The sequence below is a fragment of the Streptococcus sp. 343_SSPC genome (assembly GCF_001072385.1).
Classification (GTDB): Bacteria; Bacillota; Bacilli; order Lactobacillales; family Streptococcaceae; genus Streptococcus.
Window position 1 is genome coordinate 1 of the sequence record NZ_JVKU01000022.1, and the last position, 115343, is coordinate 115343.

At 40.0% G+C, this 115343-nt stretch carries 117 protein-coding genes, 1 riboswitch and 1 other annotated feature (1 of these 119 running past the window's edge); of the genes, 100 read left to right on the top strand and 17 right to left on the bottom strand.

The features are described 5' to 3' along the window. Positions 1-76: 76 nt before the first annotated feature. The 3 genes from ADH27_RS06670 to coaA all read right to left on the bottom strand — a co-directional run bounded on the left by ADH27_RS06670 (position 77) and on the right by coaA (position 1948). Complete coding sequence (locus ADH27_RS06670; protein ID WP_048716828.1) at positions 77-607, bottom strand: DNA topology modulation protein; 531 nt, start codon at positions 605-607, stop codon at positions 77-79. A gap of 65 nt (positions 608-672) precedes the next feature. Then, positions 673-921, bottom strand: a complete 249-nt coding sequence (gene rpsT / locus ADH27_RS06675; RefSeq protein ID WP_023023719.1) for a 30S ribosomal protein S20 — start codon at positions 919-921, stop codon at positions 673-675. Positions 922-1027: 106 nt separating this feature from the next. Next, positions 1028-1948, bottom strand: a complete 921-nt coding sequence (gene coaA, locus ADH27_RS06680) for a type I pantothenate kinase (protein WP_048716833.1) — start codon at positions 1946-1948, stop codon at positions 1028-1030. Between the two features lie 95 nt (positions 1949-2043). Here coaA and ADH27_RS06685 point away from each other — a divergent pair, with 95 nt between their 5' ends. The 8 genes from ADH27_RS06685 to ADH27_RS06720 all read left to right on the top strand — a co-directional run bounded on the left by ADH27_RS06685 (position 2044) and on the right by ADH27_RS06720 (position 9783). Further along, positions 2044-2637, top strand: coding sequence for a class I SAM-dependent methyltransferase (locus tag ADH27_RS06685; protein WP_082160986.1), 594 nt, complete (start codon positions 2044-2046; stop codon positions 2635-2637). Beyond that, entirely contained in the window at positions 2634-3911 is a 1278-nt protein-coding gene (locus tag ADH27_RS06690) for a pyrimidine-nucleoside phosphorylase (protein WP_048716836.1), read from the top strand. Before ADH27_RS06685 ends, ADH27_RS06690 begins: the two co-directional genes overlap by 4 nt. 22 nt (positions 3912-3933) lie before the next feature. After that, on the top strand, positions 3934-4596 hold the full coding sequence (gene deoC, locus ADH27_RS06695) for a deoxyribose-phosphate aldolase (RefSeq protein ID WP_048716839.1): 663 nt from the start codon (positions 3934-3936) through the stop codon (positions 4594-4596). Next, entirely contained in the window at positions 4583-4972 is a 390-nt protein-coding gene (locus ADH27_RS06700; RefSeq protein ID WP_048687941.1) for a cytidine deaminase, read from the top strand. Before deoC ends, ADH27_RS06700 begins: the two co-directional genes overlap by 14 nt. Before the next feature lie 78 nt (positions 4973-5050). Beyond that, entirely contained in the window at positions 5051-6106 is a 1056-nt protein-coding gene (locus ADH27_RS06705; RefSeq protein WP_048687944.1) for a BMP family lipoprotein, read from the top strand. Between the two features lie 137 nt (positions 6107-6243). Then, the gene (locus ADH27_RS06710) at positions 6244-7776 is read left to right on the top strand and encodes an ABC transporter ATP-binding protein (protein WP_006596012.1); all 1533 of its coding nucleotides are present in this window, start codon (positions 6244-6246) and stop codon (positions 7774-7776) included. Continuing rightward, complete coding sequence (locus tag ADH27_RS06715; RefSeq protein ID WP_048716841.1) at positions 7769-8824, top strand: ABC transporter permease; 1056 nt, start codon at positions 7769-7771, stop codon at positions 8822-8824. The genes ADH27_RS06710 and ADH27_RS06715 overlap by 8 nt, the downstream gene beginning before the upstream one ends. A gap of 2 nt (positions 8825-8826) precedes the next feature. Further along, positions 8827-9783: an ABC transporter permease gene (locus tag ADH27_RS06720; RefSeq protein ID WP_048687951.1), complete on the top strand. Its 957-nt coding sequence runs from the start codon at positions 8827-8829 to the stop codon at positions 9781-9783. Between the two features lie 57 nt (positions 9784-9840). On the opposite strand, the gene ADH27_RS06725 is transcribed toward ADH27_RS06720, so the two are convergent. Next, positions 9841-10764: a polysaccharide deacetylase family protein gene (locus ADH27_RS06725; protein WP_048716846.1), complete on the bottom strand. Its 924-nt coding sequence runs from the start codon at positions 10762-10764 to the stop codon at positions 9841-9843. A gap of 247 nt (positions 10765-11011) precedes the next feature. Here ADH27_RS06725 and ADH27_RS06730 point away from each other — a divergent pair, with 247 nt between their 5' ends. The 25 genes from ADH27_RS06730 to ADH27_RS06850 all read left to right on the top strand — a co-directional run bounded on the left by ADH27_RS06730 (position 11012) and on the right by ADH27_RS06850 (position 40757). After that, a complete protein-coding gene (locus ADH27_RS06730) occupies positions 11012-12298 on the top strand; it encodes a homoserine dehydrogenase (protein WP_048716849.1) in 1287 nt (428 codons plus the stop codon). Position 12299: 1 nt separating this feature from the next. Further along, positions 12300-13175 (top strand): homoserine kinase, encoded by an 876-nt coding sequence (thrB, locus tag ADH27_RS06735; protein WP_048716852.1) that lies wholly within the window; start codon positions 12300-12302, stop codon positions 13173-13175. Positions 13176-13332: 157 nt separating this feature from the next. Next, positions 13333-14259 carry a hypothetical protein gene (locus tag ADH27_RS06740; RefSeq protein WP_048716854.1) on the top strand — a complete coding sequence of 309 codons (927 nt, stop codon included), beginning with the start codon at positions 13333-13335 and terminating at the stop codon, positions 14257-14259. Positions 14260-14393: 134 nt separating this feature from the next. Further along, on the top strand, positions 14394-15296 hold the full coding sequence (gene murB, locus ADH27_RS06745; protein WP_048716856.1) for a UDP-N-acetylmuramate dehydrogenase: 903 nt from the start codon (positions 14394-14396) through the stop codon (positions 15294-15296). Between the two features lie 206 nt (positions 15297-15502). Further along, entirely contained in the window at positions 15503-16660 is a 1158-nt protein-coding gene (locus ADH27_RS06750) for an ABC transporter ATP-binding protein (protein ID WP_048716858.1), read from the top strand. Then, positions 16641-17447 (top strand): ABC transporter permease, encoded by an 807-nt coding sequence (locus ADH27_RS06755; protein WP_048687974.1) that lies wholly within the window; start codon positions 16641-16643, stop codon positions 17445-17447. The genes ADH27_RS06750 and ADH27_RS06755 overlap by 20 nt, the downstream gene beginning before the upstream one ends. Further along, entirely contained in the window at positions 17444-18217 is a 774-nt protein-coding gene (locus ADH27_RS06760) for an ABC transporter permease (RefSeq protein WP_048716861.1), read from the top strand. Before ADH27_RS06755 ends, ADH27_RS06760 begins: the two co-directional genes overlap by 4 nt. Beyond that, positions 18214-19284 (top strand): ABC transporter substrate-binding protein, encoded by a 1071-nt coding sequence (locus ADH27_RS06765; protein WP_048716864.1) that lies wholly within the window; start codon positions 18214-18216, stop codon positions 19282-19284. The genes ADH27_RS06760 and ADH27_RS06765 overlap by 4 nt, the downstream gene beginning before the upstream one ends. 273 nt (positions 19285-19557) lie before the next feature. Further along, positions 19558-22545 (top strand): CocE/NonD family hydrolase, encoded by a 2988-nt coding sequence (locus tag ADH27_RS06770; RefSeq protein WP_048716866.1) that lies wholly within the window; start codon positions 19558-19560, stop codon positions 22543-22545. Positions 22546-22693: 148 nt separating this feature from the next. After that, positions 22694-23404 carry a glycosyltransferase family 2 protein gene (locus ADH27_RS06775; RefSeq protein ID WP_048716869.1) on the top strand — a complete coding sequence of 237 codons (711 nt, stop codon included), beginning with the start codon at positions 22694-22696 and terminating at the stop codon, positions 23402-23404. 1 nt (position 23405) lies between these two features. Further along, a complete protein-coding gene (locus ADH27_RS06780) occupies positions 23406-23741 on the top strand; it encodes a DUF2304 domain-containing protein (RefSeq protein ID WP_040803007.1) in 336 nt (111 codons plus the stop codon). Then, positions 23725-25008, top strand: coding sequence for a lipopolysaccharide biosynthesis protein (locus tag ADH27_RS06785; RefSeq protein ID WP_048716871.1), 1284 nt, complete (start codon positions 23725-23727; stop codon positions 25006-25008). Before ADH27_RS06780 ends, ADH27_RS06785 begins: the two co-directional genes overlap by 17 nt. After that, on the top strand, positions 24992-25774 hold the full coding sequence (locus tag ADH27_RS06790) for a glycosyltransferase family 2 protein (protein ID WP_048716874.1): 783 nt from the start codon (positions 24992-24994) through the stop codon (positions 25772-25774). Before ADH27_RS06785 ends, ADH27_RS06790 begins: the two co-directional genes overlap by 17 nt. Before the next feature lie 99 nt (positions 25775-25873). Further along, a complete protein-coding gene (locus ADH27_RS06795; RefSeq protein ID WP_239681778.1) occupies positions 25874-26848 on the top strand; it encodes a glycosyltransferase family 2 protein in 975 nt (324 codons plus the stop codon). A 55-nt stretch (positions 26849-26903) separates the two neighbouring features. Next, positions 26904-27830, top strand: coding sequence for a glycosyltransferase family 2 protein (locus tag ADH27_RS06800; RefSeq protein WP_048716876.1), 927 nt, complete (start codon positions 26904-26906; stop codon positions 27828-27830). 64 nt (positions 27831-27894) lie between these two features. Beyond that, complete coding sequence (rfbD, locus tag ADH27_RS06805; RefSeq protein ID WP_048716879.1) at positions 27895-28746, top strand: dTDP-4-dehydrorhamnose reductase; 852 nt, start codon at positions 27895-27897, stop codon at positions 28744-28746. 107 nt (positions 28747-28853) lie between these two features. Then, the gene (gene cps2T / locus ADH27_RS06810; protein WP_048716881.1) at positions 28854-30002 is read left to right on the top strand and encodes a beta 1-4 rhamnosyltransferase Cps2T; all 1149 of its coding nucleotides are present in this window, start codon (positions 28854-28856) and stop codon (positions 30000-30002) included. Further along, positions 29999-30940 carry a glycosyltransferase family 2 protein gene (locus tag ADH27_RS06815; protein WP_048716885.1) on the top strand — a complete coding sequence of 314 codons (942 nt, stop codon included), beginning with the start codon at positions 29999-30001 and terminating at the stop codon, positions 30938-30940. Before cps2T ends, ADH27_RS06815 begins: the two co-directional genes overlap by 4 nt. After that, complete coding sequence (locus tag ADH27_RS06820) at positions 30940-31746, top strand: ABC transporter permease (RefSeq protein WP_048716888.1); 807 nt, start codon at positions 30940-30942, stop codon at positions 31744-31746. Before ADH27_RS06815 ends, ADH27_RS06820 begins: the two co-directional genes overlap by 1 nt. Beyond that, positions 31746-32969, top strand: a complete 1224-nt coding sequence (locus ADH27_RS06825; protein WP_048716890.1) for an ABC transporter ATP-binding protein — start codon at positions 31746-31748, stop codon at positions 32967-32969. The genes ADH27_RS06820 and ADH27_RS06825 overlap by 1 nt, the downstream gene beginning before the upstream one ends. A 12-nt stretch (positions 32970-32981) precedes the next feature. After that, positions 32982-34331, top strand: a complete 1350-nt coding sequence (locus ADH27_RS06830; RefSeq protein WP_048716893.1) for a glycosyltransferase — start codon at positions 32982-32984, stop codon at positions 34329-34331. A 1-nt stretch (position 34332) separates the two neighbouring features. Beyond that, a complete protein-coding gene (locus tag ADH27_RS06835; RefSeq protein ID WP_048716896.1) occupies positions 34333-36078 on the top strand; it encodes a rhamnan synthesis F family protein in 1746 nt (581 codons plus the stop codon). A gap of 10 nt (positions 36079-36088) precedes the next feature. After that, positions 36089-37573, top strand: a complete 1485-nt coding sequence (locus tag ADH27_RS06840) for a DUF2142 domain-containing protein (protein ID WP_048716899.1) — start codon at positions 36089-36091, stop codon at positions 37571-37573. A gap of 37 nt (positions 37574-37610) precedes the next feature. Further along, entirely contained in the window at positions 37611-40139 is a 2529-nt protein-coding gene (locus ADH27_RS06845; protein WP_048716906.1) for an LTA synthase family protein, read from the top strand. A 129-nt stretch (positions 40140-40268) separates the two neighbouring features. Beyond that, positions 40269-40757 (top strand): EbsA family protein, encoded by a 489-nt coding sequence (locus ADH27_RS06850; protein ID WP_006596041.1) that lies wholly within the window; start codon positions 40269-40271, stop codon positions 40755-40757. Here ADH27_RS06850 and ADH27_RS09905 read toward each other — a convergent pair. Beyond that, the gene (locus ADH27_RS09905; protein WP_082160987.1) at positions 40754-40951 is read right to left on the bottom strand and encodes a ferredoxin; all 198 of its coding nucleotides are present in this window, start codon (positions 40949-40951) and stop codon (positions 40754-40756) included. The genes ADH27_RS06850 and ADH27_RS09905 overlap by 4 nt on opposite strands. Positions 40952-40996: 45 nt before the next feature. Here ADH27_RS09905 and ADH27_RS06855 point away from each other — a divergent pair, with 45 nt between their 5' ends. The 7 genes from ADH27_RS06855 (at position 40997) to ADH27_RS06885 (ending at position 45657) form a co-directional block, all read left to right on the top strand. Continuing rightward, positions 40997-41437 carry an SAG1386/EF1546 family surface-associated protein gene (locus ADH27_RS06855; RefSeq protein WP_006597409.1) on the top strand — a complete coding sequence of 147 codons (441 nt, stop codon included), beginning with the start codon at positions 40997-40999 and terminating at the stop codon, positions 41435-41437. A 10-nt stretch (positions 41438-41447) separates the two neighbouring features. Next, a complete protein-coding gene (gene cmk / locus ADH27_RS06860; protein ID WP_048716909.1) occupies positions 41448-42131 on the top strand; it encodes a (d)CMP kinase in 684 nt (227 codons plus the stop codon). Positions 42132-42151: 20 nt separating this feature from the next. Next, positions 42152-42282, top strand: a sequence feature (ribosomal protein L20 leader region). 15 nt (positions 42283-42297) lie between these two features. After that, positions 42298-42828, top strand: coding sequence for a translation initiation factor IF-3 (gene infC / locus ADH27_RS06865; RefSeq protein ID WP_006597373.1), 531 nt, complete (start codon positions 42298-42300; stop codon positions 42826-42828). 33 nt (positions 42829-42861) lie between these two features. Continuing rightward, complete coding sequence (rpmI, locus tag ADH27_RS06870; RefSeq protein WP_001125942.1) at positions 42862-43062, top strand: 50S ribosomal protein L35; 201 nt, start codon at positions 42862-42864, stop codon at positions 43060-43062. Positions 43063-43111: 49 nt separating this feature from the next. Then, complete coding sequence (gene rplT, locus ADH27_RS06875) at positions 43112-43471, top strand: 50S ribosomal protein L20 (RefSeq protein WP_000124834.1); 360 nt, start codon at positions 43112-43114, stop codon at positions 43469-43471. Between the two features lie 133 nt (positions 43472-43604). Further along, a complete protein-coding gene (locus ADH27_RS06880) occupies positions 43605-44072 on the top strand; it encodes a deoxycytidylate deaminase (protein WP_006597396.1) in 468 nt (155 codons plus the stop codon). Between the two features lie 91 nt (positions 44073-44163). Then, positions 44164-45657, top strand: coding sequence for a hypothetical protein (locus tag ADH27_RS06885; RefSeq protein ID WP_048716912.1), 1494 nt, complete (start codon positions 44164-44166; stop codon positions 45655-45657). A gap of 41 nt (positions 45658-45698) precedes the next feature. Here the strand turns inward: ADH27_RS06885 and ADH27_RS06890 are convergent, their stop codons facing one another. From ADH27_RS06890 to ADH27_RS06905, 4 genes are read right to left on the bottom strand one after another with little or no spacing between them, the layout of a single operon-like run. Further along, positions 45699-46556: a cysteine ABC transporter substrate-binding protein gene (locus ADH27_RS06890; protein WP_048716914.1), complete on the bottom strand. Its 858-nt coding sequence runs from the start codon at positions 46554-46556 to the stop codon at positions 45699-45701. A gap of 11 nt (positions 46557-46567) precedes the next feature. Continuing rightward, positions 46568-47326 carry an amino acid ABC transporter ATP-binding protein gene (locus ADH27_RS06895; RefSeq protein ID WP_048716917.1) on the bottom strand — a complete coding sequence of 253 codons (759 nt, stop codon included), beginning with the start codon at positions 47324-47326 and terminating at the stop codon, positions 46568-46570. A 1-nt stretch (position 47327) separates the two neighbouring features. After that, the gene (locus tag ADH27_RS06900; protein WP_048716919.1) at positions 47328-48005 is read right to left on the bottom strand and encodes an amino acid ABC transporter permease; all 678 of its coding nucleotides are present in this window, start codon (positions 48003-48005) and stop codon (positions 47328-47330) included. Continuing rightward, the gene (locus ADH27_RS06905) at positions 47965-48645 is read right to left on the bottom strand and encodes an amino acid ABC transporter permease (RefSeq protein WP_048716920.1); all 681 of its coding nucleotides are present in this window, start codon (positions 48643-48645) and stop codon (positions 47965-47967) included. Before ADH27_RS06905 ends, ADH27_RS06900 begins: the two co-directional genes overlap by 41 nt. A gap of 235 nt (positions 48646-48880) precedes the next feature. Here ADH27_RS06905 and ADH27_RS06910 point away from each other — a divergent pair, with 235 nt between their 5' ends. From ADH27_RS06910 to ADH27_RS06975, 14 genes are all read left to right on the top strand, one after another. Next, the gene (locus tag ADH27_RS06910; protein ID WP_048716922.1) at positions 48881-49375 is read left to right on the top strand and encodes a hypothetical protein; all 495 of its coding nucleotides are present in this window, start codon (positions 48881-48883) and stop codon (positions 49373-49375) included. Between the two features lie 422 nt (positions 49376-49797). After that, positions 49798-50247, top strand: a complete 450-nt coding sequence (locus ADH27_RS06915; protein ID WP_048716924.1) for a hypothetical protein — start codon at positions 49798-49800, stop codon at positions 50245-50247. Between the two features lie 192 nt (positions 50248-50439). Beyond that, positions 50440-51093 (top strand): hypothetical protein, encoded by a 654-nt coding sequence (locus ADH27_RS06920; protein WP_048716927.1) that lies wholly within the window; start codon positions 50440-50442, stop codon positions 51091-51093. A gap of 193 nt (positions 51094-51286) precedes the next feature. Continuing rightward, positions 51287-52477, top strand: a complete 1191-nt coding sequence (gene metK / locus ADH27_RS06925; RefSeq protein ID WP_048716930.1) for a methionine adenosyltransferase — start codon at positions 51287-51289, stop codon at positions 52475-52477. Positions 52478-52782: 305 nt separating this feature from the next. After that, positions 52783-53217: a CopY/TcrY family copper transport repressor gene (locus ADH27_RS06930; RefSeq protein ID WP_048716931.1), complete on the top strand. Its 435-nt coding sequence runs from the start codon at positions 52783-52785 to the stop codon at positions 53215-53217. After that, on the top strand, positions 53214-55442 hold the full coding sequence (locus ADH27_RS06935) for a heavy metal translocating P-type ATPase (RefSeq protein ID WP_048716934.1): 2229 nt from the start codon (positions 53214-53216) through the stop codon (positions 55440-55442). Before ADH27_RS06930 ends, ADH27_RS06935 begins: the two co-directional genes overlap by 4 nt. 48 nt (positions 55443-55490) lie before the next feature. Further along, positions 55491-55697 carry a copper chaperone CopZ gene (gene copZ / locus ADH27_RS06940; protein WP_006596060.1) on the top strand — a complete coding sequence of 69 codons (207 nt, stop codon included), beginning with the start codon at positions 55491-55493 and terminating at the stop codon, positions 55695-55697. Between the two features lie 238 nt (positions 55698-55935). Next, complete coding sequence (locus ADH27_RS06945; protein WP_048716936.1) at positions 55936-57198, top strand: UDP-N-acetylglucosamine 1-carboxyvinyltransferase; 1263 nt, start codon at positions 55936-55938, stop codon at positions 57196-57198. A gap of 12 nt (positions 57199-57210) precedes the next feature. Next, positions 57211-57762 carry a GNAT family N-acetyltransferase gene (locus ADH27_RS06950; RefSeq protein WP_048716938.1) on the top strand — a complete coding sequence of 184 codons (552 nt, stop codon included), beginning with the start codon at positions 57211-57213 and terminating at the stop codon, positions 57760-57762. Beyond that, on the top strand, positions 57755-59032 hold the full coding sequence (spxR, locus tag ADH27_RS06955) for a CBS-HotDog domain-containing transcription factor SpxR (protein ID WP_006596063.1): 1278 nt from the start codon (positions 57755-57757) through the stop codon (positions 59030-59032). The genes ADH27_RS06950 and spxR overlap by 8 nt, the downstream gene beginning before the upstream one ends. 18 nt (positions 59033-59050) lie before the next feature. Then, positions 59051-59911, top strand: a complete 861-nt coding sequence (locus tag ADH27_RS06960) for a methionyl aminopeptidase (RefSeq protein ID WP_006596064.1) — start codon at positions 59051-59053, stop codon at positions 59909-59911. A gap of 88 nt (positions 59912-59999) precedes the next feature. Beyond that, on the top strand, positions 60000-60968 hold the full coding sequence (locus ADH27_RS06965) for a YihY/virulence factor BrkB family protein (RefSeq protein ID WP_006596065.1): 969 nt from the start codon (positions 60000-60002) through the stop codon (positions 60966-60968). Between the two features lie 116 nt (positions 60969-61084). After that, positions 61085-61549: a MarR family winged helix-turn-helix transcriptional regulator gene (locus ADH27_RS06970; protein ID WP_048716941.1), complete on the top strand. Its 465-nt coding sequence runs from the start codon at positions 61085-61087 to the stop codon at positions 61547-61549. Continuing rightward, entirely contained in the window at positions 61546-62253 is a 708-nt protein-coding gene (locus ADH27_RS06975) for a B3/B4 domain-containing protein (protein WP_048716945.1), read from the top strand. Before ADH27_RS06970 ends, ADH27_RS06975 begins: the two co-directional genes overlap by 4 nt. Positions 62254-62308: 55 nt before the next feature. Here ADH27_RS06975 and ADH27_RS06980 read toward each other — a convergent pair whose 3' ends face one another. Beyond that, positions 62309-62746 carry a GtrA family protein gene (locus ADH27_RS06980; RefSeq protein WP_048716947.1) on the bottom strand — a complete coding sequence of 146 codons (438 nt, stop codon included), beginning with the start codon at positions 62744-62746 and terminating at the stop codon, positions 62309-62311. Positions 62747-62774: 28 nt separating this feature from the next. Next, a riboswitch (PreQ1 riboswitch) is annotated at positions 62775-62911 on the top strand. On the opposite strand from ADH27_RS06980, the gene ADH27_RS06985 reads away from it, so the two are divergent. From ADH27_RS06985 to pulA, 4 genes are all read left to right on the top strand, one after another. Next, positions 62909-63418, top strand: a complete 510-nt coding sequence (locus ADH27_RS06985; protein WP_048716949.1) for a QueT transporter family protein — start codon at positions 62909-62911, stop codon at positions 63416-63418. It overlaps the preceding riboswitch by 3 nt. Positions 63419-63696: 278 nt before the next feature. Further along, positions 63697-65655, top strand: a complete 1959-nt coding sequence (ligA, locus tag ADH27_RS06990) for an NAD-dependent DNA ligase LigA (RefSeq protein ID WP_048716952.1) — start codon at positions 63697-63699, stop codon at positions 65653-65655. An 8-nt stretch (positions 65656-65663) separates the two neighbouring features. Beyond that, on the top strand, positions 65664-66632 hold the full coding sequence (locus ADH27_RS06995) for a diacylglycerol kinase family lipid kinase (protein WP_048716954.1): 969 nt from the start codon (positions 65664-65666) through the stop codon (positions 66630-66632). A gap of 75 nt (positions 66633-66707) precedes the next feature. Continuing rightward, positions 66708-69005: a type I pullulanase gene (gene pulA, locus ADH27_RS07000; protein WP_048716957.1), complete on the top strand. Its 2298-nt coding sequence runs from the start codon at positions 66708-66710 to the stop codon at positions 69003-69005. Between the two features lie 183 nt (positions 69006-69188). Here the strand turns inward: pulA and ADH27_RS07005 are convergent, their stop codons facing one another. Continuing rightward, entirely contained in the window at positions 69189-71375 is a 2187-nt protein-coding gene (locus ADH27_RS07005; protein WP_048716960.1) for an LTA synthase family protein, read from the bottom strand. Positions 71376-71618: 243 nt separating this feature from the next. Between ADH27_RS07005 and ADH27_RS07010 the strand changes: the two genes are divergently transcribed. The 15 genes from ADH27_RS07010 (at position 71619) to msr(D) (ending at position 87447) form a co-directional block, all read left to right on the top strand. Further along, a complete protein-coding gene (locus ADH27_RS07010; RefSeq protein ID WP_048716961.1) occupies positions 71619-72782 on the top strand; it encodes a class I SAM-dependent rRNA methyltransferase in 1164 nt (387 codons plus the stop codon). Further along, positions 72779-73456 (top strand): type I 3-dehydroquinate dehydratase, encoded by a 678-nt coding sequence (gene aroD, locus ADH27_RS07015; protein WP_048716962.1) that lies wholly within the window; start codon positions 72779-72781, stop codon positions 73454-73456. Before ADH27_RS07010 ends, aroD begins: the two co-directional genes overlap by 4 nt. After that, positions 73446-74321, top strand: a complete 876-nt coding sequence (aroE, locus tag ADH27_RS07020) for a shikimate dehydrogenase (protein WP_048716964.1) — start codon at positions 73446-73448, stop codon at positions 74319-74321. Before aroD ends, aroE begins: the two co-directional genes overlap by 11 nt. A gap of 101 nt (positions 74322-74422) precedes the next feature. Continuing rightward, positions 74423-75487, top strand: a complete 1065-nt coding sequence (aroB, locus tag ADH27_RS07025) for a 3-dehydroquinate synthase (RefSeq protein WP_048716966.1) — start codon at positions 74423-74425, stop codon at positions 75485-75487. A gap of 20 nt (positions 75488-75507) precedes the next feature. Then, positions 75508-76674 carry a chorismate synthase gene (gene aroC / locus ADH27_RS07030; protein WP_048716967.1) on the top strand — a complete coding sequence of 389 codons (1167 nt, stop codon included), beginning with the start codon at positions 75508-75510 and terminating at the stop codon, positions 76672-76674. A 12-nt stretch (positions 76675-76686) separates the two neighbouring features. Beyond that, a complete protein-coding gene (locus ADH27_RS07035) occupies positions 76687-77793 on the top strand; it encodes a prephenate dehydrogenase (RefSeq protein WP_048716969.1) in 1107 nt (368 codons plus the stop codon). A gap of 102 nt (positions 77794-77895) precedes the next feature. Further along, positions 77896-78234, top strand: a complete 339-nt coding sequence (locus ADH27_RS07040) for a YlbF/YmcA family competence regulator (protein ID WP_048716970.1) — start codon at positions 77896-77898, stop codon at positions 78232-78234. A gap of 117 nt (positions 78235-78351) precedes the next feature. Then, entirely contained in the window at positions 78352-79635 is a 1284-nt protein-coding gene (gene aroA / locus ADH27_RS07045) for a 3-phosphoshikimate 1-carboxyvinyltransferase (RefSeq protein ID WP_048716971.1), read from the top strand. After that, positions 79628-80113: a shikimate kinase gene (locus ADH27_RS07050; RefSeq protein WP_048716972.1), complete on the top strand. Its 486-nt coding sequence runs from the start codon at positions 79628-79630 to the stop codon at positions 80111-80113. Before aroA ends, ADH27_RS07050 begins: the two co-directional genes overlap by 8 nt. Next, on the top strand, positions 80104-80958 hold the full coding sequence (gene pheA, locus ADH27_RS07055) for a prephenate dehydratase (RefSeq protein WP_048716974.1): 855 nt from the start codon (positions 80104-80106) through the stop codon (positions 80956-80958). The genes ADH27_RS07050 and pheA overlap by 10 nt, the downstream gene beginning before the upstream one ends. Beyond that, on the top strand, positions 80955-82280 hold the full coding sequence (locus ADH27_RS07060; RefSeq protein WP_048716975.1) for an LCP family protein: 1326 nt from the start codon (positions 80955-80957) through the stop codon (positions 82278-82280). Before pheA ends, ADH27_RS07060 begins: the two co-directional genes overlap by 4 nt. A 62-nt stretch (positions 82281-82342) precedes the next feature. Continuing rightward, entirely contained in the window at positions 82343-83698 is a 1356-nt protein-coding gene (rlmD, locus tag ADH27_RS07065) for a 23S rRNA (uracil(1939)-C(5))-methyltransferase RlmD (RefSeq protein WP_048716976.1), read from the top strand. Positions 83699-84090: 392 nt separating this feature from the next. Continuing rightward, positions 84091-84261 (top strand): hypothetical protein, encoded by a 171-nt coding sequence (locus tag ADH27_RS07070; RefSeq protein ID WP_002941306.1) that lies wholly within the window; start codon positions 84091-84093, stop codon positions 84259-84261. Between the two features lie 385 nt (positions 84262-84646). Beyond that, positions 84647-85864, top strand: a complete 1218-nt coding sequence (mef(A), locus tag ADH27_RS07075; protein WP_024052921.1) for a macrolide efflux MFS transporter Mef(A) — start codon at positions 84647-84649, stop codon at positions 85862-85864. 119 nt (positions 85865-85983) lie between these two features. Further along, a complete protein-coding gene (gene msr(D), locus ADH27_RS07080; RefSeq protein WP_000420313.1) occupies positions 85984-87447 on the top strand; it encodes an ABC-F type ribosomal protection protein Msr(D) in 1464 nt (487 codons plus the stop codon). Between the two features lie 117 nt (positions 87448-87564). Here msr(D) and ADH27_RS07085 read toward each other — a convergent pair whose 3' ends face one another. Both ADH27_RS07085 and ADH27_RS07090 read right to left on the bottom strand, forming a co-directional pair. Continuing rightward, on the bottom strand, positions 87565-87864 hold the full coding sequence (locus tag ADH27_RS07085) for a DUF5960 family protein (protein ID WP_048716980.1): 300 nt from the start codon (positions 87862-87864) through the stop codon (positions 87565-87567). Next, positions 87851-88117 carry a hypothetical protein gene (locus ADH27_RS07090; protein WP_048716982.1) on the bottom strand — a complete coding sequence of 89 codons (267 nt, stop codon included), beginning with the start codon at positions 88115-88117 and terminating at the stop codon, positions 87851-87853. The genes ADH27_RS07085 and ADH27_RS07090 overlap by 14 nt, the downstream gene beginning before the upstream one ends. Before the next feature lie 414 nt (positions 88118-88531). On the opposite strand from ADH27_RS07090, the gene ADH27_RS07095 reads away from it, so the two are divergent. The 12 genes from ADH27_RS07095 (at position 88532) to ADH27_RS07150 (ending at position 99842) form a co-directional block, all read left to right on the top strand. Continuing rightward, complete coding sequence (locus ADH27_RS07095; RefSeq protein WP_002890498.1) at positions 88532-89161, top strand: TetR/AcrR family transcriptional regulator; 630 nt, start codon at positions 88532-88534, stop codon at positions 89159-89161. A 278-nt stretch (positions 89162-89439) separates the two neighbouring features. Beyond that, a complete protein-coding gene (locus ADH27_RS07100) occupies positions 89440-90180 on the top strand; it encodes an ABC transporter permease (protein ID WP_000949747.1) in 741 nt (246 codons plus the stop codon). A 135-nt stretch (positions 90181-90315) separates the two neighbouring features. Beyond that, positions 90316-91053 carry an ABC transporter ATP-binding protein gene (locus tag ADH27_RS07105; protein ID WP_001244586.1) on the top strand — a complete coding sequence of 246 codons (738 nt, stop codon included), beginning with the start codon at positions 90316-90318 and terminating at the stop codon, positions 91051-91053. Positions 91054-91055: 2 nt separating this feature from the next. Then, a complete protein-coding gene (locus tag ADH27_RS07110) occupies positions 91056-92738 on the top strand; it encodes an ABC transporter ATP-binding protein (RefSeq protein ID WP_021153048.1) in 1683 nt (560 codons plus the stop codon). Positions 92739-92998: 260 nt separating this feature from the next. Next, on the top strand, positions 92999-93751 hold the full coding sequence (locus ADH27_RS07115) for a CPBP family intramembrane glutamic endopeptidase (RefSeq protein WP_021153049.1): 753 nt from the start codon (positions 92999-93001) through the stop codon (positions 93749-93751). A gap of 88 nt (positions 93752-93839) precedes the next feature. Continuing rightward, positions 93840-94331: a phosphoribosylanthranilate isomerase gene (locus ADH27_RS07120; RefSeq protein ID WP_042766118.1), complete on the top strand. Its 492-nt coding sequence runs from the start codon at positions 93840-93842 to the stop codon at positions 94329-94331. Positions 94332-94611: 280 nt separating this feature from the next. Then, positions 94612-94932, top strand: coding sequence for a TfoX/Sxy family protein (locus ADH27_RS07125; RefSeq protein ID WP_009730799.1), 321 nt, complete (start codon positions 94612-94614; stop codon positions 94930-94932). Positions 94933-95237: 305 nt separating this feature from the next. Continuing rightward, positions 95238-96281: a DMT family transporter gene (locus ADH27_RS07130; RefSeq protein WP_048716987.1), complete on the top strand. Its 1044-nt coding sequence runs from the start codon at positions 95238-95240 to the stop codon at positions 96279-96281. A 176-nt stretch (positions 96282-96457) separates the two neighbouring features. After that, the gene (locus tag ADH27_RS07135) at positions 96458-97066 is read left to right on the top strand and encodes a Type 1 glutamine amidotransferase-like domain-containing protein (RefSeq protein WP_048717038.1); all 609 of its coding nucleotides are present in this window, start codon (positions 96458-96460) and stop codon (positions 97064-97066) included. 106 nt (positions 97067-97172) lie between these two features. Next, the gene (locus tag ADH27_RS07140) at positions 97173-98051 is read left to right on the top strand and encodes an aminoglycoside phosphotransferase family protein (protein ID WP_048716988.1); all 879 of its coding nucleotides are present in this window, start codon (positions 97173-97175) and stop codon (positions 98049-98051) included. Between the two features lie 129 nt (positions 98052-98180). After that, positions 98181-98966, top strand: a complete 786-nt coding sequence (locus ADH27_RS07145; RefSeq protein WP_048716990.1) for an alpha/beta fold hydrolase — start codon at positions 98181-98183, stop codon at positions 98964-98966. A 21-nt stretch (positions 98967-98987) separates the two neighbouring features. Continuing rightward, positions 98988-99842, top strand: a complete 855-nt coding sequence (locus ADH27_RS07150) for an ADP-ribosylglycohydrolase family protein (protein ID WP_048716993.1) — start codon at positions 98988-98990, stop codon at positions 99840-99842. A gap of 104 nt (positions 99843-99946) precedes the next feature. Here the strand turns inward: ADH27_RS07150 and ADH27_RS07155 are convergent, their stop codons facing one another. The 3 genes from ADH27_RS07155 to ADH27_RS07165 are packed head-to-tail and all read right to left on the bottom strand — an operon-like array spanning position 99947 to position 102290. Beyond that, on the bottom strand, positions 99947-100663 hold the full coding sequence (locus ADH27_RS07155) for an ABC transporter permease (RefSeq protein ID WP_048716995.1): 717 nt from the start codon (positions 100661-100663) through the stop codon (positions 99947-99949). After that, on the bottom strand, positions 100660-101475 hold the full coding sequence (locus ADH27_RS07160) for an ABC transporter ATP-binding protein (protein ID WP_048716997.1): 816 nt from the start codon (positions 101473-101475) through the stop codon (positions 100660-100662). Before ADH27_RS07160 ends, ADH27_RS07155 begins: the two co-directional genes overlap by 4 nt. Beyond that, entirely contained in the window at positions 101472-102290 is an 819-nt protein-coding gene (locus ADH27_RS07165) for a MerR family transcriptional regulator (RefSeq protein WP_048716999.1), read from the bottom strand. The genes ADH27_RS07160 and ADH27_RS07165 overlap by 4 nt, the downstream gene beginning before the upstream one ends. Positions 102291-102631: 341 nt before the next feature. On the opposite strand from ADH27_RS07165, the gene ADH27_RS07170 reads away from it, so the two are divergent. From ADH27_RS07170 to ADH27_RS07180, 3 genes are all read left to right on the top strand, one after another. Next, entirely contained in the window at positions 102632-103198 is a 567-nt protein-coding gene (locus ADH27_RS07170) for a hypothetical protein (RefSeq protein WP_048717001.1), read from the top strand. A gap of 169 nt (positions 103199-103367) precedes the next feature. Then, a complete protein-coding gene (locus ADH27_RS10435) occupies positions 103368-103562 on the top strand; it encodes a hypothetical protein (RefSeq protein ID WP_006596106.1) in 195 nt (64 codons plus the stop codon). A gap of 48 nt (positions 103563-103610) precedes the next feature. Continuing rightward, a complete protein-coding gene (locus tag ADH27_RS07180) occupies positions 103611-104417 on the top strand; it encodes a hypothetical protein (RefSeq protein WP_048717003.1) in 807 nt (268 codons plus the stop codon). Positions 104418-104447: 30 nt separating this feature from the next. On the opposite strand, the gene ADH27_RS07185 is transcribed toward ADH27_RS07180, so the two are convergent. Further along, positions 104448-105467, bottom strand: coding sequence for a hypothetical protein (locus tag ADH27_RS07185; protein ID WP_048717005.1), 1020 nt, complete (start codon positions 105465-105467; stop codon positions 104448-104450). Between the two features lie 119 nt (positions 105468-105586). On the opposite strand from ADH27_RS07185, the gene ADH27_RS07190 reads away from it, so the two are divergent. The 12 genes from ADH27_RS07190 to ADH27_RS07245 all read left to right on the top strand — a co-directional run. Further along, positions 105587-106093, top strand: a complete 507-nt coding sequence (locus ADH27_RS07190) for a YfbM family protein (RefSeq protein WP_048717006.1) — start codon at positions 105587-105589, stop codon at positions 106091-106093. A 48-nt stretch (positions 106094-106141) separates the two neighbouring features. Then, a complete protein-coding gene (locus ADH27_RS07195; protein ID WP_048717008.1) occupies positions 106142-106546 on the top strand; it encodes a hypothetical protein in 405 nt (134 codons plus the stop codon). A gap of 131 nt (positions 106547-106677) precedes the next feature. Then, on the top strand, positions 106678-107529 hold the full coding sequence (locus ADH27_RS07200; protein ID WP_048717010.1) for a CbrC family protein: 852 nt from the start codon (positions 106678-106680) through the stop codon (positions 107527-107529). A 38-nt stretch (positions 107530-107567) separates the two neighbouring features. Beyond that, positions 107568-108029: a hypothetical protein gene (locus tag ADH27_RS07205; RefSeq protein ID WP_048717012.1), complete on the top strand. Its 462-nt coding sequence runs from the start codon at positions 107568-107570 to the stop codon at positions 108027-108029. 17 nt (positions 108030-108046) lie between these two features. Then, positions 108047-108601 carry a hypothetical protein gene (locus ADH27_RS07210; RefSeq protein WP_048717014.1) on the top strand — a complete coding sequence of 185 codons (555 nt, stop codon included), beginning with the start codon at positions 108047-108049 and terminating at the stop codon, positions 108599-108601. Positions 108602-108611: 10 nt separating this feature from the next. After that, positions 108612-109109 (top strand): hypothetical protein, encoded by a 498-nt coding sequence (locus ADH27_RS07215; RefSeq protein ID WP_048717016.1) that lies wholly within the window; start codon positions 108612-108614, stop codon positions 109107-109109. A 47-nt stretch (positions 109110-109156) separates the two neighbouring features. Then, the gene (locus tag ADH27_RS07220) at positions 109157-109951 is read left to right on the top strand and encodes a DUF4261 domain-containing protein (protein WP_048717017.1); all 795 of its coding nucleotides are present in this window, start codon (positions 109157-109159) and stop codon (positions 109949-109951) included. 43 nt (positions 109952-109994) lie between these two features. After that, the gene (locus ADH27_RS07225; RefSeq protein WP_048717019.1) at positions 109995-110462 is read left to right on the top strand and encodes a hypothetical protein; all 468 of its coding nucleotides are present in this window, start codon (positions 109995-109997) and stop codon (positions 110460-110462) included. Beyond that, positions 110455-111471 (top strand): hypothetical protein, encoded by a 1017-nt coding sequence (locus tag ADH27_RS07230; RefSeq protein ID WP_048717020.1) that lies wholly within the window; start codon positions 110455-110457, stop codon positions 111469-111471. The genes ADH27_RS07225 and ADH27_RS07230 overlap by 8 nt, the downstream gene beginning before the upstream one ends. Positions 111472-112069: 598 nt before the next feature. Beyond that, a complete protein-coding gene (locus ADH27_RS07235; RefSeq protein WP_009730806.1) occupies positions 112070-113524 on the top strand; it encodes an aminotransferase class I/II-fold pyridoxal phosphate-dependent enzyme in 1455 nt (484 codons plus the stop codon). Then, positions 113525-114385: a polyamine aminopropyltransferase gene (gene speE, locus ADH27_RS07240; protein ID WP_006596119.1), complete on the top strand. Its 861-nt coding sequence runs from the start codon at positions 113525-113527 to the stop codon at positions 114383-114385. Further along, positions 114382-115343, top strand: partial view of a saccharopine dehydrogenase family protein gene (locus ADH27_RS07245; RefSeq protein WP_048717022.1) — the 5' portion only. The gene runs 298 nt beyond the window's last position; the window shows 962 of its 1260 coding nt (coding positions 1-962); its start codon is at positions 114382-114384; its stop codon lies beyond the right edge, outside the window. The genes speE and ADH27_RS07245 overlap by 4 nt, the downstream gene beginning before the upstream one ends.

Genomic DNA, 115343 nt, shown 5'->3' on the forward strand with positions numbered 1-115343 from the left:
CTACGCTGATTTCATCAGCTTTTACAGCCCTACTCAACTGTGCGGAGGTGGGACAACGAAATCGAATTCTAACGAATTACCGATTTCTGTCCCACTCTCTTTTTACTTTATCTAGGAAACGGTCCAGTTCCTTTTGGTTCTTGAGAGAGATGAATTTTTCGGGATAGGTGGAGTGGATGTTTTGATACCTTTCTCTGGCAGTTTTTGTTCGTCCATCCCAGAGAATCCAACGGATGAATTCCCAGTCAAAGCGTTCCGGGCAGCCTTCTGCCATACTCTCACGGACTCGTCCTTTATAACGGCGGTATCGTTTCCACCCTCTATAGAGGCAGTTCCAACGAGAGAAGTTGAGAAAGATGATCTGGTCGGCTTGCTCCATTCTCTCCTCATAGCAGCACCAAGAGTAATTGCCATCAATAACCCAGTCTCTATGATCGCTGAGAAACTGTTTCATTTCTTGCTCCATCCAATCTCGGTCACTGTCTATCCAACCCGGTTGAAATTGAAGAGTATCCATGTGGAGCTTTGGAATGGAGTAGTAGCGGGCTAGGTTTTCAGCCAAAGTTGACTTGCCGGATCCTGAATAGCCGATAATCATAATTTTCATGTCTTCTCCTCATTTGGAAGCAACAAAAAAAGCTCCGGAGAGCTCATTTTGTATGCAATGCTTGATTAGCCAAGTTTTGCTGCAAGACGTGCTTTATCACGGCTAGCTTTGTTTTTGTGGATCAAACCTTTAGTTTCTGCTTTATCGATAGCTGAGCTAGCAGCGCGGTAAAGTTCTTCAGATGGGTTTGCTTCAAAAGCTTTGATTGCAGTACGCATAGCTGATTTTTGAGCTGAGTTTTTTTCGTTTTGTTTAACGTTCAATTCAGCGCGTTTGATAGCTGATTTAATGTTTGCCAATTTTTTCACCTCCAATGATAATCTAACTCTCTTATTATATCTGAAAACTTTTCTTTTGACAAGCCCAAACTAATTTTTCTTCGAATCGCTATTTTTTAAAGATCATTTTGTCTTAAAACTCTTATCTCTTGAGATAGATTTCGTCGATCTCATGGTTGGCAGATTTGTGCAGGATCAGTTCGGCTCGGTTCCGGGTAGGCTCGATATAGTCTTTTAGATTTAAGAGATTGATCGACTCCCATACCTGATGAGCGAAGGCGAGGACTTCTTCTTCAGGTTGCTTGGTAAAGCGGTGGTAGTAGTTGCTTGGGTCATCTTTCGCACGGTCTAACAACTTTTTAAAGCGATCAATATACCAGGACTCAATATTGGCAACCTCAGCATCCACATAGATGGAAAAGTCAAAGAAGTCTGTCATATAGAGCCGATCGTTTTGGGGATTCTGAAAGACATTGATCCCTTCCACGATAATGAAGTCCGCAGCTTGGATGGTTTGCTTCTGGTCAGGGACGATATCATAAATCTCGTGAGAATAGACGGGGATTTGATAGCTTTGACCATTTTTGAGTTGATTGAGGAAATCCAAAAGGAGCTCCATATCATAACTTTCAGGGAAGCCCTTGCGATTGAGAATGTTTTGTTCAATCAAGGTGGCGTTGGGATACAAGAAACCATCGGTGGTCACCAATTCAACAGTAGAATCTGAAAAGGTCCGAGAAAGAAGGATTTGAAGGAGACGACTCGTCGTTGATTTGCCGACAGCCACGCTCCCTGAAATTCCAATCATAAAAGGCTGTTTTTTACTTTCCTGTTGGAGAAAAATGCCTTTTGAGAATGCTAAATCCTCTTTCGCTTTTTTGTAGATTTGAATCAGATGTGTCAAGGGTAAGTAGATATCTGTTACATCTTGCAAGCTAATGAGGTCGTTAAAACTCTTGATTGAATTCAATTCCTCTTCAGATAGAGGAGGGGTTGATTTCCGGTGGAGATTTTGCCAAGTTTGTCGATTGATCTTTTCGAAGTGTAGAAATTCTTTTTCCATTGCAAGCCTTTCCTCCATAGTGACCTTTAGTATATCAGTTTTGAGATCTTCTGTAAACGATTTAAAAATAGGTTAAATTATGCTATAATGCTAATATGAGTAAAATGTACTATGACGAACATCCAGATGCCCAACATGATATCCATGAGTTACAGGTGGTTCTTTTAGGGGAGCGGATGAAATTTCTGACGGATGCCGGTGTTTTTAGTAAGAAAATGATCGACTTTGGTAGCCAGGTCCTTTTATCTTGTTTGTCCTTCCAGCAAGGAGAGACGGTTTTGGATGTTGGTTGCGGGTATGGTCCACTTGGTCTCTCTTTGGTTAAGGCCCAAGGGATCCATGCTACTATGGTAGACGTCAATACACGGGCTTTAGATCTAGCTAAGAAAAATGCGGCTTTAAATAAGGTCGAAGCTACTATCTTTCAATCAAATGTTTATGATCAGGTTGAGGGAAGTTTTGATCATATTATCAGTAACCCTCCCATTCGGGCTGGAAAAAAGGTAGTCCATGAAGTGCTTTCTGGAAGTTTTGACCATTTGAATCCTGGTGGAGACTTAACCATTGTCATCCAGAAAAAACAGGGAGCTCCAAGTGCGAAGGCCAAAATGGAGGAAGTCTTTGGGAATTGTGAAATCCTCAAAAAAGACAAAGGTTATTATATTTTAAGGAGTGAAAAAGTCACATGAGAGCTGTAGATATCATTCAGAAAAAACGTGATGGCATTGAGTTGAGTAAAGATGAGATTCATTGGTTGATCGAAGGCTATGTGGCTGGAACAGTACCTGATTATCAAATGGCTGCCTTTGCCATGGCGGTTTATTTCAAGGGGATGACGACCCGAGAAATTTCAGATTTGACCATGAAGATGGTGGAGACAGGGGAGCAATTCGACCTTTCCGCTATTAAAGGCATCAAGGTGGACAAACACTCAACAGGTGGTGTAGGGGACAAAGTAACAATTGTACTGGCACCTCTAGTGGCTAGTTTTGGCGTCCCAGTTGCCAAGATGAGCGGTCGTGGTCTTGGACATACAGGGGGGACCATCGATAAGCTAGAATCCATTAAAGGATTCCAAATTGAGCGGACCCAGGAAGAGTTCATTAAACAAGTACAAGAGATTGGCCTTTCTGTCATTGGACAGTCGGACCAATTGGTCATGGCGGATAAGCTTCTCTATGCACTTCGGGATGTAACAGCGACGGTTGATACAATTCCATTGATTGCCAGCTCGGTCATGAGTAAGAAGATTGCAGCTGGAGCGGATACCATCCTTCTCGATGTCACCGTTGGAGAAGGAGCCTTTATGAAGACCATTGAAGAGGCGCGTGAACTGGCTCGTACCATGGTGGATCTTGGTAATGCTGTTGGTCGTAAGACCATTGCTGTCTTGACAGATATGAGCCAGCCTTTAGGAACCAGCATCGGGAACCGTCTCGAAATTCTTGAAGCCCTAGATATTCTTCAAGGCAAAGGCAGAGAAGATGTGACTCACTTCATTTGTGAATTGGCTCAAATTATGCTTGAACTCGGCGGGGTGACGGCCAGCTTGGAAGAAATCAAGCAGCATCTGACAGCCGGCAAAGCACTGAAGAAGTTTGAAGAAATGGTCCTTGCTCAAGGTGGAGATTTAGACAATCTCTATCGTCCAGTTCAGGTAAAAGAACAAGTGCCTGTCTATGCAGAAGAGGATGGCTATATTGCAGCCTTGCCTGCGATGGAACACGGACTCTTCGCTATGCGTCTTGGGGCTGGCAGAGCAGTCAAATCAGATGATTTAGATTATGAAACAGGGATTGTTTTTGCTAAGAAAGTTGGGGATCCTGTTCAAAAAGGCGACCTTGTTGCAACTATTTATACAAATTTAGAAATTAGTCAAAAAACCATTGCAGAATTCCAAAAAAATGTTAAAATACTAGACAAGGTTGTAAGCGTTTCAGAAATTATTGAAATTGTTTCGTAATTCATTTGGGGGAGATTTATTAATGAAATTAAACAAATATATTGACCACACATTATTAAAACCTGATGCACAACAAGAACAAATCGAGGCTTTGATCGAAGAAGCGAAAGAATATGATTTTGCAAGTGTTTGTGTCCAACCGACCTGGGTCAACTTCGCTGTAGAAGGACTTCGGGATTCAGATGTAAAAGTGTGTACAGTGATTGGTTTCCCTCTTGGCGCAAATACACCAGCTGTTAAAGCATTTGAAACTCAAAATGCCATCCAAAATGGAGCCGATGAGATCGATATGGTCATCAATATCGGTGCCTTGAAATCAAAAAATCTGACATTAGTAGAAGAGGACATTCAGGCTGTTGTAGATGCAAGTGGTGATCGCTTGGTAAAAGTGATAATCGAAACCTGCTTGTTAACTGAAACTGAAAAAGTAGTGGCTTGCCAGATTGCCAAATTGGCAGGAGCAGACTTTGTCAAAACTTCAACTGGTTTCTCTACTGGAGGAGCAACTGTTGAGGATGTTGCCCTTATGCGCCAGGTTGTTGGACCGGATATGGGAGTGAAAGCATCTGGAGGTACTCGTAGCTTTGAGGATGCACAAGCCATGATCCAAGCGGGTGCTAACCGAATCGGCACTTCCTCTGGAGTAGCCATCATGAAGGGAGAAGTAGCCCATGGCGACTACTGAGTTGATTGACCTAGCTGTAAAAACAAGTGAGAATGCTTATGTACCTTATTCTCATTTTCCAATTGGAGCTGTTCTTGTGACAGATGAGGGGAAGATTTATACAGGCGTCAATATTGAAAATGCGAGCTTCGGCTTGACCAATTGTGGCGAGCGGACAGCCATCTTTAAGGCTGTTTCAGAAGGAGAGCGTTCATTTAAGGAATTAATTATTTATGGTCAGACGGAAAAACCAGTTTCACCCTGTGGTGCTTGTCGCCAGGTGATGGCTGAATTTTTCGAGCCAGACCTACCGGTTACTCTGGTAGCCAAAGATAAATCGACGGTCGTGATGACGGTCAAGGAATTGCTTCCATATTCCTTTACAGATCTTACCTAGTAACATCTGTAAAGGCGGTCTATTGACCCTTTCATTAATCCGCAACTTAGTTGCATATCTTATTTAGGAGGTTCAGAAATGAACAAGAAACAATGGTTAGGCCTAGGTCTAGTAACTGTCGCTGCAATCGGACTTGCTGCATGTGGAAATCGTGCGTCTCGCAAAGATTCTTCAGATGCAAAAACTGATTTAAAAGCTGCTATCGTTACTGACACAGGTGGTGTTGATGATAAATCATTCAACCAATCTGCATGGGAAGGTCTACAAGCTTGGGGTAAAGAAAACGGTCTTTCTAAAGATAACGGATTCACTTATTTCCAATCTACAAGTGAAGCAGATTTTGCGAATAACTTTAGCCAAGCTGCTACAAACGGCTACAAATTAGTTTACGGTGTTGGTTACAAACTTGCTCCAGCTGTTACAGCTGCTGCAGATGAAAATGCTGATATCAACTATGTTATCATTGACTCTGTTGTAGGAGATAAAAAGAACGTAGCATCTGCTGTTTTTGCAGATAATGAAGCTGCTTATCTTGCAGGGGTTGCTGCTGCCAAAACAACTAAGACTAACAAAGTTGGTTTCATCGGTGGAGCACGTGGTGAAGTTATCACTCGTTTCGAAAAAGGATTTGAAGCAGGCGTGAAGTCTGTAAACAAAGACATTTCAGTAGACGTACAATATGCTGAAGACTTCAACAACCCTGAAAAAGGTAGAACCATTGCAGCGACACAATACGCTGCAGGAGCTGACGTTATTTACCAAGCTGCTGGTGGTACAGGAGCTGGTGTCTTCAAGGAAGCAAAAGACTTGAACGAGAAGAAAAACGAAGACGAAAAAGTTTGGGTTATTGGTGTAGACCGTGACCAAGTTGATGAAGGTAAATACACTTCAAAAGATGGTAAAGAATCTAACTTCGTATTGGCTTCTACTTTGAAACAAGTTGGTAAAACTGTTCAAGAAATCGCAACTCAAACTGCTGATGGCAAATTCCCAGGTGGAAAAGTGATCACATTTGGTTTGAAAGATGGTGGTGTTGATTTGACAACTTCTAATCTTTCTGAAGATGCTAAAAAAGCAGTAGAAGATGCTAAAAAACAAATTATCGATGGTAGTGTAAAAGCACCTGAGAAATAAAACCTTCCAGAAGCGATCCATCCTTCTTGGGTCGCTTTTTTATGAGGTGTTGAGACATTTTGTCTCAATAGAACTTACTAACTCGTTTAGCAGGTCCTACTGAAATAAAATATAGTTTTCTAGAAAGGAATATTCGAATGGCACACGAAAACGTCATTGAGATGCGTGAAATTACCAAAATCTTTGGTGAATTTGTCGCAAACGACAAAATCAACCTCGAATTGCGTAAAGGTGAAATTCATGCACTTCTTGGTGAAAATGGAGCTGGGAAATCAACCCTGATGAATATGTTGGCTGGTCTTTTGGAACCAACGAGCGGAGAAATTGTGGTCAATGGGAAGTCTGAAAAACTAGATTCTCCTTCAAAGGCTGCTTCTCTAGGGATCGGGATGGTTCACCAGCACTTCATGTTGGTGGAAGCTTTCACTGTTGCAGAAAATATCATTCTTGGTAGCGAAGTTACTAATAAAGGTGTATTAGATTTGAAAAAAGCTAATGCAGATATCCTTGAGTTGTCAGAACGCTACGGCTTGGCTGTGGATCCTACCGCAAAAGTTGAAGATATTTCTGTCGGTGCTCAACAACGTGTAGAAATCCTGAAGACACTCTATCGCGGAGCTGATATTCTGATTTTCGACGAGCCTACTGCAGTGTTAACTCCTGCTGAAATTTTGGAGTTGATGGAAATCATGAAAACCCTTGTTAAAGAAGGGAAATCTATCATCCTTATCACTCACAAACTAGATGAAATTCGTGCCGTTGCAGACCGTGTCACAGTTATTCGTCGTGGTAAATCTATTCAAACTGTTGGTATCGAAGGTGCTACCAATAAAGATTTGGCAGAAATGATGGTTGGGCGCTCAGTTTCTTTCGTAACAGAAAAAGAAGAAGCACAGCCTAAAGAAGTGGTTCTTGCAATTTCTGACTTGGTCGTGAATGAAAACCGTGGTGTTCCTGCGGTCAAAGAGCTATCTCTTGATGTTCGCGCAGGCGAAATTGTCGGGATTGCAGGGATTGATGGGAACGGTCAGAGTGAATTGATTCAGGCGATTACCGGACTCCGTAAAGTCAAATCAGGTAGTATCAAAATTAAGGGACAAGAAGTTGTTGGCCTTTCCCCACGTAAGATTACTGAAATGAATGTCAGCCACGTGCCTGAAGATCGTCATCGTGATGGTCTTGTGCTCGAAATGATGCTTTCTGAAAACATCGCACTTCAAACTTACTACAAAGAACCACTTAGCAAAAATGGTGTTTTGAATTACAATCAAATTAATTCCTATGCCCGCAAGTTGATGGAAGAATTTGACGTTCGTGCAGCAAACGAGATTGTTCCAGCAAGTGCTCTATCAGGAGGAAATCAACAAAAGGCCATTATTGCTCGTGAAGTTGATCGGAATCCAGATTTGTTGATCGTTAGCCAACCGACACGTGGATTGGACGTTGGTGCGATTGAGTACATCCATAAACGTTTGATTGGTGAACGTGATAAAGGGAAAGCCGTCCTCGTTGTCAGCTTCGAATTAGATGAAATTCTAAATCTATCCGACCGGATTGCTGTTATTCATGATGGAAAAATCCAAGGTATTGTGAAGCCATCTGAGACCAACAAACAAGAGCTTGGTATTCTTATGGCTGGTGGAGAAATCAAGGAGGCTTCAAATGAATAAAAATACAAGACAAATTGCTATTCCTTTTATTTCTGTAATCCTAGGAATCGTCCTCGGAGCCATTATCATGTGGATCTTTGGTTATGATGCTCTTTGGGGTTATGAAGAACTCTTCAAGACAGCTTTTGGTTCCATTAAAAATGTGGGTGAAATTTTCCGTACTATGGGGCCGCTGATTTTGATCGCTCTCGGATTTGCGGTAGCCAGTCGAGCTGGATTTTTTAATGTCGGCTTACCAGGACAAGCCTTGGCTGGTTGGATTGCGGCAGTATGGTTTGCTTTGTCCTTCCCAGATATTCCGCGTATCCTAATGATTCCTTTGACGGTCCTTGTAGCTGCAATTGCCGGTGGTCTCATTGGTTTGATTCCAGGACTTCTGCGAGCATTTTTAGGGACGAGTGAAGTCATCGTTACCATTATGATGAACTACATCGTACTGTTTGCTGGAAATGAAATTATCCGGAACTTCCCTAAAAAGTTCATGGTCGATTCTGAATCCAGTATTACAGTTGGGGCAAATGCAAGTTATCGCTTAGGCTTTCTGACGGAATTGACTAAGTCACGGATGAATATCGGTATCTTTATCGCCTTGATTGCTGTTGCAGTTATTTGGTTCATTATTAAGAAAACAACACTTGGTTTTGAGATCCGATCCGTTGGTCTTAACCCGAATGCTTCAGACTATGCAGGGATGTCAGCTAAACGTACCATCATTCTTTCTATGGTAATTTCAGGTGCCCTCTGTGGAATCGGTGGAGCTGTAGAAGGGATTGGTACCTTCCAGAATGTTTATGTTCAAGCTGGTTCCTTGGCTGTTGGATTTAATGGGATGGCAGTGGCTCTGCTTGCTAGCAATTCCCCTATTGGGATTGTCTTTGCTGCTTTCTTGCTTGGAACCTTGCAAACAGGTGCGCCAGGTATGACCACAGCGACTATTCCACCAGAACTTGTTAATATTGTGACAGCTTCGATCATCTTCTTTGTAAGTGCTCACTATATTATCGAAAAATACATCAAGCCTAAAAAACAAATGAAAGGAGTAGAGTAAGGATGAATATTGTTGCTATACTAACGATTCTTGTATCGAATATGCTGGTCTATGCTGCTCCCCTCATTTTCACTAGTATCGGAGGTGCCTACTCCGAACATGCTGGTGTCGTTAATGTCGGTTTGGAAGGGATCATGGTTATGGGAGCTTTCACAGGAGTCGTGTTTAACTTGACTTTTGCTGGCTCTCTTGGAGGCATGACAATCTGGTTATCTCTCCTTGCAGGTGGTTTGGTTGGTCTTATTTTCTCTGCCATCCATGCGGTAGCGACTATTAACTTCCGTGCTGACCACGTGGTGAGTGGTACGGTATTGAACTTGTTGGCTCCTGCCCTAGCTGTCTTTTTGGTAAAAGCCATTTACGGAAAAGGCCAAACCAACAACATTGATTTGTCATTTGGTAAATTTGATTTTCCTTTCTTGTCTGATATCCCTGTCATTGGCGATATCTTCTTCAAGAATACTAGCTTAATGGGATATGTAGCGATTGCATTTTCATTTGTAGCATGGTTTATCATGTTTAAAACGAAATTCGGTCTTCGCCTTCGCTCAGTTGGTGAACACCCACAAGCTGCGGATACCCTCGGTATCAATGTTTACCTCATGCGTTACTATGGTGTGCTCATCTCTGGATTCTTAGGAGGAGTTGGGGGTGCCTTGTATGCACAATCTGCTTCTGTCAATTTCTCTGCCACTACCATTGTGGGACCAGGATTTATCGCCCTAGCGGCAATGATCTTTGGTAAATGGAGCCCAATCGGTGCCATGCTATCCAGTCTATTCTTTGGACTTTCACAAGCCTTGGCAGTTGTATCTACGCAGATTCCTTTCCTTGCCCATATTCCAGGAGTTTACCTCCGTATTGCTCCGTATGTATTGACCATCATCGTCTTAGCAGCCTTCTTTGGTAAGTCGGTTGCACCGAAAGCAGATGGTGTGAACTACATCAAATCGAAATAAAAGCCTCCCTTATGGAGAAAGAAAGCACGAGTCATTCGGACTCGTGCTTTTTTGTGCTTATGGATTGGTTTGCATTTCTGCAAGTAGGTTTTCAGCTGTCGTAGTCGGTAAGATCCGCAGCCGTTTTAGTGAGTAGAGACCATCGTCTAGACTAGCTAGTCCATTATTGGTCGTTAAGCCCATTTTGTAGCCATTGTTTCTTGCTAGTTCCATGGTGACGTCAGAGTAGCGACCGGCTGGGTAGACAATGGTAGTAGTGGTCTGGTTGAGTTTCTTGTCTAGTACTTGTTTGGAATTTGAGAGTTCAGATTCCTGACGAGAGCTATCTGATTGGGCTAAGTCTGGGTGAGATACCGTATGACTCTCAAAGGTCATACCTTGCGCTTTCATTTCTTTGATCTGATCGAAGGTTAAAACACTGGGTCTTTCTTCGTCAGAAAAAGAAGTAATGATATTGTTGGTTGCGGTCATTTGATATTTCTTTAGGAGAGGATAGACAATGGTATAAAAGTCGGCAACTCCATCATCAAAGGTTAACCAAACGACTTTTTTCCCTTCAGGTAGTTCATTTTTAGTAAGCGCCCGATAAGCTTCTTCAGGCGTCAAGGTATAGTAGCCGGCTTCTTTAAGAGCTTTGAGATGACTTTCAAAGGTTTCTGGTGCCACGATGAGATTGGCATTGGCTTCTTCAGAGGGAGCCATCGTGTGAACAGCGTGGTACATGAGAATAGGGATTTTTACAGGTTGATCTTGTTTTACCCATTTAGTAGTAGAGCCTTGCTGCTTCGTAGACTGGCTTTTATTTGTTTCTGCCTGCCTCATAGTCTGACTTGTATTTGTAACTTGCTTGTCAGCAACGGGAGTGCTAGGACCCCGTTTCAATAGGAGAAAGCCTAAAATGAAGATGCAAGATAGGAGAAAAGCATTTAAAATAAGTAGTAAGCGTATTTTCTTTGGGACACGTCTTTTTCGGTGATTCATAGAGACCCCTTTCTAATTCATTATCATTATATCATAGGGGCAGGAAATCTCTTCAAGACAAAGTTACAAATGGAGTAAAATTTTGGGGAACCTCGTCGGTTTTTGAAGGAATGGCTTGCTAGTAGGTTTAGTGAGAAGATTTAAATCTGAGAAAGTGGAGTTCTTTAGAGGAAGAAGGCGATAGAACTAGTCAGAAGGGGTTTGTTTTTGATATAATAGACTATATTAGATTTTTAAGGAGACCAACATGTCTGTTAAAATTGCCTTACTAGGATTTGGTACTGTTGCCAGTGGCGTACCATTTTTATTAAAAGAAAACCATGAGAAGATCAGCCAAGCTGCTCAAGATGAGATTGAGATTGCCAAGGTCTTGGTTCGCGATGATGCGGAAAAGGAAAGCTTGCAAGCTGCTGGTCATGACTATAACTTTGTGACCAATGTTGATGAGATCATTGAAGACAATGACATTGCCATCGTGGTCGAGTTGATGGGCCGTATCGAGCCAGCGAAAACCTTTATCACCAGTGCTCTTGAAGCTGGTAAGCATGTGGTTTCTGCTAACAAAGACCTTCTTGCCGTTCATGGAAGTGAATTGCTAGAGATTGCTAAAAAACACCAAGTAGCCCTCTATTATGAAGCTGCTGTGGCTGGTGGAATCCCAATCCTTCGCACCTTGGTGAATTCTTTGGCCTCAGACAAGGTGACCAAAGTGCTTGGTGTGGTCAATGGAACATCCAACTTCATGATGACAAAAATGGTCGAAGAAGGCTGGACTTATGAAGATGCTTTAGCAGAAGCGCAACGCCTAGGTTACGCTGAAAGTGATCCAACCAATGACGTCGAAGGGATCGATGCTGCCTACAAGATGGTGATCTTGAGCCAATTCGCCTTTGGGATGAACATCCAATTTGATCAAGTGGGTCATAAAGGGATCAGCCAAATCACTCCTCAAGATGTCTCAGTCGCTCAAAGTCTTGGTTATGTCATCAAGCTTGTCGGATCCATTGTTGAAACAGAGTCAGGGATTGCAGCAGAAGTGACCCCAACCTTCCTTCCAAAACAACATCCACTTGCTGGCGTGAACGACGTCATGAATGCAGTCTATGTGGAATCGATCGGGATTGGTGAGTCTATGTACTACGGACCAGGTGCTGGTCAAAAACCGACAGCGACAAGTGTCGTAGCTGACATTGTGCGTATTGTCCGTCGTCTAAAAGAAGGAACGATCGGTAAAGCCTTCAATGAATACAGCCGCCCTCTTCAATTGGCTAAACCAGAAGATGTGAAAAATAACTACTATTTCTCAATCATGGCACCAGATGCGACTGGTCAAATCTTGCGTCTCGCGGAGATCTTTAATGCAGAAGGAGCTTCCTTCAAGCAAATCCTCCAAGAAGACTCAGATGGCAACTATGCAAGCGTCGTGATCATTACTCACCAAGTGAACCAGACACAATTCAAGAACTTGGTTGAAAAACTGGATTCAGAGCCGAATTTCGAACTCTTGAATACCTTTAAAGTATTGGGAGAATAAGATGAGAATTACAGTACCAGCGACCAGTGCCAATGTCGGTCCAGGATTTGATTCTGTAGGGATTGCTGTTTCTAAGTATTTGACCATTGATGTGCTAGAAGCGCAAGAAAACTGGTGGATTGAACATGACTTGGGTGAAGAGATTCCAAGCAATGAAGAGAATCTCTTGCTTCAAACTGCTCTCCAAGTTGCATCTGATTTGCCTCCTCATCATCTCAAGATGACCAGTGAAGTGCCTTTGGCGCGTGGTTTGGGATCATCCAGCTCTGTTATCGTAGCGGGGATTGAGTTGGCCAATCAACTGGGCAAGCTAACCCTAAGTGATGAAGATAAACTAGAAATTGCGACAAAAATCGAAGGGCATCCGGATAACGTAGCGCCAGCCATTTTTGGAAATCTGGTCGTAGCGAGCTATGTGGATCAGCAGACCAATCATTTGGTCCTTCCCTTCCCTGAATGTGCTTTGGTAGCCTTTGTTCCCAATTACGAACTCAAGACCAGCGATAGTCGAAATGTCCTTCCAAGTGAGTGGACTTATAAGGAGGCTGTTGCAGCTAGTGCAATCGCAAACGTGGCTATTGCCGCCCTTGCTAAGGGAGACTTGAGAGTCGCAGGGAAAGCTATCGAAGCGGATCGCTTCCATGAACGCTACCGCCAACAGTTGGTTGTAGAGTTCCCTCAGGTGAAAGAAGTTGCACATCAACACGATGCTTATGCCACTTACCTTTCTGGTGCAGGTCCAACTATTATGACCTTACTCCCTGTTGAACATGCAGAAGCCTTTGCTAAAGACTTGGAATCTAAGGACTTAAATGGTCAGGTCTTCTCTTTAAAAATTGACACAACTGGTGTGAAGATTGAGGGCAGCGAATCCTGATTTGTTGAAAAAATGATTAGATAGGCTAAATTAGTCTATCTAATTTTATTTATCTATGATAAAATAGTTCTATAAATTATTTGTCTATCAAATTATTTTAGGATAATAAACAATTATTCGTAAGATAGATAGAATTGTAAAGGAGATTGTAATTCTAATGAAAGACTTTGAACGTAATCAACTTGCTACGGAACTTGGATTCCAGTATGATCCTGAAACTTCATCTATTTATGGGGAGAACTCTGGCTATTTCTTCTTAATGAGTGAAACAGACACAAAAAATGTCTTCAGCATTGCGCTTTCTGTTTCACGTGATGATGCAGAAGAAGCAGCGGCCCAATTGCATCAAATGGTGAAAGACTCTTCTGTTTTGAAGAGCATTAGCCTCAACCAATATGTCACAACTTTCACTGTAAAAGCTGGAATGACTAAAGCAAAAACAATTGAAAACATTCGTCAAGCCTTAACAGAAATCCTGCAATTTTTGCAAACCAATGGCTTCTACACTGTTTGTGGCTACTCTGGTGAAAAAGGCCCAGTTGGTCTCTATCAGATTGGAGATTCCCTCTTCTTGATGAACGAAGATAGCTTCCAAGAGCTCAGTACTCAACTGAAGATTGAAACGGATTCGTATAATAGTCAGAAAGAAAATGTCCTTCTTGGAACAGTCGGTGCCTTTATTGGTGCCATTATCGGAGGAGCTGTTACTCTTTTCATTGCCCGCCTCGGCTACGTAGCTTTTTATGCTGGTTTTATCCTTGGTATCTGTGTTGTCAAAGGCTATGAAATCTTAGGGAAGAAATTTAGTAAACTTGGAGCAGTTATTTCTAGCATTCTCTTGTTGGTGACGATTGTTCTCGTGCACCAATTTGACTACGCTTTAGAAGCAGTTAAGCAACTTGGAGTCGACTTTAGTGATGGATTTGATTTGATCAATACCCTTGTTCTAAATGGTGAAGCACCTGAAAAATACTTCTTTAACTTCTTTATGTTGGCAGTCTTCACTATTATTGGGGGTGGGGTTGCCATTAGTTCAGCCTTGTCCACTCATAAGACACGTGGCATTGCACGTAAGATTGGCTAATTCAATTAACCCTTGTTTAAAAATATTAAAACAGAATCGGTCCTTTGGCTGCTTCTGTTTTTTTACTTCTGAGTCGAAAAGTGGGCTGGTTTTTGTTATAATGGATAAGATAACGTATAGAAGAGAGTTGTGAGATGGAAATCCTAAAGCAAATCAAAGAGGAGTTGGCTGGTATTGAGATTTTGTTCAATGAGCCACTCAAACAATACACCTATACCAAGGTTGGAGGAGTGGCAGATTATTTAGCCTTTCCACGAAATCAATATGAATTAAAACGAATTGTCACTTTTGCTAATGCTCAGGAAATTCCTTGGATGGTCTTGGGGAATTCTTCCAATATTATCGTCCGTGACAGTGGGATTGAAGGCTTTGTGATCATGTTTGATCATTTCCATGACGTCCGAGTCAATGGCTATGTGATTGAAGCGGAGGCGGGAGCTAAGCTAATTGATGTGACTCATGTAGCCCGCTACCATAGCTTGACAGGCTTTGAATTTGCTTGTGGGATTCCAGGTAGCATCGGTGGAGCAGTCTATATGAATGCTGGTGCCTATGGCGGTGAGATTGCCCATATTCTTCAATCATGTAAGGTCTTGACGCCAGAAGGAGAAATTAAAACCTTAACAGCAGAAGAATTAGCTTTTGGCTATCGCCATTCCAAGATTCAAGAAACTGGTGACGTAGTGATTTCTGCCAAGTTTGCCTTAGCACCTGGTAATTATGATCAGATCGATCAAGAAATGGCTCGCTTGACTCATTTGCGTGAGCTTAAGCAACCACTTGAGTATCCGTCTTGTGGTTCGGTCTTTAAACGACCAGTCGGGCACTTTGCGGGTCAATTGATCAGTGAAGCAGGATTGAAAGGGCATCGAATTGGTGGTGTGGAGGTTTCTGAAAAGCATGCCGGCTTTATGATCAATGTCGATCATGGTACTGCCAAAGATTATGAAGACTTGATTGCCCATGTCATTGCGACAGTTGAAAAATCATCTGGGGTGACCTTGGAGCGCGAAGTCCGTATTATTGGAAAAGATTAACGGTTCGAGATGGAATAGGGGCTACTCTAGGGTAGACCCGTTCTACTTTAGAAGGGGGGGTGAGTGCCTATCGATACCGAAAATAGGTGGGGCAGTCTTATAAGTCCCCGAGAGGTGTTGGTGGCCTGACGAGTCTGCTCGTCAGCCTATGAGACTAATGGTTGGTCTCAGAAGGAAACGCATGAAAAAGAAGGAATTTATGTGAATTGAAAAAACCAATTATTGAGTTTAGAAATGTCTCAAAAGTATTTGAAGACAGTGATACAGTGGTTCTCAAAGACATCAACTTTGAGTTGGAAGAAGGGAAATTCTATACCCTCCTCGGTGCTTCAGGATCTGGTAAATCAACGATTCTGAACATCATTGCTGGTTTGTTAGACGCTTCGACAGGAGATGTCCTCTTGGATGGTATTCGGATCAATGATGTACCGACCAATAAACGGGACGTCCATACCGTCTTCCAATCCTATGCCCTTTTCCCACATATGAATGTGTTTGAGAATGTTGCTTTCCCTCTCCGTTTGAAGAAAGTTGACAAGTCTGAAATCGAGAGACGAGTAACAGAAGTCCTCAAGATGGTGCAATTGGGAGGTTTTGAGAAACGGTCCATCCAGAAACTTTCTGGTGGTCAACGCCAGCGGGTAGCCATTGCACGGGCGATTATCAATGAACCGCGAGTAGTCCTCTTGGATGAGCCCTTGTCTGCCCTTGACTTGAAGTTACGGACTGACATGCAGTATGAGCTCCGTGAATTGCAACAACGCTTGGGTATTACCTTTGTTTTTGTAACCCACGACCAGGAAGAAGCGCTTGCGATGAGTGACTGGATCTTTGTCATGAACGAAGGAGAAATCGTCCAATCAGGAACGCCAGTTGATATCTACGATGAGCCCATTAACCATTTTGTTGCGACCTTTATCGGTGAGTCCAATATCCTTCCAGGGATCATGATTGAAGACTACTTAGTAGAATTCAACGGTAAACGCTTTGAGTCAGTCGATGGAGGGATGAGACCAAACGAACCGGTCGAAGTCGTCATTCGTCCCGAAGACTTGCGAATCACCCTGCCCGAAGAAGGTAAGCTCCAGGTAAAAGTGGATACCCAACTGTTCCGTGGGGTACACTATGAGATCATCGCCTATGATGAATTGGGCAATGAGTGGATGATCCACTCAACCCGTAAGGCTATCGTGGGTGAGGAAATCGGTCTGGACTTTGAGCCAGAAGATATCCACGTCATGCGTCTCAATGAAACGGAAGAAGAGTTTGATGCTCGGATCGAAGAATACGTAGAAGTGGAAGAGCAAGAAGCCGGATTGATCAATGCCATCGAGGAGGAAAGAGATGAAGAAAACAACCTCTAACCTCTTTGTGGTTCCCTACTTTCTCTGGATCCTCCTCTTTGTCTTGGCTCCCGTAGTTTTGATTATTTGGCAATCCTTTGTCAATGTCCAAGGACAAGGTTCCTTAGAGAACTACCAAACCTTTTTTACAGCGCAGAATTGGACCTACCTCAAGATGAGCTTCAACTCCATTCTCTATGCTGGGATCGTTACCTTTGTGACGCTTTTGATTTCTTACCCGACAGCTTATTTTTTGACCCAGCTTAAGCACCGCCAACTCTGGCTCATGCTGATTGTCCTTCCAACCTGGGTCAACCTCTTGCTCAAGGCTTATGCCTTTATCGGGATTTTTGGTCAAGGGGGATCTATTAACCAATTCTTGAGCTTCATCGGAATCGGTCCGCAACAGATCCTTTTTACGGACTTTTCGTTCATCTTTGTTGCTAGTTACATTGAGTTGCCTTTTATGATCCTTCCTATCTTCAATGTCTTGGATGATTTGGATCCAAACCTCATCAATGCTAGCTATGACCTAGGAGCTAACAAGTGGGATACCTTCCGTCGAGTTGTCTTCCCACTGTCGATGAACGGGGTTCGCTCCGGTGTCCAATCAGTCTTTATTCCAAGTTTGAGTCTCTTCATGTTGACGCGTTTGATCGGAGGAAACCGGGTCATTACTCTGGGGACTGCCATCGAGCAACACTTCCTTACGACGCAAAACTGGGGAATGGGATCCACCATTGGGGTCGTCTTGATCCTTGCTATGCTCTTAGTCATGTGGGTAACGAGAGAAAGGAGTGAACGATGAAAAAGATTTCACGTATCTATTTAGGATTGATTTTCTTGCTCCTTTATCTACCAATCTTTTACTTAATTGCCTATGCCTTTAATGCTGGCGGGGATATGAATGCTTTTACAGGCTTTACCTTGGAGCATTTCCAAAGTCTCTTTGAGGATACGCGTCTCATGTTGATCCTCTCACAGACCTTCCTCTTGGCCTTCTTGTCAGCCTTGATTGCGACTATTATTGGGACCTTTGGGGCGATCTACATTTACCAGTCTAAGAAGAAGTTTGAAGGACCATTTTTGTCCGTCAATAATATCCTTATGGTGGCACCTGACGTTATGATTGGGGCTAGCTTCCTGATCCTCTTTACGACCATCAAGTTCCAGCTGGGCTTTGCTTCTGTCTTGATGAGTCACGTGGCCTTTTCTATTCCAATCGTGGTCTTGATGGTCTTGCCGCGCTTGAAGGAAATGAACCGTGATATGGTCAATGCGGCCTATGACCTAGGAGCTACTCAGGTACAGATGTTGAAGGAAATCATGCTTCCTTATTTGACACCTGCCATCATTGCTGGTTACTTTATGGCCTTTACCTATTCCTTGGATGACTTTGCGGTGACCTTCTTTGTCACAGGAAATGGCTTTACGACCTTGTCTGTTGAGATCTACTCACGGGCTCGTCAAGGGATTTCGTTGAATATCAATGCCCTTTCTGCCTTGGTCTTCCTCTTCAGTATCTTACTGGTGGTCGGCTATTACTTCATCACTAGAGAGAAGGAGGAGACAGTATGAAAAAACTCTATTCATTCTTGCTAGGGATTGTCGTGGTCATCCTCGTGTTAGCGGGACTAAGTGCCCGTCTTGAAGCCAAGACCAATCCAAAAGACAGTGACAAGCTGGTCATCTACAACTGGGGAGACTATATCGATCCAGAATTGCTCAAGGAATTTACCAAGGAGACAGGCATTCAAGTCCAATACAATACCTTTGATTCCAATGAAGCCATGTACACCAAGATCAAGCAAGGGGGGACGGCTTACGATATAGCGATTCCAAGTGAATACATGATCGCCAAGATGATGGACGAGAACCTGCTTGAAAAGTTGGATAAGTCTAAATTGAAAGGCTTAGACAATATCGACCCACGTTTCTTGAACTTGGATTTTGATCCAGACAATCAGTATTCAGTTCCTTACTTCTGGGGGACCCTTGGTATCATATACAACACCAAGATGGTCGACAAGGCTCCAGAACACTGGGCTGATCTATGGAGACCAGAGTACAAGAATGACATTATGATGTACGATGGGGCGCGTGAGGTCATGGGGATTGGACTCAATAGCTTAGGCTACAGCCTCAACTCCAAGGATCCTCAGCAATTACAAGAGTCTGTTGATAAGCTCTATACCTTGATGCCCAATATCAAGGCTCTTGTAGCCGACGAAATGAAAGGCTACATGATCCAAAACAATGCGGCTATTGGGGTGACCTTCTCCGGTGAAGCCAGTCAAATGCTAGAGGCTAATGAGGACCTCCGCTATGTCGTCCCATCAGAAGCTAGCAACCTTTGGTTTGATAATATTGTCATTCCAAAGACCGTGAAGAATAAAGAAGCAGCTTATGCCTTTATCAACTTCATGCTTCGCCCAGAAAATGCATATAAGAATGCTCTCTATGTCGGTTATTCTACACCGAATAAAGAAGCTAAGAAGATGCTACCAAAAGAGGTCCAAGAGGACCAGGCCTTCTACCCAAGTGATGACACGCTAAAGAACTTAGAAGTCTATGAACAACTTGGTAAGAAGTGGTTGGGCATCTATAACGACCTCTACCTACAAGTGAAGATGTATCGGAAGTAGGATATAATTCTATAAAAGCTAAAGCAAGTTTCTACCGGTAAAAACCGGATTGAAACTTGCTTTTTTGTGTGAAAAGAAGAATTGAAAACGAAAATACCTTTCTCATGGGTTCTTTCAATTATTTCAACTTTCAGAAAGATTATATTTTGATAATGCCTTTTTATTTGATTTGACTATAAAGTGTAGAGAGACTACAATAAAGTTGTAAACGTTGTCATTTTGTCAGAAGGCCTTCCTTCTTTCAAATTTCTACAATTTTAAAGGAGTTTCATTATGAGGAAAAAGAAGCTTACTTTTATTCTTTCTGCTTTATTACTATCGCCTATAGTAATAGCCAATCAGGTTCAAGCTGAGGAACAGGCTGAAAAGCCGACCGAAGCAGTTTCTGAGCTAGTTCGTTCTCCAGAAGCTATTTCTACTGAGAATTCACAAACAAATGCTCAGTCTGAAACTGGAAGCCTTGAGTCAGTAGTGGAGGCAGATACTGAGATAGAGCGTCCAGTGGAGGGGGACGCTAGCAAGCTAACTGAAACAAATAATACTTTAGAAGAGCTACCGAAACCTTTATCGGTTTCAGATACGCCGGAAAAACTCTCTAGTTTGATTGAAAATCCAAATGTAGCAAATCAAAATTTGACCATAGGGGAAACAGCAGACGAGTTGCTGAAATGGGCGGAGGCCAAACCGGACCAAACAGGTGCAACGCTTGAAGATCGACTTGAGTTTGCAAAGAGCTTGGGGATGATTCCAGATGGAGTAGGCAAGGATGAGCCCGTCCAGAATCTAAACCATATGATTTCAATCGCTAAGAAATTGAAAGAGGCCTATCGTGCAGAGAAAAAAGAACCTCTCATCCTTAATGGAAAGACCCAGCCTATTTTTCCTTTTACTCCAGGTGATGTAGAAACTGGTTATTCCAATGAAAAGAGTGACATTGTCCGCTTTGTTGTCTATGTTGAGTCAGATTATGATACAGATGGTGATGGGAAAAGGGACCTCATTAAAACATTTGTCCAACTTCCGAAAGCAGCTGCCAATGGAGATTATAAGGCTTCGACCATCTATGAGGCAAGTCCTTACGTAGCGGGAACGACTAATAAGGAAACCCTTGGAGAAATTGGTCTAAAAGAGGAGGGCGAGTTTGACAACAAGAAACTCTATCGTTATGTAGATCCTCGTAGGCAAACTGGTTCTACCACAACTTTAGAACATGCTAAAAAGGCGGATTCCAAAGACTGGTACTATAAAAATCCAAACGAAAGTGATGCAACCTTCACACGCTACGATTATGAAAATATTAACTGGTACAACTATTTCTTGGTTCGGGGCTATGCGGTCGTTACAACATCTGGATTGGGAAGCTATCAGTCAGAGGGAATCAATACAACAGGAAGTGACTTGGAAGTAGCTGGTTATAAGAGTGTCATTGAATGGCTAAATGGCAAACGTGTTGCTTATACAGATAAGACATCGAATATTGCTATTAAAGCGGATTGGTCAAATGGAAAAGTCGGTATGACAGGCCTGTCATGGGCAGGAACCACTACTTTTGGAGTGGCTGCGACAGGAGTCGAAGGCTTGAAGACTATCGTCCCTGCGGCTGGTATCGCGAGTTGGTATGATTATTACAACAGCCAAGGAACGACCTTTAACGTGGGTCCTTATAGAGATTTGTCACATTTGTCTGTCTATGTATCCAATCGGATTCTAGATCCGGCTGATTGGAACAGAATTAAAGAGGACTATGCCCGCTACATTACTCAGTTGAATCGCGACCAACATAAACATGGCTATAATTATAGCGATATCTGGAAGAATCGTGATTATACCCTTCATCCAGAAAAATTCAAGGCCAGTGCTCTAGTTATGCATGGGTTGAATGATGATAATGTCAGAACCAAACATTTTGACCTGATGTATGAGACTTTGAAAAAGGCTGGCCAGCCCGTGAAGCTCTATCTCTATCAAGGAGATCATATCTATCCTGTCAATAAACGCTTCGGAATTAAAGAGGGGCAACAAAGTGTCAGTGACCTTCTCAATCTATGGTTTAGTCACTACCTATATGATGCAGAAAATCAGGTAGAGTCTTTACCAGAAGTAACCGTGTCTAATAACTATGATCCATCTAAATGGGAACATTATTCTAGCTGGAAGTCTAGCAATCAATTGACCTTGAAGACACTTTCTAGACGTGAGGAAGAAACCATTGATAATGATTACTATGGTGCAGGGATGGATTGGACCAATCGTGATTCTCATACCACCAAGCAATCCTCTACTGCCAATGCTTTGTTTACAGCAGAAGTGACAGAAGATGTGACCATTAAAGGGCATATTCCTGTCCATTTCCAAGCTGCCTTAGCCAAGCTGACTGATCAAAAGCACAAAGACTATCAAGTTAATGTGCAACTGGTCGATCTCTCTGATGAGGAATTTGATGTTGCATCCAATAAGATCACTTATGATGAAGCAGGCTACAAGTACCAAGAAATGCCTCTAAATACCCTTTCTGAAACAGGCTACTGGATGGGAAGTAATTTGAAAAACATTCCTAACAAGCAATTTGGAACCATTAAAACCAAGTATAAGGTCATCTCTTCTGGTTGGATCAACCTAGCCAATCCAGATGCAGGCTATGCCTCCGCTAGCTCAAGTAGTAGCATCGATCCCAAGCTAGGGGAGTTTCGGAACTACACCGTCTATCTACAACCAAATCTTTACACGGTTAAGAAGGGGCATAAACTGGGCTTAGTCTTTACTACCTTTGATAGTAACTATGTCTGGACGGATGATCCGTACTCCTATCGCTTGAAAACACAGTCCATCGTAGCAGAAATACCAACTGTTCAAAAAAGTAGTCTTCGCTATGCTTGGTATGTTCCAAATGAAAAGGATGAAACTTATCAGGTACTTCCACTGGTTGAAGAACCCCTACCAGAGTATCCACTGGATACCCTTGTGCAGACTGTGGATCAGAAAGAGCAGACACCAAACAAGGATTATATACCATACGAGTCAGGTTCATTAGCAGTTGAGACTAGCAAGAAGAATACGCTGGTACCACTAGCTGTTAACTACCAACAAGAAACATCAGAGACGGTAGATGAAAATCTCCCTCAAGTAAGAAGTACTCGTAAGGAAGGACTTTATTTGCCGCAAACTGGAATGACCACCAACTTTGAAGTCATTTCAAGTGTGTTGGGAATCGTTCTTATAGTCGGAATGGGAATCGTCCAACTAAAAGAAAGAGAAAATTAGTCACATAGATTGAATCACCAGCTTTCCTATTTTTTAGGGGAGCTGATTTTTTAGTAGTTTGCGTGCTTCTAAGCATTGTCCTGAACTAGAAAAATAGCCTTAAATATAGTATAATGAAGTGATATGCTTAGAAGGGAATGTAGAAGTATTGAGAACTTCAGAATTGCTAATTATTATTCCTGCTTATAATGAAAGTGGTAATATAGAAAAAACAATCAAGATGATTGAGGAACATACGCCAGAATTTGACTATGTCATTATCAATGATTGTTCCACAGACAATACTCTGGAAATTTGTAGAAGGAATCAATTTAATGTCATTGATTTACCCATCAATTTAGGAATTGGTGGTGCTGTACAAACAGGATATCAATATGCAGTTAGACACAGCTACCAATACGCTGTCCAAGTAGACGGAGACGGCCAACACAATCCTGAATTTATTAAAAAAATGTTAGAAGTTCTTCAAGAACGACAAGTGAATATGGTGATTGGTTCACGTTTCATCGAGAATCAAGGTTTTCAATCTTCTTTCCTACGTAGAATAGGAATTACATTTTTTGAAAAATTAATCAAGGTTTTGACGGGTCAAAAGGTAACAGATCCAACTTCTGGTTTACGAGTTGCTGACCGAAAAGTGATTGAGGAATTCGCCAAGCAATACCCAAGTGATTATCCAGAACCAGAGACGATTGTATCACTTTTGACTTCAGGTTATTCCGTTGCAGAAGTACCTGTATTAATGAATGAGCGAGAGCATGGAGAGTCATCTATCACATTAAGCAAATCTGTTTACTATATGATTAAAGTAACTATGGCAATGTTATTGGCTAGAATTGGTGGAGGATATAAGAAATAAAATGCTAAATATTTGGTTGACCATTATTGTAATTATTTTTATGGTTTATATTCTGAGACTAGTTGCAAAGAAACTCGTTGAAATGAGAAATGTTATTTCTTGGCTCATTCTTTGCTTACTTTCGTTGCCAGTCATTTGGTTTCCTAATTTGATTGGAGCAATATCTGAATTTCTTGGGATTCAGACATTAAGTAACTTTGTTTTTTTATTGAGTACATTTTTATTAATATTTTTAATATTTTCATTAACTCGTACTGTATCAAAGCAATCAGTACAGATTAAGAAATTGTCACAAACAATCGCCTTATTAAGAAGTGAGAATGAAAATGAACAATAAAGCAAATAGGAGTGTCTATTTTTGGAATTTTGCTGGCAATATAGCAGCGGCTGCAGTTTCTATATTGTATTTGATTATTGTCTCTCGATATACTTCCGCAAGTGATGCTGATAATTTTAGTTTGGCTTATGCAATTGGGAATCTCTGGATTGTCATTGGTATGTTTCAAGTAAGAAATTATCAGGCGACTGATTTGAAAGAAACATACTCCTATTTGGAGTATTGGCTAACTAGGGTAATAACAGTTTGTTTGATGTTAGTCACATTATTTCCATATTTACTTTTTAATGGAAATAATGTTGGAAAAGGAAATTTATTTTTAATTATAATCCTAACGGTGCTTTATCGTTCTTGTGATGCTTTTTCTGACTTATTCCAAGGATTGTTTCAGCAACATGAACGTTTAGATATAGCAGGGAAATTAATGGTGCTACGTTATGGTTTGAGCACAATCATTCTCCTAATTAGTTTGTTACTTTTAAATTCTTTAATTTTTTCTTTAATTTGTTTATGCTTATTTAATGTTTTATTTGTTTTTTTAGGTGATTATTTCCAATCCAAACAAATTAGAACGATACCCTTTAATCAGATTTCATATACTACATTTAAGCGTTCAATTAGTATCATGAAAACTTGCCTTCCCTTGTTTGTCAATGGTTTTTTATTAGTGTATGTATTGAATTATCCAAAACAAGTGATTGATAAATTGCTAGTCGAGGGTGTATTACGTGAAGGTGCTCAAAGAGACTTCAGTATTCTATTCATGCCTGTTTTCTTTATGAGTTTATTTGTATTAGCATTAAGACCGTTAATTACTGATTTGGCAAAACAATGGTCAGAAAAAAGATTTCATACGTTTAATGCTATGATTCGAAAGATTTTATTATTGCTTATGATTTTGGGACTGGTAGTATCAATACTGGCCTATTTGTTAGGGATCCCTATTTTGAATATTATAAGTGGTATTGATTTATCAAATTATAGTTTATTACTTACTATTTTAGTGCTTTCTGGCTTTTTATATTCTATAGCTTCTGTCATAGGTGATTTTTTAATTATATTGAGGAAGCAAGTCTATCTACTCTATGTTTATATCGCAATGGCGTTGTTGACAAATCTTCTTACGCCTCTAGCAATGAGGGAGTTTGGTTTGTTTGGAGCAGGGCTTAGTTTTGTTATGGTTATGCTATTTTACACAGTTGCGAGTTGGATTGTCTTTGTAGTTATGAGAAGGAAGGAGATTCAAAAATATGAATCAGTGGAATGATCATACATTTGTAATCTGTGCTTATGGGGATAGTCCTTTTTTAGAGGATTGTATAAACTCGTTATTAAGCCAAACCGTAAAAAGTAGTATCATTTTGTATACTTCTACTCCAAGTGTATTTATCGAAAGTATTTGCCAAAAATATGCTATTCCATTTAATACAAGTGTTGGTGGTGGGATTGGGAAAGATTGGAATAATGCTTTATCTTTTGTTACTACCCAATATGCTACAATAGCCCATCAAGATGATTATTATGAGCCAACTTATTTAATGGAAATTAAAGAGAGGATAAAGAAGCATCAAGATGCTATCATTCTTTATTCTGATTATTTTGAAGAAAAAAATGGAGAGGTCATTAAACCGACTTCAAATCTAAAAATCAAATCATTAATGTTAAAAACAATCTCTTTATTCCCTAAAACTAAGTGGTGGAGAAATCGTATTCTTGCTTTTGGAAATCCGATTTGTTGCCCTGCTGTAACTTATAATTTAGAATTGGTTAAGGGCTTTAGATTTGATGAGGAATGGAGAGTTAGTCTAGATTGGCTTGCTTGGTATCATTTGGCTAAATTTGATGGCAGATTTGTATATGTTCCAAAGAAATTAATGTGCCATCGTATTCATGAAGATTCTGAAACGAGTAATACCATTAGTGATAATACTCGAACGAAGGAAGATTACATGATGTTTAATCTTTTTTGGCCAAAAGGATTAGCGAAATTGATAAATCGTTTTTATAAAAAGAGTCAGGATACAAATGGTTAAACATTACTTGTTTGAGGTTTGCTAACAATATAAAAGTTCTATTTTCTTGCTTATCTGTAAAAACCATGAGTGATATTTATAAATATAAAGGATAAAATTGTGAAAGAAGCGCCTAAGATTAGTGTCATTATTCCAGTATATAATGCAGAATTATATCTCAAAAGATGTATAGATTCAGTTTTGAATCAAAGTTTTAAATCATTTGAAATTATTGCAATTGATGATGGTTCAAAGGATAATTCGTTCAAAATATTGAATGAATACCAACAATTTTCTCCAAGTATTAGAATTTTGAGTCGGGAAAATAAAGGGGCGGCTTATACTAGAAATGAAGGTATCAAGGTTGCAAATGGTGAATTCATCATGTTTATCGATAGTGATGATTATATAAACCCAGACTACTTGCAGGTGTTTTATGATGAGATCTCAAACGGGATGGATGACGCAGTTATTGGTGGGCTTCAAAGAGTAAACCAAGATGGAAAACAACTATTTTCTATCCAATTGGGTAAAGATAAATGGTCGAAATATAGATCAATTTCACCATGTGCTCGCATCTATAGAAAAAAATTTATAATAGATAACGAACTTTCTTTTCCAGATATTCCGTTGGCTGAGGATTTGTTATTCAGTTTAACCGTATATACAAAATCTAAGAATATTAGAACCATACCATATTGTGGATATAATTGGTTTTACAATGAGAATAGCGCATCTAATACATTAAATAAGGGTTTTAATCCAAAATTAGATATCAAGAATGTTCTTGATAAGATAACAGGGATTATACCAAATGATTTTTCTGAAACTAAATTAATTAAATTCTTTATAAAAAAATTTACTCTTTATTGGTTATTAGACGGTGGGAGACATTCCACAAGTGAGGAGTTTTTACGTCAATATAAAGAAATTAATGATTGGGTCAAGATAAATGGAATGAAGTCCACACTTTCTGTTTTTAATCGAGAAATTAGAGATGAGAGATTGATGGTTAAACTAGCTATCTTTACAATGAACTTGATTGAAAAAGTCGGTTTATTAAAACTGTTTGCAAAACTGTATTGTAAAGGATAGTTAGAAAAACTATAGTTTCCGAAAAGATAATAGTAAATGTTAATAGGAGCAATAAATGGTTATATCAGTTGTAGTCCCGTGTTTTAATGAAGAAGAATCGATCCCATTATTTTATGAAGAGATGGAACGTGTTCGGACAGCGATGGGAGAAGAATTTGAATATATTTTTATTAATGATGGGTCTTCTGATAAAACCTTAGATGTTTTACGAGAACTCAATCTCTTGAATCCTTGTGTCCACTATCTTTCTTTTTCACGGAACTTTGGGAAGGAAGCTGCTCTCTATGCAGGACTTCAGCATGCTTCAGGAGATTATGTTACCGTTATGGATGTGGATCTACAAGATCCTCCTGAACTATTAATCGAAATGAAGCAGAAGTTGGACCAGCTGTCAATTCTGGACTGTGTCGGCACCCGCCGGGTGACACGTGATGGGGAGCCACCGATTCGTTCCTTCTTTGCACGGATGTTTTATAAATTGATTAATCATATCAGCCAAGTGGAAATGGTTGATGGAGCTCGTGATTTCCGTTTGATGCGGCGTCCCATGGTTGATGCCATTATGGAGTTATCCGAGTACAATCGTTTTTCAAAAGGGATTTTCGCCTGGGTTGGATTTGAGACAGAATACCTCGAATATAAAAATGTAGAGCGCGTGGCAGGAGAGACATCTTGGAATTTTTGGTCTCTGTTCAAATACTCGATCGAAGGGATCGTTAACTTCTCAGATGCCCCACTAAATATTGCCTTTATTGGTGGACTGTTATCTTGGATTTTGGCTTTTATCATGGTGATTCTGATTGTAATCCGAACCTTAGTCTTTGGGGATCCTACTTCAGGTTGGCCATCCCTTATGACAGTGATTCTTTTCCTTGGTGGCTTCCAATTGCTAACCATTGGGATTTTAGGAAAATATATCGGAAAAATCTTTATGGAAACCAAGAAACGTCCAATCTATGTCATCAAAGAGAAAAGCAAGTAAAAGCAGAAAACTTCTGCTTTTTTTGCTATAATGATAGGGAAAAAGCATTTGAAAGGAAATTACCATGATTTTAATTACAGGTGCAAATGGTCAACTTGGAACGGAGCTTCGCCATTTGTTAGATGAACGAAATGAAGAATATGTAGCTGTTGATGTAGCTGAAATGGACATCACAAATGCAGAGAAAGTAGATGAGGTTTTTGCGCAAGTGAAGCCAACTCTAGTCTATCACTGTGCTGCCTATACAGCAGTTGATGCTGCTGAAGATGAAGGGAAAGAGTTGGACTATGCTATTAACGTGACTGGTACGGAAAATGTAGCGAAGGCGTCTGAAAAACATGGGGCAACCCTAGTCTATATTTCTACGGACTATGTGTTTGATGGGAATAAGCCAGTTGGACAAGAATGGGAAGTAGACGATCAACCAGATCCTCAAACTGAGTACGGTCGTACAAAACGTATGGGGGAAGAATTGGTTGAGAAGCATGTTTCGAACTTCTATATCATCCGTACAGCTTGGGTCTTTGGAAATTATGGTAAAAACTTCGTCTTTACGATGCAAAACCTTGCGAAGACTCACAAAACACTTACAGTTGTTAATGACCAACATGGTCGTCCAACCTGGACACGTACTCTTGCAGAATTTATGACCTATTTGGCTGAAAATCGTAAAGAATATGGTTATTACCACTTGTCTAACGATGCGAAAGAAGATACAACTTGGTATGACTTTGCAGTTGAAATCCTCAAAGATACGGATGTTGAAGTGAAACCAGTGGATTCTAGCCAATTCCCAGCTAAGGCAAAACGCCCACTGAACTCAACGATGAGCTTGGCAAAAGCGAAAGCTACAGGATTCGTTATTCCAACTTGGCAAGATGCCTTGAAAGAGTTCTATAAACAAGAAGTGAAATAAGAGAAATTTGAAGCGACCCTTAAGGGTCGCTTTTCTGTTTGCATTAGGCAAAAAGCCTAGAAAATGGTATAATTGAATAGACTGTAAATTGTTAGAAAGGGAATATTATGCAACACGTTTTTATTATCGGAAGTCGTGGGCTTCCGGCTCAATATGGCGGTTTTGAGACTTTTGTAGACCAATTGGTCTCCCATCAAATGTCTCCAGATATCCAGTACCATGTTGCTTGCCTTTCTAACGATCAAGCCTATCATCATTTTGACTACAAGGGTGTCGATTGTTTTACCATTAAAGCGCCTAAGCTTGGGCCTGCGCGTGTCATTGCCTATGATATGATGGCCATTAACTATGCCTTGAAGCTTATTAAGAAACAAGGAATTGAACAGCCAATTTTTTACGTCTTGGGCAATACAATTGGAGCCTTTGTGGCACCCTTTGCGCGTAAGATCCATAAGATGGGTGGCCGATTCTATATCAACCCAGATGGACTGGAGTGGAAACGGGCCAAGTGGGCTAAACCGATCCAAGCCTATCTCAAGTATTCTGAAAAGATCATGACGCGCCACGCTGACTTGGTGATTTCTGACAACCCGGGTATTGAGTCCTATATCAAGGAAGCCTATCCTTGGTCCAAGACGACCTATATTGCCTATGGGACGGACTTATCTCCGACCAGCTTGACCCGTCAGGATAATAAGGTCCGAGAATTCTATCAGAAATGGCAGACACAGGAGAAGAACTATTACTTGATCTTGGGTCGCTTTGTCCCAGAAAATAATTATGAGACTGCCATTCGTGAATTCATGGCCTCTTCCAGCAAGCGGGATTTGGTGATCATTTGTAATCATGAAGGCAATCCCTATTTTGAAGAACTCCGTGCTCGAACAGGATTCGATCAGGATCCTCGCGTTAAGTTTGTAGGAACGGTCTATGATCAAGACCTTTTGAAGTATATCCGTAAAGAAGCCTTTGCTTATATCCATGGTCATGAAGTGGGCGGAACCAATCCGGGTCTCTTAGAGGCTCTTGCTCACACGGATCTGAATCTAGTTTTAGGAGTCTCCTTTAACCAAACGGTTGCCAAGGACACAGCTCAATATTGGACCAAAGAAGCTGGGAATTTGGCGCATTTGATCAACCAGGTTGATTCTTTAGAAGATGTATCTGAATGGGGTCAACGTGCCAAGGCCAATATGAAGCAAAACTTTACCTGGGAAAAAATTGTAGGTGAGTACGAGGAATTATTCTTATCATGAAAGTAAATATCTTGTTGTCCACCTATAATGGTGAACAGTATCTAAAAGAGCAGGTCAAAAGTATCCAAGACCAGACTTATCAGGATTGGCAACTCTTGATCCGAGATGATGGGTCAACCGACGGTACGGTGGAGATCATTCGAGAGTTGGTAGCCCAGGATGAGCGCATTCGCTTTATCAATCAAGGTGCTATCGAAAATCTTGGTGTCATCAAAAGCTTCCATGCCCTCTTGAAATATGAAGAAGCAGATTTCTATTGTTTTAGTGACCAAGATGATGTCTGGTTACCAGACAAGATTGCTCTTCAAGTAGCAGAAGCCGAGAAGCATCCGCAAGATAAGCCTTTGCTGGTTTACACAGATTTAAAAGTGGTCGATGAAAACTTGAATGTGCAGCATGAAAGTATGATTCGCACCCAGTCTGATCATGCCAATACCGAACTGATTCAAGAGCTGACGGAAAATACGGTAACTGGTGGGGTAGCCATGATTAACCACGCGTTGGCTGACTTATGGACAGGCCAAGAAAAACATGCGCTTCTAATGCATGATTGGTATTTGGCCTTGTTGGCAACGGCCTTTGGGAAGCTCATCTATATCAATCAGCCGACAGAATTGTACCGGCAGCACAGTAGCAATGTTCTGGGGGCTCGTACCCTTAGAAAACGGGTTAAAAATTGGGTTCGCCCTCATATTCTTTTTGCTAAATATTGGAATCTCATTGAGTCCAGTCAAGAACAAGCAAAAAATCTATTGGATCTGCCTGTCAGTTCCCAAACTAAAGAAATCATTGAAAACTTTGTCACCATTATGGATGTTCCACTAAAAGAACGTCTGAGACGGATTCGTCAGTATGGTTATCGGAAGAACCGGGCTTTTCATACCTTTGTGTTTACCAGCTTGATTCTGACAAAGTTTGCATATCGAGGTAAAAAATAATGTTTGACGTTTTTAGTCAGAAAAATCGAATTTTATTAAGAGAATTAATCAAAACAGACTTTAAATTACGCTACCAAGGATCAGCGATCGGTTATCTTTGGTCGATTTTAAAGCCCTTGATGACCTTTACGATCATGTATGTCGTCTTCATCCGCTTCTTACGTTTGGGTGGAGATGTGCCTCATTTTCCAGTTGCCCTCTTGTTGGCCAATGTAATTTGGGGCTTCTTCTCAGAAGCAACATCTATGGGGATGGTATCGATCGTTAGTCGAGGCGACCTGTTGCGCAAGTTGAATTTCTCCAAACACATCATTGTCTTGTCTGCGATTTCAGGAGCAGCCATTAACTTTGTCATTAACCTTATTGTTGTTTTGATTTTTTCATTCTTTAATGGGGTGACATTCTCTTGGACAGCTTTGATGGTGATTCCGCTATTCTTTGAGTTGTTCTTGATGGCGACAGGATGTGCATTGATTTTAGCGACATTTTTCGTTCGTTTCCGTGACCTAGGTCAAGTTTGGGAAGTGCTCTTGCAAGCTGGATTGTATGCGACGCCAATTATCTACCCAATTACCTTTATCGCAGACCGCAATCCATGGGCGGCTAAGTTGGTCATGATGAATCCTTTGGCTCAAATCATCCAAGACATGCGTTATTTCTTGATTGATAAGGCCAACACCCCTGTTTGGCTTTTGGTAGAGAATAAGTTCTTGGTTCTGATTCCTTATGTTTTACCAATTCTTATTTTTGTCGCTGGCTTTGCTTACTTTAACAAACATGCTAAGAAATTTGCGGAGATTCTCTAATGACAGATAAACAAATTGCAGTAAAAGTAGACCATGTCAGCAAGTACTTTAAGTTGCCAACAGAAGCAACCAATAGTCTTCGAACTGCCCTGGTCAATCGTTTCAAAGGCATTAAAGGCTATAAAGAACAGCACGTTCTCAAGGATATTTCTTTTGAGGTAGAAAAAGGAGACTTTTTTGGGATTCTCGGAAGAAATGGTTCTGGAAAATCGACTCTCTTGAAAATTATTTCTGAAATCTATGTACCAGAAAAAGGTGCTGTCACTATCGATGGGAAACTGGTGTCCTTCATTGAGCTTGGAGTGGGCTTTAACCCAGAACTGACAGGTCGTGAAAATGTCTACATGAATGGAGCTATGCTAGGCTTCTCAACAGCTGAAATTGATGCCATGTATGATGATATCGTAGACTTTGCCGAGTTGCATGAATTCATGAACCAAAAGCTTAAGAACTACTCATCAGGGATGCAGGTTCGTCTAGCCTTTTCGGTTGCGATTAAGGCCCAAGGCGATATCCTGATTTTGGACGAGGTCCTAGCAGTAGGAGATGAGGCCTTCCAGCGCAAGTGTAACGATTATTTCCAAGAACGGAAAAAATCAGGGAAAACTACTATCCTGGTTACCCATGATATGGGGGCCGTCAAGAAATATTGTAACAAGGCCGTATTGATTGAAAATGGTTTGGTGAAAGCAATTGGTAGTCCTGAAAATGTTGCCAACCAGTATAGTTTTGACAATACAGCTCCTTTGAAACAGGGAGGAGAAGCTAGTGGAGGTGCTAATCCCAACCATGAAGAACAAGTATTGGTTGAAAACTTTCAGCTTCAGTTGTTAAGTTCCAACAAGTTACGCCCCCAAGATACGATTCACTTCCAAATTGATTTTGATGTACTTGAAGATATCCAGACCTATATCGCACTGTCTTTAACAGATATCGATCGGAATATTTGGATCTACAATGATAATTCGATGAATCGGTTGATGAGTGGGGCTGGACATAAAACAGTTCATTACACTTGTTCCCTTCCAACAGTGAATGACTTGAAAATGAAATTAGAAGTGACAGTGCGGGATGCCGAAGGACAGATGCTGGCCTTTTCAGATGCTACCCAAACCCCACTAATCTTTATCAATCGAGATGATATAGCTTTGGATGATAAATCAGCAATGGATGCAGCAAGTGGCTTAATCCAACGCAATGGAACATGGTCAATGACTGACTAGACTGAGGGAGATATGGAAACGACGCCTTTTGTTTCGATAATTTGTACAGTTTTTAATAAAGAACCCTGGCTAAAGAAGACAATTGACAGCTTCTTGGCCCAACAAACAGAGTTTTCTTTTGAGATTATTTTAGTGGATGATGCTTCAAGTGATGGATCTCGTTCCATCATTCAGGATTATCAAGCAAACTACCCTGATCTGATCCGTGCCTTTTATCAGGATGAAAATCAGGGAATTTCTAAAACCTGGGTCTCTATCTGTAAAGAAGCGCGTGGAAAGTATATTGCCCGCTGTGACGGAGATGATTTTTGGTTAGACCCTTTAAAACTTCAGAAACAGGTTGACTTATTAGAAAGTAAGCCTGATTGCAAATGGTCCAATACTGATTTTGATATTTATGATGAAAAAGGAACTCTCGTTTCTAAGGCTGGCTTTGCAAATCATACGATCCCATTAGCAGATACCTATGAAAAGATGCTTGCAACAAGAGGTTTTACTATGGCCTCTACATGGCTAGTTGATAGAGATCTGATGTTAGAAGTCAATCAAGAGTTAGACTTAACGACATCAGATGATACTTTCAACCTCCAATTGGAACTCTTTCAACGGACTTCTTTAGCGTATCTGGATGAAGCAACGGTTGCCTATACTATCAACCAAGGATCGGATTCTCGTCCTTGTGATTTTAGAAAATTGGAACGTCGCTTCCATAAGCTACTGCAAACTCAATTAGCCTATCTTGATAAATATCCAAATGCAGATTTTAAAGAGATGACAAAAATTCTCTTAGATCGTACTAATACTTATGAGATTCGCTTGTCTAAACCAATGGATTCTCTTTCACACATCGGTATGGAGTCTGTTACAATTTATTTTGGTAACGAAGAAAATACTTATTCGGAAGATCGTACCATGACCAAACTGCTTCAAAAAGAAGATAGTCTGACAATCGAAATTCCGAAGGGAACTTCTGTTATTCGAGTTGATCTTTCGGAAAATCCTAGTTATTACTCTGATGTTGAATTGAAAGATTCGTCAGGCAAGGTTTGTTCAGCTGTTTATAGTAATGGCGTTGTTGTTGATAATTTGTATTTGTTTAGCGAACCGGATCCTCAATTGATTTATGAAGTTGAAGAAGAAGTGGTGTATCAACTGAGCTATAAAATGATTTCTATAGATAATCCCTCTGCACCGGATTATATTGGAAAAGTTTTTGCAGCTTCAATGTTGCAGTCTATTAATAACATGAAGAGACTAGAAGCAGAGCTGGAAACTGCGAAAGAAGCATATAGAACTGTTATCACATCCAGACGTTGGACCATTCCAACAAAGATCTTGAAATTCTTAAGAATAAGGAAATAATATGCAACGTTTACTTTTATATGTTCACTACAATAAGTTTAATTTTATTAGTGGGCATGTACTCTACCAATTAGAAAAAATTCGTCCCTTGTATTCACGGGTGGTCTTTATCTCTAATAGTCAGCTACCAGAAGATGTGAAGGATCATTTGTCTTCCCAACACTTGGTGGATGATATTCTTGAGCGCCAAAATAGTGGCTTTGACTTCGCTGCTTGGCGGGATGGAATGAAGACAGTCGGCTTTGATCAACTGGCCCACTTTGATTCTGTTACCCTCATGAATGATACCTGTTTTGGCCCTCTTTGGGATTTAGAACCAATTTATCAGCAGTTTGAAAATGACCCTGAAGTAGATTTCTGGGGAATGACAAATTACCGGAAAGACAAGGATTTTAACGAGCATATTCAAAGTTATTATCTTAGCTTTAAAAAACAGGTTATTGAATCAAGTACTTTCCATGAGTTTTGGCAAGGCGTTCAAGACTTTACCAATGTCCAAGATGTGATCGATAACTACGAGACTAAGGTCACAACGAATTTCTTGGATGCTGGTTTTCGCTATAAAACTGTCTTTAATACCATCCATGAAGATACAACTGGGATGCTCTATCCAGACTTTTCTTACTACAATCCTACAGCGATTCTTAAACATAAGGTTCCTTTCATCAAAGTCAAAACCATTGCAAATAATGAAGGAATCATGCCTTATATTTTTGATGAATTGGAGCGTGTATCGGACTATCCATTGGATTTGATTCTTAACCACATGTCTATGATTGACCGTCCAGACTATCCTTATCTCTTATCCCGTAAGTATTTGAAGGATCAAGACTTAGGAGACACATTTGATAAAAAAGTTGCGGTTCATCTCCATGTCTTTTATGTGGACCTCTTGGAAGAATTTCTAGATGCTTTTCAAGCCTTTCATTTCTCTTATGACTTATGGATCACGACAGATGTAGAAGAGAAGAAGCAGGCTATTGAGGAGATTCTTTCTAATCGGGCCCAAGTTGCGACAGTCGTGGTGACTGGAAACATTGGACGAGATGTGTTACCAATGCTGCTCTTAAAAGAGCAACTCTCAAAATACGATTATGTTGGCCATTTCCATACCAAGAAATCCAAAGAAGCAGATTTCTGGGCAGGTGAATCTTGGCGCAAAGAATTGATCGAGATGTTGGTCAAACCGGCTGATCAAATCCTAGCCAATATGGAAGCCAATCCAAAAGTCGGAATGACTATTGCAGATATTCCAACTTTCTTCCGATACAATCGAATAGTGGTTGCCTGGAATGAAGCCCTCATTTCACCAGAGATGAACAAGCTCTGGCAACGGATGGGAGCGACCAAGAAAATTGATTTCAAAAATCTCAATACCTTTGTTATGAGCTATGGCACCTTTGTTTGGTTTAAGTATGATGCTTTGAAACCACTCTTTGATTTAAATTTGTCAGCAGCAGATGTTCCAGCTGAACCTCTTCCTCAAAATTCGATCCTTCATGCGATTGAACGCTTATTAGTCTACATTGCCTGGGATCAAAAATATGACTTTAGGATCTCCCAAAATCCACACGTTCTCACACCATTTATTGATAATAAGCAGTTGAACAATCGAGAGGATCTCCAACCACATACCTTCGTGGACTTTAATCAAATCGGTGGGATTAAAGGAGCCTTGATGTATATTGCGATTGGACCAGCTAGAGCAATAAAATATATTATATTGAGACTTCTCAAGAGAAAGTAGAGGAAATCTTGTGAGTTTATTTGATAAAGAAAAGTTAAGAAATATTATCATTGCAATCGTCTTAATCTTGTTCTCAAGGATTTTTTTGACCAGTTTATTTGAATTTACTTTGAATAAGAAAGTGTTAATTCTAATAATAGCATCAGTTATCTATCTGTTGCTGTTTAATTCAAAAGACTCTGATAAATTACCACGGAATGCGTTTCTGTTAATAGTTATATTTGGTAGTTTTATTTCTGTTGTCAAGCCAGTTCAATATGGATTGGATGAAGAGTCGCACTTGCCAAACGTCATTAGTATAACAGATAGTCCGATTTTTAAGTATTCGGATGAAAAGCTAGCAGACTATGATTCTGTATTTGGTTACGATGCTTTAAGAAACCCTGGGAAAAAATCCTCACAGTACTGGTATAGTGTAGAACATAAAGATAGTAAAATTAGAGGAACAAGAGTTGGATTTGACAATCCTGCCTTTCTCCCTAATGCTATTGGATGGTCCATCGGTAAACTAATCTCGAAAAAAGTATATGTTTCTTATTATTTAGGAAGAATTTTCGAAGTTATAGCCTTTGCAATTTTAGCTTATCTTGCATTAAAAATCAGTAAGGTATTCAGAGAAACTATTTATCTTTTTTCTACGTTCCCAGCTGTTTTATATATTATCGCTGGTTACCATTATGATTACTTATATTTTGGAGCCAGTTTAATTGCTTTAGCATTATTAACAAATGTACTCTCTGAGAAAAATAAAGTTGATAAAAAATATGCAATTGCTTTTCAATGTACGACATTACTTTTCGCATTCTCGAAATTTCCTTTTATATTAACAGGAAGTTTGTTGTCTGTTTTACCAAATAGATATTATAAAGATAAAAAAATGAGGACATTCTCTTCCTTACTATTTCTTTTAAATCTATTTATATCATTTATTTATGTTGGTATAATTAAATTATTCCCTTCTGGAAGTTCAATTTCAGGGGAAGGTCCAGGTCTATTTTATTTCTTAACGCATCCATTGCCATTGTTACGAACTTTATTCTTAGCACCGCATGGAATTATTAATGATTTTATTTCAGATCCATTAAAGTATGTTTCTGAAAAATCAGCATTTTTAATCGCAGCTTCAATTTTCACTTTCTTTTTCATTCTATTCATTATTATTCTTAGAAATAAGATTGAACTGCCTAAATTCTTTAAATACTACAGTTTGCTTTTACTTTTAGGTACAGCAACCCTAATTATTGTTGCGATTTCTGGAGATCCTCGTGTATATCACTCAGGTGATATTGTTGTTGGTGGGGTTCAAGGTCGTTACTATTATTATATTTTAATGTTTCTACCACTTTATTTCGGCACATGGTTCCACAAAAAAGTGGGTATAGCTGATATTGCTCAAAGTGAGGATTCACATTTTGATATATCGTTACAATATGCACTCATCTTTTTGAACATTTTAACGATTAGTATTGGGATTTATACACAAATTCAGGGTTGATTATTATAATTGAAACATCATAGTTATGGGGAGAAAAATGAAGAGAAAAAAGAAGTTTAATTTAAAAGAGTTTCTTATAAGAAACTATCAGAAATTAACGAGAACTCAACTGTATTCTTTTGCTCTCCTCGTGTTTTTTCTTGTCATTAATACGTATTTAGTTCAGCATGTGATTGCTGAAAAACTAGGAGCAACTGATTCCGTTATGGCATTGATTAATCACTGTGGGATCTATTTTGGGCTTGCTACAGTCATTTTGGTTGTCCTAATTTCTCAATATGATTTAAAGCGAATTTTTGCTTTAAAGATTCTTGTATCCTATAGTGTCTATTTAATTCTTTCTTATTCAATTGAAGTTGCCCTTCATATTAATGTACCGAAATATAAGGTATTCGATTTTGCCAAGAATGGTTTTTGGCAGACCAACTCAATTGTTTTTGTATCGGTATTAGTTGCTAGTTCACTCTTATTTTCAACTATTAGACAGTGGTTTGATAACAAGGCTGTTAAAAGAAAAACGAGACCAATTGGAAAACTATTTGAATACTTATTGCATTCTAGTATTTTAACAACTTTTGTTTTAACAGATTCTAAAATTCCTTCAACTCTCTATCGTACGACCTGGTATTTGTTTGATGGCATTGGAAAAACCGGAGGAGGCAAGTATTCCCTGTCGCAATTCTGGTTTGTCGAGTTTAGAATGATTGGTTTCTCTATTCTTTTAACTCTTATCGGATTGTTTTTTGTCAAAGGTCAAATAGACTTAGTTAAAAATAGATCGAGTTTTTCACTGGCTGTTATGACTAGTATTAGTCTAGCTATTCTATCTAACACTGGTGTGCAACTTGGACTTGGAGCAGGAGACTTGCTTGTTGGTTATTCGATTTTTCCAGGAGGAGTCGTATTTCCTATCCTCTGTCTCGTGTTTCTATACATCTCTCTATATGTATTGATCAATAGATATTGGTTTACAACGATTTTAATAGTCTTTAGTAGTGTTTCTTTCGTTGTTGCCAACGCTGTAAAATTCAGTATGAGGGGAGAGCCTATTTTACCGAGTGATTTGGTCTGGTTATCTCAACCGTCGGTTTTATTTAGTTTTGTTGATGTCTCCTTTATGTTCATTGTCATAGCAGTTGCTGTTGGTTTATCGGTTACCTATATTCTCGGTAGACGATATATTTACACAGGGAAAATTATACGGTCAACGATAATTCGCTATCTTACACTTTTGTCTCTTGTATTATTTGGTTATAAAGTATATTCTATCTTTGACCAAAAAGAAAATGGCGTGATTTCGGAGAAAGTACCAGTTATCACCTTATTGAATAACTTTCAGGATACGAAATGGCTGGGGAATTCGATTAATGCCAGGTATCGGTCGTTAGCTTTTGTCTGGTTCAATCAATTGACAACAGAAGTCATGATAAAACCGGAGGGATATAGTAAAGAAAAAATGCTTGAGATTGAAAAGAAATACTCTAATCAAGCCTCTGAAATCAATCAAACAAGAAATGAAGTTATCGATCAACAGACCATCATCTATGTTCTAAGTGAGAGTTTTTCGGATCCTAGCAGAATAGAAGGAGTGACAATTTCTAGAAATCCTATCCCAAATATTCAAGACATAAAGTCAAAAGTGACAAGTGGTTTAATGAAATCAGATGGCTACGGCGGTGGTACGGCTAATATGGAATTTCAAACTTTAACAGGTTTACCTTTTTATAATATCAGCCCTACCGTCTCTGTTCTATACTCAGATGTGGCTCCAAAAATGCAACTGTTAATTTCGATAAGTGATTCTTTTGCACCTAAAAATAAGGAAATTATCCATTTTGAATCAAAAATTAACTATTCAAGAGATGTTATCTATAATAGACTGGATTTTGATAAGTTTGTAAGTATTGATGACAAAAAGGAATATAATGTAGGATACCAGGAAATTCATGTCAGTGACCAATCAACCTATAATGCAGTCCTAAAAGATTTAAATCCTAAGCAGAGTCAGTTTTTCTCAGTCATTACGATGCAGAATCACGCCCCATTTATTGCAGGGGAACCATCAGATGTAACAGCTTCCGGCAAAGGTTTCTCAGAGGATGTGAATACTCGTTTGACAAATTATTCAAGGTTATTAACGTTTACTGACAAAGCCACCCAAGATTTCCTAGAAAAGCTATCCAAAATCGATAAAAAGATTACAGTTGTTTTTTACGGAGATCATTTGCCTGGTTTGTATCCAGAATCTGCCTTTAAGAACTATCCAGAAGGTCAATACCAAACAGACTACTTTATTTGGAGTAATTTTGATGCTCCTAAATTAGACTACCCTTTAGTCAACTCGAGTGACTTCTCTGCTATGGTCTTTGAACAGACTAACTCTAAGGTCTCTCCATACTATGCTCTCTTGACAGAAGTGTTGAAGAAAGCAAGTGTTGACAAAAAAGCTTTAGAAGGAGAAGCGAAAGAGATTGCTGAAGATTTGAAGATGGTGGAGTATGATCTGATAAGTGGTAAAGGATACCTTTCCCAAGATTTCTTCAAGGTACCATCGGCAAAAAATTAATGGAAAGAGACCAGCTTTCATCAATCTTTCATTCAGTAATTTGATTGCTAAAATTATTAAAAATAGAACAGGCTTTCCTGTTCTATTTTTGTTGATTTTATGCTAAACTAGTAGGAGGGGGTTCCGCATATGATTAAGATTTTTGGGAAAATCCGATACCATTGGCAGCCTGATTTATCCATGCTGATTACCTATTGGTCATTATCGGTTATACCCGTCTTTATTGGACTAGCTCTAATGTATGAGAGTTCCAGTATCCCGACGGTGGTACTCTTTTCATTCTTTCTCTTTATGGCCTTGCTGGCTGTAGGAGTGCATCGCTATTTTACGATCTACGATGATGGGATTTTACGGATTATCACGGCGAATCCATTAACTCCTATAAAAGTTCCGATTTCATCGATTGAAAAAGTGGAAGTTACAAAGAATTCCATCAAGTTAATTTTCAACGATGGATCAAGAAGTCGGACCTTCTGTATGCGTAAGTGGCCCAAAAAATACTTTATCAATGCCTTAGCCTTGAATGATCATTTTAAGGGTGAGATTGAGTTGACAGATAACTTTATCCATGTGGACTATTATCAACTCTACTATGCAGATAATGAAAAAAGCTCTTAATCTTTGATAAGAGCTCGGGTTGGACAATTTTTAACCGCTTCTTGGATTGAAGTATCGGTAGGAAATTCTTTTTCCAATCGTTCATCCTCAGAGGCAAACTTAACGATGCCATTATCGTGATAGTCAAAAATGTCCGAATATGTTTGGCAAAGGCCACATGCGATACAACGTTCAGGTATTAAGGTTATTTTCATATCTATATTGTAATGATTTTAACAGGAAAACACAAGGAGGAAGTTATGCCGAAAGAGCCATGGGAAGAAGAAATTTATGATGACGGAGAAGAAACATTGAAACGAACAAACAAATTAAATGGGATAAAAGCTGATCGCTTGTTGACCATCTTGGCGATTATTTTCTTTATTATTATTGTAGCGATGGTCTGCTTCTTAGTTTACCTTTCTACAGGTGGAAGCGATAAGAAGAAACAAATGAGCGGTTTCTACAATGGTGAAACAACAGTCGTTGCAGCAAGTAGTGCTCCAGCTGCAGAACAGACAGAGGAAGCAAGTGCAGAAGAATCTGAAGAAGGTACGATTACAGTCCTAGCTGGTGAAGGAGAAGCAGCAATTGCAGCGCGTGCTGGCATTTCGATTGCCGAATTAGAGCAACTGAATCCATCTCACATGTCTACTGGATCATGGTATGCCAATCCAGGAGATGTCGTCAAGATTAAATAAAGGATAAGCTATGAAACAGATTCAAATCGCGATTGATGGCCCTGCATCTAGCGGGAAGTCAACTGTTGCTAAGATTATTGCTAAAAATTTAGGCTACACTTATCTCGATACGGGTGCCATGTATCGCGCAGCGACCTATCTGGCTCTTCGTCATGATCTGACCGAAGCAGATGTTGACCAGTTGGTTGATTTGCTGAACCAATATCCTGTGAGCTTTGGGCGATCTGAAGACGGGCAGCAATTAGTCTTCGTAGCTGATGTCGATGTGACTCATCCAATTCGTGACAATGAAGTGACCAACAATGTCTCTTGGGTATCTGCCTTGGCTCCTGTGCGTGAGCGCTTGGTAGCCCAGCAACAACAGATTGCTGCTCAAGGGGGAATCGTCATGGACGGTCGTGATATTGGGACGGTTGTCTTACCAAATGCAGAATTGAAGATTTTCCTAGTGGCTTCTGTAGAAGAACGTGCAGAACGTCGCTATAAGGAAAATATGAGCAAGGGCATTGAAACAGATTTAGAAGTATTGAAAAAAGAAATTGCTGAGCGGGACTACAAAGACAGTCACCGAGAGGTTTCGCCATTGAAACCAGCAGACGATGCCATTCATTTTGATACGACTGGTGTCGGAATTGATCAAGTGGTTGCATTTATTGAAGAAAAAGCAAAAAAAATCCTTGACAATCCATCATAAACTTGATATCATATAAAAGTTGAGAAAAGCAGAAGTGAGAACTTCTCGCCTTGCGACTAACGTTGTCTGGCCCCTACGGATCAAGTTTCAGAAATGAAATATAATCATGTAGTGCGGGTTTGCGTTAGCAAGTCCGCTCTTGTTTTTCTCTAAAATAAAAAAAGAGGTGAAAACCATAGCAAAGCAAGACTTATTCATCAATGATGAAATTCGTGTACGTGAAGTTCGCTTAATCGGTCTTGAGGGCGAACAATTGGGTATCAAACCACTTGGTGAAGCGCAAGCACTTGCGGACGACGCTAATGTGGACTTGGTTCTCATTCAACCTCAAGCTAAACCTCCTGTTGCGAAAATTATGGACTACGGTAAGTTCAAATTTGAGTACCAGAAGAAACAAAAAGAACAACGCAAAAAACAAAGCGTTGTGACCGTGAAAGAAGTTCGTTTGAGCCCAGTTATCGACAAGGGTGATTTCGATACAAAACTTCGCAATGCTCGCAAGTTCCTTGAAAAAGGGAACAAAGTGAAGGTTTCCATTCGCTTTAAGGGTCGTATGATCACCCATAAAGAGATTGGGGCAAAAGTTTTAGCCGATTTCGCTGAAGCAACTCAAGATATTGCTATCATCGAACAACGTGCTAAAATGGATGGTCGTCAAATGTTCATGCAGTTGGCACCAGCAACTGACAAGAAATAATCTGTCAGAAAGTTAAAAAAAGGAGAAAATATCATGCCAAAACAAAAAACACACCGCGCATCAGCTAAACGTTTCAAACGTACAGGTTCTGGTGGACTTAAACGTTTCCGTGCTTACACTTCTCACCGTTTCCACGGAAAAACTAAGAAACAACGTCGTCATCTTCGTAAAGCATCTATGGTGCATTCAGGAGATTTCAAACGTATCAAAGCAATGCTTACTCGCTTGAAATAATCGCGTATTTGTAAGTAAAGAATTCTAGGAAATATTGGAGGAAATATAAATGGCACGTGTTAAAGGTGGCGTTGTATCACGCAAACGTCGTAAACGTATTCTTAAATTAGCTAAAGGTTACTATGGAGCTAAACACATCTTGTTCCGTACTGCAAAAGAACAAGTAATGAACTCTTACTACTATGCATACCGTGACCGTCGTCAAAAGAAACGTGACTTCCGCAAATTGTGGATCACACGTATCAATGCGGCAGCTCGTATGAACGGACTTTCATACTCACAATTGATGCATGGTTTGAAATTGGCTGAGATCGAAGTTAACCGTAAAATGCTTGCTGACTTGGCTGTTAACGATGCAGCAGCTTTCACAGCTCTTGCAGATGCAGCTAAAGCAAAACTTGGTAAATAATTAATAAAGAGATCCGCATGGATCTCTTTTTCTTTGAGTGAACGAATCGGCTGTGACAGTGTTATCTTTTTTTCTTGCTGATTTCGTGCTATAATGAAAAAAATTTAGAATGTTAATGAAGGAGGACAAGACTGTGGGACATAAACGATTAGCTTGGGATGAGTATTTTGCAGCACAGGCTTTGTTAATATCAAATCGAGCAACTTGTAAGCGAGCCAAGGTGGGTGCTGTATTGGTCAAGGATCATAAGGTGGTTGCGACGGGTTACAATGGCTCTGTCTCTGGTACGGAGCATTGCTTGGATCATGACTGCCTCATGGTGGAGGGACACTGTGTTCGGACCCTCCATGCAGAGGTCAATGCCATTTTACAGGGAGCGGAACGGGGGATTCCCAAAGGTTTCACAGCCTATGTGACCCATTTCCCTTGCCTCAACTGTACCAAGCAGCTGCTTCAAGTAGGCTGCAAGCGGGTAGTTTATATCCATCAATACCGCATCGATGAATATGCTCAGTATCTCTACCGTGAAAAAGAAGTAGAGCTAGTCCATCTTCCATTGGAAGTGGTCAAAGAAGCTATTGCAGAGGCAGACTTTATTTAAGAATGGATTGCTGTCTCACTACCTACAATTATATTGAAAGCTTATTTTTGAGTTCACGCTTCACTGATTCGTCTAGAGGGAGGAGATTGTGATGAACCGTAAAATTTGCTACCTCATTCTCTTACTAGTCCAGATTCTTGAGGCTCTTTTTCAAGTATTTATGCTCTTATCCGGAGAGCCTGGAAACGGAGAGAATCCCCCTATTATCTGGTTGTCAATCATTCAGATTCTTTTATGGATGGCTATTCAAGTCTTTCTCACAGTTAAAATCTGGAAAGACCAGGAGAAGGCGGAGGGGCTTCTTCTTTATGCTCTCTTCCTCGTCCTCAGCATCTTTTGGCCACAAGAGGTTCCCATTGCTTTGTTTGGTACTGAGGTTGTGATGAGACTTTCTCAACTTCCAACCTTAGCGATTGTCCTGATCATGATCAATAAGGTGGAGTGGCCTCGTCTTCGTTCTTTAGTTGGTCAGGAAGGGACTTGGTATCCAATCGTTCCGTTGGTTTCCTTGGGGATCAGTATCTTACAATTGGTCGATAGGATTCCTGTTGTCTTACGCTTGTGGAATATATTGGATCATTCAAAATCTGACTTTTACTGGAGATTGTTTGAAGGAGTGGACCAAGAAGTCCTGCTAGTCATTTTGTTGACTTGCCTTCTCGTCCTTAAGAATCAGAAGGTTCTATTTGTGCTTAGTTGTCTTTATGGTTGTTACTATCTCCCTTCTGTCACACTAGACCTGCTTGTTTTAAAGACGACTTCACCCATCCCTTTTTACCATTCTGTTATTTCCCTTTATCTGGTATATAGACAGAAGGAAAGTTTGCAAAAGATCTTTGGGACGCGGTCAAGCGCCCTTGCTAAGCGAGAAGGTGCTGCATATGGAGATGAAGAAGAGCCAGCTGAGCGGTTAGAAAGTCAAAATGGTTCAGATGAAGGAAGCTCCGGAAATAAGGAATCTTCGTCCTTATTACCCGATTTGCTTACTTATCCAAAACGATACGGCTATCCTAATGTATTCGTCTTGATAAAAGAAAAATTAGTCATCGCTCCTCTTGTTATGTTATTTGGGAACAAATCGAGCGATAGGGGAGAAGGAGTTGTAACAAAGGACTTAGAGGCTGGGCAGGAGAAGCCTACAGTGGATGTGACAGTTGAGCAAGACAGCAATAGCCAGCAGTCACTTGAGACATCTAGAGAGCCTCTTAACAGGAACTTAAGCAAGGAAGAAAATGCATCGTCTATGTTTTCGTATCTCTTTGCTCTCCCAAAATGGTTAGGTCTTGCTTATTATGGCTTGGGTATTATTGGACTCATCCTGACAGGCCCTTTTGCCTTCATCATTTTTTATGCAACGGGTATTCATTTGGTTTTATTTACTATCGGCTTTGTCTCAACCCAGTTCGCATTGGCGATAGATTCTCGAATCTTTTGGGCTTCTGCATGTATTTTCTACGGGCTATCAGCTGTTTATGGCTTGCTGTGGCCACTACAGATCCTATCTTTCTGTTTAGCCATCGATGTCCTACTAGCTACTTTCTTTTGGATGAAACGACCAAAGGATACTAGGGAAAATAATTTTTGAAAAGAAAAAAGGCTCTATCATTGCGATAGAGTCTTTATTTGTTATTTTACTTCGCCACCTTCAACAACGAGGTCATCTGCTTTTGCAGCATCGCCGTAGGTTGGGTGAAGAGTTTTTTCATAAGCTTTGTGGAAGAAGTTTTCTTTTCCAAGCTTTTGAATGTCATCGTTAATGAAATCAAGGAGTTCTTTGTTTCCTTTTTGAACCGCTGGTGCGATAGTATCTGGATTACCAAGTGAAGTAATTCCAACTTCGTATCCTTTGTTTTCAAGGGCCCAGGCAAGAACTTCTGTGTTGTCTGTTGAGAAGGCATCGCCACGTCCATCTAGGAGAGCTTGATAGGCATCGCTGTATTGGTCATATTTTTGAAGTTTCACTTCTGGATGGTTCTTTTCAAAGTAGGTTTCAGCAGTAGTTCCCTTGGTTACAATCAAGGTTTTTCCTTCCAATTGTTTCACATCAGTGATGACCTTATCTTTAGGAGACACCACACCGAGTGAAACCTTCATGTAAGGAAGGGCGAAGTCTACTTGTTTCTTCCGCTCATCAGTTACGGTGAAGTTGGCCAATGTGATATCCACTTTATTGGAGATCAAGTATTCCGCACGGTTAGCCGCATCCACTGATACATATTTCGGTTTGACACCAAGGTCTTTAGCTAATTGGTTTCCTAGTTCGATATCGTAACCTTGGTAGGATCCATCATTATCAACATAACCAAAAGGTTTTTTGTCTCCAAAGACTGCGATACGAAGCTCGCCACTTTTCTTGATTTCTTCAATGGTACGTGCTTTAGAGCCGGTAGAAGAAGATGATGACTTGCTAGAGCCACATGCAGTGATAAAGAGCAAAGCGAGAGCGAAGGTAAAAAGAACTAAAATTGGTTTAATGAATTTCATAAAAATCTCCTTTATAGATATGAGCCAAATTGGCTAAAGTCAAATACATTTAAAAATTCTTGTGCTCGTTGGGTTTGTGGGTTGGTAAAGAAGGAGTGAGCACTTCCTTCTTCGGCAATTTTGCCCTGATCCAAGAAAATGATTCGATCGGCAATAGCTTGTGCGAACTGTAACTCGTGAGTCACCAGAATCATGGTCCGTCCTTCTTGGGCCAGGTCGTTGATGAGTTCTAAAACTTCCCGGACCATCTCAGGGTCTAGAGAGGCTGTCACTTCATCGAAGAGGATAATTTCTGGATGCATGAGGAGGGAGCGAACGATGGCTACCCGTTGCTTCTGTCCACCAGACAACTGCCTTGCGTAGCTATGTTTCTTCTCCAAGAGACCGACCCGTTCCAGTAACTCTTCTGCTTCCTTGATGACTTCCTCTTTAGCTCGTCCTTGAGCTTTTGTAGGACCAAGAATCAAGTTTTGGAGAACGTCTAAATGAGGGAAGAGTTCATAACTTTGGAAGACCATCCCAATCTTTTGGCGGACCAGGTGGAAGTCCTTTTGATTCTTGGTAATGGATTGACCATCCAAGAGAATATCGCCAGCTTGGATGCTTTCTAAGCCATTGATACAACGAAGGAGGGTACTCTTACCACAACCAGAAGGCCCCAAGATCACCACGACCTCCCCTTTTTGAACCTTGAGGGAAAGCCCTTGGAGGATAGGAGTGTCTCCAAAGGATTTTTTTAGGTCCTTGATTTCTAAAATGGTTTCAGACATATTAATTCCTCCAGTGGTTTTCTAACAGTCCTGCTAATTTGGAAATAGGGAAGCAAACAATAAAGTACAAGACTAAAATAGTTCCATAAATCCAAAAAGAAGCGGTTGGGATGGTCAGGCGGTTGCTATCGATGATTTGCTGGCCGACCTTGGTAACTTCTACAACCCCGATGAGGACCACTAAGGAGGTTGTTTTTATCATACGCGTAATCAAGTTAATAGCTTGTGGAAGCAATCGTCTGAGAACCTGTGGGATGATGATGTAGCGATATAGTTGGACCTTGCTTAATCCTAAGGCTTGTCCACTTTCAAACTGGTGTTTTGGAAGAGAAGTGATGGCCCCTCGGACCAAATCCCCCATCTCAGCCGTTCCCCAAAGGGTAAAGACGATAATAGCTGAACTTTCACCAGAAATGTTGATGTTGAAGTTGCGGGCCAAGCCGAAGTATACGATAAAGAGCAGGACCAACTGAGGCATGATCCGGATAAATTCCAGATAAAAGCGAGTGAGCAGACGAATGACTTTTGAATGAGAAGTCATCACGATTCCGAGTAAAGTTCCAAGGATCATGGATAGGAAGACAGAGATAATGGAAATTCCAATGGTCACGCCCAAGCCTTGGAGTATCCGAAGGAGATTATTTCCCTGAAAGAGTACTTGGATTCCCGAATCCTGCATGGCGTAATCTCCTTTCTATCCAACTAAAGAGAAGTGAAATCGGTAGTAAGAGAAGCAGATAGGCAATAACCAACATGGTCAGGGCGATATCTGTCTCGTAATAGAGTCCAATCAAATCTTTTGCTACATACATGAGGTCAGCTAAAGCGACTACAGAGAATACAGAGGTCTCTTTAATCAGGAAAATGACATTGGCACTAAAGGAAGGCAGAGCCACTGCGGTCGCTTGTGGTAGAATCACATAGCGAAAGACCTGTCGGGGTGTTAGCCCAATGGAGAGACCGATTTCATGCTGGGTTTGGCTGACAGCTTCTAGACCGCTTCGGAAGGACTCAGCCATATAGGAACCACCTAAAAAGATGAGACCAATGGTTGCACAGACTTCTGAAGAAAGGACGATTCCTATCCTTGGCAATCCAAAGTAGAGGAAGAAGAGCTGAATCAAGAGCGGTGTATTTCTAGAAAGTTCGATGTAACAGCCAGCTAGTTGACTTAAAATCGGTAAACGATAGTGTCGGATGATACTGACAATCAGTCCTAAAAGAAATGAACCTAAAATCCCCCATACAGCAATGTGAAAGGTCAAGAAAAAGGCCTGCTGGTAGAGTGGAAAGTATTGTTCAACAATTGACCAATCCAAAAATGATTTCCTCCTCTCTAATGAGCAAGGAAAAAAGAAATGCTACCTTACTGATTAGAAAATAATACTGTCACATTGTAACACGAAAAAAAACATTTGAATAATATGGAAAATTTATCAAGCTGATAGATAAATTTTATCACCCGTCATAGCCGATGCAATAGATTATCAAATGGGGTATAATAGGAGTAAGAAATACCAAATCACTTAACCTTATAAAAGAGGAGGAAGGGCGATGACAGACCAAGATCCAAAGTATGAATCAAACCAAGAGCATCAAGGTGTGCTTGAGGGGACTGTTCAGTCATCCATGGCGGGTGAAGAGCAGAATCCCAAAGAAAATAAAGACAAAGAGGCATATGTTTTAGGAGATACTCTCCTTTCTAACAATGAGATGAGGACAGAAAAAAGAGTCGGAAGTACGATAGTACTATCTATTGCACTTGTTTTCGCAACTATATACCTAGGATGGTCTCTACTCGTCGCGATCGCATTTAGAGAATGGACAATTATGTTACAACTCCATTTTCTCTGTATTATCATTGCTACCCTTCTGCTTTGGAGCGGAAAAACGATTGGGAATAGAACAAGTCTCTATACATCTGCAGTTTTATTTTTTGTTTCGATGATTGCAGTGTATGACCAAGCTGGGGGAATATTTTTGTTTATGCCTCTTATAATAGCTATAGTGGTTTTTTTCGGAACTGTAATGTTTGATAATGGAGAGTAATTATAGAAGATAGGGCGTAAAATCCTATCTTTTTTATATAGCGAGAAAACATGGAGGAAGCGGTTACAAATTGTGGTATAATGAGAGGTAACAAATCAATTTATACTTTACTTTGAAAGTGGAGTGAAATAAATGTCTAGAAATAAATGGTATCCGGGCTAATTTATTTTGTAACCTTTCTTTATATTTCGACTGTTTGGATAGCAGGTAGTGAAAATGGATTGGGTACGATTATGTTCTTCGATTAGAAAAGAGCATACCTGGTATCCGATCGTTCCGTTGGTTTCCTTGGGCGTCACTATCCTGCAATTCCTTGGTAGGATTCCAGTTGTCTTACGGTTAATGAAAAGAATGATGAAATAGTGTATAAATGTTTTAAGAGAAAACATAAATAAAGTAATAAGAAAAGGGAGGAGAATGCTATGGCAAATCAGCAGAATAATGTTGAAGAAACTAAAGATACGATTAGGATAAGTGGAGATGGTTTTTATTCGGCACCTATCCAGAATTATCCAACAAAAATCAAATTTACCTCCATTCTTCTTTCAGTCGCCTTTTACTTATCCATTATCTATCTTGTATTGTTTATCTCTTACTTTGCACTTTCGGGTAATGCTTGGGGACTTTTCATTTTAATTTTTCTAGGACCAAATTTATTAAGTATTGTTATTGGGGCCATTTTTCTTAGAATAGGGATGGAGAAAGGGAATAAGACGCTACTCTATACGAGTTTCGTACTTTATATACTGTCCATTATTTTAGCTTATGATCCAGACTGGGGAGTTTTCCGAATTGCACCGATAGTTTTATCTATTCTCGTTTTAATAGGAACAATCCTAGCGAAAGAAGATAAAGAAGTATTGAGATATTAAGAAGGGGGAAACTCTTTTAAATCAGTATTTGCTTGATCAATGATCCTATCGAGTCAAGAAATTCTACCAATTTGTATATTTTAAAAATGTCATTAGATGCATGGAAGAATTCAGTGAATATCACTTATAAAATCGTTTATTCCAGCATTTTAAGAAAAGCAAAATATTTTAGAAAAATGTCAGGAGAAAATTATGACAGATCAACAGCTAAATTGTGAAACAAACCAAGACAAAGACGGAATGCCTGAAGAATCTATTCAGCAACGAATGGGGGCTCAAGTACCAGAAAACCCTGCTCAGCCACCAATGGGGTCTCAAGTCCCAGAAAACCCTGCTCAGCCACCAATGGCAGAACAAGGCCTAGAAAATCCTGTTCAGCCACCAATGGCGTATCAAGTCCCAGAAAATCCTACTCAGCCACCAATGACGTATCAAGATCTAGAAAATCCTGTTCAACCACAAATGGCGGATCAAGGTCCAGAAAATCCTGCTCAGCCACAAATGGCGGAACAAGCCCCAGAAAATTCTGTTCCTAATAGGGGCCTTCTAACTCTTGTATTTTTCGTAAATATGGGCTTACTGATGCTTTTTATAGGTAGTGCTCTGGTAATGGGAGGATGGGCGATTGTCTTTTTGTTCTTTTTGGGCTCTTACCTTACTTGTTACATTGCTGCGACAGTCTTGCTTGGCATTGGTACGAAAACGGCTAATAAGACGATGCTATTTGTTTCAGTAACTCTCTATTTTGCGTCCATGCTTTTTGCTGGTGATCCAGCTTGGTTAGGTATTCAAATTCCATCTATCATTTCCACTATCCTTGTATTAATAGGGACCTTGCTACTGTAGGAATTAGAGTTGGAAAGAGGTTAAGTTAAAAGATATAGTTTCAAACTATATCTTTTTCTTTTTATAAAAAAAGGAATACTGGTGAAAAATCGTGATATAATAGTTAAGTTATATGGTCCCGATAAGGTGGTAGAAAGCATCTACCAGTTCTTTGTAACTCTATAACAATTATTTTTTAAGGGGGGACATTTTTATGTCAGAACGTAAATTATTCACGTCTGAATCGGTATCTGAGGGGCATCCAGATAAGATTGCAGACCAAATTTCAGATGCTATTTTGGATGCTATTTTAGAGCAAGATCCAGAAGCACACGTGGCTGCAGAAACAGCTGTTTATACTGGTTCCGTGCATGTCTTTGGTGAGATCTCAACTACAGCTTATGTCGATATTAACCGTGTGGTTCGTGATACCATTGCAGAGATCGGTTATACAAACACTGAGTATGGATTCTCGGCTGAAACAGTGGGAGTCCACCCATCTTTGGTGGAACAATCTCCTGATATCGCTCAAGGGGTTAATGAAGCTTTGGAAGTCCGTGGAAACGCAGACCAAGATCCACTTGACTTGATTGGTGCAGGTGACCAAGGTCTCATGTTTGGTTTTGCGGTGGATGAAACAGAAGAACTCATGCCATTACCAATTTCACTCAGTCACAAGTTGGTTCGTCGGTTGGCAGAGCTTCGGAAGTCTGGTGAAATCAGCTACCTTCGTCCAGATGCCAAGTCACAAGTCACTGTTGAGTATGATGAAAATGACCAGCCAGTGCGCGTGGATACGGTGGTTATTTCAACTCAACACGATCCAGATGTCAGCAATGAACAAATCCACCAGGATGTGATCAATAAGGTCATCAAGGAAGTGATTCCAGCTTCTTACCTGGATGATGAGACTAAATTCTTTATCAATCCAACAGGTCGATTCGTTATCGGAGGACCTCAAGGAGACTCAGGTTTGACGGGTCGGAAGATTATCGTAGATACCTATGGTGGTTACTCACGTCACGGTGGTGGTGCCTTCTCTGGTAAGGACGCAACTAAGGTGGACCGTTCAGCTTCTTATGCAGCTCGCTATATCGCTAAAAACATTGTTGCTGCAGGTCTTGCTAAGAAAGCAGAAGTGCAATTGGCTTATGCGATTGGGGTGGCTCACCCTGTATCTGTTCGTATCGATACTTTCGGTACAGGAACAGTTGCTGAAAGCAAATTAGAAGCAGCAGCGCGTCAAATCTTTGACCTTCGTCCTGCAGGGATTATTCAAATGTTGGATCTCAAACGTCCAATCTACCGTCAAACAGCGGCTTATGGACATATGGGACGTACTGATATCGATCTACCATGGGAACGTTTGGACAAGGTAGAAGCCTTAAAAGAAGCAGTTAACTAAGGAGATAGAAAGGAGGCCGGGACAAAAGTCCTAGCCTCTCAATTATCTTTGGATTATCGAGCAAGACGCAGTGGTTGAGTGGGCTCTACTACGCTGATTTCATCAGCTTTTACAGCCCTACTCAACTGTGCGGAGGTGGGACGACGAAATCGAATTCTAACGAATTACCGATTTCTGTCCCACTCTCTTTTTATGAAATTAATCTACAAAAGTAAACAAAACTATTGACAAACAAAATGGAAGGTGTATAATGGAACTACAAATGTAAATTAATTGTTCTTGATGAGAGCTAGAAAGGTAAAAGAATGGCAAAGATTTCAAGTGCGGAATGGGAAGTCATGAGAGTTCTCTGGACTAAGGGGGAAGCGACTTCTACAGAAATAACCAAGATTCTCTCCACCAAGCAGGACTGGTCAGCTTCGACGGTGAAAACCCTCTTAGGACGATTGGCTGATAAAGGCTATTTGACAAGTCGAAGAGAAGGTCGAACCTATTTGTATCAGGCCATCCTCAATGAAGAAGAGGCAAATTTTACAGCTGTCAATGAAGTTTTTAGTAAGATCTGCTTGACCAAGCATGGTCACATATTGGAGCGATTAATCCAGCAAACCCCTATGACCGAGGAGCAAATGAAGGGGTTGCAAGACCTCCTGGCTTCGAAAGTGAGCGTGGAGCGGGTTCAATGTGATTGCCAACCTGGCCAGTGTCACTGTGCCAGTCATGTGGAGGAAGATAAATGAAAGAAGAAACTTTTGTCGTCAATGGGATGACGTGTGCATCATGTGTGATCAATGTGGAGAAAGCTGTTAACCATCTTGAGGGTGTTGAAAAAGCGACAGTCAACCTAACCACTGAAAAAATGACGGTTGAATATCAGGGGGAACCTTTGAGTCCAGAGGCTATTTCAAAAGCAGTAGCGGACGCCGGTTATGAGGCAGTAGTATACAATCCAGATACAGCTAAGAGCCAAGAAGAGCGAGAAGGTGACAAGCTACAAGTGATCCGAAAACGCCTCTTTTGGTCTTCCGTCTTCACCCTGCCTCTCTTTTATCTAGCAATGGGGCCCATGATTGGCCTACCGGCACCTGCATTTGTTTCACCTGATCAAGCACCAGTGGCTTATACTCTTGTACTTTTGGCCTTGACCATCCCTGTGATGGTTTTCGGTCGAGCCTTTTATCGAAATGGCTTCCGAACCCTTCTAAAAGGCCATCCCAATATGGATGCTTTGGTAGCTTTAGCGACTAGTGCAGCCTTTCTTTATAGTCTTTATGGGACTTATCACATTTTGCTTGGCCACCACCATCACGTGCACCAGCTTTATTTTGAATCTGTAGCCGTGATTTTGACCTTGATTACTTTGGGTAAGTATTTTGAAACATTATCAAAAGGGCGTACTTCTCAAGCTATCAAAAAGCTCATGCATCTGGCGGCTAAAGAGGCAACGGTCCTACGTGATGGAAAGGAAGTGAAACTACCTGTAGAAGACTTGGTCATTGGAGATCAGATCCTGGTCAAACCAGGTGAAAAAATAGCCGTTGATGGTCAAGTGGTTTCCGGACAATCAGCCATTGATGAAAGTATGCTGACGGGTGAATCTATCCCCATCCAAAAAACTGAAGGCAGTCAAGTTTACGCAGGTTCCATTAATGGACAAGGTAGTTTGGTTTATCGGGCTGAGAAAGTTGGTCGGGATACCTTACTAGCACAAATCATTCAGCTGGTGGAAGATGCCCAACAAACCAAAGCACCGATTGCCAAGATTGCGGATCAAGTGGCAGGGGTCTTTGTCCCAGTAGTCATGGGGATTGCCCTCTTATCAGGCCTCTTTTGGTACTTCATCATGGGCCAAACCTTCACCTTTGCTATGACGGTAACGATCAGTGTCTTAGTCATTGCCTGTCCATGTGCTCTAGGCTTGGCGACTCCGACAGCCATTATGGTGGGAACAGGATTAGGAGCAGAGCATGGGATCCTCTACAAGAGAGGGGATGTCCTTGAGTTAGCTCACCAAGCGCAAGTCTTGGTCTTTGATAAAACAGGGACCATCACTCAAGGTAAACCTCAGTTGTCTTCTTCCTATACCTATGGTCAAACGAACCATGCCTTACAAGTCCTAGCTTCTCTGGAAGCCAAATCCGAACATCCACTAGGACAAGCTATTTTGGATGCTGCGAAAGAAGAGCATATAGACTTATTAGAGATGGAAAACTTCTCTAGTCTAACAGGAAGGGGCCTCACTGCTAACTATGGTGGGAAGGTTTATCTGGCTGGGAATCAAACACTCATGGATGAGGAAGGAATCGATATTCATCTTGCCAAGGCTGACTTGGAGGACTTAACTCAGGATGGACAAACCCCGATTTTCTTAGCTGAAGATGGACAACTCTTGGCCCTATTTGGGGTAGCAGACCGGATTAAGGAAGATAGTTTAGAAATGGTTGCTAGCCTAGAAAAAATGGGCAAGGAGGTCATCATGCTGACTGGGGATAATGAACGGACTGCTCGAGCGATTGCCAAGAAGGCTGGAATCCAGCAGGTCATCAGTCAGGTCCTTCCTCAAGAAAAATCACGGGTGATCCAAGAATTGCAAGCAGAAGGCAAGTCTGTGATCATGGTGGGAGATGGAATTAACGATGCACCAGCTCTTGCAACCGCGGATATCGGAATTGCCATGGGATCTGGGACAGATATCGCCATGGAAAGTGCCGATATCGTCGTCATGAAACCGCAATTAATGGATGTTGTCCGAGCCTTGGAAATTAGTCGTTACACGATTAAAACCATCAAGGAAAACTTATTCTGGGCCTTTATCTACAATGTTTTAGCCATTCCGGTGGCGATGGGGCTTCTCTATCTCTTTGGTGGCCCGCTCTTAAACCCGATGTTAGCAGGTCTAGCCATGAGTTTTAGTTCAGTATCGGTTGTACTGAATGCTCTCAGATTAAAGAGAAAAAAATTGTAAGAACTAGGAGAAAAGTTACCTCCTCGAGTAAAAGAAAGGAAAATAATTATGTCAAAAACATACGAAATTAGTGGAATGAAATGCCAAGGTTGTGCCAATGCTGTCACTGAAAAACTATCTGCTGTAAAAGGTGTAGAAGAAGTAAAAGTTGATTTAGAGAAAAAACAAGTAACCATTGAAGGGAAACCTTGGAAATGGTCCTTGAGCCGAGCTCTAAAAGGCAGTAAATACGAACTAGGAAATGAAGTGAAATAAAGTCAGGAAAGGCGGTCCGAAAAGGGCTGCCTTTTTTAAAAAAACAACAAGAGAACACATAAATAAATTAGGCTTGCAAGCAAAAATATAAAAAAATAGTAAAACATATAGTTGAGGTTTTTTAAGGATTGGATGGACCGATCAAAAGATAAGAAGTAGTGGAAAATGAAGCGTTTTTATGATATAATAGATGCGGTAATTTTTTACCGAATGATTGAAAGAGCTTATACAAATTTACATGAAAAAAATTATAATTAGTGGTGGTCACCCTTTAAAAGGTGAGGTGACCATTAGTGGTGCAAAAAATAGTGTGGTGGCCCTCATTCCAGCAACTATTTTAGCAGACGAAATTGTGACCCTTGATGGTGTTCCAGATATATCAGATGTGGCTAGCTTGATTGACATTATGACCCTCATGGGAGCAAAAGTGGAGCGAGATGGGGAGACTCTTATTATCGATCCGCGTGGTGTACAAGATATGCCAATGCCATTTGGAAAGATCAACAGTCTTCGAGCTTCTTACTATTTCTACGGAAGTCTTTTGGGACGTTATGGCCGGGCAACTGTGGGTCTACCAGGTGGATGTGATTTAGGTCCACGCCCCATTGATCTGCATTTAAAAGCCTTTGAGGCGATGGGTGCTAAGATGACCATGGATGGTTCGAGTATGAACCTTTCCACAAATGGACAGCGTCTTCGTGGGGCGGCCATCTATATGGATACGGTTAGTGTTGGAGCAACTATCAATACCATTCTAGCGGCTGTTAAAGCGGAAGGTCGTACCGTTATTGAAAACGCTGCTCGTGAACCTGAGATCATTGACGTCGTGACCCTTCTCAATAATATGGGAGCACACATTCGTGGTGCGGGTACAGATATCATTACCATTGAAGGAGTAGACTATCTCCACGGGACGCGTCACCAAGTGATCCCCGATCGCATCGAAGCAGGGACCTATATCGCCCTTGCTGCAGCTGTTGGAGAAGGAATTCAAATTACGAATGTCCTCTATGAACACTTGGAAAGCTTTATCGCTAAGCTGGAAGAAATGGGTGTTCGGATGACCATTTCTGAGGATAGTGTGTTTGTTGAAAAGCAAGAAAATCTGAAAGCTGTTCACATTAAAACCTCTCCTTACCCTGGATTTGCAACTGATTTGCAACAACCCTTGACTCCATTGCTCTTGACAGCTAATGGAAAGGGAAGCATCGTAGATACTATTTATCAAAAGCGGGTCAACCATGTGGCTGAACTGATGCGCATGGGAGCGACCATTGAAACAGTTGGTGATCGCATTGTTTACCAAGGACCAAACCAATTAACAGGAGCTCCAGTTAAGGCGACAGACTTGCGTGCAGGGGCTGCCTTGGTGATTGCCGGTTTGATGGCTCAGGGTAGAACGGAGATTACCAATATTGAGTTTATCCTTCGCGGCTATTCGCATATTATTGAAAAATTGCAACAATTGGGAGCTGACATCGAGCTGATTGATGAAGCATAACGAACGATTTTTATGAACATTTGGACGCAACTAGCAGCATTTTCATGTTTTGAAACAGAGCGCCTCTTCTTGAGGCCCTTTCTATATAGTGATGCCGCTGACTTTTATACCATATCCTCCAATCCAGAGAATTTGCCTTTTATTTTCCCAGCACAAACGTCCCTAGAGGAATGCCAGTATGTCTTGGCCAATTATTTTCTAAAGAATCCTTTAGGAATATGGGCGATTTGTGACAAGGGAACAGACCGTGTGATTGGATCGATTAAGTTTGAAAAGTTGGATGAAATTAAGAAAGAAGCAGAACTTGGTTATTTCTTACACAAGGACTATTGGGGTCAAGGCCTCATGACAGAGGTTGTCAAAGAGATTACCTTCTTGTCCTTTCAGGAATTTCATCTCAAACAAGTCCGAATCATTACCCATGTTGAAAATATAGCCAGTCAACAGGTGGCTTTACGTGCCGGTTATAGTTTGAAACGGCAATTCAAGGGGAGTGACCGCTATACCCGAAAGATGCGGGATTATTACGAGTTCTGCATAGATAGAGGAGATCTCAATGAGTAAACACCAAGCGATCTTAGATTATTTGGAGAAACTACCAATTGGCAAGCGTGTCAGTGTGAGAAGTATCTCGAATTATTTGCAGGTGAGTGATGGGACCGCCTATCGGGCCATTAAAGAAGCTGAAAATCGTGGAATTGTTGAAACGAGACCTCGTAGTGGGACGGTTCGTGTCAAGTCCAAAAAGGCAGTCCTAGAACATCTGACTTTCCGAGAGATTGTAGAAATTACCGGTTCGGAAGTATTGGCAGGAAAAGAAGGGCTGGAACGAGAGTTCAACAAGTTTTATATCGGGGCCATGACAGAAGAGCATATTTTAGATTATGTCTCTGAAGGTGGACTCCTCATTGTGGGAGACCGAACCAATATCCAACGTCTGGCCCTCCAACACGACAATGCTGTTCTTGTAACTGGTGGTTTTGACGTCGATCCTTCTATTTTGGAACTGGGTCGCAGTGGTCAAACTCCTATCTTACGAACCAAGCATGATACCTATACCGTGGCGACCATGATCAACCGTGCTCTCGCCAACATGCAAATTAAAACAGATATTCTAACGGTCGAACAAGTCTATTCGCCTATGCATGAATATGGTTTTTTGCGGGAAACAGATACCGTACGTGACTATCTAGATTTGGTAAGAAAAAGCCGGTTTAGTCGTTTTCCTGTCGTCAATCAACACCAGATGGTTGTTGGAGTGGTGACCATGCGAGATGCCGGAGACAAGACGCCCCAGACAACTCTGGACAAGGTCATGTCCCGTAGCGTCTTTACGACAAACCTATCTTCTAGTATCGCCAATGTCAGTCAACGCATGATTGCAGAAGATTTTGAGATGATTCCTGTTATTCGCAGCAATCAGACCCTGTTAGGGGTTATTACTCGTCGTGCGGTCATGGACCGGATGAGCAAGGAGCAATTGTCGGGCTTGCCAACCTTCAGTGAACAAATCAGTCAAAAAGTAGTTCTGCAAGCCAATCATTTTGAATTGACGGTTGAACCAAGTATGTTAGAAAAGAGTGGTGTTCTCTCGAATGGTGTTCTCACTGAAGTTCTAACAACAGTCACTCGCCAACTCATGATGAATTCTGGAAAAAATTTAATTATCGAACAGCTCTTGGTCTATTACCTCCAAGCTGTTCAAGTGGACGATACCTTGCGGATTGAAACGCGTATTGTCCGACAGACTAGACGATCGGCTATTATAGATTTTGATTTGTATTTGAATTTACAGTTAGTTACGAAGGCCACCGTCACTTTGAAAATTAATTAGAATGGAAGTAGGAAATAGATGATTACATTGAAATCACAGCGTGAAATCGAAGCCATGGACCGAGCAGGAGACTTTCTTGCTAGTATCCATATTGGCCTTCGGGATTTGATCAAACCAGGTCTCGATCTGTGGGAAGTAGAAGAGTATGTTCGACGTCGCTGTAAAGAAGCCAATGTCTTGCCCCTTCAGATCGGTGTAGAAGGAAGTCTGATGGACTATCCCTATGCGACATGTTGTGGGATCAATGATGAGGTAGCTCACGCCTTTCCTCGCCACTATGTCTTAAAAGATGGTGACCTCTTAAAGGTGGATATGGTCTTGTCTGAACCCTTAGACAAGTCTGTTGTTGATGTCTCAAAGTTGGACTTTGATAATGTTGCACAGGTGAAAAAGTATACAGAAAACTACTCTGGTGGTTTGGCTGATTCTTGCTGGGCCTATGCAGTTGGGAATGTTTCCCAAGAAGTCAAAGATCTCATGGATGTCACCAAAGAATGTCTCTATAGGGGGATTGAACAAGCGGTTGTCGGAAATCGTCTAGGTGATATCGGAGCTGCGATTCAAGAATATGCTGAAAGCAAAGGTTATGGTGTAGTACGCGATTTGGTCGGTCACGGTGTAGGACCAACTATGCATGAAGAACCAATGGTGCCTCATTACGGACGTGCAGGACGTGGCTTGCGATTACGTGAAGGGATGGTACTCACCATTGAACCAATGATTAATACCGGAACTTGGGAAATCGATACCGATATGAAGACAGGTTGGGCCCACAAAACCCTTGACGGTGGACTTTCTTGTCAGTACGAACATCAGTTTGTTATTACTAAAGATGGACCGGTTATTTTGACCAGTCAAGGCGAAGAAGGAACCTATTAAAATAAGTAGAGAGGAAAGAATGGAGCTGAAGATAAATAACGGTTTCGCTCTTTTCTCTTTTTATGACTTTGTTTAGGGGAGGAAAGATATGAAAAAGTTTCTAAAATGGCTAGGCCAACGACCGTTTATAAAGGGGTTCTTGCGCTTTTATATGGCCTCTGAATCGGACATCACAAGTATAGCAGTGGCCTATTATTTATTGATTTCCATTCTCCCTTTATTGTTGATTGCAGCCAATATTCTCCCTTACTTTCAGATTCGTCCGACTCAGATTTTGCTGACCTTGCGTGAAGTATTACCTGCCTCCATGTACCGCATTGTCTTGCAAGTGATTTCATCAGTGCTTACTAAGCCGTCTACTGGTTTACTGAGTTTCTCCATCATTTCGGCTTTATGGGTCTCCTCACAGTGTATCGCTTACCTGCAGAGAGCCTTCAATAAAAGTTATGGAGTGGAGAAGGAGAGGGGGATTATCTGGTCGAGAATCTTCAGTATTTTGATTAGTTTTGCTCTGCAAGGTCTGTTTGGTCTATCTCTGGTTTTGACCATGTTTGGCCGGATGATTATTCGTTCTGTCTATGAGATTTTTAAGTTTGATGAAAGTATCTACCTTCGTCTCTTAAATATTTCAGGACCTTCGGTTTACTTCCTTCTCTTTTTAACCTTGCTCTTGCTCTATTACACCCTACCCAATATCAAAATTCCTAAGTTTCGCTATGTCTTTCCAGGAGCCATCTTTGTGACAGCAGTCCTTTATTTGACCTTGAATATTTTCTGGAAATATGTCGACCACTACATCACGAGTTTCCTAGATGCTCGTTTCTTCGGGTCAGTCCTTTTAGCAATCATTATGTTCTGGTTTATCCTGGTAGCTAAGGTGTTGATTATTGGCTGTATCTTAAATGCTAGTATTCAATATGCGATTGAAGCGAGATTTGAAACAAAAGATGGGGATGTGGTAGCCAAGTACAAGTCTTCTAAGGTAGCTTTTCACCAAAAGGAAGCTTCTCTCAAGCGTCGTTTCCATCTTAAAAACTTGAGAAAAAAACAGGACTGATGTTAAAGAATAAAATAGGAGCAAGCCGGTTTTCAGCCGGCTTTTTTCTGGTTGTTATTTTTGTTGCATTTGCAATAAAAATGTGATAGAATCATTCATAAAGAAAGGAGGAACAGATGAAGGTTCTAAGAGAGATTGGCATCATAGCCCGAGCCTTAGATTCGATTGCCAATATTGAGTTCCGAGATTTGGATCTGGCAAGAGGTCAATACCTATATTTAGTACGGATCGGGGAGCAACGAGGGATCATTCAAGAGGAGTTATCCGATTTATTAAAAGTGGATCGCTCAACAGTAGCCCGCTCTGTTAAAAAATTAGCTGATAAAGGTCTCATCCGAGAATTAACTGATTCTTCCAATCAAAAGATAAAAAAATGGATTCTAACGGAAAAGGGACAAGCGCTTTATCCTTTTATCCTTGCTGAGCATGCTTATTCTGAGAAGACTGCCTTAAAGGGATTTTCAAAGCCAGAAATCCTTCAACTAGAAGAATGGCTTGCTAAAATGAGTAAAAATGTTGCAGCGGATTGGGAGCTAGTGAAAAAAGGTCGAAAAAGAAATTATAGTGAGGAAAAGAAATGAAAGTTACAGTAGATCAAGCATTTTGGGACTTGTTTCCCCAAGCACAAGTAGTGGTGATGACAGTAGAAGATATCGACAATCATGTTGACGAGAGCAAGGATCCTTATTTTAAGGATCTGCTCGACAAGGGAATCGTACGATCAAAAGAATATATTGATGAAGATCAGTTCACTGCTAGTCCAGTCGTTCAGGAATGGCGTCAGGCTTTTACTAAATTTAAGACCAAAAAAGGTGCACGTTCGTCAATCGAAGCCTTATTGAAACGTGTGTCGCAAGGACGGGAGTTTTATCCCATTAATCCTTTGGTTGATCTCTACAATAGTGTTTCGCTAGCCTATGCTATCCCCTGTGGTGGTGAGGATATGGAAAAGATAGCTGGAGGCTTATCTTTAGGAAAAGCCAAGGGGGGAGAGCCATTCTTCCCGCTAGGAGCGGAGGAGGATGCTCCAGCTTTGCCGGAAGAGATTATCTATTATGATCAAGAGGGAGCTGTTTGCCGTTGTTTAAACTGGCGGGAAGCCCAAAGAACCATGCTGACAGAAGAAACGCGACAGGCTATTCTTGTGATGGAGGCAGTGACTGAAGAGCAAACAGAACGGGCCAAAGAAGCGATGGACGAATTAAAAGGCTTGGTCAAGGACTATTTTGGTGTGGAAGGAAAAATCTCTTATTTGAGCGCCCAAGAAGCTAGTCTGGAAGTATAAAAAATACCGTCAGAGCCATAAGAGTTCTGACGGTTTTTCTGTGTATAATGAGATGTCATCTCTTATTTCGGAAGACAAATAGTTTACTGAAAACATAGTTCAAAATGACAATCATAAATTGGGCGGCAAAGGTTTCGATGGTATTGATAGCCGTCCGATTCATATTAACGAACTGACCGATGATTTGTGGATACTGGGTTACAAAGATGGTAGTCATCAGGAGGTCCAGCACCAGTGTCCCCATTCTAGCAAAAAAGAAGACAATTAACCGTTTCAACCAGCCTTTTCTTTCTTGTTTAAAGACAATAGTATCATTGGTAGCAAAGGCAAAAAGTATTCCTGAAATATTTCCAATCAAGGTAGCTAGTTGTTCCTGGTCTGTCAGTTGGAAAACAATCAGCCGAGTAGCAACAGAAACAATCGTTGTAGCAACACCAAAAATCAGGTAGGCTAAGATTTCATTATCAAAGATTCGATGGACTAGTTTTTTCATACAATTAGTCTATCATAATTCCCTTATTTGTGCTATACTTATAAAGTTGATTTGTTGAATGCAACTCGTTCAGATGAACTTCATTAGCAAAAATCAACCCTTGGTGCTTAGCTTCTTTCACCAAGCATATTAGACGCGGGAAAACCGCTAAAGGAGAAAACGATGAAAAACTATACTGTTCGTGACTTGGCACAGATTGCCTTAGTTGCAGCTCTCTATGTGGCCTTGACCATTACGCCCCCGTTGAATGCCATCGGAAGCAACGAGATCCAATTTCGTGTTTCTGAAATGCTCAACTTCATGGCTTTCTACAATCGGAAATACATTTGGTCCGTTACCATTGGGTGTATGATTTCTAACTTCTTGAGTTATGGAATCGTCGACGTGATCGTTGGTGGTGGATCTACCTTGGTCTTCGTTACACTTGGAGTCTATCTTTTTAAACGCTATGAAAAGACAGATCTCTTTAATGGATGGATTCGCAAGGACCATTTCTTATTCTCAATTTTCTTTGCCCTCTCTATGTTCACGATTGCCCTAGAATTGCATATTCTAAACAAAACACCATTCTTCTTGAATTGGTTGACAACTGGTTTGGGTGAATTTGCTTCCCTGATTGTCGGAGCTATTTTGATCAAAAAGATTGCCCAACGAATTGATTTGACTCAATAATTCACTAGAGAGTGGGACAGAAATCGGAAATTCGTTAGAATACGATTTCGTCGTCCCACCTCCGCACAGTTGAGTAGGGCTGTAAAAGCTGATGAAATTAGCGTAGTAGAACCCACTCATGCTCGATAATCCAAAGACAATTGAGAGGCTAGGACTTTTGTCCCAGCCTCTTTTTTGATGTCCAGACCGATTCCGATCTCTTTTGAAAAACGATATTTTTTCGCATGTGAAGTAGTCAGAAAGGCCACAGTAAAGCGTTTTTATGGTAGAATAGAGATATGGAAACCAGAATAAAAGAGTTAGTAAACTTATTAAACAAATATGCAGAAGAATATTATACAAAAGATGCTCCTTCCGTATCAGATTATGAGTACGACCAGCTTTATCGGGAACTGGTTGCGTTAGAGGAAGCTCATCCAGAATTGGTCCAACCCAATAGTCCAACCCATCGGGTCGGAGGAACTATTCTCAAAGGATTTGAAAAATACCAGCATACTTACCCGCTTTATAGCTTACAGGACGCCTTCTCCTATGAAGAATTGGTGGCCTTTGACCAACGGGTTCGTAAGGAATTTCCATCTGTCACCTATGTATGTGAGTTAAAAATAGATGGCCTATCTATTTCACTTTCTTATGTCGATGGTGTTCTTGAAACGGGTGCTACACGGGGGGATGGGAGCATTGGAGAAAATATCACAGAAAACCTCAAGCGAGTTCGCGATATTCCTCTAGTCTTACCGGAACCTCTTACCTTAACCGTTCGAGGAGAATGTTATATGCCCCGTGCGTCTTTTGATGCCGTAAATTTGTCCCGCCAAGAAAATGGAGAGGCAGAGTTTGCGAATCCTCGAAATGCGGCAGCCGGTACTCTTAGACAGTTGGACACAAAGATTGTTGCAGAGCGCAAGCTCGCGACCTTCCTCTACCAGGAAGCTAGTCCTACTGATCAAGCGACCCAAGAGAAGGTATTAGCCAAATTAAACCGTCTCGGTTTTGTTGTCAATCCTCATCACAAGACAGCGACCAGTATCGAGCAAGTCTGGGCTTATATTCAAGAAGTGGCAGCCATGCGAGACCAGCTTCCTTATGATATCGACGGTGTCGTGATTAAAGTAAATGATCTAGCTGTTCAAGAAGAACTTGGCTTTACCGTCAAGGCTCCCAAATGGGCAGTGGCTTACAAATTCCCAGCTGAGGAGAAGGAAGCAAAACTCTTGTCCGTTGATTGGACAGTCGGTCGGACAGGAGTGGTGACACCGACGGCTAATTTGACGCCAGTTCAGTTAGCAGGTACGACGGTCAGTCGAGCTACTCTTCATAATGTGGATTACATTGCTGAGAAAGATATTCGCAAGGATGATACGGTCATTGTTTATAAGGCAGGGGACATTATCCCTGCTGTCTTGCGTGTTGTCAGGGATAAGCGCGTATCGGAAGAGCGATTGGAGGTTCCGAGTCACTGTCCGAGTTGTCAGAGCGAGCTCCTTCATTTTGAAGATGAAGTGGCCTTGCGTTGTATCAATCCCCGCTGTCCGGCTCAAATAAAAGAAGGACTCGCTCACTTTGCTAGCCGGGATGCCATGAACATTACAAGCTTGGGGCCAGCAGTGGTTGAAAAACTGTTTGCTAAAGAACTGGTTCAAGATGTAGCAGGTATTTATCGCCTGACCGTGGATGATCTCTTACAATTGGATGGCTTTAAAGAAAAATCTGCCCAAAAATTAGTAGATGCGATCCAGTCATCAAAGGGAAATTCTGCTGAAAAACTATTGTTTGGTCTGGGAATTCGTCATGTAGGAAGTAAGGCTAGCCAACTCTTGCTCCAGGAATTCCATTCCATTCCAGCCTTAGCAGAAGCAGAGGTTGAGAAGATTGCCGCGATAGACAGTTTAGGAATGGTGGTTGCCGAAAGTCTTAAACGTTACTTTGCTCTAGAAGGTTCTCAACTTCTTTTAGAAGAGCTTAAGGATGCTGGGGTAAACTTGGATTACCTAGGTCAAAAGGTTGCGGCAGATGCACCATTATCTGGTAAAACAGTTGTCTTAACCGGTAAACTGGAACGTCTGACACGTTCGGAAGCTAAGGCTAAATTAGAAGCCTTAGGGGCTAAAGTCACAGGCTCCGTGTCCAAGAAAACAGACCTATTAGTTGCAGGTAGCGATGCGGGAAGTAAATTAAGCAAAGCGCAGGAATTATCGATTGAAATACAGGATGAAGCCTGGCTTGAAAGTTTATAGAGGCATGTATGGAAAATAAGATTAAAAAAGCACGAGTGATATATAATCCGACTTCTGGTCAGGAAATCATTAAAAAGAACATCGCAGAAGTCTTGGATGTGTTAGAGGATGTAGGCTACGAAACAAGTGCCTATCAGACCACTCCTGAGCACTTATCAGCCCAGTTAGAAGCAGAGCGGGCTGCAAAAGCCGGTTTTGATTTGATCGTTGCTGCCGGGGGAGATGGGACCATTAATGAGGTGGTCAACGGGGTTGCTAGCCTCGAACATCGTCCAAAAATGGCTTTTATACCTACTGGTACAACCAATGATTACGCACGTGCTCTGAAGATTCCGATGGGAGATCCAGTAGCGGCTGCGCGGATCATTGAGAAGAATCAAACCATTCAAATGGATATTGGCCGTGCTTACGGAAGTAAATATTTTATCAATATTGCCGCTGCAGGGACTTTGTCTGAATTGACCTTTAGTGTGCCGAGTGAGGTGAAGTCGCGCTATGGCTACTTTGCTTATGTAGCGGAGGCAGTGAAGAAGTTCCCTAAGAATAAAACCCGCAAGGTGCGGATTGAGCACGACAATGGGGTCTATGTTGGACCAGTTTCGCTTGTCTTCGTGGCTCTGACCAATTCAATCGGTGGCTTTGAAAGTGTGGCACCAGATGCTAAACTTGATGATGGGAATTTCACCTTGATTTTAGTGAAAACCGCTAAATTGTTTGATATGTTGTCCCTCATTATGCAAGCCGTTAATGGTGGAAAACACGTCAACGATTCAAATATTGAATACCTTAAAACCTCTAAATTGAAGATTGAAGTTTTGGACAACAAGGAAGAATTTAAAATCAATTTAGATGGTGAATACGGTGGAGATACGCCAGTAGAACTGGAAGTCTTCCACAATCACTTAGAATTTTTTGCCAACATCGATGAAATTAATGACGATGCCTTGGTCCATTCAGAATATAAATCAGAAGAATAATGGAGAAATATTGCTGAGAGTGGGCAAGCCAGTTTCTTCTTACTTAGTTAATTAGGAAATAGGAAATACAATACGATGCATCAGTATCAAGTAAAAATCCACTACCATCATCCCGTAGGTGATTATTTTGCCCGTGATATGTGGAAGTGGCATGAAGGAGTATGGGGAGAGGAAGTGTCTTTCTCCAAGCTCGATTATTTTGGAGTTGAGGGGCTCTTAGTTTATAACTGTGAGACACCTCAACACATTGGCCATGTCATCATCAAGGAAGGAAACTGGCTTAGTCAGTCGGATGAATACCATATTGAGCTTTTACCAGAAGGGAAAGTACGAGAAGTCTGGTTGATTCAAGGAGATGACACCGTTTATTATTCTTTGCAGGCTGCAATGACCAGTCATGAATACAGCCGTCGGAAGCCACACGCTTTTGATATGGCGACCCATTACCAGGAATTTGATGCCAAATGGGGCTATCAGGGTTGGTTGGGATATCGCCAGCAAGATGATGATTACCGCTTTAAACTTTGGGCACCTACTGCCAATAAAGTAGACCTTCTTATCTATGATTCTGTCGCCAATGACAGCAAGGTCTGGAAGGTTGTCCCAATGGTTCGTGGTCAGAGAGAATCTAGCGACCATGTTCGCAATAACTGTGGTGTCTGGTATGCGGATGTCATGGGAAACCTCAGTGGACTAGCCTATCAGTATAAGGTTTATTTTGATTACCATACAGAGATTGCGCGTGATCCTTATACGATCGCTACCAGTGAAAATGGGAAAAAATCTGCCATTCTTTCTCATCAGGATTGCATCTTCCCTGCCTTTCAGTCAGAAGCTTATGAAAAGGCTGACTGGCGTCTGGATAATCCTTGTCAGGCGGTTGTCTATGAAATGCATGTCCGGGATTTGACCATCTCTCCGACTTCCGGTGTGGATGAAGCCTATCGAGGAACCTACCGAGGAGCTCACCAGACTGGGACGAAGAACGCCCAGGGAGATGCCACAGCCTTTGACTATATCAAGGAATTAGGGGTCAATGTGGTCCAACTGCAACCAGTGACCGACCGCTATAAGACCTATGATGAAGACGGGAATGTCCTCTACAATTGGGGCTATGATGTGCAGAATTACTCTGCTCCAGAGACTAGTTACTCGACTAAACCTCACGATCCTAAGACCACCATGCGCGAGTTAAAAGAAATGATACACGCCTATCATGAAGCGGGTATTTCGGTCGTCATGGATGTGGTCTATAATCATATTTATTCGACAGAAGATGGAGCTTTCCAAACAACCGTTCCTGATTATTACTACCGGATGAATCCAAATGGATCCTTCCAAAATGGTACAGGAGTTGGGAATGAGACGGCCAGTGAGCATGAGATGTACCGCAAATTCATGATTGATTCCTTGACTCATTGGGTAACAGAATATAAGATTGACGGTTTCCGCTTTGACTTAATGGGGATTCACGATGTGGATACCATGAATGAAATCCGTGAAGCCATGGACGCGATTGATCCACGGATTCTCCTTTATGGAGAAGGTTGGGATATGGGGACAGGATTGGCTCCAGAAGATAAGGCCAAAAAGGACAATGCTTATCAAATGGCCCAAGTCGGTTTCTTTAATGATACCTCTCGAGATGCCATAAAGGGAGCTGAAGTCTTCGGATCCATCAAACGTGGCTATGTTAGTCGGAAGTCTACAGAAGACATTATTGCGCGTTCCGTTCTGGGAAGTGCAGAGTTGGGATCCTTCCTAACTCCAAGCCAGGTCCTCAACTATGTAGAAGCCCATGACAACTACAACCTCTACGATTTACTTTCTTATGTCCACCCAAATGATTCTCAGGAAAAAATTAAGAAGCAGGTAGAAATGGCGACAGCCATGAATCTCCTCTTCCAAGGGATGGCCTTTATGCAAGTTGGACAAGAGTTCCTACGAACCAAACTAGTTGCAACGGGTGAAGATGGTGAAGTGACACAGGAAGATCGAGAACGGGCTATGAATTCTTATAATGCGCCTGATGCCGTCAACCAAGTCAATTGGGATTTAGTATCTGTCAACAAGGATACAATCGAATATGTTCGTCAAATCATCCATTTGAAGAAGACCCTTCCTGCCTTGTCACTCGAATCTTATGAGGAGATTTATCAACATGTCTTTGTCCATACTGCCGATATGGGTAGTGGTGTTGTGGTCTTTGAATTGACCTGGGATAAACACTATTATGTTATCTTTAACACCAGTGGACTACCATTCTATCTCCAGAACGCAAATCATCTTGAGCTCCTTGTTGGAAATAGCCGAAACAAACGTCCATTCTATGTAGAGAATTTAACAGCTTCTGTCTTTGAATGGAAGAAATAAATAAAAAAATGAGGCTAGAACAAAAGTTCTAGCCTCTCAATTTTTTTTGGATTGTCGATCAATACGCAGTGGTTGAGTGGGCTCTACTACGCTGATTTTATCAGCTTTTACAGCCCTACTCAACTGTGCGGAGGTGGGACGACGAAATCGAATTCTAACGAATTACCGATTTCTGTCCCACTCTCATTTTTTTTCTGATGAAGATGAGCTAGAACTACTTGAGCTGGAATCTTCACTTGAAGAAGATGAACTGAACTGTTCAGGGTGGAGTTCCTTATAGCTTGGCGCTTTGAAGAGATCTACTGTTGATTGATTGCCTTTTTGGCTATAGAGGCTGGTTGAGGCATCCCCTTTTTCTTTTTCAATTTTCTTCAATGCTTTCATCGAGTTATTGTAGGAGTAGTCATCCGGGTTGACTTTACCAAGATCATTTCCTGTATAGAATCGTAAGAGGTCTCCTGTTTGGATACTATCACTAATCTTGAGTTGTAGATTCGCTGCCTCACGGATTTTATCCAATTGCTCTTTCGTTGATTCGTCTGGATTGGTGATTTCTTCACCAGTCTTGGTGTAATAGGTCCGGCCACTGTAACTTGTATACTCAGGAGTCACAAAGTAGTTAGCAGAACGGAAAGCTACGATTTGGCTATGATTTGGAGATAACAAGTCTTGACCAACTTGAAGGAAGTTCTTAGAATCAATTCCTAACAAGTGTTCTAATGTTGGAAGCATATCAATCTCTCCACCATAGGTCTCGATCACTTTCCCCTTGTCCATACCAGGAATGACCACCATATACGGTACGCGTTGCAACATGGCATTGTCATAACTAGACCAAGTTTCAGAGTTCTTATCTAGCAAAGGAGCCAGAGCTGGATTTCGAGAATTAGAAATACCGTAGTGGTCCCCGTACAGAACAATAATGGAGTTCTCATAAAGACCAGAAGCTTTGAGATAATCGAAGAAGGCCTTGATGGAAGCATCCAAGTAGTTGGCTGTTGCGAAATAGCCATTAATGGTTTCATCTTGCGTCTCTGCAAGAGGGAAGCCAATTTCGTCACCAATCAGACTTGTCGTATAAGGATAGTGGTTGGAGACGGTAATGAACTTAGTATAAAACGGTTGTTGCATGTGTTCCAAGTACTTGATGGAATCCTTCAACATGATCTTATCATTAAGTCCATACTGGAAGGAGTTAGTATCATCTTGCTTGGTAAAATAAGAGGCATCAAAGAAGTAATGGTAGCCCCATTGTTTGTAGGCTGTATTACGGTTCCAGAAACTTCCGGCATTTCCGTGGAAAACAGCACTGGATTGGTAGCCATTCTTAGAAAGAATGAAAGGAGCTGCTTGCTGAGTATTGGTCCCACCGTAGTTCACCATAAAGGAACCTTGGTTCAAACCGAACAAGCCCGTTTCAATCATGGTCTCTGCATCCGATGTTTTGCCAGCTTTTACCTGGTTAAAGACATTGGCAAATGCAAAGGTTTCGTTTGAATGGTAGAGCGAGTTGATAAAAGGGGTCACTTCGTATTCTTTGCCATCGACTTTCAATTTATAGTCAATCAAAAATTGTTGGAAGCTTTCCAAGTGGATATAGATAACATTACGACCTTTAGCAAGACCAAAGGTTTCAGGGTTTGGTTGAGCATAATGACTAGCAACATACTCTTCAACAGGCTTCAAGTCAACCTCAGAAGCCTTTGAGCGTTCTTTATTGGCCATGTAGGTCTGGTTGGCACTGTAACCCAAAAAGGCAGGCAAACCAAGAGCACGAACTACATAGTAGTTAGAGAAGCCACGCGTTAACAATTCCGGACGGTCAATCTCTGCCAAGAAAAGGTTGGCAGAGAAGAGCATAGCAGAGAGCGAAGTCACTGCAAAACTTGCCCGTTTGTTAAAGGGACGGTGATCTAGTTTGACCAATTTCTTTAAGAAGAGGAAAGCTAGAATCGGGAAGTCTAAAATATAGATAATATCCCAGGGACGGAATAATTCTAAGGCTGCAGCTCCAAGACCGGCGGAAACCTTACTAGAGGCCAGCATGGTATTAACCGTTACAAAGTCTGTAAACTCACGATAATAAATCGAGTTGGAAATCAACCAGATAAATAAAATGACATAGATGCTAAAAGATAGCAAATAAAAGAGTTTGGTTCTCTTAATATAAAAAGCGAGACCGATTAATAAGAGGCTTAACGGTATCGGGTTAATGACTGCGAGAAAAACCTGATAGAAACCTTGAATATCTAAATTAAAGTCTACTGTATAGGCCCACATGGTTTTAAACCAATATAGCAACAGTAGGGTAAAGACAAATCCTAGTCTGGTACTCATAGCATCGAGTATCGTTTTGGTAATTTTTTTCACAAAAATATACTTCCTTGCCTTATTTCCTAAAAATTTTCTTACAACAGTATACCATAATTTGAAACGTTTTGAAAATAAAGCAAGTGTTTAATTCGGGACAAAACGCTAAAGTCTAATATGATGAATCAATTAGTCAACAAAAGCTAGGAGAATGTCAAATAAGAGTTTTAAATCTTCAATGTTAATCGTATTTTTAAGGAAGAGACTTTGTGAAATTTTGAAAATTTTGATACAATAGAAAGTATGAAAAAGCTGACAATTAACCGACAAGTTGAGAAGAAAATCCATAAAGGTTATAAGATTTTAGAAAAGATTGACTTTGGGCAACTCCCCTTTGACAATGAGGTGGTTGAGCTGGTCACAGCTTCGGGCCATTTTCTAGGGACAGGCTACCTTTCAGAGCAAAACAAGGGACTTGGTTGGGTCATTTCTACCAAGAAAATCACCTTGGATCAGGCTTACTTTAGTCAGCTATTTGCTAAGGCCAAGTCCAAGCGCCAGTCTTATTATCAGTCGGATTTGGATACAGCTTTTAGAATTTTTAATCAAGAAGGCGACGGATTTGGTGGCTTGACCATTGATCTCTATGGAGATTATGCCGTCTTTTCTATCTACAATGCCTTTGTTTATCAAATCAGAGAGTTGCTTGTTGCAGCTTTTCAAGAAGTCTTTCCAGAGGTCTTGGGAGGATATGAAAAAATCCGTTTCAAGGATCCAGGATATGAGTCAGCCCATCTTTTTGGTCAAGAAGCTCCAGAGCAGTTTTTGATTTTGGAAAATGGTGTTCGCTACCAAGTCTTTCTGAATGATGGCTTGATGACAGGGATTTTCTTAGACCAACACGATGTACGTGCTAGCTTAGTAGATGGCTTAGCTGCAGGTAAAAGCTTGCTCAATATGTTTTCTTACACAGCGGCTTTTTCGGTAGCAGCGGCTATGGGAGGAGCAGTAGAAACAACTTCTGTTGATCTGGCCAAGCGGAGTCGCGAACTCTCTGAAGCCCATTTTGTGGCAAACGGTCTAGCATTGGACCAGCACCGCTTTATCGTCATGGATGTTTTTGATTATTATAAGTATGCTAAGCGTCATGGCTTGACTTATGATGTGATCGTTCTAGATCCTCCGAGTTTTGCTCGCAATAAGAAGCGAACTTTCTCAGTTGCGAAGGATTACCACAAACTAATCGAGCAGTCCCTAGAGATCTTGAAACCAAAAGGTATTTTGATTGCTAGTACAAATGCTGCTAATGTCAGTCGGGATAAATTTAAGAAAGAAATTGAAAAGGGCTTCAAAGGCCAAAAGCATCACTATATCAGTGAAGTAGGACTTCCAGCTGATTTTCAATACAATGAAAGGGAAGAAAGTAGTAATTACTTGAAAGTTTTTACAATTAAGGTGGATCAATGAAATTAGTCGTTTCTGTAATGCCAAGAAATTTTGAAGAAGCACAGGCCATTGATGCCAGTCGTTATCAGGATGCAGATGTCATTGAATGGCGTGCGGATTATTTAGACAAAAATGATATCTTACAAGTGGCGCCTGCCATCTTTGAGAAATTTGCAGGCCGTGAAATTTTATTTACGCTACGGACTCGGGAGCAGGGAGGAGAAATTGAGCTTTCTGGCGAAGAGTACGTAGCTCTTATCCATGATATCAACAACATCTACCATCCGGATTATGTCGATTTTGAGTACTTTGGTCATCAGGCCGAGTTTAACCAGATGATGGATTATTCCAATCTTTGCTTAAGCTACCATAATTTTCAGGAAACCCCTGAAAATATGATGGAAATTATGTCAGAGTTAACCAGCTTTACACCGAAATTGGTCAAGGTATCTGTAATGGCTCATACCGAGCAGGATGTTCTGGATCTAATGAACTATACACGTGGTTTTAAGACGCTAAATCCAGAACAAGAGTTCGTTACCATTTCTATGGGGAAAATCGGCCGAATCTCTCGCATTGCTGCCGATTTAACTGGTTCTGTTTGGTCCTATGCTAGTGTAGGAGTGGAAAGTGCACCAGGACAAATTAGCTTGTCCAGCATGCACAAGATTCGGGAGATCTTAGATGAAGATTGATGGCTATACGCGAATGGCGGCTGTGATTGCTAAGCCCATTCGTCATAGTATCTCACCCTTTATTCACAATCAAGCTTACCAACTAACCGCGACCAATGCAGTCTATCTTGCTTGGGAAGTGGAAGAAGAACAAGTCGAACAAAGTCTTCAACAGTTACGGGTACTAGATATGTTGGGCGCTAATATTTCCATGCCTTACAAGAAAAAGGTCTTGCCATTTTTAGATCAGGTAGATGGAAGCGCGAAACTCATTGGTTCGGTCAATACAATTGTTCAGAATGATGGTCGTTTAACAGGCTACAACACAGACGGACTTGGTTTTCTAAAGAGTCTCCCCAAGACTTTTTCGATAAAAAATAAGAAACTTGTCCTTTTAGGAGCGGGTGGTGCTGCGACTGCTATTGTCGTAGAGGCTATTCGGCAAGGAGTCGGCGAGATTCATTTATTTGTTCGTCCAGAAAGCTCAGATAAATATCAGGCTATCTTTGCTCCACTATCCGAAACTCTTGCTGTTTCAATTGTCCCTCATGACTTATCCAGTCGGGATCAGTTGAATGCAACGATAGAGGGGACGGATTTATTGATCAATGCTACAGGACTAGGAATGGACGGGTCTTCTCTTCCTATTCCAAAAGAGTTTAACTTTCCTAAAGGATGTCTAGTGGCTGATTTAGCTTATTTTCCTGCCAAGACACCATTTCTTCAATTAGCAGAAGAACAAGGGGCAAAAACCTTAAATGGCTTGGGAATGCTCTTCCATCAAGCTGCTGTTGCCTTCGAACTGATGACGGATAAAACTTTCCCGGAAGAGGAAGTCTGGCAAGCTTTGAAATTGGAATACCCAGATTATGTATTAGAAAAATGATGGAAGAAAACAGAAAAACTTAATCAAGTATGCTCTGTTTTCTATTTTTATACAATAGTGAAATTGTAATTTTTTTCACATGGATTTGAAAGGAGATCCTTATGAAGGTGAATGTTGATCTACCAAAGAATGGTTATGAGATTGTCATTGAGAATGGAGCGATCCAAAAGGTTGGAACCTGGCTCAGTCATCTATGGGAAGCTCAAAAAGTAGCAGTCATTACAGACAACCATGTAGGGTCTCTTTATGCAAGTCAGGTGGTAAAAAGCCTTGAAAGTGAAGGATTTACAGTGATTAGCTATGAGTTCCTAGAAGGAGAAGCTAGTAAAAATCTGACGACCGTTCAAAAAGTCTATGAATTCTTAGCCAAGAATGGGATGACACGATCAGATGGCATCCTCGCTCTTGGTGGTGGTGTTGTTGGTGATCTAGCTGGCTTTGTAGCATCCACCTATATGCGGGGAATCCATTTCGTCCAAGTACCGACTAGTTTGACAGCGCAGGTTGACTCCTCTATCGGAGGTAAGACCGGAGTCAATACACTCTATGCTAAGAACATGGTAGGAACATTTGCCCAACCGGATGGGGTATTGATTGACCCTGAAGTGTTGCGGACTCTTGGCAAGCGCGAGTTGATCGAGGGCATGGGGGAAGTCATTAAGTACGGTCTCATCGAAGATCCTGCCTTATGGGAAGAACTGGATCAAATGGATGGCTCCATTGAGTCTATTTATGAGCATGCAGAATCCCTGATTGCCCATTCCTGTCAAGTCAAGCGGAAGATGGTCATCGAAGATGAGCTAGACCAAGGCATTCGGCTTTATTTGAATTTCGGTCATACACTTGGCCATGCGATTGAAGCAACAGCCGGATATGGCCAGATCATGCACGGAGAAGCCGTTGCGATAGGGATGGTACAACTCACTAAGGTGGCAGAAGCTAAGGGATTGGTCCAAGCCGGTTTAACGCAGGCTATTCGCCAAATGTGTCAAAAATTTGGCTTACCAGTAGAATTCCATACTTGGGATAAGGAAAAGCTTTATCAGGCCTTGACCTTGGACAAGAAGGCGAGGGGCAATCAATTGAAACTCGTTTTGGTACCAGAAATCGGGACTTGTCAAATCCATCCAGTTCCGTTGGATGAAATGAGAGACTTCTTACACTAGAAAGCGACAAAGGAGATAGCATGCGTTATTTAACAGCAGGAGAATCACACGGACCACGACTTACAGCTATTATCGAAGGAGTGCCAGCAGGGCTCCCTTTGACCGCTGATTATATCAACGTCGAATTAAAACGCCGTCAAGGGGGCTACGGTCGTGGAGCACGGATGAAGATTGAAAGCGATCAGGTCGAGATCACCTCTGGTGTTCGCCATGGCTTGACCATGGGAGGTCCTATCACCTTGAATGTCACCAATCTAGACCATCAAAAATGGTTGGAGATCATGTCTGTTAGTGATGTGGAGGATAAGAAGAAGGGACTCCGGAAAATTACCAAACCTCGTCCAGGCCACGCTGATTTGGTCGGCGGAATCAAGTACCGCTTTGATGACTTGCGAAATTCTTTGGAACGGTCATCCGCTCGGGAAACAACCATGAGAGTGGCAGTTGGTGCAGTAGCCAAACGTCTATTGGAAGAGATTGGGGTTCAAGTAGCTAGCCATATCGTCAATTTCGGTGGCATCGAAGTAGAGGTTCCGGAAAATCTAACAGTTTCCCAAATCAAGGAAGCGGTCGCTCAATCAGAAGTTTCCATCGTTAATCGAGAGCGAGAAGAGGAAATCAAGGCCTATATCGATAGCGTGAAGAAAGAAGGGGAAACCATCGGAGGGATCGTCGAAACGATTGTAGGTGGTGTGCCTATCGGTCTGGGTTCTTTTGTCCAATGGGATAAGAAATTGGATGCCAAGATCGCTCAAGGGGTTGTCTCTATCAATGCCTTTAAAGGTGTAGAGTTCGGGCTAGGCTTTGAAGCAGGTCGTCGAAAAGGCAGTCAAGTCATGGACGAAATTCTCTGGTCTGAGCAGGATGGGTATACTCGTCGAACCAATCATCTGGGCGGATTTGAAGGCGGCATGACCAATGGAGAGCCAATTATCGTCCGTGGAGTAATGAAACCAATCCCAACTCTTTATAAACCCCTCATGAGTGTCGATATTGAAACGCACGAACCGTATAAGGCAACGGTAGAGCGGAGTGATCCAACAGCGCTTCCAGCTGCAGGCGTTGTCATGGAGGCTGTGGTAGCAACGATTTTAGCTACAGAAGTTTTGGACAAGTTCTCTTCTGATAATCTGGAAGAATTGAAGGAGGCTGTCGAGAGTCATCGGGCCTATACCAAAGCTTTCTAACTGGAGAAATAGATGGAAGAAAAGGTTGTTTATATCGTCGGTCTAGGACTGATTGGAGCTTCGTTAGCTATGGGGATCCAAAAAGCTCATCCGCAAGTGACTTTACTAGGCTATAATCGTAGTCAGACCTCACGAGATATTGCTCTAAAGAAGGGAATTGTTGATGGGGTGACGGCTGATTTGGAAGAGTTTGCTGGTCGAGCAGATGTCATCATCGTCTCCTTACCTGTCAAGCAAACCATTCAAACCTTTCAGCAACTGGCGAGAATGCCACTGAAAGAAGGAGTCATTGTGACAGATGTGGGCTCTACCAAGGGGGCCATTGTAGAAGCTGGCGAAAATGCTTTTAGACATCTCCCAGTCCGTTTTGTCGGCGGGCATCCCATGGCAGGGAGTCACAAGACAGGAGCTGCCTCAGCTGACTCTACTCTCTTTGAAAATGCCTACTACATTTTTACGCCAACAACTGCGACTGATCCCAGTGCGGTCTTGGAATTGAAGGATCTGCTCTCAGGGCTTGGAGCCCGCTTCATCGAGGTGGATCCTATCGAACACGATCGGGTTACTTCTCAGATCAGCCACTTTCCTCACGTATTGGCGGCTACCCTGATGGGACAAGCAGCTGCTTATACAGAAGAGCATGCCCTAGCAGGTCGCTTTGCTGCAGGAGGATTTCGTGATATGACGCGGATTGCGGAGAGTGAGCCAAGTATGTGGACCTCCATTTTGCTATCTAATCCAGCTTCGGTTCTTGATCGGATAGTGGATTTTAAGGATCGTCTTGAGCAAGTTGCTGATATGATTCGCCAAGGGCAAGAAGATGCGATTTGGGCCTTCTTTGACCATAGTCGAGAGCAACGGCAACATATGCAGATCCATAAGAGAGGAGGGGTGGAAAGCACCTTCGATATTTTTGTGGATGTCCCAGACGAAGAAGATGTCATCCTTCGAATCCTGGAGTTGCTTCGTGGTACCTCCTTGGTCAATATTCATATTAATGAAGAAAACCGGGAAGATGTCTACGGGATTCTTCAGATTTCCTTTAAGACGGCTGCTGATCAAGCACGAGCTGAATCTCTGATCACCGAGCAAACGGATTATAGTGTGGTGATCAAATAGTAGGTCCTAAGTAGGATTTTTACAAAAATAGCAGTTTCTACCACAAGATCTACCAGAATCTTTGTATAATAGAACAAAACCAAATCGTTAAGGAGAAATCACATGTCAAATATTTATGATCTAGCGAATGAGTTGTCACGTGGAATTCGTGACTTACCAGAATACAAGGCTGTTCTTGCTAGTAAGGAAGCCATTGATGCCGATGCCGATGCAAAAGCATTATTCGGTGACTACCTGGCTTTCCAACAAGAAATTCATGGAGTCATCCAGTCTGGACAAATGCCAACTGAAGACCAACAAAAGAAAATGCATGACTTTGCTGGAAAATTACAAGGAAACCCAATTGTAAATGAGTTTTTCACCAAACAACAGCAATTGTCTGTTTATCTAGGAGATATTGAACGGATTATTTTTGATCCAGTTCAAGATTTATTTAAATAAGGGAGAGGTGGAGAGCCCACCTCTTTTTCTCTCCCATCTTAGAGGACCTTCCAAGTGAACGTTGAAAATGGCTGTTTTTTATGGTAGAATTTTTAGAAAAGCTTGAAGGGGTAAGCCATGAAATTACAAACGAATTGTAAGGGTTTAAATGGAATCATTCGTGTTCCGGGGGATAAATCGATCAGTCATCGTTCGATTATCTTTGGTAGCCTTGCGCATGGAACCACTAAGGTCTATGATATCCTACGTGGTGAAGATGTCTTATCCACTATTCAAGTATTTAGAGACCTAGGCGTTTCTATCCAAGATGATGGTCAAGTGATCACCATTGAGGGGAAAGGTTTTGAAGCCTTTCAACAACCTAAGAATGATCTGGATATGGGGAACTCAGGCACCTCCACTCGATTGATAGCGGGTGTCTTAGCAGGAAGTCCTTTTCCAGTCACCATGGTTGGAGATGACAGCTTGTCTAAACGGCCAATGGATCGAGTGGCAATCCCCCTTCGAGAGATGGGAGTCACTGTCCAGGGTCAAACAGATCGATACATGCTTCCTCTTCACATTCATGGATCAAAAAAATTACAACCAATCCATTATTCATTACCGGTAGCCTCTGCTCAGGTCAAGTCAGCTCTTCTATTTGCTGCCATGCAAGCAGAAGGGGAGTCAGTCATTCTAGAGAAAGAACTGACACGGAATCACACCGAAGATATGATCCAGCAGTTTGGTGGCCAGATCAGCGTGAAGGGCAAAGAAATTCGCCTACGTGGGCCTCAAAGCTTCCAAGCCTGTGAGGTGACGGTACCAGGTGATATTTCCAGTGCAGCCTTTTGGTTGGTAGCTGGTTTGATTGTCCCTAATAGTCAGATTCGTCTAGAGAATGTCGGCATCAATGAGACTCGTACAGGTATCCTAGAGGTTATTGAAAAAATGGGTGGCAAGCTTCAAATATTGGATGTTGATCCTCTTGATAAGGTTGCGACGCTTGTCGTAGAGACTTCCGACCTCCATGGAACAGAAATTTCGGGTGATTTGATTCCTCGCTTGATAGATGAGCTTCCAATCATTGCTCTTTTGGCAACTCAAGCTTCTGGCCAAACCATTATCAAAGATGCTGAAGAATTGAAAGTCAAGGAAACGGATCGCATCCAAGTAGTGGCAGATAGTCTAAATGCTATGGGGGCTAACATCACCCCAACAGAGGATGGGATGATTATTGAGGGGAAAACGCCCCTACATGGTGCCAGCCTGCAAACCTTTGGTGACCACCGGATCGGCATGATGGGAGCTATTGCAGCCCTGCTTGTAAGAGAAGGTGAAGTGGAACTTACGCGTGCTGAAGCTATTAATACCAGCTATCCTACCTTCTTTGCAGATTTAGAAAAGGTGTCTCATGCCTAAAGTACTACTCGGCTTTATGGGAGCAGGGAAAACGACCATTGGCTCTTTATTGGATCCAGCTTTTGCAGATATGGATGCACTCTTGGTCCAACGCTTAGAAATGCCGATTTCTGACTATTTTGCTCGCTATGAAGAAGACAGTTTTCGTCAGCAAGAGTCGCTTTTATTGCAAGAGTTACTCAATCAAGAGAGCTCGGTCATTTCAACTGGCGGGGGCATCGTCCTGAAGCCAGAAAATCGTGAGCTTCTCAAGAAGAATGCTTATAATATTTATTTACGGATTGATTTTGAACGGCTTTATCAAAGACTGGCTGCGGATCCTGCAACTAAGCGCCCCCTCTTTCTTAATAAAAAACCAGAAGAGTTTCGTGCCTTATATGAGCAACGCCTGCCCCTTTATGAAGAAGTAGCCACACATGTGATTGATGTTGCTGATAAGACACCAGAAGAAATTGTGGAGATCATCCGATGCTTGTAGCTTATCTCGGTCCTAAGGGATCCTTTACCCATCATGTAGCCCTTGAAAGTTTTGAAGAGCCTACCTTATGCCCTTACGGGTCTATCACAGAAGTGATCAAAGCTTATGAGTCCGACCAAGTTGATTATGCAGTTATCCCTGTTGAGAACTCTATCGAAGGTAGTGTTCATGAGACGATTGACTACCTTTTTCACCAGGCTCATTTTCAGGCCATTGCAGAAGTTGTCTATCCCATTAAGCAACAACTCTTGGCAGTTAAGCAGGATCAAGCCATTCAGGTGATCTATTCGCATCCTCAAGCATTAGCCCAAGGGAAAGCCTATGTCCAGGAGCATTTCCCTCAAGTCAGACTGGAGATGACAACTTCGACTTCCTATGCGGCTCGATATGTCTCTCAACATCCGGAACTTCCTATTGCAGCTATTGCGCCTTTGGAGGCTAAGGATGAATATGGTTTGGAAGTGGTAGCTAGTAATATTCAGGAAATGGATCAAAATTTCACCCGCTTTTGGATTCTTGGTCAGCGACCTTTTGAAGGCAGTCGCTCGCTGAAGAAAGCTGCTAGTAAGGATAGTTTGGCCATTACCTTACCAAGTAATATTGCGGGCTCCTTATGCCAGGCCCTGTCTACATTTGCTTCAAGAGAATTAAATTTAACAAAAATTGAAAGTCGTCCTTTAAAGACGGCCCTAGGGGAGTATTTTTTTATCATCGATGTGGTGGATGCTGACGAAGCACTGTTTGCTTCTGCCTATCAAGAACTGGAGTCCCTAGGGGTATCTATCAAAACCTTAGGCCACTATTTGGTCTTTGTGCTTAATGACAATGAAACGGAGAACGTATGAGTAGAGAATCAGAAAACTTGTCTTATCATGAACAAAAAAGATTGGATTATCTTTATTCCAACTACCATTACCTGAATGAAAAGGAGCAGTTGGAATACAAGTATTTAAAAAATAAATCAGAGGGACGATTCCAAGACGATCCCGTTTCAGCAAGAGCAGAAGAGCCTGTTTCTCCTTCAAGTAGAGGAGAAGACAATTCTGACGAATTACCAGTCTATCCATCACGTAGCCGGAAGGACAAACCAAAAGCCAATAAAAAGAATCGAGAGGACGTAGCAGCCCTTCCCAAACGTAAGAAGGGAAGAAAGATGCGCTTTAAACGTATTTTAAAATGGATAGCCATCTTCTTCTTGTTAGTCCTTGGTGGTATGGTCTTTATGTTTCTCAAAGGCTTGAATAGCAAACCTGGTGGAACCAACGCTCAACCAGCTGTTAAAGAGTATTTTAACGGTCAGAAGACCAAAGACGGGGTCAATATCCTGATCTTGGGAACAGATGGTCGAATCGGGGAAAGCTCGTCTGAGACGCGAACGGACTCCATCATGGTGGTCAATGTCAACAACAAGGACGGCAAGGTGAAAATGGTCAGCTTTATGCGAGATACTTTGGTACATATCGATGGCGTAAGCCAACAAACGGATCCAGAATATCAAGATTATTATGACCAGAAGTTGAATACGGCCTTCACCATTGGAGAGCAGAATAACAACCAAGGGGCGGAGTTGGTCCGTCAAATGCTCAAAGATAACTTTGACATTGATATCCAATACTATGCCATGGTCGATTTCCAAACCTTTGCGACAGCCATCGATACTCTCTTCCCGAATGGGGTGGAGATGAATGCTCAGTTCTCCACCATTGATGGTGAAACCGTCTCTGAGGTTGAAGTTCCTGATGACTTGAATATGAAGGATGGGGTCGTTCCGAATCAGACCATTAAGGTCGGAAAACAACGAATGGACGGCCGGACCCTCCTCAACTATGCTCGTTTCCGTAAAGATGATGAGGGTGACTTTGGACGGACAAGACGCCAACAAGAAGTCATGTCTGCCGTTGTGCACCAAATCAAGGATCCAACCAAGCTCTTTACTGGATCTGAAGCACTAGGAAAGGTCTTTGCTATGACCTCAACCAATGTACCCTTCTCTTTCCTATTGACCAATGGGATTGGCTTAGTCGGAAGTGCCAGCAAGGGGATTGAACGCATTACGATTCCAGAAAATGGGGATTGGGTCGATGCTTACGATATGTATGGTGGTCAAGGCTTGCTGGTCGATTTCGATGCTTATAAAAAGAAATTGTACCAAATGGGACTGAGATGATATAATAAGGGGATAGGAGTTTTGGACTCCACCCCTTTTAATTTGTAGAAAGATAGAACACCATGTTAAAGAAAAATGAAATTGTAACCGTTGAGATTGTTGATTTGACCCACGAAGGAGCAGGAGTGGCTAAGGTAGATGGCCTGGTCTTTTTTGTGGAGAATGCCCTGCCTGGAGAAATCATCCGCATGCGCGTGCTCAAGGTCAATAAAAAGATCGGCTACGGAAAAGTAGAGGAGTACCTAGAAAAATCCTCTCACCGCAATGAAGAACTGGACCTGGCTTACTTGCGAAGCGGTATTGCCGACTTGGGGCACCTAGCTTATCCAGAGCAGCTAAAATTCAAGGCCAAACAGGTCAAGGATAGCCTCTACAAGATGGCAGGAATCTCTGATATCGAAGTGCCCCTGACTTTGGGGATGGATCATCCCGTCCAGTATCGCAACAAGGCCCAGGTCCCTGTCCGTCGTGTCAATGGTCAGGTGGAGACAGGTTTCTTTCGCAAGAACTCTCATGATTTGATGCCGATTGAAGACTTCTATATCCAAGATCCAGTCATTGACCAAGTGGTCTTGGCACTTCGGGATTTGATTCGTCGGTTTGACCTCAAGCCTTATGATGAAAAGGAACAATCTGGCTTGATTCGCAATCTGGTCGTCCGTCGTGGCCACCATTCTGGAGAAATTATGGTCATTTTGGTGACAACTCGTCCCAAGGTTTTCCGTGTGGACCAGTTGATCGAGCAGTTGATCAAGCAATTCCCAGCCATCAAATCTGTTATGCAAAATATCAACGATCAGAATACCAATGCCATTTTTGGAAAAGAATGGCGGCTTCTCTATGGTCAAGATTACATTACCGACCAAATGTTGGGCAATAGCTTCCAAATCTCTGGACCCGCCTTTTACCAGGTCAATACTGAAATGGCAGAAAAGCTTTATCAAACAGCCATTGACTTTGCGGAGTTAAGAGAAGACGATGTGGTCATTGATGCCTACTCCGGAATTGGGACCATTGGCTTATCAGTTGCCAAGCATGTCAAAGAAGTCTATGGAGTGGAGGTCATCCCAGAAGCGGTAGAGAATAGCCAGAAGAATGCTAGCTTAAACTGCATCACCAATGCCCATTATGTCTGTGACACAGCTGAAAATGCCATGAAGAATTGGCTCAAGGAAGGCACCCAACCAACTGCTATCCTAGTCGACCCACCACGCAAGGGCTTGACAGAAAGCTTCATCAAAGCCAGTGCCCAAACAGGCGCTGACCGCATCGCTTATATCTCCTGTAATGTGGCTACTATGGCGCGTGATATCAAACTCTACCAAGAGTTGGGCTATAAATTGAAGAAAGTCCAGCCGGTGGATCTATTTCCGCAGACGCACCACGTGGAGTGTGTTGCTCTGCTCGTAAAAGCCTAGAAACCTTTGAACGAAAGGGATAATGAAAAGCCTTGAAACCAAGGCTTTTTGCTTTATGGTGGGGAAGTGTCAGAGTGAGTAATTTTTTGGAGGGAGTAGAAGTGATAGCTAGAAATTATCAGTTTCTATTTCCATTTACACTGTGGGTACGTGTTTGTTTCCATTGACAAGGAGTTTGTGGGAATAGATACATCCCCACCTTGTTTGAATCAAGTGAAGTGTAGTTGAAGGAAAGCTGTTGAAAGGAATACTGCATTTTACCGAATAAGTAATAATTTAGGCAACTTCAAATCGTTTTTAAAAAAACTATTTTAAAGGTCAAGAGTAGACAAAAATTGTCCACTCTTTTTTGTAAACTCAATTTATCAATAAATGAAATGAGGGAATGTAAAATGAAATATTTTGAGGTTGAGTTAGAAAATCCTGATGAATTTTTAAAACTACAAACAGAAGATTTTGTGAAAGCTAATCGCTTGCTACTAAGGAAGATAATCCAGAGCGTTACAGTCTATGAAGAACACTTCGTCATATCCTTTAAATCTGGCATCGAATTGGAAGTATGAGACTCATTCCATAACTTTTATATTGAACATATCATCTTGTTGTGTTATACTATAAATTGATATAAACAAAGATGTAGGAGGAACCGAAACTATGACAGCCTCAATGCGTTTAAGATAAGCTGGCAATAAAAAAAGCAGAATCTATACCCAATGATAGGCTTTTTTGTTGTGCTTATTTATACGATATTGAGCATTCATTAGTTACGGTGAGGATATTGGTTATTTAACTATACCTTTATTTAACTATGTCTTTAATATGAATGTTTCCAAATTGTATGTATGCAGACCAAAAGCCACATTGTGGGGTTTGGCCTGCATTTTTTATTGCCTAGAATGCTATTCAAAATAGAAATTCAAGCAAAATAATATGCAGGAGATAATATAAATGGAAAAATACAACAATTGGAAACGAAAATTTTATGCAATATGGGCAGGGCAAGCAGTATCATTAATCACTAGTGCCATCCTGCAAATGGCGATTATTTTTTACCTTACAGAAAAAACAGGATCTGCGATGGTCTTGTCTATGGCTTCATTAGTAGGTTTTTTACCCTATGCGATTTTGGGACCTGCCATTGGTGTGCTAGTGGATCGTCATGATAGGAAGAAGATAATGATTGGTGCCGATTTAATTATCGCAGCAGCTGGTGCAGTGCTTGCTATTGTTGCATTCTGTATGGAGCTACCTGTCTGGATGATTATGATAGTATTGTTTATCCGTAGCATTGGAACAGCTTTTCATACCCCAGCACTCAATGCGGTTACACCACTTTTAGTACCAGAAGAACAGCTAACGAAATGCGCAGGCTATAGTCAGTCTTTGCAGTCTATAAGCTATATTGTTAGTCCGGCAGTTGCAGCACTCTTATACTCCGTTTGGGATTTAAATGCTATTATTGCCATCGACGTATTGGGTGCTGTGATTGCATCTATTACGGTAGCAATTGTACGTATACCTAAGCTGGGTAATCAAGTGCAAAGTTTAGAACCAAATTTCATAAGAGAGATGAAAGAAGGAGTTGTGGTTCTAAGACAAAACAAAGGATTGTTTGCCTTATTACTCTTAGGAACACTATATACTTTTGTTTATATGCCAATCAATGCACTATTTCCTTTAATAAGCATGGAACACTTTAATGGAACGCCTGTGCATATTTCTATTACGGAAATTTCCTTTGCATTTGGGATGCTAGCAGGAGGCTTATTATTAGGAAGATTAGGGGGCTTCGAAAAGCATGTATTACTAATAACAAGTTCATTTTTTATAATGGGGACCAGTTTAGCCGTTTCGGGAATACTTCCTCCAAATGGATTTGTAATATTTGTAGTTTGCTGTGCAATAATGGGGCTTTCGGTGCCATTTTATAGCGGTGTGCAAACAGCTCTTTTTCAGGAGAAAATTAAGCCTGAATATTTAGGACGTGTATTTTCTTTGACCGGAAGTATCATGTCACTTGCTATGCCAATTGGGTTAATTCTTTCTGGATTCTTTGCTGATAAAATCGGTGTAAATCATTGGTTTTTACTATCAGGTATTTTAATTATTGGCATTGCTATAGTTTGCCAAATGATAACTGAGGTTAGAAAATTAGATTTAAAATAAACAATATTGGAGGAATATTTATGTATCTTATTTTCATGTAACTCTTCCTGCTAAAATCGCAGGGTTTTCCCTGCATACAAGCAAATGAAAGCATGCGATTATAGACAGGAGGAAATGTTATGGAATTAATATTAAAAGCAAAAGACATTCGTGTGGAATTCAAAGGACGCGATGTTTTAGATATAAATGAATTAGAAGTATATGATTATGACCGTATTGGTTTAGTAGGAGCAAATGGTGCTGGAAAAAGCACTTTACTCAGGGTACTTTTAGGAGAATTAACTCCCCCAGGATGTAAAATGAATCGTCTGGGTGAACTTGCCTATATTCCCCAGTTGGACGAAGTAACTCTGCAGGAGGAAAAAGATTTTGCACTTGTAGGCAAGCTAGGTGTTGAGCAATTAAATATACAGACTATGAGCGGTGGTGAAGAAACAAGGCTTAAAATAGCACAGGCCTTATCGGCACAGGTTCATGGTATTTTAGCGGATGAACCTACGAGCCATTTAGACCGTGAAGGAATTGATTTTCTAATAGGACAGCTAAAATATTTTACAGGTGCACTGTTAGTTATTAGCCATGACCGCTATTTTCTTGATGAAATAGTAGATAAAATATGGGAACTGAAAGATGGCAAAATCACTGAGTATTGGGGAAACTATTCTGATTATCTTCGTCAGAAAGAGGAAGAACGTAAGAGCCAAGCTGCAGAATACGAACAATTTATTGCGGAACGTGCCCGATTGGAAAGGGCTGCGGAGGAAAAGCGAAAACAGGCTCGTAAAATAGAACAGAAGGCAAAAGGTTCTTCAAAGAAAAAAAGTACTGAAGACGGAGGGCGTTTAGCTCATCAAAAATCAATAGGAAGTAAGGAAAAAAAGATGTATAATGCTGCTAAAACCCTAGAGCACAGGATTGCGGCCTTAGGAAAAGTAGAAGCTCCGGAAGGCATTCGCAGAATTCGTTTCAGGCAAAGTAAAGCATTGGAGCTCCATAATCCATACCCTATAGTCGGTGCAGAAATTAATAAAGTATTTGGGGATAAGGCACTGTTTGAAAATGCATCTTTTCAAATTCCGTTAGGAGCAAAAGTGGCGTTAACTGGTGGTAATGGAATCGGAAAAACAACTTTAATCCAAATGATCTTAAACCATGAAGAAGGAATTTCTATTTCGCCTAAGGCAAAAATAGGTTACTTTGCACAGAATGGTTACAAGTACAACAGTAATCAGAATGTTATGGAGTTTATGCAGAAGGATTGTGACTACAATATATCAGAAATTCGTTCAGTGCTAGCATCTATGGGGTTCAAACAGAACGATATTGGAAAAAGTTTATCTGTTTTAAGCGGTGGAGAAATTATAAAATTGTTGCTTGCTAAAATGCTCATGGGTAGATATAACATCCTAATAATGGATGAACCCAGTAACTTCCTTGACATACCAAGTTTAGAGGCTTTGGAAATACTAATGAAGGAGTACACCGGAACTATCGTGTTTATCACCCACGATAAACGATTACTCGAAAATGTAGCAGATGTAGTTTATGAAATTAGAGATAAGAAAATAAATCTGAAACATTAAATTTAAGGTAGTCGCTGGTCAGTATAGTCTGTTCTGGTTGGCGACTCCATTGTTAAAGAGTATAAAGACTTTAGATTTTATGAATATTAAAAATAGGAACAGTCAATTGAACTGCTCCTATTTTTCTGCTAAATATATTGTAGTTTTCTTATATGTATAATGATAGATTAGTGGATTCTCTTCTAAGGTTCTTACTTCAAATATGAAGAAGTGATCGCGGTTATCTTTGGACTTTTCCTTATTGAGGACAAAGTAATTCTTATGTGAAGTCGCCATTGTTTTGAGGATATCATCCGTCAGGAAGGTTAATGGAATATTCATGTTAGAGTAGCGGTAGAAGTCACGTTCAAAATCTTGGTAGCTCTCGCTATAATAGTCCATTTGTAGGTGATTACGCTGAAACTCAAGCTGATTCATAAAGTGCATCCTCAACAAGTTCAATACTCATAATATCTTTCAATTTCAAATTGATGTGACCTGTTGTAGTTTTTATCAAGATAAAATCCTTATTCAGACTTGGTATTGTTCCAGTGTAGGAAACACGCTTGTTTTTTTCAATCACTTGAATGCGCGTGTGTAGCTGCCCAGCGTATACTTGACTGAGGAGTAATAATTTCTTCTCCATTAATAAATCTGACATGTACGTTATGAGATGTGTCAGGTATTGGATAGCATTACAATTTCAGAAGATGGGCAGATAAGTGTAAAATTTTTAGAGGAGACAGATGTAGATTTATAGAGTAAATAATGGCTGTAACGACAGTGAGAAACCATTGTGGTTACAGCCATTTTTTGCTTTTTGTGGTAAAATATAGATAAAGACTTTATTAGAATAGTTTCGTTCAAAAGTATAATCCTAAATCTGACCAACTTTATTTCGTTCTATAGTATAGAAGGAAGCGATCACCACATGTAGAGTGTGTATCTCTGCTCGTAAAAGACTAGAACCCCTTGAACAAAAGGGATTATGAAAAGCCTTGGTTTCAAGGCTTTTTGTTTATACTCAAATAAAAAACTTGACATTATTAGTTTCGTCCACTACAATAGAAGTTACATACCGTTGGTATGATAGAAAGGGACTGGAATGGCAAGAAATAGAAACTCTCATGAAACTAGAAAAAAAATACTAGAGGTCTCTAAAAATTTATTTTTAGAAAAAGGATTTGATAATACGTCAATACAAGATATCATAGATGGGTTAGGTGGATTAACAAAAGGTGTTATCTATCATCATTTTGAGTCTAAATACGATATACTGCAAACAATCATTAGCGAAAATAATCAAGAAATTTTAAATTATAATTGGAGAGGAAATACTGGGTTAGAAAAGATACAAAATTCTTTGATGGACTCTTTCTCTAATTTTGAACACCAAAGGCTCGTTTACTCTGCCTCAATCATGCTTAGAAGTCCACGTTTGTTAGGAGAGCAGTATCTAGGTCTATTTTCTGATTTTTTACCCGAAATTAGAGAAAAAGTTTACGAAGGAGTTGAAGATGGGTCTATTAAAACAGAATATCCAGAAGAGCTAGCAGATTTAATTGTTTTAACTCTAAATATTTGGATTGGTTTTCAAATTTCCGTTTTTTCATTAGTAGAATTAAAGCGCAAAATGAATTTCATTAAACTTACTTTTGAAGGTCTAGGGGTACAGTTAATTTCTGATGAAATGATGGAGGTGATTTTCAACTTATTTGATCACTTAAAAAAATAGTAAATAAGTCGTCGCATGACATTCTTGTTAATACTAATTTCTATTTATGTATTATCAATTGAATAAACTATATTACATAATTTATAATTTAAAAATAACACACTTAAAGTGTGTTATTAAAAATCCACTATACATACCGCAGGTATGTTTATTTTTCAGTGTCTCCATACCGATAGTATGTATGGTGTAATTGTCTGAAAAATAAGCTAATTTTTAAATATTTGTTGAGATTAGTTTGAATAGTTTACTCTTTATTTACACTTTGGAGGAAAGAATCTATGTTATCGCTTATTAAAATTGAATTAAATAAAATTTCTAAACCTAAATTATTTTTAGCCTGGTTGTGTACTATTTTTATAGTGTTAGGCATTACAGCAATCATTATTATGGGTTTAGGTACTGACAATAAACTAGGAGAATTCGCTGGTCAGGATTCTAATGTTATTAGAGTTACTGGTAAATGGGAAGGCTGGGCAATTGTAGCTTCATTGTTTTCATCTTTATTTACAAAAGCAGCATTTTTGATTTTCGAATCTTATTTATTATCTACGATTATCATTGATGAATTTAAACGAAGAACAATTTTTCAGTTGTTTTCTTACCCTATTTCTAAAATAAAGTTACTATGGGGAAAAATTCTTTTAGTCATCCTAATATCATTTATTGCCCATTTTTCTGCACATTTAGTTATTCAAATATTCATTAGATTCATGGCTGTTGTAACTGAATCTAGTTGTATCCCTGTAGCTAATCAATTAATTAACTTAGCTGGAATTACGTTTGGAACAGTACTAATAGGGTTATTACCATTTGTTTTAGGTATGATTAAGCATTCAACAGCTATAACAATGCTTACAGGACTTGGTTTAGCAGCATTACTTTCGAATGCCAGTCCAGGAAGTTTATCTAATAATATTGCTGATAACTTATTCTTTTTGATATTTGCAAGTTTCATAAGTTTAATGATTACTTCATTTTCAATTTATAATATTTCAAGACAAGATATTAGTATCAAGTAGCATAGCTGAATTTAATTGAAGGAATGTGATAATTCCTTGATGATTTCTATAAAAAAAGAGGCTGTATAAGTTGGTATTTATGCTCCAGGAGAAAAATTCTTTCATTTAAAGCTGGATATAGAAAGAGAGATAGAAATGAGAAATATTGTTGAAATAAAAGAAGTTTTTAAAACAATTGATAAAGAAGAAATTTTAAGTGGTATCAACCTTCAAATTGCTGAAGGAGAAATCTATGGTTTTTTAGGACCGAACGGTGCTGGAAAAACAACGTTAATGAAATGTATGTTAACCTTATCAACAATTACATCAGGTAGTATTGAAATTTTTGGGAAAAATCTACAAGAACACAGAGAAGAAATCCTAAGTCAGATTGGAAGTATTATTGAATCACCAATTTTTTATGATAATTGCACTGCAAAAGAAATTTTGGAAATTCACGCTCAGTATATGGGGAAAAATATTATTGAATCAGATATAAAAAAAGCCTTAAGAATGGTCGGCTTAAAAAATACGACTAAAAAAGTAAAAGATTTTTCGTTAGGAATGAGGCAAAGGCTTGGTTTAGCTCGTGCCTTTCTAACAAAACCTAAATTGTTAATTTTAGATGAGCCAATCAATGGTTTAGATCCAATAGGGATTCAAGAAATTCGAAATCTTTTGTTGTCGCTTTCTAAGGAGCATGGAATTACTATTCTAATATCGAGTCATATATTATCGGAAATTTCACAGATAGCAGATAAAATTGGCTTTATCAAAAATGGAGAAATTGTAGAACAGGTTTCTATGAAAGAGATTAGGAGAGAGAATATTGACTTAGAAGAATATTTTATGTCACATTTTCTAAATGAAATTAAGAATTATGAGGTAGATTAAGGATGAAACAATTGATAAAGAACCATCAGAAGGCTTTTTATGCTTTCATGATATTTAATATACTGGTCCCTTTAACTAATATTGCTTTTGCTTATTCTATTAAAGGTATTATTGATAGTGGCATGTCCCAAAATAAAGAAGCCTTAACTCAAGCGGTACTAGTAGGAGCTACTGTTATTTTCATCTATGCAGCACTCAACTTTATATCTCTTCGATTGAGAAATAAACTTGTTAGGCAAATCATGTCAAGATACAAAAACAAGGTGTTCCAATCTATTTTAGATAGGGATTATAGAGACTTTTCTAAAGAAAAATCAGGGAAATTTATTTCCGTATTAACCGAAAATATGAAGAAAATTGAGCAAGATTATCTATACCAGTATTTTAATATTTCAAAAAACCTTTCCTTAATGATTTTTTCACTTCTAGCTATGTTTATAGGTAATTGGTTTTTGACCTTATTAGTTATCATTGCTAGCATCATTCCGATGATGATTTCAGGATTTATTGGACAAAAATCAGCCTCTTTACAAAATAGAGCTATGGTTGCCGATCAGAAGTATTTAGCTAAGGTTAAAGATATTTTAGCAGGATTTCTTGTTATTAAAAGTTTTAATGTGAAAGATGCTATCTGTGAGGATTATAGTCATGAAAGTGAAAAATTTGATGAAATAAATTTTATAAAAGGGAAATTTGATGTTTTAGCTAATGTTATTTCGCAGCTTTCAGGGATGATTGTTTTTTTGGTAGCCTTTGGTGGAGGAATGTATCTTGTTTTTAATGGCCATACCACAATTGGAAGTGTAACAGCTATTGTTCAACTGGTCAATTTTGTAGTAATGCCACTAAATGAAGTTGGCATGGGAGTGAGTAAATTCCGTGAAGGTCAGGCAACACTAGATGCATTTGAGGTAAAAGATGTAAGCGAACTTCAGACTGGTGAAACGAAAGAAAATTTCGATGATGTTATTTCTTTTTCAAATATAGACTTTTCTTACCCTAATACTGAAGAAAATATTTTTAACCATTTATCTTTAAAGATTCAAAAAGGGGAAAAAATTGCAATTGTAGGAATGTCAGGTAGTGGGAAATCAACTTTGCTCAATCTATTGCTGCGTTTTTACGATGTAACAAGTGGACATATTTCAATTGATAATCAGGATATACAAGCTATTTCAGCAGAGAGTCTTTATAACTTAATGACTATTGTTCAACAAGACGTTTATATCTTTGATGATACTTTAAGAGCAAATATTACACTTAATCAGTCCTTCACTGATGAGGAAATAAATCAAGCTGTACAGCAGTCAGGTTTAGAAAATTATGTTTTAGAAAATGAATCTGGTCTACAAGATTTATGTGGAGAGAATGGTTCAAATCTATCTGGCGGACAAAAACAAAGGCTTAGTATTGCGCGTGCCTTGATTCGAAAAACACCAATCTTATTATTGGATGAGGCTACTTCATCTTTGGATAATCAAGTAACTACTGAAATTGAAAGTTCAATCTTGGATATTGAAAAATTGACTGCACTTGTAGTAACCCACAAGTTGAATGAAAACATTTTGAAAAGATACGATAGAATTCTCTTTATGAAATCAGGCGTCATTGTTGAAGATGGTTCTTTTGGTGACTTGATGGATAAGAGAGGTGAGTTTTATAAGTTGTTTGAGTTGAGTGTGTAATTCTCTTTCGTTTTATAGTATAATTTTACAATGCACTCTATCACTTTTGTTCTATAATATAGAAGTTTGCTATCACGACACGTTGAGTGTGTTGCTTTGCTGGTAAAATCGTAAAAACCTCAGAATGTACCAATAATGAAAAGCCTTGATTGTAAGGCTTTTTTTGTGTTTTTGTGATAGAATATAGGTAGTTATAATCGACAGCAAGTAAGAAACAGTAAAAAAATTTTATACGTAGAATAATCAAGATTAGGAAAAAAATGACAGAAATTGACAAAAAGAATTTAAAAAATTATCTTTATTGTACATTTGGAATTACTTATATAGCTTGGGGAATTCTTACCATCTTTACGCAATCTCATATTTTGGGATTAGAAACATTTATAGGGAGAATGTTACATATAGTAGGTGCACTTGGTCCAGCTATTGCAAGTGGCTTTTATTTGAAAAGGAATAATATAAAATTTAAACAATTTTTATTTAGTAAGAAAGAAAATAGTAGTATTTATTTCATTATTCATCTGTTAGCAATTTTGATACTATTTTCTGTATCTTCCTTAGAATTAAACGGAGTATCCATTTATCTGATGCCATTATTCTTTATACAACTAATTTTTTTTGGTGGTGGACATGAAGAATTAGGATGGAGAGGAATATTACAGCCGTTACTTGATAAAAAATATACTTATTGGCAATCTAATTTGATTGTAGGATCAATCTGGGGAATTTGGCATCTGCCTTTATGGTTTATAGTTGGAGAAAGTCATCAAGGATTTCCTTTTATTTTATTTTTTATATATACATTATTTTTAAGTTTTGTTTTAGGGCTTCTTTACCGTCAAACGAAATCTGTGGGATACTGTATAATATTTCATGCGTTCGCAAATTTGTTAAATCTCTATTTTGTGTTAAAAATTAATGTTATTTTTATTATCATTTTTATTGCTTATTTAATTTATACAATATTGGCGAGTAATAGAATTAGTAAGGAAAAGAGTTTGTATCCAAAATAACTGGATATACTCTAGAAAATGAAGATGATTTTGTTCAAGGGAATAAAGTAGAAATAACGAACATTTAGATGAAAGGTTTAGAGTAAATATGAGTCTCTTATTTGAAGAATTTAAAACCATTTGTTTCCATTTAAATCGAGTCGGAATTACACCGACACTGATGGGTTCTTTGGGATTGGAGTTTAGAACGAAAGAAAATTGGGGGCCGTCTGACATTGACATTCATGTACCTGGTGACCCTAGAGGTTGGGAAGCACCTGATCATCTCAGAATTTATGACTGGTTCAAGATAATGAAAGTGATGAAAGACTTAGGCTACGTCTTAATAGATATTCATGAGCATGAATTCCAAAAGGATAGAGTGAGTGTTGAATTTGGAAGTATCGATTCCTTACTTGATTTTGCAGGAGTTTCGGAATCGGATATAGAGCTTATTCACATTGAAGGCATCACTTTTCGTCTTCCAAGTCTGGAGCAGTATCTAAGTATTTACAAAGCTTCTTCTCAAGACTCCTATCGAAATGATCACAATAACAATAAGGATTTTAAAAAGATCGAGTGGCTGGAAAGACATTTGTAAATTATCATATGAAAAGTAGTAAGTTGTAGGAATGGCTGCTATGTTATTTTATCTTCAATTTTATTGGTCATTTAATTTATACTATATTGGCTAGTAATAGAATTAGTAATGAAAAGCAGGTGGAAAAACTGTAAAAGAGCCACAGGTACTTTTCTGGGGTGAATATCACGCATATTTTTCGGATTTAGATGGATATTATTGGGAAGTTTCTTGGGGACCCAATTTTCAATTTGATGAAAATGGACTATTGAAATTTTAGTAATTAAGGGAGATAGCAAAAATGGCTTCAAGTAAAGAATATTTAGATTTCATTTTAGAACAATTGTCCGAGTTGGAAGAAATATCATATAGAGCAATGATGGGTGAGTATATAATTTATTATCGAGGGAAAATCATAGGTGGAATTTATGATGATAGATTTTTAGTGAAGCCTGTCAAATCTGCAATTGCGTATATGCCGAATGTAGAATACGAATTGCCGTATGAAGGTGCAAAGGAAATGCTATTGGTAGATGATGTTGACAACAAAGAATATTTAACCGGCTTATTTAATTCAATGTATGATGAGTTACCTACACCAAAACCAAAGAAAAAGAAATAATAAAATCTCAGTTTATCTAGGTAAATACCATTTAACGATAACCTTATGCGATCGTTAAAAAGTATGTGAATATGTTCTCGATGACTGCGCATGTTGAGTGTGTAAGTTTGTTAATAAAACGCAGTTAAACCACTCGCTTTGACATTTCAAGGCGAGAGGCTTCAAAGCTCCACTGGAGCTTTGAACTCCCCAAACCTTTTGAGTTCTAAGCGAATTCCTGTTTGGATGGAGTGATACTTTGGTTTGGATCTGGGCTGTGATATAGATGCCATGACCAGAATTAATGAAATAGAGGAGTAAAATTGATGGAGCAAAATAAGCTCAAAGCAATTATGTTTGCCTTTCTGGCAGCTGTTTTTTATGCCATAAATGTACCGATATCAAAGGTTCTTTTGCAGCATGTGGGCCCGACTACAATGGCAGCATTGTTGTATCTTGGTGCTGGGATTGGTATTGGGATGATGTCACTCTTTAATAAGAAGGACAGGGAGAAAGCTGAGAGCCTGACAAAAGCGGAACTTCCCTATATTGTCGGAATGATTGTTCTCGATATTGCTGCACCGATTTTTCTGATGCTTGGAATCAGCTATGGTTCCTCTGCCAATGCCTCGCTTCTCGGCAATTTTGAAATTGTGGCGACGACGGTCATTGCACTGATTCTCTTTAAAGAAGCTGTAACCAAAAGATTATGGGTAGCTATTGGGCTAATCACCCTGTCAAGCATCTTGCTGTCGTTTGAAGGAACAGACAGCTTTCATTTCTCTTATGGTTCTTTGCTGGTGATCATGGCTACCGTTTGCTGGGGACTTGAAAATAACTGCACTAGAGAACTATCATCAAAGAGCACCTATCAAATTGTCATGCTAAAAGGCCTATGCTCAGGTCTTGGCGCTCTGGTCATTTCCCTTATAAAAAAAGAGTCCTTTCCAGGATTTGGCTATATCGCCATTGCCTTGGCTTTAGGTTTTGTGGCTTACGGACTCAGCATTTTCATGTATGTGAGAGCCCAGAATGTTCTCGGAGCAGCTAAAACTAGTGCCTATTATGCTGTCAATCCGTTGATCGGAGCTCTCCTTGCTTTTGTATTTTTAAGTGAATCCTTATCCTGGATGTATGTGATCGCCTTGATCGTGATGGTCATTGGTTCTGCTTTAGTGGTAGTCGATACGTTTATTCGCCAACATGACCATGAACACCAGCATACATTCACGCATAGCCATGGCGGAAGTACCCACACGCATACGGTAAGGCATTCGCATGTCCACAAGCATTATCTAACAGAAGAGAAGCACAGGCATCGTCATTCTATCGAGGAACTAGAGAATCTAGGAAAGGAAAAAGATAGGTAAAAGCAAATATAAGACAGGCTATTACGAGAGGCTGATATGAAATCAGAAGGAGCTGCTTTTGTTCTGAAATTCGGTAGATGTGAAGAGTTTCTGAGAGCTATCGGCAAAACTTGTATGGACAGATTAAAAGTTGGAGTACCATCTTTGCCTCGTTTTTGAGAAAGGACAAAGAAAAAATGGAAACACAAATTTTTTTGATGGGTGGAAATCCGCCGATAAAGAACCATACGGTTGTTAATAAAATTGTGTCATCAAGGAAGATCGAAAGAATTGTCATTTTTACAGTTTATCGAGAAAATTGGGAACCGTATATGAAAAAGTACACGGAAGTTTTCCGAAGTCAATGTCCTAATCTAAACACTGATTACTTACTCTTGGACACTGAGCAGATTAATTTTGATAGCTATCTAGATGCTGATCTAATTATTATCGGTGGTGGAAATACGGAAAAGTATTTAGCTACTTACGTCAATCAGCAGTTCAAAAATTATATCGATCGTATGCTGAATAAAGGGGCGAAAGTTATGGGATTTTCTGCAGGAGCCCTATTATTAGGAGAAAAAGTTTATGTTTCACCTAATGATAATGCAGATCATCAGATAAAGATAAAAAATGGATTAGGACTCTTTAGTCAGTTTTTAATTAGTGTCCATTATGATTCCTGGAATGATAAAGCTAATAAGGATAGAGCTGAAGAACTCGTTAATGTTCCCATAATTCCACTAAATGATCATTCCTGTCTTGTATTAGATAAACTTGGAAACATTATTGAGAAAATTGACTAGATTCCATTATCTAAATCTTGATCTAGGTGACTAAAGTGTAGACGAACTGGATGGGTTACTAGTGAAAACTGCAAGAAGTGTTGGAAAGTGAATCGGAGAGTGCTTGATGAATTTTATTAGTAAGATAGGCATAAATAAAGGCTGGTCAGATGATAAAAAATATTGTGTGACAGATCAAAATCAGCAAAAATATTTCTTGCGTGTTTCTGATAAGGATAAGTTAGATTCTAAAAAATTTGAATTTGATATGATGGAGAAGGTGGCTTCTCTTGGAGTTTCGATGTGTAAACCAATTAGCATTGAACTCTGCGGTGACGAAGTACATTCTATACACGAGTGGATAGATGGGAAAGATGCTCGAGAAACCATTTTAACTGTTTCGAAAGAACAACAATACACTTACGGAGTAGAAGCAGGAAGTATTCTTCGAAAAATTCACTCTCTTCCTGTTACAGAAGTTCGTGAAGATTGGGAATCCTTTTTTAATCGTAAAATTGATGACAAAATCAAAAAATACAAAGAATGCCCCGTTCAATACGAAAATGGTCAGATTTTTATTGATTTTTTAAATGCAAATCGAGAATTGTTAAAAGACAGACCTCAGGTTTTCCAACATGGAGATTATCATATCGGAAATTTCATGATTGGTGAAGATTGTAAAATTTATGTCATTGATTTTGATCGCTTTGACGTCGGGGATCCTTGGGAGGAATTCAATCGTATTGTATGGTCTGCTCAAGTCTCTCCCTCTTTTGCGTCTGGTATGATAGATGGATATTTTGATCATAAGGTTCCGGATTTATTTTGGAAGCTTCTCGCTATCTATATTCTAAATAACATAGTTGGTGCTCTGTCATGGGCTGTACCTTACGGAGCTGAAGAAATATCAGTAATGCAACATCAAGCTAAGGAAATTTTAGAATGGTATGATGATTTGAATCAAATCATTCCTAGTTGGTACTTGAACAAGAAGAAGACTGAATAATAAAAGAGCTTAAATATCAATTTGAAGAAATGTCAGGATTATTTGCTCAATTTCAAATATATCTAACTATCTTTAAAACAGATGATTTTTATCACTACGAGTTAAAGTCTTACAGTAAGGAGTTTAAACATGAAATTCCATGAATTTGGTGATAAGAATTTGCCTCCTATCTTACTGATACATGGCGGTGGCAGTTCTTGGTGGAATTATCTTCGTCAAGCGCGGATCTTGTCAGAAGACTACCGTGTTATTTTACCCACTTTGAATGGCCACGGCGAAGAATATCACATCGATTATGTTTCTACGGAAGATTCTGCTTTTGAGATCCTAGACTATATCAAAGCAAACTGTGGTGGGAAGTTGTTTGCGATCGGTGGCGTTTCTCTTGGTGGTCAAATTGCCATGGAACTTTTGTCATTAGACAGCGAGATAGCTGAGAAGGTTATCATAGATGGAAGCCTCTGTATTCCTCAACCAAGGTTAGCTAAAATCAGCATCTTTCTAGTAGCTCTATTTGGTAAACTGATGTTCAGTAAATTCTCTTGCAAACTTCAATTAAGCATGATGGACAAACTCTATCCTAAACTGGCTTATCCAGAGGAGATAAAAGCTTATTATTTGGAGGATTTGCCAAGGACGCCTATCAAAACATTGGTGACCGTTTACAAAACCTATATGGGGCGTTACAAGTTGAAGGACACAATTTCTGCTAGTAAGGCCCAGGTTCTGTATATCTACGGTGAAAAAGAATTAAACTGTGTGAAAGCATCGGCGAAATTATTTCAGCAGCTACATCCCAACACGATCCTGTATGAAGTAAAGGGCTATAACCATGGCTATTTATCAGCTTACCTGCCTCAAGAGTGGATTGATTTGGTGGTACCATTTTTAAAGAGTGACCCATTGAAAATTTGATATGCTTTAAGGAGGAATCTTATGCTAGGAGCAATAGTTGGAGATATTGTTGGTTCTGTTTATGAATGGGACAACATTAAAACGAAAGACTTTCCATTATTTCGTGAGGATTGTTTTTTCACTGATGATACGGTTATGACCTGTGCTGTTGCAGAAGCCATTATGAATGGTGGTCAGAAGGATGACTTTATTGATGCCATGAAAAAATATGGTAGGATGTATCCCGATGCAGGTTACGGTGCAAGATTTGGGAATTGGGTTGATGGCGACGATCGAGAACCTTATAATAGCTTTGGCAATGGCTCAGCCATGCGTGTTTCTCCTTGTGCTTGGGTCATGGATTGTAGTTTCTGTGCCAGAACAGGAGCTTGGCCGTCCAGAAGAGCTCTTGCACGACTTTCTGCAGAGGTGACTCATAACCATCCAGAGGGGGTCAAGGGAGCTATGGCGACGTCTGATGCTATCTTTATGTGTCGTTATTACTTTGGAGGTTACAGTGGCGACTATGGAAAACCGATCAACGATAACCCTACAGAATGTAAGAGACGCATCAGGGAATACATAGAGAAAGAGTACGGATATAACCTTTCTCAATCACTCGATGACATTCGTCCTAACTATCATTTTAATGAAACCTGTCAGGATACGGTACCTCAAGCCATCATTGCTTTTCTTGAAAGTACAGATTTTGAAGATGCAATTAGAAATGCCATCTCTCTTGGCGGGGACAGTGATACTCTTGCTGCCATCACAGGAAGTATAGCAGAAGCAGCTTATGGCATACCTGATTGGATTAAGGATAAGGCCTATACCTATCTTGATGAGCCCTTAAAGGATGTCCTCAGACGATGGGAGCAAGAAGTTTCAATAACATAACAGAGATTAGATAAAGACAACTAAAAACAGCAAAGCGACGAGATAGGAAACAATCTCGTCGCTTTTTCTTAAAAGTTAATGTTGTCATGGATTTATTCAGGTACTTAGTTAGATTTTTGCTGATTCAAGAGGAGGATACAAGTCATTACTGAGATACAAGATACAAGAATCAGATACCAAAGATTTTCAAGACCAAAACCATGATCTAGCATCAAGCGGTATCCCCAAGAAGCGGGGAAAAGACGCCCGATTGCTTGAAGAAAATCAGGTAGTAAGTTGGTAGGAAACATGATTCCTGAGAGCATAATTGAGGGCAAAAAGACAAGTTGCGCTATCATGGTAAGCTTTGCTTGATTTTTTACAGTAAGGCCCAGTATACTTCCGATACTCAACGATACGAAAGTGTAGATGCCCAGTGCGAGAAAGAAAAGGGGAAGTTGACTCGGTAGACTTGACTTAAATAAAATTGGAGCAAGTAGTAGGATCACTAAGCAAGTCATTATTAAATGAACAAAGGCAGAGAGAAGCATGGTCACCAATCCTAAGTGAATAGGCACACCATTTGCTTTATAAATCTTTTTTATGTCGCTTCCGTATGTTTCAATCAAGGAAGGCGGTAAGCCGAGAAAGGCCCCCATGGAAACACTCATGACAATCATTGACTGTATGAGTGTACTACCCATTTCAGGCATAACGGAAGTAAAAATACCACCCATGAGAAGAAAGAAAATAAGCGGTACAATATAGTAAGTAACCAAGAGAGACTTACTTCGTATGTCCAATTTCCACTGTAATGCTAGGCTATATAAGAATCCTTTCATTCCGATCCCCTCCTTGCCATTTCTATGAAATGCTGCTCCAGTGTGCCACGATCCACCTTAATATCCAGTATTTGGATATGTTTCTGTTTGCATTCTTCCAATAATGAAATCAAAGTGTCCTCGATCGTATCTGTTTCAAAAGATTTCTCTCCGTCCTGGGTCTTTAAATGGATGAAATATTTTCTTCCCAACCTGTCTGTCAGTTCTGAAGGAGTACCACAAAAGACAATCTTTCCACTATTCAAAATAGCAATGCGGTCACATAAGGTTTCAACTTCGGCCATATCGTGGCTTGCCAAAACAATTGTCTTGCCCTGTGATTTGAGCTTTCGGATTTGTTCATGGAGGGATAGTCTTCCTTCAACATCAAGTCCCGCTGTCGGTTCATCGAGAAAAATAATATCCGGATTACTGATAAGTGCAAGAGCAAGATGTAATCTTCTTTTTTGACCGGTGGATAATTCTATGTATTGCGTCTGTTCAATTTCTTTTATGCCAAGGGACTTTAGCATAACATCATCAATGTGTGTATGATTCCATTTTGCAAAGAGTTTTATGGCTTCCATCGGTTTGATGTGAGCGGGTAGAGAGGAGGACTGTAGTTGAATTCCGGTTTTCCCGTTTACAACTATCTTGCCTTTATCATATTTTCTCAGACCTTCGATACATTCAAGCGTTGTTGTTTTACCAGCTCCGTTTACTCCGAGCAGAGCAAATATTTCTCCTTGTTTGATTTGAAAATCGAGGCCTCCAAGAACCAATTTGCTACCATAACTTTTCTTTAATCCAGAAATCTTTATCGCGTCTTTCATGGTTTCACCTCTTCAAAGGGATTTGTTCCAAGCCTTGAAAAATAGACTTGTAGGGCGGGTCCTATATAGTCATTGACGATTTTTTGCTTTTCTTCCCAAGCGTTTGAGGCTGTGTCAATAGTACCAACTTCCATCAACTTAGGAAGCATACTCATATCACCATTTGTAAACTCCATAATCAAGCCCCAGTATTCTTTCACAACCTGTTGGCTTTGTTCGCTTTCAGCTGGTACGTCTTCTTTTTGAAGCTCTACGATTTGATCACTTAGGCGGTTCAATCTGTCCATAAAGTCTAGTCCGCTTTTCTTGTCAAATCGACTGCGTATCTGGTCGAGCGTATCATCATCAAAGCGCTTGATAAGAGAGTAGGAGTCATTCTTCATCTGTAGATTGACGATGATGTCTGCATACTTCTTAAAATTGACCGTCTGTATTTGTAAAACTTCTACCTTTAGTTGCTCTATTGCGACCAAAGAATCCTTAAGTTGTTCAATATTTTTACGAATAGTATCTGCTTGCTCTGTAAGAGCATTGGCAACATCATCAGGTGTTTTCAAAGAGATCAAACGCCCCTTTATATCCTTGAGAGAAAAACCTAATGATTTTAAAGACAATATCTGATGGAGTAGTACTAAATCTTTATCGGTATAAAGCCTGCGACCACCCTCACTTTCTGCCGATGGGGAAAGCAACCCCTCTTTATCGTAGTATTGTAGAGTACGGACAGTAACCCCCATTTTCTTAGCAAGTTGCCCAACTGTCATAAATCCTTCCGGAATTGCTCTATATTTAGCCATAATTACTCCCCTCCTCATACCTATTATACATCGTTACGTAACGTCATGAACAAGGAGTTTTAATAAAATTTAAACTGTAAATCTTTTAGCATTAATGAAGAATCTCATAAAAAATATAGACTTGATGAATTGGTGAGCTTGTTTTCTATTTCAAAAGGTTATTTGGTCCAATAATAAATATCTGATATGTGAGTGGAAACGTGTTATAATTGAGGATGAGACAAGAGGAGGTAAGCTGGTGAAATTTTTAGCAATCAATCCTATTTAGTAAAAAGAATGCTTGAATCTCTATCCTCACGTGTTGAGTATATTAGTTTGCTAAAAAACTATCTTCTATCTAAATATTGAAAGGATTAATGATGTATCTATTAGAATTGTACCAAAACAATTATTCAAAAGATTTAGTCGTGTTTGATTCTTTAGAAGAGGGAAGAGCCTTTGTAGCGCAAATCCCGGGATATACTTTAGAAAAAGAAGATAGTTTTGATGTGGAGTATTTTAATCCAAAAAATCTAGCGGATTATATGGAGATTGTCTTCAATGGAAATATTGTCCCTTTATCTAGATTTTCGTTTAATTCTGAGGAAAATGTGGACATTATTTGGAAAGAAATTTCGAATCTATCCGTTAAAAACGATAAAATGATCGAAGGAGCTACAAAAGTAGATGCATATGTCGTGAATAACGATGAAGTGAAAGCTTATGTCGAAGCACGAGAAGCAAACTTCCGCAAGGCAAAAGCATTCCTAGAAAACAAAGGGTATGAAGTTGACAGAAGCTTTTTCGGAAGTGAAGACGGCGAGGCGATTCTCTACAGAAAACGCGGCACCGAAGATTGGCACTTCTTATGCCACTTAGACCCGCTGTTTGTAGAGATTGAAGATGTCGAAGAATATGTGAAAGAAGCGATGGAAGATATTCAATAGTCAAACAAAGTTCTTTGTGAGTGTATGCCACTGCTTGAGTAGACGGATTGAGCAGTAAAGAGAAACATCTAGCACTATCTAGCTTCTTAAGGAGAAATATCTATCATGAAAATGGAAATCGGGAAAACCTATCTTGTAAAATAAGATTATCGCATTAATTCCTCAAGATATGATTAAACGGATTCCATTTTTTGTTAGAAAACATGCTATTACACGTACTGTTAAGAGAGTATCGCTCGAGTATCCGGAGTTGTATGCTGTAGCTGAACAAGAAGGCCAACTTCCTGAAAAGGAAGCTCAAGAATTGCGACAAATTCTTACAGATATTTTCCAAGAGAAAATGAACAAGCATAAGATTAAATAAGTTTTGAGAGTTATCGATAAGATGTCGATTGAGCATTAGGAGTTGAGAATGGCTATTGATGGCGTTAAAATCATTGACAGTGATCAAGGTTATGACATTTACAATGAAGTAGTCGGTCGCTATAGAGACGGTGAACATGTAGCGAATATCATCAAGGATATTCTCGATGCGGAAAAAGATTACTGTCAAACAGACTTTTTTACAGAAATTTATTGGACTGCTCTTGCCTACTCACTGTGGAAGATTGGTCACCTGACAGACGATATTAGAGATAAAACCTTGGAGCTTATCAAAAAAGGGGCTGATCCATTTTGGTTGGAAATAGATTCAAAGGCTTTGAAGCAAAGGCAAAAGGTCTTGGATAAACTTGCTATCCAGTTGCAAACTGAAAATCCTAGACCTCTAAAGGTCACTAAAGCCAAAACTAAACGTAAACCTTATTTTGAAGAAGGAGATCTCCTTACTGTTAAGTTCCAAGATGAGTATGGGCTTGTCTTTGTATCTATGGTTGAGCAGAGTCCTAGAAAGCTTGAATATCATTTGGCTTGCACACGCCTCTTACAAACAAAAAAGCCCTCCATCGATGATTTTTTGACCAGTCAAATCTCCTGTAAGATGGACAATACAAAGTTTGCTCTCGTTACAGATTGCTGGTTCAATCACAAAGATTTAGGGCAATTATTAGAAAATATTGAAAAAATTGGACAGGTGAAACTTAGACCTTTTAGTCTTTGGATGTTAGCACCTGCCCAAAATTTAGAAGATATTTATGAAGAAATCACTAGAGATAAAGGTTCCTCTGGCCTTAGATTCATCGAAACCTATAAACTTGTCGAAGATATTTTTCCAGTTTAATGCTTATGTGATAAAGGGGGAAATGGTGAATCATTCCCACATGCTATGCTGGGCTCTGACTCCATAGCTATCAATCGAACCATCTGAATTGAACTTGGATTCAATCCGGTATCTTTTCCAGAGGTCGTAATCTGCTGTTTGGATGGTTAGGATAAAGTTGGTATCTTTATCAGAGACGTTATAATCAGCTGGATTGACTTCAAAGATATCGATTAATTTTCGTGTTTGAAAATCTTGGAGCTTGAGATTTGCTAGCTTGACATGATTGATGGAAATTTTTTCTAGTTGCTTGCTATCCTTAGGTGTTCTGTAATAGGTGATGACGCAGTTTTTGAGTTGATCAGTATCTCTTCCCGTAGGAGTAAGGCTCATAAAGCCACAGGACTGATCATCCCGCTTGACTTCAAGAAGCTGACCGTAGTAGAAGTGGTCGTTTTTGGGATTGGTGATGAAACTCTCTGCGCCTTTATCTCCAAAGGTATAGCCTTGGTCTAAAAGCTCGGAAGCCTTGGTTTTACCGATGATGACAGTGGTATCTTGAATGGTTACTGGAACTGGTTGAGCTGGAAGACCACTCATCATCATGCAGAACATAAAAACATAACTTGTTAAAAAAGCTGTCCCGATAACAGCATTGGTTGATGCATAGACATGACTGTTATGAAAGTTTTTGCTTATAGCCAGTACAACAAATTTACCAATACTTTTTAAAACCATACTAACAAGTACGATGAAAAATTGTTTTTTCAAACATTCATAAATGGCTTGAGGAAAGCTATTACTATGATAGTAGAGGACAGCCAATACGAGTAGATTTACGATTAAATAGATCAGCAAGAACCAATGAATCTCTTTAAGGGCATTAGCATCAGTGATTTCTTCATAGTCAACGTGAATTCTTCCTTGAACAGCATGGCCAAGTTTGTAAATCCATTTGGGAATGTCTTTGCCTTTTTTAACCGCAACTACAAGTCTGATATAGAGGTAGATAGTAAAGGATAAGGATAGAAAGAAAAGAGCATAAAAACCCAAAACAATACTAGTGAACATTACTATTTCCCTTTATTTAACATTCAATAAAACAATTTCTTAGCTCCATTATAGCATTTTCTTTAGAAATAGAGCTAGAAATATCAGTATTATCCTACAAGATTCAAAGGAGAAAAATCATGGGAATGATTGCCAATTATCAATATTTACCAGACAATGAATTAGAACAAATAAAAGCTCTTTCTAACCAAGAAGATGACTTGTTAGACTTTGCTGAGGACTCCGCTGACACTCATGATATCATAATAGATATCGACAAAATGTGGGATGCTCTTCTCTTTGTCATGACAGGATTTAGTAGTTCAGAATTTTTGGATGACAATCCCTTGAGAGAAGCTGTTTTAGGGGTGACTCCTCTAGAGGATGTATCTGAATATATCGCCTATACTGAAAAATCGAGAATTGGGGCTATCAGTCAAGCTTTAGAAGAATTTGATATGGACAAGGCTTTGAAAGACTTTAGTATGGAAGCATGCAAGAAAGCCGACTTGTATCCTGATATTTGGGATTATCTTGAGGAAGAGGAAGAAATCAGGGATGATATTTTAACCTGCTTTGTCAAAATGAAAGACTTTTACAAAAAGATTCTGGAGCTCAATGGAAATGTCCTGGTCACTATTTGTTAGATAGTTTATTAAACATTCCTAAAAGAATAAAACTGCTTGAGGTAATAAATGAACAAAGAAGATTTATTGGCATTATGGAAGGGAATAAACTGGGAAAAACATGATTCGGGGATCTATTTTCTAGGGCGATATCTAAATAAAGACATAAATATTTATTTTACAGGTTACCGTGAACAGGATTTACTCTTATTATCAGATGATTTGATGACTAGTTTATATAGAAACTTGGAACACCTTGATAAAAAAGCTCAAAAGGTTATCCATGATAATTGGCCTGATAAAGCAGTTACAGAACTGGAATTAAGGGAGTTAATCTTGGATAAAAGTAGTTCTTATGGCGAATTTGCTCTAGGTTATGATGCCAGTGTCTCTCCAGCTGGAGCCCTTTATCTTTTAGTGAAATTCGACAAATATTTTCAAGCTGATAGAGAGCTTGTGTATGAAATTTACTAACTGTCTGACAATAAGAGGTTAAAATCAGGTGATGAAATGAAAGATTTATATAAAGCAATGTTAGGCTTAAATGGTATTGTCCTTGTTACCATTTGTTAAGATTTTATGTCATCCATTAGGAAGGTAGTCAGATGAATCCATATTTACAAGAATTTATCACTCGGACAAGGGAATACCATGCTAAAGATGGAAATTCTTCCAGTGTTGCGGAACTCTATGATTTGGCTGATGAATTAGCTAAGTCTGATGATTTAGAAGCTAAGAAAGTCTTAGTTGATCTCTATGAGCAATTGGGTCTCTACACCAGTGCCTATAGCTTATTTACCGAAATTTTAGATAAACCAGACCGAAAACAGATAAAGAAACTGAGCCGTTTACAAGAAATGAGTCAGAGTCATGGCAATCGTTTTCCCCTTCCTCGTCCTCTAAGAAAAGAAGAGAAGAAGCAAAGACAGGACTTGTTAAAAAACTTGCCTCATTTTCTCTATCATCCAGATCCCTTAGCTACAGGTTCATTTGTTGAAGGAGAAGCCAAGCTTTGTCCATCTTGTGGGAAAGAAAGCAATGTTTATTATACCCTTATACCTTATTGTATCGAAGAGATAGAACATCTCTGCCCAACTTGCATTGCAAACGGTCAAGCAGCCAAAAAATTCGATGCAGAATTTATCCAAGATGCCGAGTGGCAGGGTGAATTGGATCCGGAAAAGAATCAGCTGCTTTTTTGTCAGACTCCAGGCTACTCTAGTTGGCAGGGAGAATATTGGCTTTCTTGTTGCCAAGATTATTGTGCTTACTTGGGTACAGTTGGAACTCGTGAATTAAAGGATATGGGAATCGCTGAGCAAGTCTTGGCAGACTATGAAGCTCGTGAAGAATTTCAAGATATTGAAGAATACTTGGTTAAGGATGGCTCTCTCTGTGGCTACCTTTTCAGATGTCTCCACTGTCAAAAATACCAGATCTGGGTCGATGCCGATTGATCTAAATCTGATTAGCTATCAATATAAGAGAGAAGAGTATGGAAAAACTAGAATTTTTCGAAGCAGCCTCCAAAGATTTATTTGATACTATGCAGGGATTTAAAGACAATCTATCTGCTCAATTTCCCCTATTAGATAGTGATAACTGGCAGTATGATAAGGGATCTATAAAAGTTTGTAAGGCTGATGAGTCAGGATTCAAAAAAAGATGTAGAGTCGGAATCAGCTACAACTTGAAAGTCTCCTTATTAAACGAAGATGCCGAGCAAATCTGGTTACTGTTTAAAGACTGGTTCAATACTAGCAGATTGGGTCAAGTTGAAAGAAATCCTAATAATGAGGATTTGGGAAGATATGATTTTTCAGCAAGTTCTCCTCTTGGAGATCAGGTAGATTGTTCCATTTATTTGCCTAATGAGTGGAATATCCCTCAGATTTGTCTCTTAGGGTATGTAGCTGCTCGATACAGGGCTTGTGATCTTGATAAATCACAAGGATAAGATGGAGGTTTTTAGAGATGAGAAAGATTGATTGGGACAAGATAAAAACTCGCTTAGATGCCTTGCTGGTCATTGATGAGTATCTAACAGATCCAAGTGAGGATTGGCTTAGACTCGTGATTAAGATTGAGGAAGACTATGGAGTCCGCTATATTATTGATAATGGATCTGGTGATTCTTTAGATGTGATTTTGACTGATAAAATGATCCTCATAAAAGGTTTTGATCATGAAAGTGGTTTAAGCCAGTTTGCTGCTGACGAGTGGAATCAAGATATCATCGATAGTTTTTATAAAGGACTGGATGAAAAGTATTTCTCACTTTATTCAGAAGACCAAAAAGATGAAACAACCTTCTTTATCTGGTATGATGGTCACGCGCATCAACAGACTTACCAAGATCAGGATGGCGGAGAATGGTTGCTATCTTACCTCTTTGATAGCTTTGAGAGATTTCATGAGTTTGTGACTGACTATTATGAAATTACCGTAGATAAAGATTTACTTAGGAAACTCTACATGGATGGACAACTTTCAGACATAGAAGTAAAGCAATTAATCCAGGATGATTAAGAGGCTTATTATGAGAGTGAACTATAAAAATACCCCTGAAAAATATCAAACTGTAGCAGAAATAATTATCACACCATTGCTTGATTTACTCAAAAGTTTAACCTTGTTAGAAGAGGAAATTTTTGAGCGTAACAGAGCACTGGATAAGGAAAAAGAAGCCCTTGGCATCCCATCTAATCAGCTTCACCCTTTGTGGAATGATCTTATGGATGACTATTTTCATAGACAAATACAACTTATAACTGGACGAGTGACTCAAAAATGCTTGGAAGGAGGAGTTCGAAATTCTTATGGCTCCCCAAGTGAGTATAACTATGTTCAAAGGAATGATTTTTCTGTAGATTTTATCATGACAAAAGCTGAAGAAGCAAGAGTCATCACCCATCATCAAGAAGCTTTAGAAATGAAGCATCAGTTTGTACTTAGATTGGTGGATGGAAATTGGCTACTTGATGAGAAATTCTACGGTTTTGAGGATGAGGAAACTTGGCATCTCGACTCACTTTGACCAAGATAGCTTTGCTTCCCAACTAATATGAAAAAAGGAGAAGTCCTATGAATTTTTTAAAAAATCTATTTACTAGTAAGAAAGAAAAGTCAGAGAAGAAAAAACAACTAATCTTGTCCATGACCCTCTTCAAAGGCAAGCAGGCCTATTCTTTAGATCAGGTCGTTCAGGAATTGAAAACTCACTGGGGGCTTGAAATTTCTGAAGTTTCTGGGGATGATTCTAGTGCAACCTTTGTGATTGATGGTGCTCTCGTTGCGCTGGCTTTAATGGATTTACCTATCCCAAGTCAAGAATTTGAAGAATTGTATGCCTATTCTTACCTCTGGCAGGATGTTGAGAAGGAAACACAGGAGCACACACAACACGCCATTGTTTCTATTTTGTCTGACAATCTTTCGCCAGTAGAAACTTATTCCCTATTAACTAAAGTCAATGCCTCTATCCTAAAAACTAGTCAATCAGCTATTGGTATTTATCAGGGTTCTACCACCTTGCTCTTACCCAAAGATCTTTATCTAGACCTGGCTGACCTTTTGAAAGAAGAAATGCTTCCCCTTCAACTCTGGATTTATATGGGAATTATCAACCAGGGAGATAAAACTAGTATTTACACTTATGGTTTGAAAGAGTTTGGAAAAATTGAGATTGAAATTATCGAGTCTCCTATGAATAGCGATGACTTATATTATTTCCTCTTGTCTATTCTTCAGTATGTTTTAGGCAGTGATGTCACCTTAAAGGACGGTGAAACCATTGGTTTTTCAGAAGATCAAAAAATCAAAATCACTGAGTCAAAAGCAGTTTATTTGGAAGGCAATTCCTTGAAATTAGATGTTTAGACCATGATTTATAATTGAATGTCCTTCTTAGATTGGGGATTTTATGAAGCGTGATATAAAAAAGTATTATCTCTACCGATTTCTGGCCTATAGATTTGAAAAACTCTCTTGTAAGAATCCAAGTCTCAAGGAAATAAAACCAGAGAAGAGAGAAAAAATCGTTCTAGAGTCTACTCGAACTAGTCAAAAGATTATTCTAGTCCTTGGAATTCTTTATGTTTTCCTATATTCTGCTATGTTCATTTACCTAAGGCTCAATGATTTTCAAAATCCCTTATTGACTTGGTTTACTGACTACATCGATTATTTAGGTGAACTGATAAACAGAGAATGGGGCGGTAGTTGGCGTCAAAAGCAAGCTAGTTTTTTGATGATTGCTCTAGTGGCTTTACCCATTGTGCTGATAGAAGGCAGCCCCTTCTTCTTAATGGTTTTATTGATTGGGAATTTGACATTAAAGAGAAAGATCAGATTTGAGAGAGAACATAAAGGAGTAGAGAGCCATGGGTAGAACGGTGATTATAGGTACTTTAATTGCTTTTGCAATTTTTAATCTGCTACTCGGTCTGGGCTTTTATCTCTTTCTAAAAAAGAGGAAAGAGAATGGACAGTCATTGTACGAATCCCCTGTAAACCAACAAACTCGAACAGAAAAACTGGGTCTAGGCGAGATTTTGGTCTACCTGTCCCTGATTGCAATCGCAGGGATCTTTGCTTTTCAGACCTTAAATAGAGGGGGTGTGGGGAATTCTATTTTAGCTAAAATGATCCTCCTACCTGCTCTAATGGCCCTTTTCAATGCAAGAAAAAGGACTGGAAAGTCATTACTTGCCCTCCTTATAACCTTGATGGTCTTTCTAGTAGGAGTCATGTTTAATCTCACGATTGGTTTGCCACCTCAAGCACCAATTTTGCAAATTAATGAAAGTAAAATTACGTTAGCAGAAACCAAAGCAAGTGACCTGATGGAAGCTGGATTTGATATCTATGTAAGACAAGGTGATGGTGGTAGCGACTACGAAGAACTCCTGACAGATGGCAGTTTCAAAAAGTATTCAGGAGATAAATCAGTCACTATCGAAAAAGGCTTCAGACTTGATAGCAATGCTGTTCCCTACGCTCCCTATCTCTTTGCAAAAGATGGCATAGTTCTTGGGAGTATTTCCTTTTACGGGGCAGAAGATAAGAACGTGGTTCTAGAAGATTCTAAGGTTATTCAGGTTCGATTTAACAAGGATAGCATTGAAGCAGCTAAGAAACATTCTATCACTTTGAAATTGGATGAACTCGACTTGACTAGTCGACTTGATGTTCCACGTGTTCAAGAAACTTTCAAAAAGCATCTATGGTCAATCCCACCATCAAATACAAGTGATGTCACTCAATTATGGTATGGATTACAGTGGTCAAGTAACAGTGACTCTCTATTTTGGAATGAGTATTATAGTCTTATCCGTCTAGATGAAAATTATTTGATGACTGATTTTAAACTAGCTGCCAAAGTAGCGCGTGATGAGTAAATACGATTTTGAATAGTTGATTTTGCTTATGCCTATCTAAAGGAATTAATTTATTTAGTTCCTTTTTTTGTTTTTGATTTAAATTTAAAACGATTTCTATTTCTGGGTTGAATAAATTACACGAACTAAATATTAAATTGTTTTAAAAAAGTTCTGAAAATACTTTACAAGTCTCTGAAAACATGATATATTGATGAAGCTTAGAAAATGAGATGATGTTTTCTAGCAAATATAAACCCGAGTAAAAAATGCCTACGGACAGGCAGGGTTGAATGCCGAAGCGTGGTTGAAAAGCCACATTATTGATAGGGTTAAAAGCCTACTTTTATAAGTTGATGTTAGGACATTAGTTCTAATTCGTATACATTTGTTAGTGTGGTGAAAGCACACGTCATCTTGTGAAACGATCAATAAAGTACGTAATATTTGCTACTAGAGAGTTAGGAAACATCAGGAACAGACATACTCAAAAGAAACAAACATAAACACGTCAGTAGATTGTAGAGCAGGTGCCAACCTGCTCTTTTTTCATAAGTTTCCTATAACACCTGATTTTAGCTCAGGTGTAGAAAATAAAGTAAAGGAGTATGTCTTCATAATGTTAAATCAGAACCAAGCTCCCATTTATGAGGGGTTAGTTAAGTTACGAAAGAAAAGGATTGTTCCTTTCGATGTACCGGGTCATAAGCGTGGCCGTGGGAATCCAGAGTTAGTTGAACTTTTAGGGGAAAAATGCGTTGGTATTGATGTCAATTCTATGAAGCCCTTGGACAATCTTGGGCATCCTATTTCGATTATCAGAGATGCAGAAGAGCTAGCAGCAGAGGCTTTTGGAGCTGCCCATGCCTTTTTAATGATTGGCGGGACAACCTCATCCGTGCAAACCATGATTCTTTCCACCTGTAAAGCAGGTGATAAAATCATCCTACCACGAAATGTCCATAAATCAGCCATCAATGCACTCGTTTTATGTGGAGCTATTCCCATCTATATCGAGATGAGTGTGGATCCCAAAATCGGTATTGCTTTGGGACTTGAAAATGATCGTGTGGCACAAGCTATTAAGGACCATCCGGATGCCAAGGCTATCTTAATCAACAATCCTACCTACTATGGGATTTGTTCAGACTTAAAGGGGCTAACAGAGATGGCCCACGCTGCAGGAATGAAAGTCTTAGTAGACGAGGCACACGGTGCTCATCTCCACTTTACAGATAAACTTCCTCTATCTGCTATGGACGCTGGAGCAGATATGTCAGCCGTATCTATGCATAAGTCTGGTGGTAGCTTGACTCAAAGTTCGCTTCTTTTAGTTGGCGATCAGATGAATCCTGAGTACGTGCGTCAAATCATTAACCTGACCCAATCAACATCAGCATCCTATTTGTTAATGTCTAGTTTGGATATTTCACGCCGCAATTTGGCCCTTCGTGGTAAAGAGTCATTTGAGAAGGTCATTGAGCTATCTGAGTACGCTCGTCGTGAAATCAATGCCATCGGTGGCTACTATGCCTACTCAAAAGAGCTAGTAGATGGTGTATCGGTTTGTGATTTTGATGTAACCAAGCTGTCAGTTTACACTCAGGGAATTGGGCTAACAGGTATTGAAGTTTATGATCTCTTACGGGATGAATATGACATTCAGATTGAGTTTGGTGATATTGGCAATATCTTGGCCTACATTTCGATTGGTGACCGTATCCAAGACATTGAACGCTTGGTTGGTGCTCTAGCTGATATCAAGAGACTATACTCACGAGATGGGAAGGACTTGATCGCTGGCGAATATATCCAACCAGAGTTGGTGCTATCTCCACAGGAAGCCTTCTACTCAGAGAGAAGAAGCTTAACCTTGGACGAGTCCGTTGGACAAGTCTGTGGGGAATTTGTCATGTGTTACCCTCCTGGGATTCCTATCCTAGCACCTGGTGAACGAATTACACAAGGTCTTGTCGATTATATCCAATTCGCAAAAGAACGTGGTTGTTCCCTCCAAGGAACGGAAGATCCAGAGGTCAATCATATCAACGTTATTAAGAGAAAGGAGAACTAGATGGATTTATGGTTTTCTGAAGTTCATACTCCAGATGTGAAATTATCATTGAGAACTGCCAAACAACTCTACGCTGGAAAAAGTGAATGGCAGGATATTGAAGTATTAGATACTCCAGCTTTTGGGAAGATTTTGATTTTAAATGGGCATGTCTTGTTTTCAGATGCAGATGACTTTGTCTACAACGAAATGACCGTCCACGTTCCTATGGCTGTTCATCCCAATCCAAAGAAAGTCTTGGTTATTGGGGGCGGTGACGGTGGTGTTGCCCAAGTATTAACACTCTATCCAGAATTGGAACAAATCGATATCGTGGAACCAGATGAGATGCTGGTTGAGGTTTGTCGAGAATATTTTCCAGATTTTGCTGCTGGGCTAGATGATCCTCGTGTTACTATTTACTACCAAAATGGACTAAGGTTTTTGAGAAACTGTGAAAATGATTACGACATTATCATTAACGATGCGACTGATCCATTTGGCCATACGGAAGGGCTCTTTACCAAGGAATTTTACGGCAATAGTTACAGAGCCTTGAAAGAGGACGGAATCATGATTTATCAGCATGGTAGTCCCTTCTTTGACGAAGATGAGTCAGCTTGTCGAAGCATGCACCGTAAGGTTAATCAAGCCTTTCCAATCAGTCGAGTTTATCAGGCACATATCCCTACCAGTCCTGCAGGCTATTGGTTATTTGGGTTTGCATCTAAAAAATACCACCCTGTCAAAGATTTTGACAAGGAAGGTTGGAAAAAACGCCAGCTTTTCACAGAATACTACACTGCAAACCTACATATTGGTGCCTTTATGTTGCCTAAGTATGTAGAAGACATTTTAGAAGAAGAGGAAGGAAGAAAATGAGTCGTTTATTAGTTATCGGATGTGGGGGCGTTGCCCAGGTTGCTATTTCAAAGATTTGTCAAGACAGCGAAACTTTTAAAGAGATTATGATTGCAAGCCGTACCAAGTCAAAATGTGATGACTTGAAAGCTAAATTAGAAGGCAAAACAAATACTAAGATTGAGACAGCTGCTCTTGATGCTGACAAGGTAGAAGAAGTGATTGCCTTGATTGAAAGCTACAAACCAGAAGCTGTTTTGAACGTAGCTCTACCATACCAAGATTTGACTATTATGGATGCTTGTTTGGCAACAGGTGTCCACTATATCGATACTGCCAACTATGAGTCTGAGGACACAGAAGACCCTGAATGGCGTGCTATTTATGAGAAACGTTGTAAGGAACTTGGTTTTACAGCTTACTTTGACTACTCATGGCAATGGGCTTACCAAGAGAAATTCAAGGAAGCAGGTCTGACTGCCTTACTTGGATCTGGTTTTGATCCAGGGGTAACCAGCGTCTTTTCAGCTTATGCACTCAAACATTACTTTGACGAAATCCACTATATCGATATTTTAGACTGTAATGGTGGTGACCACGGTTATCCATTTGCGACAAACTTTAACCCAGAAATCAATCTACGTGAGGTTTCTGCACCAGGTTCTTACTGGGAAGATGGAAAATGGGTAGAAGTCGAAGCCATGTCTATCAAACGTGAGTATGATTTCCCTCAAGTTGGTCAAAAAGACATGTATCTCCTCCACCATGAAGAAATCGAATCATTAGCAAAGAACATTCCAGGTGTTAAACGAATTCGCTTCTTTATGACTTTTGGTCAATCTTATCTAACTCACATGAAATGCTTGGAAAACGTTGGTCTCCTTCGTACAGATGCAATTAATTTTAACGGACAAGAAATCGTACCAATCCAATTCTTGAAAGCCTTGCTTCCAGATCCTGCAAGCCTTGGCCCACGTAC

Bases quoted from the DNA above. Each gene is read 5' to 3' on its own strand.
- ADH27_RS06830 (WP_048716893.1), top strand. From the start codon at position 32,982: ATGGAAACGACGCCTTTTGTTTCGATAATTTGTACAGTTTTTAATAAA.
- pheA (WP_048716974.1), top strand. From the start codon at position 80,104: ATGCTTGTAGCTTATCTCGGTCCTAAGGGATCCTTTACCCATCATGTA.
- deoC (WP_048716839.1), top strand. From the start codon at position 3,934: ATGAAATTAAACAAATATATTGACCACACATTATTAAAACCTGATGCA.
- ADH27_RS06985 (WP_048716949.1), top strand. From the start codon at position 62,909: ATGAAAAACTATACTGTTCGTGACTTGGCACAGATTGCCTTAGTTGCA.
- pulA (WP_048716957.1), top strand. From the start codon at position 66,708: ATGCATCAGTATCAAGTAAAAATCCACTACCATCATCCCGTAGGTGAT.
- ADH27_RS06930 (WP_048716931.1), top strand. From the start codon at position 52,783: ATGGCAAAGATTTCAAGTGCGGAATGGGAAGTCATGAGAGTTCTCTGG.
- ADH27_RS06965 (WP_006596065.1), top strand. From the start codon at position 60,000: ATGAAAAAGTTTCTAAAATGGCTAGGCCAACGACCGTTTATAAAGGGG.
- thrB (WP_048716852.1), top strand. From the start codon at position 12,300: ATGAGAATTACAGTACCAGCGACCAGTGCCAATGTCGGTCCAGGATTT.
- ADH27_RS07155 (WP_048716995.1), bottom strand. From the start codon at position 100,663: ATGAAAGGATTCTTATATAGCCTAGCATTACAGTGGAAATTGGACATA.
- aroA (WP_048716971.1), top strand. From the start codon at position 78,352: ATGAAATTACAAACGAATTGTAAGGGTTTAAATGGAATCATTCGTGTT.
- ADH27_RS06715 (WP_048716841.1), top strand. From the start codon at position 7,769: ATGAATAAAAATACAAGACAAATTGCTATTCCTTTTATTTCTGTAATC.
- ADH27_RS07165 (WP_048716999.1), bottom strand. From the start codon at position 102,290: ATGAGGAGGGGAGTAATTATGGCTAAATATAGAGCAATTCCGGAAGGA.
- rfbD (WP_048716879.1), top strand. From the start codon at position 27,895: ATGATTTTAATTACAGGTGCAAATGGTCAACTTGGAACGGAGCTTCGC.
- ADH27_RS07215 (WP_048717016.1), top strand. From the start codon at position 108,612: ATGAGAGTGAACTATAAAAATACCCCTGAAAAATATCAAACTGTAGCA.
- ADH27_RS07230 (WP_048717020.1), top strand. From the start codon at position 110,455: ATGGGTAGAACGGTGATTATAGGTACTTTAATTGCTTTTGCAATTTTT.
- ADH27_RS06995 (WP_048716954.1), top strand. From the start codon at position 65,664: ATGGAAAATAAGATTAAAAAAGCACGAGTGATATATAATCCGACTTCT.
- ADH27_RS07235 (WP_009730806.1), top strand. From the start codon at position 112,070: ATGTTAAATCAGAACCAAGCTCCCATTTATGAGGGGTTAGTTAAGTTA.
- ADH27_RS06790 (WP_048716874.1), top strand. From the start codon at position 24,992: ATGAATCAGTGGAATGATCATACATTTGTAATCTGTGCTTATGGGGAT.
- ADH27_RS06825 (WP_048716890.1), top strand. From the start codon at position 31,746: ATGACAGATAAACAAATTGCAGTAAAAGTAGACCATGTCAGCAAGTAC.
- ADH27_RS07070 (WP_002941306.1), top strand. From the start codon at position 84,091: ATGAAATATTTTGAGGTTGAGTTAGAAAATCCTGATGAATTTTTAAAA.
- spxR (WP_006596063.1), top strand. From the start codon at position 57,755: ATGAGTAAACACCAAGCGATCTTAGATTATTTGGAGAAACTACCAATT.
- ADH27_RS07115 (WP_021153049.1), top strand. From the start codon at position 92,999: ATGACAGAAATTGACAAAAAGAATTTAAAAAATTATCTTTATTGTACA.
- cmk (WP_048716909.1), top strand. From the start codon at position 41,448: ATGAAACAGATTCAAATCGCGATTGATGGCCCTGCATCTAGCGGGAAG.
- rplT (WP_000124834.1), top strand. From the start codon at position 43,112: ATGGCACGTGTTAAAGGTGGCGTTGTATCACGCAAACGTCGTAAACGT.
- ADH27_RS07095 (WP_002890498.1), top strand. From the start codon at position 88,532: ATGGCAAGAAATAGAAACTCTCATGAAACTAGAAAAAAAATACTAGAG.
- ADH27_RS06705 (WP_048687944.1), top strand. From the start codon at position 5,051: ATGAACAAGAAACAATGGTTAGGCCTAGGTCTAGTAACTGTCGCTGCA.
- ADH27_RS07170 (WP_048717001.1), top strand. From the start codon at position 102,632: ATGTATCTATTAGAATTGTACCAAAACAATTATTCAAAAGATTTAGTC.
- cps2T (WP_048716881.1), top strand. From the start codon at position 28,854: ATGCAACACGTTTTTATTATCGGAAGTCGTGGGCTTCCGGCTCAATAT.
- ADH27_RS07190 (WP_048717006.1), top strand. From the start codon at position 105,587: ATGGGAATGATTGCCAATTATCAATATTTACCAGACAATGAATTAGAA.
- metK (WP_048716930.1), top strand. From the start codon at position 51,287: ATGTCAGAACGTAAATTATTCACGTCTGAATCGGTATCTGAGGGGCAT.
- ligA (WP_048716952.1), top strand. From the start codon at position 63,697: ATGGAAACCAGAATAAAAGAGTTAGTAAACTTATTAAACAAATATGCA.
- ADH27_RS09905 (WP_082160987.1), bottom strand. From the start codon at position 40,951: ATGAAAATAACCTTAATACCTGAACGTTGTATCGCATGTGGCCTTTGC.
- ADH27_RS06935 (WP_048716934.1), top strand. From the start codon at position 53,214: ATGAAAGAAGAAACTTTTGTCGTCAATGGGATGACGTGTGCATCATGT.
- aroB (WP_048716966.1), top strand. From the start codon at position 74,423: ATGAAGGTGAATGTTGATCTACCAAAGAATGGTTATGAGATTGTCATT.
- ADH27_RS07100 (WP_000949747.1), top strand. From the start codon at position 89,440: ATGTTATCGCTTATTAAAATTGAATTAAATAAAATTTCTAAACCTAAA.
- ADH27_RS07150 (WP_048716993.1), top strand. From the start codon at position 98,988: ATGCTAGGAGCAATAGTTGGAGATATTGTTGGTTCTGTTTATGAATGG.
- aroC (WP_048716967.1), top strand. From the start codon at position 75,508: ATGCGTTATTTAACAGCAGGAGAATCACACGGACCACGACTTACAGCT.
- ADH27_RS06690 (WP_048716836.1), top strand. From the start codon at position 2,634: ATGAGAGCTGTAGATATCATTCAGAAAAAACGTGATGGCATTGAGTTG.
- ADH27_RS07040 (WP_048716970.1), top strand. From the start codon at position 77,896: ATGTCAAATATTTATGATCTAGCGAATGAGTTGTCACGTGGAATTCGT.
- ADH27_RS06820 (WP_048716888.1), top strand. From the start codon at position 30,940: ATGTTTGACGTTTTTAGTCAGAAAAATCGAATTTTATTAAGAGAATTA.
- ADH27_RS07035 (WP_048716969.1), top strand. From the start codon at position 76,687: ATGGAAGAAAAGGTTGTTTATATCGTCGGTCTAGGACTGATTGGAGCT.
- ADH27_RS07180 (WP_048717003.1), top strand. From the start codon at position 103,611: ATGGCTATTGATGGCGTTAAAATCATTGACAGTGATCAAGGTTATGAC.
- ADH27_RS06845 (WP_048716906.1), top strand. From the start codon at position 37,611: ATGAAGAGAAAAAAGAAGTTTAATTTAAAAGAGTTTCTTATAAGAAAC.
- ADH27_RS07195 (WP_048717008.1), top strand. From the start codon at position 106,142: ATGAACAAAGAAGATTTATTGGCATTATGGAAGGGAATAAACTGGGAA.
- ADH27_RS07140 (WP_048716988.1), top strand. From the start codon at position 97,173: ATGAATTTTATTAGTAAGATAGGCATAAATAAAGGCTGGTCAGATGAT.
- ADH27_RS06760 (WP_048716861.1), top strand. From the start codon at position 17,444: ATGAAAAAGATTTCACGTATCTATTTAGGATTGATTTTCTTGCTCCTT.
- ADH27_RS06885 (WP_048716912.1), top strand. From the start codon at position 44,164: ATGAACCGTAAAATTTGCTACCTCATTCTCTTACTAGTCCAGATTCTT.
- ADH27_RS07225 (WP_048717019.1), top strand. From the start codon at position 109,995: ATGAAGCGTGATATAAAAAAGTATTATCTCTACCGATTTCTGGCCTAT.
- ADH27_RS06970 (WP_048716941.1), top strand. From the start codon at position 61,085: ATGAAGGTTCTAAGAGAGATTGGCATCATAGCCCGAGCCTTAGATTCG.
- ADH27_RS06835 (WP_048716896.1), top strand. From the start codon at position 34,333: ATGCAACGTTTACTTTTATATGTTCACTACAATAAGTTTAATTTTATT.
- rlmD (WP_048716976.1), top strand. From the start codon at position 82,343: ATGTTAAAGAAAAATGAAATTGTAACCGTTGAGATTGTTGATTTGACC.
- ADH27_RS06785 (WP_048716871.1), top strand. From the start codon at position 23,725: ATGAAAATGAACAATAAAGCAAATAGGAGTGTCTATTTTTGGAATTTT.
- ADH27_RS06980 (WP_048716947.1), bottom strand. From the start codon at position 62,746: ATGAAAAAACTAGTCCATCGAATCTTTGATAATGAAATCTTAGCCTAC.
- ADH27_RS07105 (WP_001244586.1), top strand. From the start codon at position 90,316: ATGAGAAATATTGTTGAAATAAAAGAAGTTTTTAAAACAATTGATAAA.
- ADH27_RS06855 (WP_006597409.1), top strand. From the start codon at position 40,997: ATGCCGAAAGAGCCATGGGAAGAAGAAATTTATGATGACGGAGAAGAA.
- ADH27_RS06725 (WP_048716846.1), bottom strand. From the start codon at position 10,764: ATGAATCACCGAAAAAGACGTGTCCCAAAGAAAATACGCTTACTACTT.
- ADH27_RS07220 (WP_048717017.1), top strand. From the start codon at position 109,157: ATGAATTTTTTAAAAAATCTATTTACTAGTAAGAAAGAAAAGTCAGAG.
- ADH27_RS06770 (WP_048716866.1), top strand. From the start codon at position 19,558: ATGAGGAAAAAGAAGCTTACTTTTATTCTTTCTGCTTTATTACTATCG.
- ADH27_RS06895 (WP_048716917.1), bottom strand. From the start codon at position 47,326: ATGTCTGAAACCATTTTAGAAATCAAGGACCTAAAAAAATCCTTTGGA.
- ADH27_RS06815 (WP_048716885.1), top strand. From the start codon at position 29,999: ATGAAAGTAAATATCTTGTTGTCCACCTATAATGGTGAACAGTATCTA.
- ADH27_RS07125 (WP_009730799.1), top strand. From the start codon at position 94,612: ATGGCTTCAAGTAAAGAATATTTAGATTTCATTTTAGAACAATTGTCC.
- ADH27_RS07050 (WP_048716972.1), top strand. From the start codon at position 79,628: ATGCCTAAAGTACTACTCGGCTTTATGGGAGCAGGGAAAACGACCATT.
- speE (WP_006596119.1), top strand. From the start codon at position 113,525: ATGGATTTATGGTTTTCTGAAGTTCATACTCCAGATGTGAAATTATCA.
- ADH27_RS06730 (WP_048716849.1), top strand. From the start codon at position 11,012: ATGTCTGTTAAAATTGCCTTACTAGGATTTGGTACTGTTGCCAGTGGC.
- ADH27_RS06910 (WP_048716922.1), top strand. From the start codon at position 48,881: ATGACAGACCAAGATCCAAAGTATGAATCAAACCAAGAGCATCAAGGT.
- ADH27_RS07160 (WP_048716997.1), bottom strand. From the start codon at position 101,475: ATGAAAGACGCGATAAAGATTTCTGGATTAAAGAAAAGTTATGGTAGC.
- ADH27_RS06670 (WP_048716828.1), bottom strand. From the start codon at position 607: ATGAAAATTATGATTATCGGCTATTCAGGATCCGGCAAGTCAACTTTG.
- ADH27_RS06780 (WP_040803007.1), top strand. From the start codon at position 23,406: ATGCTAAATATTTGGTTGACCATTATTGTAATTATTTTTATGGTTTAT.
- ADH27_RS06890 (WP_048716914.1), bottom strand. From the start codon at position 46,556: ATGAAATTCATTAAACCAATTTTAGTTCTTTTTACCTTCGCTCTCGCT.
- ADH27_RS07130 (WP_048716987.1), top strand. From the start codon at position 95,238: ATGGAGCAAAATAAGCTCAAAGCAATTATGTTTGCCTTTCTGGCAGCT.
- murB (WP_048716856.1), top strand. From the start codon at position 14,394: ATGGAAATCCTAAAGCAAATCAAAGAGGAGTTGGCTGGTATTGAGATT.
- ADH27_RS07120 (WP_042766118.1), top strand. From the start codon at position 93,840: ATGAGTCTCTTATTTGAAGAATTTAAAACCATTTGTTTCCATTTAAAT.
- copZ (WP_006596060.1), top strand. From the start codon at position 55,491: ATGTCAAAAACATACGAAATTAGTGGAATGAAATGCCAAGGTTGTGCC.
- ADH27_RS06850 (WP_006596041.1), top strand. From the start codon at position 40,269: ATGATTAAGATTTTTGGGAAAATCCGATACCATTGGCAGCCTGATTTA.
- ADH27_RS06975 (WP_048716945.1), top strand. From the start codon at position 61,546: ATGAAAGTTACAGTAGATCAAGCATTTTGGGACTTGTTTCCCCAAGCA.
- ADH27_RS07010 (WP_048716961.1), top strand. From the start codon at position 71,619: ATGAAAAAGCTGACAATTAACCGACAAGTTGAGAAGAAAATCCATAAA.
- ADH27_RS06800 (WP_048716876.1), top strand. From the start codon at position 26,904: ATGGTTATATCAGTTGTAGTCCCGTGTTTTAATGAAGAAGAATCGATC.
- ADH27_RS06710 (WP_006596012.1), top strand. From the start codon at position 6,244: ATGGCACACGAAAACGTCATTGAGATGCGTGAAATTACCAAAATCTTT.
- ADH27_RS06765 (WP_048716864.1), top strand. From the start codon at position 18,214: ATGAAAAAACTCTATTCATTCTTGCTAGGGATTGTCGTGGTCATCCTC.
- ADH27_RS07085 (WP_048716980.1), bottom strand. From the start codon at position 87,864: ATGAATCAGCTTGAGTTTCAGCGTAATCACCTACAAATGGACTATTAT.
- aroE (WP_048716964.1), top strand. From the start codon at position 73,446: ATGAAGATTGATGGCTATACGCGAATGGCGGCTGTGATTGCTAAGCCC.
- ADH27_RS07205 (WP_048717012.1), top strand. From the start codon at position 107,568: ATGGAAAAACTAGAATTTTTCGAAGCAGCCTCCAAAGATTTATTTGAT.
- ADH27_RS06720 (WP_048687951.1), top strand. From the start codon at position 8,827: ATGAATATTGTTGCTATACTAACGATTCTTGTATCGAATATGCTGGTC.
- ADH27_RS07185 (WP_048717005.1), bottom strand. From the start codon at position 105,467: ATGTTCACTAGTATTGTTTTGGGTTTTTATGCTCTTTTCTTTCTATCC.
- ADH27_RS06685 (WP_082160986.1), top strand. From the start codon at position 2,044: ATGAGTAAAATGTACTATGACGAACATCCAGATGCCCAACATGATATC.
- ADH27_RS06915 (WP_048716924.1), top strand. From the start codon at position 49,798: ATGGCAAATCAGCAGAATAATGTTGAAGAAACTAAAGATACGATTAGG.
- ADH27_RS07060 (WP_048716975.1), top strand. From the start codon at position 80,955: ATGAGTAGAGAATCAGAAAACTTGTCTTATCATGAACAAAAAAGATTG.
- ADH27_RS06755 (WP_048687974.1), top strand. From the start codon at position 16,641: ATGAAGAAAACAACCTCTAACCTCTTTGTGGTTCCCTACTTTCTCTGG.
- ADH27_RS07200 (WP_048717010.1), top strand. From the start codon at position 106,678: ATGAATCCATATTTACAAGAATTTATCACTCGGACAAGGGAATACCAT.
- ADH27_RS07210 (WP_048717014.1), top strand. From the start codon at position 108,047: ATGAGAAAGATTGATTGGGACAAGATAAAAACTCGCTTAGATGCCTTG.
- coaA (WP_048716833.1), bottom strand. From the start codon at position 1,948: ATGGAAAAAGAATTTCTACACTTCGAAAAGATCAATCGACAAACTTGG.
- ADH27_RS07145 (WP_048716990.1), top strand. From the start codon at position 98,181: ATGAAATTCCATGAATTTGGTGATAAGAATTTGCCTCCTATCTTACTG.
- ADH27_RS06900 (WP_048716919.1), bottom strand. From the start codon at position 48,005: ATGCAGGATTCGGGAATCCAAGTACTCTTTCAGGGAAATAATCTCCTT.
- ADH27_RS06740 (WP_048716854.1), top strand. From the start codon at position 13,333: ATGAAAGACTTTGAACGTAATCAACTTGCTACGGAACTTGGATTCCAG.
- ADH27_RS06945 (WP_048716936.1), top strand. From the start codon at position 55,936: ATGAAAAAAATTATAATTAGTGGTGGTCACCCTTTAAAAGGTGAGGTG.
- aroD (WP_048716962.1), top strand. From the start codon at position 72,779: ATGAAATTAGTCGTTTCTGTAATGCCAAGAAATTTTGAAGAAGCACAG.
- ADH27_RS06920 (WP_048716927.1), top strand. From the start codon at position 50,440: ATGACAGATCAACAGCTAAATTGTGAAACAAACCAAGACAAAGACGGA.
- ADH27_RS06700 (WP_048687941.1), top strand. From the start codon at position 4,583: ATGGCGACTACTGAGTTGATTGACCTAGCTGTAAAAACAAGTGAGAAT.
- ADH27_RS07110 (WP_021153048.1), top strand. From the start codon at position 91,056: ATGAAACAATTGATAAAGAACCATCAGAAGGCTTTTTATGCTTTCATG.
- ADH27_RS07135 (WP_048717038.1), top strand. From the start codon at position 96,458: ATGGAAACACAAATTTTTTTGATGGGTGGAAATCCGCCGATAAAGAAC.
- ADH27_RS06960 (WP_006596064.1), top strand. From the start codon at position 59,051: ATGATTACATTGAAATCACAGCGTGAAATCGAAGCCATGGACCGAGCA.
- rpmI (WP_001125942.1), top strand. From the start codon at position 42,862: ATGCCAAAACAAAAAACACACCGCGCATCAGCTAAACGTTTCAAACGT.
- ADH27_RS10435 (WP_006596106.1), top strand. From the start codon at position 103,368: ATGATTAAACGGATTCCATTTTTTGTTAGAAAACATGCTATTACACGT.
- ADH27_RS06950 (WP_048716938.1), top strand. From the start codon at position 57,211: ATGAACATTTGGACGCAACTAGCAGCATTTTCATGTTTTGAAACAGAG.